This window comes from Streptomyces sp. NPDC022910, from assembly GCF_055561075.1.
The window spans coordinates 57,672-146,503 of record NZ_JBVHHL010000017.1 but is presented as its reverse complement, the minus strand read 5'-3'; the positions used below and the strand labels follow the sequence as shown (position 1 = coordinate 146,503).

Sequence of the window (88,832 nt, the reverse complement as noted above, 5' to 3'; positions counted from 1 at the left end):
TCCACCTTGATCGCCGACACCGCATCGCGGGCCGTACCCGCAGCATCAGCATGGTCGGCCGCCGCATCCGCCGCCTGGCGCCGGAAGGCCCCGGGTGGCATGCCGACCAGCTCGGTGAAGCGGGTGGTGAACGTGCCCAGCGACGCGCAGCCGACCGCAAAGCAGACCTCGGTGACGCTGAGGTCGCCCCGCCGCAGCAGCGCCGTCGCCCGCTCGATGCGACGCGTCATCAGGTACGCGTACGGTGACTCACCGTAGGTCTATGACCTGATCCGCTCCCGCCGCCTGGTCGCGGCCGGCGTGGCTCCTCGCTTGGTGATGGAGATCCTGGGGCACAGCCAGATTGCCGTGACCATGAACGTCTGTACACACGTCGTGCAGGACACCCAGCGCGAGGCGGTGAGCCACATGGACCGGCTGCTCAGGAGGCGCCCGCACTCCGCCGACTGATGTCAGATGTGGATGTCAAAGACCCCCAGCCATGATCGGCCGGGGGTCTTCTTCCTGGTGGGCGCGGACGGTTTCGAACCGCCGACATCCGCCTTGTAAGGGCGGCGCTCTACCGCTGAGCTACGCGCCCGGGACGGGTTGACAGCCTACATTGCCCGAGGGGCTGCCCCGCAAACCCGTATCCGCGCTGACGCGCGGGGAGTCACTGCGGGGGTTATCCCCACCACTGGTCGGGGAGTGCGCCGGATCCTCCCGAGGGCCGTCGATCCGTACGGTCGAAGGGCACTTCGACACTTCGACACTTCGGATCCGTACTTCGGGTTCTCAGGGGGACGACGTCATGGCTCGTACGACAGCGCACAGTGGACTTGCCCGGCGTACTCGAGTGGTCGCCGCCACCGGAGTCGTCGCGGCGCTCGTCGCGACGGCCGCCGCGTGCGGGAACGACGCGGGGGACGATCCGCACCCGGACCACCGTTCCTTCGCGCTGCACGGCCGTACGCTCACCGTCGACTCCGACGACTCGGCGCTGGAGATCGTCCCGGCCGACGGGGACAAGGTCCAGGTCACCCGGTGGTTCAGGGGGACGGTCGTGGTCGGTGGGGACCCCCGGGTGACCTGGGCCATGAAGGACGACCGGCTCGTTCTGCGGCTGAAGTGCTCAGGGCTGGTGGCGGACTGCTCCGCCCGGCACCGCATCGAGGTGCCGCGCGGGGTCGCCCTCAAGGTCGAGGACGGCGACGGGAGCGTGCGGGCCGAGGGCTTCAAGGAGGCGCTGAGCATTCGTACCCGGGACGGTTCGGTGCGGGTGAGCGACTCCACGGGGCCGCTCACGCTGGACAGCGGCGACGGCTCGGTGCGGGCGACGGGGGTGGACTCACGGCGTGTGCACGCCGCGACACAGGACGGCTCGGTCCACCTCGAATTCGCCACCGTGCCCGACCTGGTGGAGTCGAGCAGCGCGGACGGCTCGGTCACGATCGCGTTGCCGCACGGCACGTACCGCGTCACCACCCACTCGCAGGACGGCTCGGTGCATGTGTCGGTCCCCAGGGATCCGGGCAGCTCCCATGTGATCGACGCGCGGACGAAGGACGGGTCGGTCACGGTACGGACGGCGAGGTAGGCCGGAGGGGCCGAGCGGGGGCGAGGTTCGGCCATGGCGCACCGCGAACCGCACGCCCCGTGTGTTCGTCCTCAACCGGTGGGAGAATGACACCGGGCAGGGCGGATGACAGCACGGGAGAGGGATGTGACGGCGACACCACCACAGCCGTGCACGCCGTTTGCGCCATGCGCGCACCACCGACCGCCGAGCTGTCGGCCGGACCTCGCGACCGCCTCGCGTCCCACGGACGCCGGGCGCCATGATCAGCGCACTGCTCGGGGGAGCGCCGGTGCGTCCGGCACCACCGCCCCGTCCACGGTCCACGAATCCACCGGAGACCGTGACACCGCCGACCTCGCCACCGCAGCGTGCACCATCCCCCACCCCGGCACCACCGCCCCGTCCACGGTCCACGACTCCACCGGAGACCGTGACACCGCCGACCTAGCCACCGCAGGGAGCGCCGCCGACATCGCCCCCGCCCGGCACGCCGCCGGACCGCATGCGGCCACCGTGCCCGCCGTGTGGAACGCCACCACGCTGCCGTGGGCCGACGCCGGGCCCGGCTCCGCGGGGCACCGTTCCACACCACGGCCACACCGGCCGGGCGCAGACGTCGCCACCGCCCTCCGCCCCGGCACCACCCCCACCGCCGCATCCCCCCTGCCCACACCCCGGCGCCCCACCCCCGCCCGCGACGCCCTCGCCCTGCTCACCGTCCCCCTGGTCGCCGCCCTCCTCCTCCCCGCGGCCTTCGCCGGAGGCGGGACGCGGCGGTGGTTCGGGGGGCGGGCCGAGGGGCAGCGGGCCGAGGCGCAGGCCGCCAAGGACGCCGCCGCGGCCGCCTTCTACGAGCTCGACACCGCCCAGCGCGATCTGAAGATCTCGATCGAGACCATCGCCGCCGTCGACGACTCCCCCGCCGCCCGTCGCGCGACGGGCGACTTCCAGGCGCTCGGACGACGCATCGACGAGGTCAGTCACCGGTACATCGAGGCCGTCGACGCGCACGACCTCGACCGGGTCGATCTCGAGGCGTCCGCGGCCTCCCGGGCCCGTACCGAACTCACCGCGGCGAAGGACGAACTCACCCGCGTCAAGCAGGAGCTGGATCGTTTCGGCGAGAGCCTCGGGCCGCTGCTCGGAAAGGCCGAGACCCAGCTCGCCCGGCTCGCCCCGGCCGTGGAGCGTGCCCGCCAGGCCCTGCTCGCCGCCAGCAACGCCCTGGACGGCGTCCGGACCTCGGGACTCAAGGCCGACGACCTCGCCGCCCGGCTGGCCGGCCTCGCCCCCGAGCTGACCAAGCTCAACCAGGGAGCGGGACAGCACGGCGTGGCGCAGACCCTGGAACGCGCGGAGCGGGTCGCGCGCAAGGCCGAGGCCGTGCGTACGGAGGCCGAGCGACTGCCGGAGCGGGCCGCCGAGATCGATCATCGGCTCGTCTCGCTGCGCACCCGGGCCCAGGCGCTCACCACCCGTGCCGGTCAGGTCCAGCCCGTACTGAGCGAGCTGCGGCGGCGGTTCGCGGCCGCCTGCTGGCAGGATCTCCAGCACGTGCCCGAGCAGACCGCCGAGACCGTGCGGCAGGCCGAGCTGAAGCTGAAGGAGGCGCAGGCGGCGCGCGACGCCCAGCGCTGGCCGGACGCGACCTCGCTGCTGTCGACCGTACGGGCGCTGCTGAACACGACGGACGAGGCCGTGTCCGCGGCCGGCGACCGGCTGCGGCGGCTCAACGCCGTGCAGAAGGACCCGCAGCAGGAGATCGACCGGACCCGGTTCGCGATCCGGGACGCACAGCGGCTGGCCATGACGGGGCGTACGACTCCCGATCCGCGGCATGCCCGTCCGCTCGACGAATCCGTGGCCCGTCTGGACCGGGCGGTCGCCACGCTGGAGGGCCGACACCCGGACTACTGGCACTTCCTGACCGAGACGGAGGCGGTACGGCAGACGGTCGCCCGGGTGGTGGCCCGGATCCGGGAGGAGCGGGGAGCCGGGAACTGAGCCCGGCCCCCGCGAGGCACCGCTCAGGTGCGGTAGGCGTAGTACGCCGCGTTCGGGTACGACGCGATGATGCTCGCCACCGACCTGTTGTAGGTGTTGGTGGAGTGGTACGTCACGTACGGCACGCCCTGCGGGCTGCGGTAGTTGACAATCATGGTGTGGTCCTTGGACCCGTCCTTGTTGAAGTCCATCTGCAGCACGTCACCCACGTCCATCTGGTAGACGTTGGCGAGGCCGGTGACCCGCTTGGAGGACAGGGCGAACCAGGAGAACTCGTTGACGCCGACGAACGAGTCCGACTGGATCTCGGAGTTGCCGAACCACTTGTGGAAGTCGTACGTGTAGCCGGGTAGGTGCTTCCAGCCGCCCGCCTTCAGGGACTGGCTGACGAAGTTGGTGCAGTCGCCCCCGGCACCCTGCCCGTTGAAGTTCGGGTAGGCCGGGTTGTAGTTGTTCCAGTACTTCTGCGCGTACGCCGCCATGGCCTTGTAGTCGTAGCCGGTGGCCGAGAAGTCCTTCTGCTTGGCCGGCGCGGGCCGCGTGGTGGCCGAGCGGGTCGCCTCGGGCGGCCCGTCGTCGGCGGCGGTGGCCGGTGCGGCCACCGCCGGCTTGGCCACCTGGTTCACCGCGAGGTAGCCGTCGTCGGTGTCGCGGATACCGGCCAGCTGCCAGTCGCCCTGCCGGTCGGCCTTGAACGTCAGCTGGTGGTGGGCCTGGAAGCCGGTCGTCTTCGGCTCGCCACTGCGGGCCTTCTCGTACGTCAGCGTCGTGGTCTCGGTGACCTCGACCGTCGCGCGCCGGCCCTCGACCCGCGTACGGTCGAGCGAGACGCTGGTGTCGGCCGAGCTGTACTTCTCGCCCATCGCCGCGAGTCGGGACTTGCGCCCGCGCAGCGAGGACAGGGCGGAGTCCTCCTGGCGCGACAGCGTGGACGACAGCCGTACGTCGCCGGAGAAGCGGGACGCCAGCGGCTGGCCCCGCTCGGCCTTCCCACCGTCCACCAGGGCGTCCGTGCGGTCGGTGAAGACGGCGTCCGCCAGCCGCTGGAAGGTGGCCTTGGTCGCCGGGTCCACCGCGGGGTCGTCGGCGACGCTCGTCGCACCCGCGCTCCAGTTGGGCAGCAGTGCCGCGCCTGCGACGACCGAGACGGCCGCCGCCGTGAGTATGGTCGCGCGACGCCGCTTACGGCTCAATTTCCTTGATTTCAATGGTGTTCCCCTCTACGCCGGTACACGGATACCGGGAGACGGCATCTTCGCACGGCATGTGTGGCTCCTGTGAAGGGGGTTGCGGCCGAGAGAAGGGGGAACACGGGGCGAACGGCGGTCGTCACTTCACCACGGTCGACCAGTCAGGTGACTGGGCGGGGTCCAGGCTGCGCAAACGCTCCAGCGTCGCGGGCTTCTGCACATCGAGCCAGTCGGCCAGTTCCTTGAAGGACACGCATTTCACGCCCTTCTTGGTGCACACGTCCTTGACGACCTGGTCGATGGCCTTCATGTAGATGCCGCCGTTCCAGTCCTCGAAGTGGTTACCGATGAACAGGGGCGCCCGGCTGCCGTAATAAACGCGGTTGAAACCGGCCATGTACGAGTCCACGGTCGTCTTTTCCCACTGGGGGTACTTGGCCGGGTCGCCCTGGGTCTCGCCATCGGACTGGTTGTAGAGGAAGTTGAAGTCCATCGACAGGCCCTGGTACGAGCCGCCCTCGTACGGAAGCATCTGCAGCGGGAAGTCCCAGATGCCGTTCTTCTTCGCCGGCCATATCTGGAAGTCGCCCGGGGAACTCGCGTCATAGCGCCAGCCGTAGCTCTTCATGGCCTTCAGCAGGTTCGGCTGGCCCTCCAGGCAGGGCGCGCGCCCGCCGCTGACCTCGTTCTTGAAGTCGAAGGGCAGGGGCGGGATGTCCTTGTAGCCGGTGTTGGTCTTCCAGTTCTCCACGAAGGAGTAGAACTGGTCGATCTCGCTCTTCCACTCCTCGACGCTCCAGTCGCCGCCGCCCTTGGCGCCACAGAAGTGGCCGTTGAAGTGGGTGCCGATCTCGTTGCCGTCGTTGTACGCCTCGCGGAGCTGCTCCAGCGTGTCGCGGATGTGCTCGTCGGTGGGGTAGTCGATCGCCGCGTCGCCCGCCGAGTGCTGCGGCCCGTGGTAGAGGTCCTTCTTGCTCTTGGGCAACAGGTAGATGCCTGTGAGGAAGAACGTCATGTGGGCGTCGTACTCCTTGGCCAACTCCCGGTAGTGCGAGAAGAGATGGTCGCTTCCCTCCAGCGCGCCGTCCCAGGAGAAGACGACGAACTGGGGTGGCTTCTCACCGGGTTTGAGCGGCTTCGGCTTCCATTCGCCCTTCTGCGGGCCGGTGTACGAGGTGGACCCGTCACCGATGATCTTCGTCTTGCCGTCCCACTTCGGCGTCTCGGTCGGCCTGGCGGTGGTGCTCTTGCCGTCGCCCTGCCGGGTGCCGGCCGAGGCGGTCGGCGCCGTGTCGTCGTGCCGGGCCACCGCCAGGAAGGTCACCGTCACGGACGCGACAGCGAGGAGGGCCGCCAGCGTGAGGTTCCGGCGGTTGGTGCGGGAAGGACGGGCGCGGCGGCGACGGCCGTTTGTCGTGGTCATGGGCGGCTCGTTCTGCGAGGAGGCGGGGGGGTGGGCTGTGTCTCGGCCGCCGGCGTCAGCCGAGCGGACTCATGGCGTTCGACCAGATGCCGTAGGGGACGCCGTCCGCCGAGGTTCCGGCGAACCCCTTGAGTGGCAGCGGTTCGAGGCTCTTGGACAGGTCCATGCGGTAGACGACGACGGCGGTCGACACGGACGTGGCCGTGCCGACGTACCAGGAGGCGGTGTCGTCCTGGGTGGTTCCGGCCTTCCCGGCCACCTGCGCGGAGGCGGGGGCCGCGTTCGGATGGGCGGTGCGGAAGGACTCCGTGAGCGACTCGGTGACCTGGCGGGCCACGGCGGAGCCGACCGCCCGGCCGGGTTTCGGTGTCTTGAGGGCGACCGTGGAACCGTTGCGGGTGACACGCCGTACCGAGTACGGCTCGGTGTGCGTCCCGTCCGCGGCGAACGTGGCGTACCCGCTCGCCATCCGGATCGCGCTGGGCGTGGAACTGCCCATGGACAGCGCAGGCACCTGCGGCCCGATGCTGGAGGAGAGCAGCCCGGCCGCCTCCGCCGTCTCGCGCACCTTGGCCAGGCCGGTGTCCATGCCGAGCTGCATGAACGGCGTGTTCACGGACCGGGCGAGCGCCTGGCCCAGCGTGATCTGCCCGTAGGACTTGTTGCCGTCGTTGTGGGCCGCGACCTTCTTGCCGCTGCGGTCCCAGTACGGCCCCTCGGGCGTGGTGACCGGAACCCCGTCGTTGCCGTCGTAGAGCGACTCCGGGGTGACCGGAGTCGCGGGGCCGCCCCGGGTCTTGTGGACGCCGTGCTCGAGACCGGCGGCGTAGACGAACGGCAGGAACGCCGAACCGGCCTGGACCGTGGTCGCGTTGGACTCGTTGTAACCCTGCGTACGGTGGTCGGGGCCGCCGTAGACGGCGAGGATACGGCCGTCGTCGGCCACCGAGGCTGCGCCGTAGTGGGCGGTATTCGCCGGGCCGGGATGGTCCTCCTTGCCCTGCTTGCGCGCCTCGGTCACGGCGTCGGTGAGCGCTTCCTCGCGCTTGCGGTCGAAGGTCGTGTAGATCTGGTAGCCGCCCAGGTCGAACTGCTTGTCCGAGATGTGCGCGGACTTCTTGGCGTACTGAGCGGCGAGTTCCACGAGGTAGTCGCTCTGCTTGCCGGTGTCGTAGAGCGGGTTCTGCTTGAGCGGCTCGGGGAACGTCCGGTACGTCGCCCGCTCGGACCGCGACAGCTTGCCGATCTTGACCATGCGGTCGAGGATCCAGGACCAGCGTTCCACGGCCCGTTGGTGGTTCACCTTGCTCAGAGTGGGATCGTAGAGGCCGGCGCCCTTCAGCAGAGAGGCGAGGAAGGCGGCCTCGCTCGCGTTGAGTTGGCTCACGTCCTTGCCGTAGTAGGCCTGGGCGGCGCGCTGGATGCCGTAGGTGCCGCGGCCGAACCAGCTGGTGTTGAGATACCCCTCGAGGATCTTGTCCTTGCTCATCCTGTTGTCGAGCTTGAGGGAGATCATCGCCTCGGTGAACTTGCGGCTCACCGTCTGGTTCTGGCTCAGGTAGACGTTCTTGACGTACTGCTGGGTGATGGTCGAGCCGCCCTGGGTGTCCCCCTCGCCGACCGTGCGCCACAGGGCGCGGGTGATGCCTGAGACGGATATACCGGGGTCCGAGTAGAAGCTCTCGTTCTCCGCCGCCAGCACCGCCCAGCGGACCTGCTCGGGTATGTCCTTCAGCGGCATCGCCTGCCGCTGCACCCAGCCGGTGCGGGCCATGGGCGTGCCGTCCGACCAGAAGTAGACGTTGTCCTGCTGGGTGGCGTACGAGTTCAGGTTCTTCGGTATCTCCGTGGCGGCGTACGCGACCGCCAGGAAGACGCCGCTCAGACCGATGGACGTCAGCACGGCACCCAGCCACTGGCGCCAGGAGGGCATCCAGCGCCGCCAGCCTTCGCGGCCCGGGCGCGGGTAGACCGGCCTGAACTTGCGGGCGTAGGGCGCGAGCCTTCGGGCGTACGGCTCGAGCCTGCGGACATACGGCTCGACGTACGCGGTGAGACGAGTGAGAGGGGACGGCGACGCGGCCTTCTTGCGGAGGCCACGCCGAGCGGAGACCTCCGGTCGGAACACCCGCAGTTGCATCGTGGCGTCCGGCTTCGGTTGTGTGCTGTCGTCCGGATCCGGGGGTGCCACCGCCTTCAACTGCATGGTGGTGTCCGGCGGAAGAGGTGCTCCGGCCTTCAACTGCATGGTGGTGTCCGGAGGAAGAGGCGCACCTGCCTTCAACTGCATGGTGGTGTCCGGAGGAAGAGGCGCACCTGCCTTCAACTGCATGGTGACGTCCGGGTCGAAGGACGCCTCGGCTCCGGCCTCGGTCGCGGTCCGGGCGGCCTCCTGCGTGCGGTCGGGCGAGGGCTGATTCGGCGCCGCCCGCCGACGGTGCGGACGGCCGCCGTTCTCGCTATCCACGGTGGGCTCCGGAGCACGCACGACTCCGGGGATGCCGCCCCTCTGTTCGCTGCCAGGCCTCGGTCACCACTGCGTCTCCCTCCGCACTCGATGTTGCGCGCGCGGGTAGATGCAGCTGCGACGCATGCGGCTGCGAGCCCCCCTCACGACGTTGCGGCTCATCGCGACTCATACAAATTATCAGCGGTCTGTGTGATCTCTCGGGTCAGGAGGGGCACAGAAGCAGTCATGTTGCGGATATTGAGGAGATCTTAAGGAGGCTCCGCGGTCGCCGAGCAGGGGCCCGGAGTCCCACGACGTCCTGGGATCGCCGAGGACCGCCGGTTAGTCTGTGCCCATGCCTCGCTATGAGTACCGCTGCCGTTCCTGCGGCGACACGTTCGAACTGAGCCGTCCGATGGCGGAGTCCTCCGCCCCCGCCGTCTGCCCGTCGGGGCACGACGACACGGTGAAGCTCCTGTCGACCGTCGCGGTGGGGGGCACGGCGTCCGCTCCGGCGCCGGCCCCGCGGGCGGGCGGCGGCGGAGGGGGCGGGTGCTGCGGCGGCGGCTGCTGCGGCTGAGACGCGCTCAGCGCCGCCGCGCCAGGGTCAGTCCGTCCGCCACCGACACCATCACGCTGTCCACCCGCTCGTCCGTCTTCACGTGCTCGTTGAAGTCCTGGATGGCGGCGGCGAGTCCGGTCGCGTCGGGGTCGGTCACACTCCCGTGGTAGAACACGTTGTCCACCACGAGCAGGCCACCGGGACGCATGCGCGGCACCAGTTCGTCCCAGTACGCGACGTAGTTGTCCTTGTCCGCGTCGATGAACGCCATGTCGATGTGCGGCTCGTCCGGCAGGTCCCGCAGTGTCGGGAGCGCGGGGGCGATCCGCAGCTCGATCCGGTCGGCCACCCCCGCCTTCGCCCACGCCGCCCGCGCGTGCTCCGTCCACTCCTCGGAGACGTCGCACGTCAGCAGCGTCCCGTCGGAGGGCAGGGCCTGCGCCATGGACAGCGCCGACAGCCCGGTGAAGGTGCCGACCTCGACGATCCGGCGCGCCCCGGTCAGCCGCACCAGAAAGGCCAGCAACGGCCCCTGCTCCTCGGCCACCTGCTTGCCCGCCACCAACGGCAGCTGCGTGTGCGTGACCTCGACGAGCATCCGCTGCACGGGGTCCAGCGGCGGGTTGTGGCCGAGCATGTACGCGTACAGCTCGTCCGTCAGCGGCGTCCCGTTCCCCTTGGCCACGCGGCCCTCCTCAGACTCGGCCCCCGAGGTCCCGGGCGCTCCCGGCTCCCCTCCACCGTAACCTCGTTCCCCTCGGTCCCGGCCGCCTAGACTTCGCGCGCCGCCTTCAGGAACTCCCGCAGAATCCGCTCCCCGGCCAGCACGCCCCGCTCCGGCAGGGCGTGGATCGCGGGTGCCGTCCAGTCGGCGTCGGCCAGTTCGCCGTGGCCCGGGCGCCAGCCGCGGTCGGCGGCCAGCAGCAGGTCCGCGTCGAGCAGGGAGTCCCCGGCGGCCAGAGTGAGCGCGGCGCCGGTACGGCGGGCGACCTCGCGCACGGCCGCGCTCTTGGTGAGCGGCTTCGGTACAGCGTAGATCTTGCGGCCCTGCAGGGACACCGTCCAGCCGCGGTTCTCGGCCCACACGGCCAGTTCCTTCACCCACTCCTCGGGCAGCAGCTCACGTTCGACGACGAGATAGGCGAAGAGATCCTCGGCGATCCGGTGCTTGCGCACCCAGGCCGGGTCCGCGGTGGCCGCCAGATGCTCCCGCACCTCGGCCAGCGGCGCGCACTCGTCCGCCAGCCGGGCGAGCACCGCCGCGTGCCAGTCGGGGTCGGAGACCCCGTCGACGAGGAGGTGGCCGCCGTTGGCGCAGATCGCGTACGCCGGGGCGGGCCCCGGCAGGTTGATGCGCTGGTACTGCTTGCGGGTGCGGGTCGTCGTGGGCACGAAGACCGCCCGGTCACCGAGGTCGCCGAGCAGTCCGGCCGCGGTCTCGGTCATGTACGACAGCGGCTTGCTCTCGTGCACCTCGACGCACAGCAACCGGGGCGCCCTCGGGTCCGGCATGGTGAGGGCGAGCGCCGCGGACGAGTAGATCAGCGTACGGTCGAGGTCGCTGGCGACCAGCACGGGGCTCATACGGCCACCGCCCTGCCGTCGGCGCCGGTGGCGCCCCGTGTGTACTGGGGGTGGATCAACCCGACGCAGGTGTACGGGAGTCCGTCCACCTCCTCGACGGGCACGCCGCGCTGCTCGGCCAGCAGGCGTACGTGATCGAGGTCGGCGCCCGCGCCGGACCTCGCCAGGATCTTCCAGGGCACCCGGCGCAGCAGCACCCGCGTGGTCTCGCCCACGCCCGGCTTGACGAGGTTCACGTCGTGGATGCCGTGATCCTCGCTGATGCGTTCCACCGCCGCCCAGCCCTCCCAGGTCGGCGTGCGGTCGCCGGAGAGCAGTTCCTTGCTCTGCGCCCGGACCGCCTCCTCGACCTCGGGGAAACGGGCGGAGACGGCGTCGAGGAAGGCGACCGACACATCCGCTCCGGCGAGTTCGCGGTAGAACTTCGCGCCGTGGTAGTCGTGCGGGCCGACCAGGTCGGCGCGCAGCACGGTGCGCGAGATCAGCCCGGACACCGTCGAGTTGAGACAGGCGGAGGGGATGAGGAAGTCCTCCCGGGTGCCGTACGTCCGCACGCAGGACCCCGGGTCGGCGAGCACCGCGATCTCCGGGTCGAATCCGGTGATGCCGTCGGACGCCTCGAACTCACGGATCGCGTCGGCCAGTTCCCGGGTGATGGCGCCCTTGCCGGTCCAGCCGTCGACGAAGACGACGTCGGAGGGGTCGTGCCGGTCGGCGAGATAGCGCAGCGCGTTGGCGTCGATGCCGCGGCCGCGCACGATGGACACCGCGTAGTGCGGCAGGTCGAGGCCGTGCCGGTGGCGGGCCCAGCGACGCATCAGGACGCCCACGGGGGTGCCGGCGCGAGCAAGCGAGACCAGGACGGGGCGCGGCGTTCGTTCCGCGAGGATGCTCTCGGTGACCACGCCGACCGCCTGCGCGAGACGCGCGGCCGAGGCCTCCAGCGCCGCGTGGAACAGCTCCTGGTACTGGTCGCTGGGCTGGTACTCGACCGGCAGCGACTCCGCGTAGTGGGCGCCGCCGCTCTGGATCGCCTCCTCGCGCTCCTCGGTCGGAGCCTCCAGGGTGACGTCCGAGAGGTCCTGGAGCAGCCAGCCCACCTCGTCGGGCGCGTACGAGGAGAAGGCGGGGCCGCGGAGTGGCTCGGGCAGCATGGCGGGCCTTTCGGGGACGTGCGGGGGCGCCGGGACGTAGCTGGGGACGACCGCGAGCAGGACGTGCGGGGTGTGGACGGCGAGCCGGTCCAGCAGGCCGCCGGGGGCGTGCAGTTCGGGGGTGTCGGCCACGGAGTCCACGACCGCGACGACGGCGTCGAAGCCGGCGTCCGCGACGTTGTAGGCGTAGCGCTCGCCGGGGCCGTCCGCCGGGTCGTCGTGGGCGGGGAAGACGATCCGGCTGCGTATCGCGTAGCCGGGGTCGTCGACCGCGAGGACGGGCGAGCGGGTGGTCGTGGAGTAGCGGACCTCGGCGGCGGTGACCTGCTCCAGCTCGCGGGCGAGGCGGAGCGGCGCGTACATCAGCTCCTCGAAGCCGAGCACGAGGACGCGCCGGGCCTCGGCGGGTATCGCCTCGGCGAGCCGCGCGGCCATGGCGGGCAGCGCACGCTCCAGCCGGCCGCGGTGCTCAGGGGTGAACCCGTGCCGCCCACCGTCTGGCAGCCCGCGGGGCCACCCGAGCGCGACACGATCGATCCGTCCGGGACGCCCCCGACCGGGGACGGCGTACACGGACGCGCCTGGCTGACATGGCACGGCTGACTGCGCGAAATCGGCCGACTGACCGGGGGCGCCCGGCTCACCGGAGGCGCCAGGCTGGGCGGGAACACCCGACTGACCGGAAACGCCTGACTGCGCGGAGACGCCCGGCAGACCAGGAGCGCCGGGCTGGGCGGAGACGCCGGGTGACGAGGTGGGCTCGTTGGCCGACGCAGCGGGCCCATGAGGCCCAGTGGCTCGCGCAGCAGGGTCGCCGGTGACCGGCGCAGCAGAACCAGCGGTCGCCGACACACAGGACCCCACGCCAGGCGCGACGGGACCGGCACTGACCGACGCGGCGGGACCGCCGCTGACCGAAGCCGCAGGCCCACCGCTGACCGACGCAACGGGACCGGCACCCGTCGACGCCGCGGGCCCGGCGCCCGGCGCGGCAAGCCCGGTGCCGACCGACGCGGCAAGCCCGGTACCGACCGACCCGACGGGACCGGCGCCGGCCGGTGCCGCAGGCTCGGCGGTGGGCTCGTGCTCTGCGACCAGGGCCTGGCCCTTTTCCAGCACGCCCTCCGGCAGCCTCACCGTGCCGGAGGCCGCGGCCACCAGGTCCACGCGCGCGCCGATCTCGCGGGCGAAGTCCTCGAGCCGCCCCAGGTCGGCGGCGGAACGCATGTCGACCAGCGCTACCACGACGTACCGTTTCCGCGGGTACCGCTCGTGGAGATCGCGGATCGTGTTCATGACCGTGTTGCCGGTCGAGAACTCGTCGTCGACCAGGACCAGTGGACCGTCGCCCCCCAGCAGCCCCGGGTCCTCCGGAAGGAGCAGGTGCGAGGTGGCGTGGGAGTGGGACTCCTCGAAGCCGCCGGCAGGGGCGACGCCCTCGACGGGGCGGCGGGTGGAATGGAGATAGGGCGCGCATCCGAGACCGTCCGCTACGGAGTGTCCGAGCCCGGTGGCCGTCTCCGCGTACCCGAGAACAACCGCCCGGCCCTCCCCCGAGCTCTCGGCTTCGCTCGAGCGGGGGGTACCCCCACCGTCGGCGCCCAGCAGGTCCCGCACCCGGCGCCCGAGCGCGAACCCATGGCCGTACACGACGGACGGGGACTGCGGAACGTGCTTGCCCAGCACGTTGGAGACGAGCAGATGCGCCCGCTTGGGGTTGCGCCGCAGGGCGAGCCCCAGCAGAGCCGTCAGCTGCTCGTCGCCCACGAGCTCGACCCCGAGCCGCTCGGCGACCCACGTCCCGGACCAGACCACGTTTTTCATCGGTTCCTTGTCATACGACATCAGTGCCACGTCGGTGCGACGGGTACGGCGGCTGCGGCGCGCTCAGCCGGGCAGCCCGGCGGCCAGCAGTTCCACGAAGCCGATGTCCTCGTTGGCCACGCCGAAGACCTCGGCGCGCTGGAGGGTGCGCTCGGCCCAGGCGCGGTGCGGCTTCACCTCGTTCATCTTGTTCGTGTACGCGGAGCGCAGCACGCCCCCGCCCAGGCGCTCGGGCCGCAGGATGTCCTGGGCGTCGCTGAACTCCTCGTGGCTGACGACCGACAGCGCGTTCACGGGCATCACATGCGAGGGGTGGATGCAGGTCTTGCCGAGCAGACCGTTGGCGCGGTCGAGGGAGACCTCGCGCAGCAGCCCGTCCAGGTCGTGCTCGATGAGCGTCTCGCGCAGTTCTTCGACCTCGCCCTCCAGGAACGGGCTGCGTCGCAGCTGCGGCTTGAACATGCGCTCCTGCGCCCGGAAGTACTCCCACACCGGCCCGGTCACCGTGAACCCGGTGCCGTCGGCACGCCCGAGGACGTTGACGACGTCGGCGATCACGGAGGCGACGATCTGGACGTCGTACGCGGTCATGTCGGGCGCCCTGCGCAGGCCGTACGAGGAGCAGAAGTCGGTGACGCCGAGACGCAGCGCGAGCACGCGGTCACGCCACTTGTCGACCGTGCGGAAGATCCCGTCCAGGGTCTCCCGGCGCGTCTCCAGGTAGAGCAGGGCGGGCGACTCGAGGACGGGCATGGCGAAAAGCCGGCGCCCGCTCGCCGCCTCGGCCCGGGTCAGCGCCTCGAGGAAGGAGACACCTCGCTCCTCGGTGAACTTCGGCAGCACGAACCCGGACAGCAGCCGGACCGCCGGGCCGAGCCGGGTGACCAGGTCAGGGATCTGCTCCGGGACGCGAACGCGGACGAAGAGCAGCGGAAGCCCGACGTCGGGGAGCGAGGCGAGGTCGGTGAACTGTCTGACCAGGTTCTCCTCGGCGTCCACGACGTCCGCGTCGTCGATGGAGTCCTCCAGGCACAGCACCATGGAGACGACGCCGCGGCCCGCCTGCTTGACCACGTCGTCGGCCAGATGAGGGCGGGTCGCGGGACTGTACAGCGTCGCGCCGAGGGCCGCCGCGAGCACGCGGGCGGGGGAGTCGGCGGTGAACACGGCCGGCTCTCGATGGAAGAGGCGCTGTCGCTCCTCAGGGGCGATGTGCCCGAAATGACGCATAAGACTCCCCCGTGGTGCTGGTCTGCCCGAAATGAAGTGGCCGGTAATAGTACGTAGAACTCCATGCCAGGGGTTCCCATCGGGCATGAAGTTCAGGTAACTCGGCTGTGTCGACGGTACGTCGGGACCACGGCGGGGAGCCACACCCCCGCGTTGTCGTGACCTGGACGGAGAGGGCAGGATGACGCCATGACGCACGCGATGCTGAAGGGGTCGAACGTACCGCTCGAGGCCACGGCGGTACGGGCGGTGCTGGGCTGGGCACCGGGACAGGGAGTCCCGGAGGTGGATGCCTCGGCGCTGCTCCTCGGCCCCGACCAACGGGTGCGCGACGACGAGGACTTCGTCTTCTACAACCAGCCCCGACACCCCTCGGGGAAGGTCCGGCTGCTCGGCAAGAAACGGGAGGCGGACAGGCTGACCGAGACGATCCAGACGGACCTGGCGGGCATCGAGCCCGGCGTCGCACGGATTCTGCTGGTCGCCTCGGCCGACGACGTCACCTTCGACCGGGTACGGGCGCTGTGCATCCGGCTGTACGACGCCGCGGCCGCCGACGGGGAGCCGCTGGCGTACTTCGACATCAAGCCGGAGACGGGTGCGGAGACGGCGCTGATCTGCGGGGAGCTGTACCGGCGGGGCGAGGGCTGGAAGTTCCGGGCGCTCGGCGAGGGCTACTCGAACGGGCTGAAGGGCCTCGCGAACGACTTCGGCATCTCGGTGGACGAGTCGGAGACGCCGTCGGTGGTCCCCGGCGCGGGTACTACGGCGTCGGTCCCCGCCCCGCCCGAGGTGTCGGCGCCGTTGCCGCCGGAGCAGCCGGTGCCGCAGCAGCCGGCGTACGGGTATCCGCCGGAGCCCGCGGCGACGCAGCCTGCGTACGGCTACCCCCAGCCGACCAGTCAGCCGGCGTACGGCTATCCGCAGCCCCAGACCGCGGCGGCGTACGGACATCCCCCCACCGCGGCACCCGTCGTGCCGGACCCGGACTTCAAGCTGCCGCCGCAGGGGCCACAGTTCATCGGGCGGTAGGGCCCGGCCCGGCGGGGCCGGGTCACGCCTTGGTCTTGTAGCCTCGGCCCCACTGCAGGCCCCAGCCGTACAGCCGGTCCAGTTCCGCCTGGAAGCCGTAGACGAACTTCACCTCGCGGCGGACGACGATCTCGCCCTTGATGTTCTCGATCATGACGACCGCGCAGGAGCGGGCCTGCGGGTGGCGTTCGTCGAGGCCGACCTCGATGCGCGGGCCGTTGCTGGGGTACAGCGTGACGTGGGCATGCGTACGGTCGAAGGCCGGCGTCTGGTCGTAGATGTAGACGAAGATCAGCAGCCGCTTGAAGTCGTTCCGGTGGTCGAGGTTGACGAAGATCGTCTCACCGGAACCGGACCCGAACCGGTCGTCGCCGCTGAGCTTGACGTACGGCGGGTCGTTGAGCTCTCCGAAGAAACTGCCCAGCGGCTGCACCACACCCTTCGTGCCGTCGCTCAGCTCGTACATGCAGCCGAGGTCCAGGTCGACGTTGACCATGCTCTGGGTGTGCGCCTGCACGACCTCCGGCGTGAACAGCCGGAACGGATGGCGCAGCAGACTGCCGCGCTCGGGGCCGCCGATGTCCGAGGTCCGCATCCGCCACGAGAGGTTGATGCGCAGATTGCCGGTCGCCGCGCCCTGCTTGGTGAGTGAGACCCGCTGGTGCCGCTTGGTCAGCTCGATCGCGTTGCTCGCCGCGCTGCCCGAGTCGAACTCCGTCGCCCGCCCACGCCACACGCCGTCCCAGAAGCTCATGCCCGCCCCCTGTACATACGGTTCAACAGCCGCGGGGCGGCCGCCGAGGACGAGTCCTCACGGCCGCCCCGCCCAGAAGCGTTCCTCACCGGGGCCCGGCCCACACCCTCGAAACGGCCACCGCAGGGCGAGTGAGCCGAGGGGGCTTTTGCGCCCCGGAGGGGAACCGAGCCCCTGAAAAAAGGGGAGCGCGCGCCCCTACACCCCGGAGGAGACCTCAGCCTTCGCGTCCGAGCCCTCGGCTTTTCCCTCGGCCGCCGCGAGTGCGCGGTTGCGGCGCACGGAGGACCAGAAGGACCAGCCGATCAGGACGACACCGACGAGACCGGTGATGACCTCGTTGATCTGGTACTGGATGGTGACCAGGAGGAGGATGGCGAGCGCGCCGATCGCGTAGTGCGCGCCGTGCTCCAGGTAGACGTAGTCGTCCAGGGTGCCTTGGCGGACCAGGTAGACCGTCAGCGACCGGACGTACATCGCGCCGATGCCGAGACCGAGCGCCATCAGGATGATGTCGTTGGTGATCGCGAAGGCTCCGATCACGCCGTCGAAGGAGAAGGACGCGTCCAGGACCTCCAGGTAGAGGAACATGAAGAAGGCGGCCTGGCCGGCGAGGACGATCGCCGAGCGCGGCTTGCCGGCGCGCACGGCCTCTTCCTCCTCCTCGTGCTCACGCTCCTCCTCTTCCTCGAGCTTGTCCTCGAAGTAACCGGAGAGACCGCCGACGATCATGTACGTGATGAGTCCGGCGATACCGGAGATCAGGACCGTCTGGGCCTTGTCGATGTGCGCGCCGCCGTGCTGGTGCGCGTGCGTCGCGAAGGTCATGGAGGCGATCAGCAGGACGATCAGCGCGATGCAGACCGACAGCATGTCGACCTTGCCGAGCTTGGCGAGCGGGCGCTCGATCCAGCGCAGCCACTGGACATCCCGGTCCTCGAAGATGAAGTCCAGGAAGATCATCAGCAGGAACATGCCACCGAAGGCGGCGATCGCCGGGTGGGCGTCGGTGACGAGCTGCTGGTACTGGTCCTTGTCGGTCAGCGCCAGGTTGACCGCGTCTATCGGGTTCTTCTTGGCGGTGACGGCGACGATCACGACGGGGAAGACCAGCCGCATGCCGAAGACGGCGATCAGCACACCCACCGTGAGGAAGATCTTCTGCCAGAAGGCATTCATCTTCTTCAGGATTCCGGCGTTGACCACCGCGTTGTCGAAGGACAGCGAGATCTCGAGGATGGACAGGATCGCCACGATGCCGAAGGCGGTCCACCCCCCATAGAGGACCGCTAGGGCCAAGCCGACCGCGGTGACCGCGAACGACCAGCCGAAGGTTTTCAGAAGCACTGGCTACCCAATCCGTATGTTGGGGGTCCCCCCAAGCGGAGCTTGGGGGAGGGTCTCCCCCGTCGCCGTACGCGGCTTTACGAAACGTTGACTCCGAAGTCTAGAGCGATGCCCCGGAGACCGGACGCGTACCCCTGCCCCACAGCACGGAACTTCCACTCGCCGCCATAGCGGTAGAGCTCGCCGAAGATCATGGCTGTCTCCGTGGAGGCGTCCTCACTGAGGTCGTAGCGGGCGAGCTCCTGGCCGTCAGCCTGGTTGACGACACGGATGAAGGCGTTGCTGACCTGGCCGAACGTCTGGCCGCGCTCGTCGGCCAGGTGGATGGAGACGGGAAAGACGATCTTGTCGCACTGAGGCGGAACCTTGACGAGGTCGACCAGGATCGACTCGTCGTCGCCCTCACCCTCACCGGTGAGGTTGTCGCCGGTGTGCTCCACCGAGCCGTCCGGGCTCTTGAGCTGGTTGTAGAAGACGAACCATTCGTCACCGAGGACCCGGCCGCCGCTGCACAGCAACGCGCTGGCGTCGAGGTCGAAGGGGGCTCCGGTGGTGGAGCGCGCATCCCAGCCGAGCCCGATCATCACCTGCGTGAGGTTCGGTGCGGCCTTGGAGAGGGAGACGTTGCCTCCCTTGGCGAGCGTGACACCCATGTTGCTGGTCCTCCCCGAGATGGTGCTGCTCTGGTTGTCCTGCGCGTCCGGCGCCGCACGCAAACGGTGCGACGCCGGACGGTGCGGCCTTCAGCCGGCTCAGACATTCACACCGAAGTCCTGCGCGATGCCGCGCAGGCCGGAGGCGTACCCCTGGCCGATGGCGCGGAACTTCCACTCCGCGCCATGGCGGTACAGCTCGCCGAAGACCATGGCGGTCTCGGTCGAGGCGTCCTCGCTCAGGTCGTACCGCGCGATCTCCTGCTGGTTGGCCTGGTTGACGACGCGGATGAAGGCGTTGCGCACCTGGCCGAAGGACTGCTGACGGTTCTCGGCGTCGTAGATCGACACCGGGAAGACGATCTTGTCGACCTCGGTGGGGACCCCGGCGAGGTTCACCTTGATCTGCTCGTCGTCGCCCTCGCCCTCACCGGTGAGGTTGTCGCCCGTGTGCTCGACCGAGCCGTCCGGGCTCTTGAGGTTGTTGAAGAACACGAAGTTCTGGTCGCTGCCGACCTGCCCCGACGCGTTCAGCAGCAGCGCGCTGGCGTCCAGGTCGAAGTCGGTACCGGTCGTGGTGCGGACGTCCCACCCCAGACCGACGATGACCGCGGTCAGGCCCGGGGCCTCCTTGGTCAGCGATACGTTGCCGCCCTTGCTGAGGCTGACTCCCACGAGTCCTCCATTGGTGTCCAGGGGCGGGGAGCCCCGTCGTGCGTTGGCATCGGATCAACGAGTCGATCCTAGTGACGGGTTCCCGCACCCCGCAGGCCTTGGAACCCGAGAATTACAGGGTGTCGAGCGCCTTCACGTACTCGTTCAGGTCACGCGCGTCCGGCAGGTCGTTGACGACGGTCCACCGCACCACGCCCTCCCTGTCGATGATGAAGGTCCCGCGCACCGCGCAACCCTTCTCCTCGTCGAAGACGCCGTAGGCGCGTGAAGTGTTGCCGTGCGGCCAGAAGTCGGACAGCAGGGGGTACTCCAGACCCTCCTGCTCGGCGAAGACGCGCAGGGTGTGGATGGAGTCGTTGGAGACGGCGAGCAGCTGCGTGTCGTCGTTGACGAACTTCGGCAGGTTGTCCCGCAGCGCGCACAGCTCGCCCGTGCACACACCCGTGAAGGCGAACGGGTAGAAGAGCAGCACCACGTTCTTGTGACCGTGGAAGTCCGAGAGCTTCACGGGCCTGCCGTGGTTGTCCTTGAGCTCGAAGTCGGGGGCCTTGTCGCCGACCTGGATCGCCATGGGCCTGCATCCCTTCCGGTGGGGCTGTTCGGGTGGGCACCACCCTACGCAGCGATCACCGCAGGCCGACGGACGGGCTGAGCATGTCAGCCCGTCCGGCGATCGATACGGGGGTCTGGGGGAAGCCCCCAGTACGGCCACCCCGGCCAAGGGCACCGCCGAGTCGGACGGCCACCCCGCGGAGCGTCACCGCTTGGACTTGGCCGCCTTCGGCGTCACCAGCCGGGACCCGCTCCAGTCCTTGCCCACGCTGACGCTCTTGGACGCCGACAGACCCGCCGTCGTCGCGGCTTCAGAGATGTCGCTCGGCTCCACGTAGCCCGTACGGCCGGTCTTCGGCGTGAGGAGCAGGATCGAGCCGCCTTCTTCGATGTACGTGGTGGCGTCCACCAGCACATCCGTCAGGTCGCCGTCCTCGTCGCGGAACCACAGCACCACGGCATCGGCGACGTCGTCGTAGTCCTCGTCCACGAGTTCGCTGCCGATGACTTCCTCAATGGACTCGCGGAGCTCCTGGTCGACGTCGTCGTCGAAGCCGATCTCCTGGACCACCTGCTCGGGCTGGAACCCCAGCCTCGCGGCAGGGTTCGTCCGCTCCTCCGCGTGGTCCGCGGTCGCGCTCACGGCTTGCCTCCTGATCATGTCTTGGTGAGTATCTCAGCAACGCGCGTACGCGAAGCATTGGCCGTAGTCCACACGGGCGGGGCGGATCGCGCAAGTACCCGGCGGTTCAGACCGCCGAAACGGTGACGATCCTGGCCGTGTCGCCGCAACTCCAGGCACGGTATCGCGCTCCGGGGTGATCTACACCACACCGTTCTGCCCGGTTTGCGCATTCCGGAATCCTCCGCGGGTACGAGAGTCGAATGACTTTGCGGGGCGCGTCACGGCCTGGGCGTATCGTTGCGTTTTGATCAGGCCCGCCCCGTGAAGACCGGTCCGGGGCCGTGGTTACCTCGGGGTAGAGATGACGTTTCGCTTCCCCGAGGTACACGATGGGGATCGGTGCAGGCACATGGATAACAGTGGCCCTCTGACAGGTAAGGAACAGCGTGGCTTCCGGATCCGATCGCAATCCGATCATCATTGGCGGCCTTCCGAGTCAGGTTCCTGACTTCGATCCCGAAGAAACCCAGGAGTGGCTCGACTCCCTCGACGCCGCTGTGGACGAGCGCGGCCGCGAGCGGGCCCGCTACCTGATGCTCCGTCTGATCGAGCGGGCCCGCGAGAAGCGCGTGGCCGTGCCCGAGATGCGCAGCACGGACTACGTCAACACCATCCCCACCAAGAGCGAGCCGTTCTTCCCCGGCAACGAGGAGATCGAGCGCAAGATCCTCAACGCCACCCGCTGGAACGCCGCCGTCATGGTCTCCCGAGCCCAGCGTCCCGGCATCGGGGTCGGCGGCCACATCGCCACCTTCGCCTCCTCCGCATCGCTGTACGACGTGGGCTTCAACCACTTCTTCCGCGGCAAGGACGAGGGCGACGGCGGCGACCAGGTCTTCTTCCAGGGCCACGCCTCCCCGGGCATCTACGCACGCGCGTACCTCCTCGACCGGCTCTCCGAGCGTCACCTGGACGGGTTCCGCCAGGAGAAGTCGAAGACCCCGTACGGCCTCTCCAGCTATCCGCACCCGCGCTCGATGCCGGACTTCTGGGAGTTCCCGACCGTCTCCATGGGCCTCGGCCCGATCGGCGCGATCTACCAGGCCCGCATGAACCGCTACATGCACGCGCGCGACATCGCGGACACCTCCAGGTCGCACGTGTGGGCGTTCCTCGGCGACGGTGAGATGGACGAGCCCGAGTCGCTGGGCCAGCTGACGATCGCGGCCCGCGAGGGCCTGGACAACCTGACCTTCGTCGTCAACTGCAACCTGCAGCGCCTGGACGGCCCGGTGCGCGGCAACGGCAAGATCATCCAGGAGCTGGAGTCGGTCTTCCGGGGCGCCGGCTGGAACGTCATCAAGCTGATCTGGGACCGCACCTGGGACCCGCTGCTGGCGCAGGACCGGGACGGGATCCTGGTCAACAAGATGAACACGACGCCGGACGGCCAGTTCCAGACGTATGCGACCGAGTCCGGCGCCTACATCCGCGACCACTTCTTCGGCGACGACCACCGGCTGCGCGCGATGGTCGAGAACATGACCGACGACCAGATCCTGCACCTGGGTCGCGGCGGTCACGACCACCGCAAGATCTACGCGGCGTTCAAGGCGGCCAAGGAGCACAAGGGCCAGCCGACGGTGATCCTGGCCAAGACCATCAAGGGCTGGACCCTGGGTCCGAACTTCGAGGGCCGCAACGCCACGCACCAGATGAAGAAGCTGACGGTCACCGACCTCAAGCACTTCCGGGACCGCCTGCACCTGCCGATCTCCGACAAGGACCTGGAGTCCGGCCTGCCGCCGTACTACCACCCGGGCCGGGACTCGGAGGAGCTGCAGTACATGCACGACCGGCGCAAGTCGCTCGGCGGGTACGTCCCCACGCGCGTCGTGCGTTCCAAGCCGCTGCAGCTGCCGGACGACAAGACGTACGCGGGTGTGAAGAAGGGATCCGGTCAGCAGTCCATCGCCACCACCATGGCGTTCGTAAGGCTGCTGAAGGACCTCATGCGGGACAAGGAGATCGGCAGGCGGTTCGTGCTGATCGCCCCCGACGAGTACCGCACCTTCGGCATGGACTCGTTCTTCCCGAGCGCGAAGATCTACAACCCGCTCGGCCAGCAGTACGAGGCGGTCGACCGGGACCTGCTGCTCGCCTACAAGGAATCGCCGACCGGCCAGATGCTGCACGACGGCATCTCCGAGGCGGGCTGTACGGCGTCGCTGATCGCGGCGGGTTCGGCCTACGCCACCCACGGCGAGCCGCTGATCCCGGTGTACGTCTTCTACTCGATGTTCGGTTTCCAGCGCACCGGTGACCAGTTCTGGCAGATGGCCGACCAGCTCTCGCGTGGCTTCGCCCTTGGCGCGACCGCCGGCCGTACGACCCTGACCGGTGAGGGCCTGCAGCACGCGGACGGCCACTCGCAGCTGCTGGCCTCGACCAACCCGGCGTGCGTGGCGTACGACCCGGCCTACGCGTACGAGATCGCGCACATCGTGCAGGACGGCCTGCGCCGGATGTACGGCTCCTCGGCCGAGCATCCGCACGGGGAGGACGTCTTCTACTACCTCACCGTCTACAACGAGCCGATCCAGCAGCCGGCAGAGCCGCCGAACGTGGACGCCGAGGGCATCCTCAAGGGCATCCACCGCATCGCCGAGGGCACGTCGGGCACCGTTCCGGCGCAGATCATGGCCTCCGGCGTCGCCGTGCCGTGGGCGCTCGAGGCGCAGAGGATCCTCGCCGAGGAGTGGAACGTACGGGCCGACGTCTGGTCGGCGACCTCCTGGAACGAACTGCGGCGCGAGGCCGTGGACTGCGAGCAGCACAACCTGCTGCACCCCGAGGAGGAGCAGCGCGTTCCGTACGTGACGCACAAGCTGAGCAGTGCCGAGGGTCCGTTCGTGGCCGTGTCCGACTGGATGCGGTCGGTTCCGGACCAGATCGCGCGCTGGGTGCCGGGGACGTATCAGTCCCTGGGCGCGGACGGCTTCGGCTTCGCGGACACGCGGGGCGCGGCCCGGCGCTTCTTCCACATCGACGCGCAGTCGATCGTGGTCGCGGTGCTCGCCGAGCTGGCCAAGGAGGGCAAGGTCGACCGCTCCGTACTGAAGCAGGCGATCGACCGCCACCAGCTGCTCGATGTGACGGCGGCGGACCCGGGCGCCGCGGGTGGCGACGCGTAGCGCGGTCGCCGGACGGCCGAGGGCGGTGGAGCTTCGGGCTCCACCGCCCTTTCGTGTTTTCCCTCGGGGCGTTCTTTACGATGCGGGCATGCAGGAACAATCGGCGCAAGCCCGTTGGGAGCAGCGCACCCAACGGCCCCTGATGGCGCTCGCCGTGGCGTTCGCCGTCGCCTACGCCGTGCCCATCGTGGACAGCTCGGCGAGTATGTCCCTGGCGGCCGCGTGCACGGCGACCGAATGGGTGGTGTGGGGCGCGTTCGCCGCCGACTATCTCGTGCGACTGACGATCGCCCCGCGCCGCAAGGAGTTCGTCCGCACCCACTGGCTGGACCTGTGCGCGGTCGTGCTGCCGGTCCTCCAGCCGCTGCGGCTGCTGCGACTGGTGTCGACGCTCATGCTGGTGGGGCGGCGGGCCCGGATGGCCTCGCAGATCCGGCTGACGACGTATGTCGGCGGTGCGGTCGTCGGGCTGCTGATGTTCGGATCGCTGGCCGTGCTCTCGGTGGAGCGGGAGTCGCCGAACGGGAACATCAGGACGCTGGGCGACGCGGTGTGGTGGGCCTTCACGACGATGACGACCGTGGGATACGGGGATCACGCGCCGACCACGGGGCTCGGGCGGATGATCGCCGTGGGGCTGATGCTCTCGGGTATCGCGCTGCTCGGTGTGGTGACCGCGAACATCGCCGCGTGGTTCATCGCACGGTTCGAGAAGGACGACGTGGAGGAACGGCGGCAGACGGCGGCGATCAAGGCGCTGGCGGAGGAGGTACGGGCTCTTCGGGCCGAGGTGGCCGCCTTGTCGGGGAGGTCCGTGCCGCATCCACAGGCCCATGAGGAGGCGGGCCCGAGGCCGTAACCCGGACCCGTCCCTCACTCCCCGCGGGTCAGAACGGTCCGTTCCCGGGGGTTGCCATACCGGCCGGCCAGATGAGCGCCAGGAGCGTGTCGATCGCTCCCAGGGCCAGGGCGACCACGGCCGGGACCGGGCGGGTGCCCGCCCAGCTGCGGCCCATGGCCAGCCAGCCGCAGACCACTGCGACGGGGCCCAGGATGATGCCGAGGACGAAGAAGCCCGCGATCGCGCAGACGACTCCGACGATTCCGAGCGTCGCGCGATCCGGCCCGGTCCGGGACCACATCCGGCCCCGTGAGCGGGGGTACCTGCGCGTGCCGTTTCCGAAGCCCGCCATCATCAACTCCCTGAACTCTGTCGTCAGTTCGGGCTTGATGTGCGGGTACCCCCGTTTTCCGTACCGAGTCCTGCCTGCGCGCTGCCCCCCTCCGGCAGCGCGCAGCAGCCCGGCCGTCCTCCGGGTCGTACCGCCCTGTCGTGCGGAGGACGTGACCCACTGTGACCTGCGACCCTGCCGGACGGGAGGGATCTTGAGCGCCTTCACCCAGATAGGCGAACTCGCCCCGGTCTGCGTCAGATGTGCGCGGCCCCCGCGCCCGCCTCCGCGTTCTCGCCCCGCTTGGTGAGCAGCGCGACCAGCACCGCGACCCCCGCGACTCCCGCTGCGACGAGGCAGGCCAGGCTCATACCGGAGATGAACGTGTCGTGAGCGACAACAGTGATCTTCTGGGCGATCGCGGCCGGGGTGTCCGGAGACACCGGAGCCACGCCCACCTGCACCGCCTCGGAGGCCTGCCCGAGCTGGGCTCCGGTCAGCGGCGGCAGCTTGGCGTCGGCCCAGTTGCCCGCGAGGTCGTTGTCGACCTTGGAGGCCATCACGGCTCCCAGCACCGCGGTGCCGAGGCTGCCGCCGATCTGCATCGCGGCCTGCTGCAGGCCGCCGGCGACACCGGAGAGCTCCATGGGCGCGTTGCCGACGATGACCTCCGTGGCGCCGACCATGACGGGCGCGAGGCCGAGTCCGAGCAGCGCGAACCAGATCGACATGACACCGCTGCCGGTGCCGGCCTTCAGCGTCGACATCCCGAACATGGCGATCGCGGTCGCCGCCATACCGCCCGCCAACGGGATGCGCGGGCCCAGCTTGGTGATCGCCGCGCCCGCGAGCGGGGACCCGACGATCATCATGCCGGTCAGCGGCAGGAGGTGCAGGCCCGCGTCGACCGGGCTCATGCCGTGCACGTTCTGCAGGTAGAAGGTGACGAAGAACAGGCCGCCCATGAAGGCGATCGCCATGAGGACCATCAGGACGACGCCCGCCGCCAGCGGCACCGAGCGGAACAGCCCCAGCGGGACCAGCGGCTCCTTCACCTTCGTCTCCCAGAAGGAGAAGAACGCGAAGCCCAGCACGGACGCGCCGATGAACAGCCAGGTCTTGCCGTCGCCCCAGCCCCAGGCCGGCGCCTTGATGAGCGCCCAGACCAGACAGAACATCGCGCCCGACAGCAGCCCGATGCCGAGCAGGTCGAAGGAGCGCGGCGCGTTCTTCGCACGGTGGTCGGTGAGGATCAGCAGACCGAGGACGAGCGCGAGCGCGCCGACCGGCAGGTTGATGAAGAAGACCGACTGCCAGCTGACGTGCTGGACGAGCAGACCGCCGAGGATCGGGCCGCCCGCGGTGGAGGCGCCGATGACCATGCCCCAGATGCCGATCGCCATGTTCAGCTTCTCGGCGGGGAAGGTGGCCCGGAGCAGGCCGAGCGCGGCCGGCATCAGCAGCGCGCCGAACAGGCCCTGGAAGACGCGGAAGGTCACGACGAGGGCGATGCTGTCGGACAGACCGATGGCGCCGGAAGCGGCAGCGAAGCCCACCACACCGATCAGGAAGGTCTGCCGGTGCCCGAAGCGGTCGCCGAGCTTGCCCGCGGTGATCAGCGTGACCGCGAGGGCGAGGAAGTAGCCGTTGGTGATCCACTGGACGTCGGCGAAGCTCGCGCCGAGATCTTTCTGGATGGCCGGGTTGGCGATGGCCACGATGGTGCCGTCGAGGGCCACCATCATGACGCCGACGGCCACGGTGATGAGGGTGAACCACGGGTGGCCGCGCAGCCCGCGCTCCGGCATCCGATCCACCGGAGCCGTCGGCGCGGCGGCCGTCTTGTCCCCCGGTTCCGTCGCGTCGACGGTGGTCTGACTAGTCATACGGTGGAGGCTAGTGACAGGCACTGACAATTGACAAACCAATTCACAAGTCGGTAACTGTCACGCCACTCATCCATAGGCTGAACCGGTGAGACGAACGGAAAGAGGACATATGGAGACGGCGTCGGCGCCGCGCCCGGGGTTGCGTGAGCGAAAGAAGCAGCGCACCCGGGACGCGCTGCTGCGCGCCGCCCTGGAGCTGTTCCTCACCCAGGGGTACGAGCGGACGACTGTCGATGAAATCGCCGACGCCGTGGACGTGTCGCAGCGCACCTTCTTCCGGTACTTCGCCGGCAAGGAGGAGGCCGTCTTCTTCGCCCATTCCGTCGCCGCCTCGCACTTCGTCGACGCGGTGCGCGCGCGGCCGGGCCGCGAGGCGCCGCTGGAGGCGCTGCGGCAGGCGGTCCTGGAGGGCTGGGACGACATCGGCGAGGCCATCGAGCGGATCATCCCGGTCGAACTCCACCTCCGTAGCTACCGGTTGATCGAGTCGACTCCGGCCCTGCTCGCCGCCCATCTGCGCCGTTCGGCGGAGCTGGAGGAGGAGATCGCCCGCGTGATCGCCGAGCGCGAGGGGCTCGACGTGGACACGGACCCGCGCCCGCGTGTCGCGGTGGCCGTGTTCGGCGGGGTGATGCGCGTGACGGAACGACTGTGGAGCGCGGACGAGGACGTCAGCGTGGCCGCGATGCAGGAGATGACGGCCTCGTATCTCGACGCCGTGCGCCCCGCGTTGGCGGAGAAGTGGCGCGCCGACTGACTCCGTGTTGATCCGGTACGCGTCAAGTGAATTACCGATGCACGGAGGGCCGGACACGGCCGACGGGGTGAAGCTGCGGTGACCCGGAGTGTCAAGTGACGTGCGCCTCATCGACTTACCGTGACGATCGGGTGTAAGAGACATCCCTTTTGCCGTAATTGGCGCCCCGGAAACGTGAGACGCATCACTCGGTTAACGCGAGACACTCTCGTTCTCCTAGTGTGTCCTTCCAGTGACTTCCTTCGACACCTCCCCGCAACTCAACGTCTGGCGCGCACTGCTCGCGCTGGGCGTGGTCTTCGTGATGCTGGCGACGACCGGCTGGACCGCAGTGCGCAGCCACCGTCCCGCCACGCCCCTCCAGGCGTCGCGTTCCGCGTGGGAGCACGGCACGATCGCCGGACGCAAACTGCCGGACCCCGACGCCTCGCCCGCCCGGCTCGCGCATTTCTTCGCCACGCTCAGCGCCCACCAGCGCTCCCGGCTCGTCCACCACTATCCGCTCGCGGTCGGCAACATGAACGGGGCGCCCGTACGGCTGCGCTACGCGGCCAACCGCATCGCGCTCGACCAGCAGCGCAAGGTCGAGCGCGCCCGGATGCACGACGACCGGCTGTCGCCCGTCGGCCAGCAGGAGGCGGGCCGGCTCATGCACCGCTTCGAGGCGCTGATGCGAAAGGGCCGGCAGATCCTCGCCTTCGACCCGGAGGGCTCGGGCCGCATCGCCGAGGTCTTCGGGAATCTGGACAGGGCCCAGCGGATCTCGGTCGTCGTCCCCGGCGTCGACACCGACCTGCTCACCTTCCAGCGCACCTTCCGCCCGTACTCGGCACCGGTCGGCATGGCCAAGTCGCTGTATTCGGCCGAGCGCGCGGCAAGCCCCCTCACGCGTACGGCCGTGATCGCCTGGGCCGACTACACCTCGCCCGGCGGACTGGGTATGGAGGCGGCGACCGCCATGCGCGCCGAGGACGGCGCCGTCCGGCTGAACGCCCTCGTCCGCGCCCTCCCTGGCCGCTCCCCGGTCCAGCTGTACTGCCACAGCTACGGCTCGGTGGTGTGCGGGGTCGCCGCGCGCACACTGCCGTCGCGGGTGTCCGACATAGCGGTGGCGGGCAGCCCCGGCATGCGCACCACGTCGGCCGCCGGGCTGCACACCACCGCACGGGTGTGGGCCATGCGGGATGCCGACGACTGGATCCAGGACGTCCCGTACCTGGAGGTCGGTGGCCTCGGCCACGGCGCCGACCCGGTCTCCCGCGCCTTCGGGGCGAGGGTGCTGTCCGCGCAGGGAGCGAAGGGCCACGCCGGTTACTTCGCGCCGGGCACCGACAGCCTGCGCAACTTCGCCGCGATCGGCGTCGGTGTGTACCGCGCGGTGGACTGCGTCCGTCACGATGACGCCTGCCGGGCGGGTTTGTCCGGCACGGCGTCGGCCGGACGCGCGTAGAAAAACAGGAATTGCGGTCTGCCGGGGGAGGCGACGGAGGAGAGCATGCCGCATACGATGAGCCGCATGGGTGACGTACTGGCCGGATTTCATGCCGCCTGGGAGTTCGAGTCCGACTCCGTGCTCATCCGCTTCGAACGGGGAATTCGTACGCCGAAGCTGTTCCAGACGCTCGGCGAACGACGTATCCCTCTGGAAGCGATCGCGGGGGTGACGCTGACTCCGGGGAAACGCGGGACCGTTGTACTGCACGCGGTGCCGAGGCCCGGCGCCGACCCCCTGATGGAGGCGGCGGCCGGGCAGCTCAAGGAGGCGACCGACCCCTACCGGCTGGTCCTGCCCGCCGAGCGCGAGGCCCTCGCCGAGTACTACGCGCAGGAGCTGAGCTCGCTGCTCACCGCCGACGAGGCCCCCGCCGAGCGATTCCTGGTCGATCCACCCGAGGCGCCGCTGCAGTTCAAGGCGTACGACGGAAAGGCGTCCTTCGACGGTAAGGCGGTGTCCTTCCGCTGGTTCTGGACGGGCGCGTCGTCCGCCAAGTGGAAGGCCGGCGACCAGAGTTTCCCGGTCACCGGCCTCAGTGGGGTCGAGTGGCGCTCCCCCGAGGTCTTCGAAGGCCATCTGCGGCTGCTGCGGCGCGAGCCGACGGCCCCGCGGTCGGCGCAGCCGGATCAGGACCCGGCCGCCGTCGTCTTCGGTCTGGGCTACGGGCCCGTGCACGAGTCGTTGCCGTTCGCCGCCGCGGTGCTGGACGCTGTGCGGGCGGCGGGACCCTCCCCGGCCGTGGTGCCCGAGGCCCGCCGGGACCCCGCCGACATCGCCGAGCGGATCCGGCATCTCGGGGAGCTGCACGAGGCGGGCCTCGTCACGGACGAGGAGTTCTCCAGGAAGAAGGCGGAGTTGCTGGCGGAGCTCTAGGAGTTACTCCCGTCCCGCCGACGCGAACGTCATGTCGGGATAGCGGTCGCCCGCCACCCTGGCGGCGATCGGTTCCAGCAGGGCCAGGTCGTCGGCGGTCAGGACGATGTGTGTGGCCGCCACGTTCTCCTCGACGCGCGAGCGCTTGGTCGTGCCCGGGATCGGGACGACCGGCAGACCGTGCACCGTGGCCTGCTGCTGGACCCAGGCCAGCGCGATCTGCGCAGGCGAGGCCCCGTGCGCCTCGGCGACGGCACGGATCGGCTCCAGGAGCGCCACGTTGGCGGCCGCGTTCTCGCCCGTGAAGCGGGGCATCGTACGGCGGAAGTCCTGGTCCGTGAGATCGGTGTCGGCGTTGGAGAAGGAGCCGGTGAGAAAGCCGCGGCCGAGCGGTGAGTACGGCACCAGGGCCACGCCGAGATCCTTGGCGGCCGGCACCACGTGTGCCTCGATGTCCCGGCTGAAAAGCGACCATTCCGACTGCACCGCGGCGATCGGGTGGACGGCCTGGGCCGCGCGCAGTTCACCGGCCGTCACCTCGCTCAGCCCGAGGTGCTTGACCTTGCCCTCGCCCACCAGCTCCGCCATGGCGCCGACGGTCTCCTCGATCGGCACGTTCACATCGCGGCGGTGCATGTAATAGAGGTCGATCACGTCGACGTCCAGGCGCCTGAGGCTGGCCTCGATGCAGTCGCGGATGTACGGCGGGTCGTTGCGGATGACACGCTTGTACGGTGCGTCCGGCGGCGACGAGATCGCGAACTTCGTGGCGATGACCACCTCGTCACGGTGCGCCTTGAAGAAAGACGACAGGAACGTCTCGTTCTCCCCGGCGCCGTACGCGTCCGCCGTGTCGTAGAGCGTGACACCCAGCTCCAGCGCCCGCTCCAGGGTGGCGCGCGACTCCCCGGCGTCCGAGGGGCCGTACGCCCAGCTCATGCCCATGCAGCCGAGGCCCTGCACCCCGACCTCGGGGCCGCCCTCGCCGAGCTGCACCTGCGCGATCCTGCTGTCCGTCATCGGGGCCTCTCCGACGCCAGGGCGCGCCCGGCGTCCCCATAGAAATCGATCTTGCGGTTGAGTACCGCGAGCGTGTCCTGGAGCTCCGCGATCCGGGCGAGTACGTCCGTGCGGGTCGCCTCCAGGAGTTCATAGCGTTCGGCGTACGTATGGTCCCCGGCGCGCACCAGCTCCGCGTAGCGCACCATGTCGGCGACGGGCATACCGGTGAGCCGGAGCTTGCCGACGAGGTCGAGCCAGTCCAGGTCAGCGTTGCAGTAGCGGCGCTGGCCGGTGTGCGAACGGTCCACGTGGGGCATCAGCCCGATGCGCTCGTACCAGCGGAGGGTGTGCGCCGTCAGGCCGGTGAAGGCGACGACCTCGCTGATGGTGTAACTGTCCTGCCCGTCGGGCCGAGGGTGCCGCTCGGGCGGTACGGAGCAGACGTCGGTCCCGTTTTCGGCCGCCTCGGCCAAGGTCTCCATCACCGTCATGACCCCAACGCTAAAACCTTGGAGTGCACTCCAAGCAAGCGGAATCAGGTGAAAATGGCGAGACCCGAGCGGGCGGCCGTGACTAGCGTGCGTCTCATGAGTCTCGTACGCCGGGCCGTGCCCGAGGACGCCGAAGAACTGCTGCGACTGCGCCAGGTGATGCTGGATTCCGTCTTCTCCACCGATTCCGCCACCCAGTGGCACGCGGATTCCCTGCCGACCGTACGCCGCCGGCTCGCCGACCCGGAGGGCGCTTTCGCGGCGTTCGTCATCGACCATCCCCAGCGGCCGGGGGCGCTCGCGGCGCTGGTGGCCGGGACGATCGAATACCGGATCGGGCGGGCGGGCAACCCGCACGGCCGGGTGGGGTACGTCTTCAGTGTCGCCACCGATCCCGGCGCACGCCGCCGCGGCCACGCCCGCGCCTGCATGGAGACGTTGCTGGACTGGTTCCGAGAGCAGGACGTCCGGCAGGTCGATCTGAACGCGTCCGCCGAGGCCGAGCCGCTCTACGCGTCCCTGGGTTTCGTCCGCAAGCCGGACCCCTCGATGCGGTTGCAGCTGTGAGCCGCTTAGGCTCGGAAGCATGTCCTTGCAAAGTCTGGCGCTGATCGAGAACTGGCCCGTCCCCACCGCCGCCGCGGCGGTCGTCCGCGCCGACGGCACCGTGCTCGGCACACACGGTCCGGTCGACCACCGTTTCCCACTGGCCTCGGTCACCAAGCCGCTCGCCGCCTACGCGGTGCTCGTCGCGTACGAGGAGGGCGCGATCGAGCTGGACGAGCCCGCCGGGCCGCCCGGCTCCACGGTCCGTCACCTGCTCGCGCACACCTCCGGACTGGCCTACGACGAACACCGCGTGACGTCGGCGCCCGGGGAGCGGCGGCTGTACTCGAACGCCGGGTTCGAGGTGCTGGGTGACCATGTGGCGAAGGCGACGGACATCCGGTTCTTCGAGTACGCGCGGCAGGCGGTCCTGGAGCCGCTGGGCATGGCCTCGACGAGCCTCGACGGCTCCCCGGCCAAGGACGGCGTCTCGACGGCCGCCGACCTCGTGCGGTTCGCGGCGGAGGTGCAGGCGCCACGTCTGCTGGACGCGCGGACGGTGGCGGAGGCGATGACGGTGCAGTACCCCGGCACGAAAGGCGTCCTGCCCGGGTACGGGCACCAGAACCCCAACGACTGGGGACTCGGCTTCGAGATCCGTGACTCCAAGTCGCCGCACTGGACGGGCACTTCGTCGTCCCCGCGCACATTCGGGCACTTCGGCCAGTCGGGGACGTTCGTATGGATCGACCCGGACTCCGGGGTGGCCTGCGTGGCGCTGACCGACCGCGCTTTCGGGCCGTGGGCGATCGAGGCGTGGACGCCGTTCACGGATGCGGTGCTGGCGGAGCTCCGCGGGCGTTAGGCCATCTCCCACATCAGCAGCTCCGCCTCCGTCACACCCACCGCTTCCAGGTCCTTCGCGCCCGTGATCCGCGCCGCGTCGCCCGGGCCCAACTCCTCGCCGTCCACGTGCACTTCGCCGCGCACCACATGCACGTACGCGTACGCCGCGTCCGGCACCGCTGTGCGTTCGCCCGCCCCCAGGCGGCGTACGTGGAGCATCGCGCCGGCCTCCGGGACCGCGTACGGTGTGGAGTCCGCGATGCCGTGGACCACCTCGTACGCGGGGTCACCGCCCGGTTCCAGGGGGGCCAGCCACATCTGGACGAAGACCAGCGGGACGTCGGCGTCGTTGCGCTCCACGTGGCGGACGCCGCCCGCCGCGCTCAGGCGCTGGACGTCGCCGGGGCGGATCACCGATGTGCGGCCCGTCGAGTCACGGTGGGTCAGCTCGCCCTCCACCACCCACGTGACGATCTCCGTGTGGCTGTGCGGGTGCTCGTCGAAGCCCGCGCCGGGTGCGAGCCGCTCCTCGTTGCACGCGATGACGGCGCCGAAACGAAGGTGGTCCGGGTCGTAGTGCGGGCCGAAGCTGAAGGCGTGCAGGGACTCGATCCCTGCGGCCGGGTCCCCTCCGCGGTAGCGCTCACCGGCGCGCCGTACGTCCATCACAGCCCCCACGGTAGCCCCGTGGTCCCCTCCCTCCGGGACCCCCACCACACGGTCCCGGCCCGATAAGGCAGTCTTGTCCCCGTGCCCCAACCCGAAGCCAGCCACACCGGACACGCAGTGCACTCCGTCCATCCGCACGCCGCGACGCTGAAGCGGCTGGAGAAGTCCTCCGGAAGCCTCGCCGCGCAGGCCATCGCGCGCATGGACGAGACACTGCCGTGGTACCGGGCCATGCCCCCGGAGAACCGCTCCTGGATCGGTCTGGTGGCCCAGGCGGGCATCGCCGCCTTCACCGAGTGGTTCCGGCACCCCGACGCGCCCCAGGCCATCTCCACCGATGTCTTCGGCACCGCCCCGCGCGAACTGACGCGCGCCATCACCCTGCGCCAGACCGTGGAGATGGTGCGGACGACCATCGAGGTCATGGAGTCCGCCATCGACGAGGTGGCCGCTCCCGGTGACGAGTCCGTGCTGCGCGAGGCACTCCTCGTGTACGCCCGTGAGATCGCCTTCGCCACCGCCCAGGTCTACGCGCAGGCCGCCGAGGCGCGCGGCGCCTGGGACGCCCGGCTCGAGTCACTCGTCGTCAACGCCGTGCTCAGCGGGGAGGCCGACGAGGGAGCCGTCAGCCGGGCCGCGGCGCTCGGCTGGAACTCGCCCGAACATGTGTGTGTGGTGCTGGGTACGGCGCCCGACGGTGACAGCGAGTTGACGGTCGAGGCCATCCGGCGGGCCGCCCGGCACGCCAAGCTCCAGGTCCTCACGGGTGTGCTCGGGGACCGACTCGTGGTGATCGCAGGGGGCAGCGACAACCCGCTCGCCGTCGCCAAGTCGCTGATCGGGCCGTTCGCGGCCGGACCCGTCGTCGCCGGATCCGTCGTGCCCGATCTGCTCGCCGCGACCCGCTCCGCGCAGGCCGCCGCCGCGGGCCTGAAGGCATGTTCTGCCTGGCAGGACGCACCGCGCCCGGTACTGGCGGAGGATCTGCTCCCAGAGCGCGCGATCGCCGGTGACCCGAGCGCGCGCGAGCAACTGGTGGAGGAGATCTACAGACCGCTCGAGGAGGCCGGCTCGGCGCTCCTTGAGACCCTCAGCGTGTATCTGGAGCAGGCGTCCAGTCTCGAGGGTGCGGCCCGGATGCTCTTCGTTCACCCGAACACCGTGCGCTACCGGCTCCGACGTGTGACTGACGTCACCGGCTGGTCGCCCTCTGATGTACGCTCCGCGTTCACGTTGCGGATCGCACTGATCCTGGGGCGGCTGACCGACGGAGATCCTCAGACCTAGTCTTTTGTCGGGGGCCCACAAAACCCCTTGCTGTTCTTCGTCCCTGTCCCCACGGGCGGCGCTGGCCGTCCCCAAGAGAGAGTGTGAGAGTGCTCGTACTCGTCGCTCCCGGCCAGGGCGCCCAGACGCCCGGCTTCCTGACTCCTTGGCTCGACCTTCCCGGCGCCGCCGACCGCATCGCCGCCTGGTCGGAGGCCATCGGGCTCGACCTCGCCCATTACGGCACCCAGGCCGACGCCGACGCCATCAGGGACACCGCTGTGGCCCAGCCGCTGCTGGTCGCCGCCGGCCTGCTGTCCGCGGCGGCACTGGGTGACATCCTCCCCGGGGCCGTCGCCGGTCACAGCGTCGGCGAGATCACCGCGGCCGCCTTCGCGGGCGTACTGGACGACGCGGGCGCACTGACGCTCGTCCGCCGACGGGGCCTGGCGATGGCCGAGGCCGCCGCCATCACGCCCACGGGCATGTCGGCGCTGCTCGGCGGCGACCCCACGACGACGATCCCGCACCTGGAGAGGCTGGGTCTGACCCCGGCGAACGTGAACGGCGCAGGGCAGATCGTCGCGGCCGGCACCCTGGAGCAGCTCGCCGCCCTGGAGGCGGACAAGCCCGAAGGCGTGCGCCGTGTCGTCCCGTTGAAGGTGGCGGGCGCTTTCCACACCCACCACATGGCCCCCGCGGTCGACGCCCTCTCGCAGGCCGCCGAGGCGCTGACGCCCGCGGAGCCGAAGGTCACGTACGTCTCGAACAAGGACGGGCAGGCCGTCGAGACCGGCGCCGAGGTGCTGCAGCGCCTGGTCGGCCAGGTCGCCAACCCGGTCCGCTGGGACCTGTGCATGGAGACCTTCGAGAAGCTGGGCACGACCGCGCTGATCGAGGTGTGCCCCGGCGGCACCCTGACCGGCATCGCCAAGCGAGCGCTGCCCGGCGTCGCGACCCTGGCCCTGAAGACCCCTGACGACCTCGACGCGGCTCGCGATCTCATCGCCGAGCACAGCGCCTGATTAGGAGCCCGAGAGCATGTCGAAGATCAAGGCACGGAAGGGCGCTCCGTACGCGCGCATCCTCGGCGTCGGCGGCTACCGCCCGGTCCGGGTGGTGCCCAACGACGTGATCCTGGAGAAGATCGACTCCTCCGACGAGTGGATCCGCTCCCGCTCCGGCATCGAGACCCGGCACTGGGCCAACGAAGAGGAGACCGTCGCCGCGATGTCCATCGAGGCGTCCGGCAAGGCGATCGCCGACGCCGGGATCACCGCCGAGCAGATCGGCGCGGTCATCGTCTCCACCGTCTCGCACTTCAGCCAGACCCCGGCCGTCGCCACCGAGATCGCCGACAAGCTCGGTACGGACAAGGCCGCCGCGTTCGACATCTCGGCCGGCTGCGCGGGCTTCGGCTACGGCCTCACGCTCGCCAAGGGCATGATCGTCGAGGGGTCCGCGGAGTACGTCCTCGTCATCGGCGTGGAGCGCCTCTCGGACCTGACGGACCTGGAGGACCGGGCCACCGCCTTCCTGTTCGGCGACGGTGCGGGCGCGGTCGTCGTGGGCCCGTCCCAGGAGCCGCACATCGGCCCGACCGTGTGGGGCTCGGAGGGCGACAAGTCCGAGACGATCAAGCAGACCGTGCCGTGGAACGAGTTCAGGCTCGGCGATGTCTCAAAGCTCCCGGTCGACAGCGAGGGCAACGTCAAGTTCCCCGCGATCACCCAGGAGGGCCAAGCGGTGTTCCGCTGGGCCGTGTTCGAGATGGCGAAGGTCGCCCAGCAGGCGCTGGACGCGGCCGGGATCACCGCGAACGACCTGGACGTCTTCATCCCGCACCAGGCGAACGTGCGGATCATCGACTCGATGGTGAAGACTCTCAAGCTGCCGGAGCACGTCACGGTCGCCCGCGACGTGCGCACCACCGGCAACACCTCGGCCGCCTCGATCCCGCTCGCGATGGAGCGGCTCCTGGCGACCGGCGAGGCGAAGAGCGGCGACACCGCGCTCGTCATCGGCTTCGGGGCGGGTCTCGTGTACGCCGCGACGGTCGTTACCCTCCCCTAGGCACTCCGTGCCGGATCATGCGGTCCGGTACGGGAACTGCAGACACCTGCCGCTGACGCGGCGGGCGCCACACCCTCTGGATATCTACGAAGGAGCGCCTCACATGGCCGCCACTCAGGAAGAGATCGTCGCCGGTCTCGCCGAGATCGTGAACGAGATCGCCGGGATCCCCACCGAGGACGTCCAGCTGGACAAGTCCTTCACCGACGACCTGGACGTCGACTCGCTGTCCATGGTCGAGGTCGTCGTCGCCGCCGAGGAGCGCTTCGACGTGAAGATCCCGGACGACGACGTCAAGAACCTCAAGACCGTCGGTGACGCTGCCGAGTACATCCTCAAGCACCAGGCCTGATCAACCGATCACCTGGGCAGACAGCCCAACGCCGGGCCGGTGGCCCGGCTTTCGGGCCGTCGCCACGCCACCCGGCGGTGGCGCCGCTGAATCCTCGTATCCGTTGGAGAAAGAATTCCCGTGAGCTCGACCAATCGCACCGTGGTCGTCACCGGTATCGGCGCAACCACACCGCTGGGTGGCGACGCGGCCTCTACCTGGGAGGGCCTGATCGCCGGCAAGTCCGGTGTCGGCCCCCTCGAGCAGGAGTGGGCAGCCGAGCAGGCGGTCCGCATCGCCGCGCAGATCGCCGTGGAGCCGTCCGAGGTCATCCCGCGGCCCCAGGCCCGCCGTCTGGACCGCTCCGCGCAGTTCGCGCTGATCGCCGCCAAGGAGGCCTGGGCCGACGCCGGTTTCACCGACAAGGCGGGCGAGGACGCGCATGTCGACCCCGACCGTCTCGGCGCGGTCATCGCCTCCGGCATCGGCGGCGTGACGACCCTCCTCGAACAGTACGACGTGCTGCGGGAGAAGGGCGTCCGCCGTGTCTCCCCGCACACCGTGCCCATGCTGATGCCGAACGGCCCGTCCGCCAACGTGGGCCTGGCCGTGGGCGCCCGCGCGGGCGTGCACACCCCGGTCTCCGCCTGTGCGTCGGGCGCCGAGGCCATCGGCTACGCCATCGAGATGATCCGCACCGGCCGGGCCGACGTCGTCGTCGCCGGCGGTACGGAGGCGGCGATCCACCCGCTGCCGATCGCCGCGTTCGGCAACATGATGGCGATGTCCAAGAACAACGACGACCCGCAGGGTGCCTCGCGTCCCTACGACGTCGACCGCGACGGTTTCGTCCTCGGCGAGGGCGCGGGCGTCCTGGTCCTGGAGTCGGCCGAGCACGCCGCGGCGCGCGGCGCCCGTGTCTACGCCGAGGCGGTCGGCCAGGGCATCTCGGCCGACGGCCACGACATCGTCCAGCCGGAGCCCGAGGGCCGCGGCATCTCGCACGCCCTGCAGAACCTGCTCGACAACACCGATCTGGACCCGTCCGAGGTCATGCACGTGAACGCACACGCCACCTCCACGCCGGCGGGTGACGTGGCCGAGCTGAAGGCGCTGCGCAAGGTCTTCGGCGACGACGCGGACCACATCGCGGTCTCCGCGACCAAGTCGATGACCGGTCACCTGCTCGGTGGCGCGGGCGGCGTGGAGTCGGTGGCGACCGTGCTCGCGCTGTACCACCGCCTCGCCCCGCCGACGATCAACGTCGACAACATCGACCCTGAGGCCGAGGCCAACGCGGACGTCGTCCGCGGCGAGGCCCGCAAGCTGCCGGTCGAGGGCCGTATCGCCGCGCTGAACGACTCGTTCGGCTTCGGCGGCCACAACGTCGTCCTGGCGTTCCGCACGGTCTGACGTCGGCCGTCTCCGTCACACGGCTGGAGGGCCCCCACCGTTCGGTGGGGGCCCTCCAGCCGTCGTCGGGTGCTCTTCAGCGGTCGTCGCGTGCTCTTCAGACGACCTGGTGCAGCCACCTCACCGGCGCGCCCTCGCCCGCGTACCGAAACGGTTCCAGCTCGTCGTCCCACGGCTTACCCAGCAGTTTGGCGAGTTCGGCCTCCAGGTCCGTCTCGCCGCGCTGGGAGCGCACCAGGGCGGCGCGCAGCCGGTCCTCGGGGATCAGGATGTCGCCGTGGATGCCGGTGACGGCATGGAAGATGCCGAGGTCGGGGGTGCAGCTGTAGCGCTCGCCCTCGGCGGTCGGGCACGGTTCCGCGGTGACCTCGAAACGCAGCAGCTGCCAGCCGCGCAGGGCGGAGGCGAGCTTGGAGGCGGTGCCGACCTCGCCCTGCCAGGAGAACTCGGACCTCCAGGTGCCCGGGGCGGCGGGCTGCCGGATCCAGTCGAGGTTGACGCGCGTGCCCAGCACGCCCGCGACTGCCCACTCGACGTGCGGGCACAGTGCGCGTGGCGCGGAGTGCACGTACAGGACTCCACGTGTCGTCACCTGAACCTCCGGGCAGACCGCGACATCTTGTAACTTTACGGAACGGGTGTGGCAGGGCGGCCACGGGGCGAGGCTACCGTGCGGCGGCGCAAGGAGTGTGACGTACCGTCGGTCCGGACGGCCGTAAACTCCGAGGTTTCACCCAAGGGGACGCGCGGCTGACCCAGCGTGTTCGACGCGCTGCCGAACGAGGGCGTCCACGGATCGACCGACCGTGGACAACGAAGGAGGGGCCAGGGATGCGGAAGCGAAGCCACCGCACACGGGCCGTCGTCGCGGTCGCGGCGGCGGCCGTCCTGGGACTCGCCGGGTGCGACGCCTCCGGTGGCGGCGAGGCCGCTCCGCAGGCCACCACGGCGAAGTCGAAGCCGACGCCGAAGCCGGCCCTGCTCTGGGACCCTTCCCCCGGCTCGATCGCCGCGGTCGGCGACTCCATCACGCGCGGCTTCGACGCGTGCACCGTGCTGTCCGACTGCCCCGAGGTGTCGTGGGCGACGGGGAGCGACGCCGAGGTCGACAGCCTCGCCGTGCGGCTGCTCGGGGTGACCGGGGCCGCGCTCAACAGCTGGAACTACGCGGTGACCGGGGCCCGGATGTCCGACCTGGCCGGACAGATGGCCCAGGCGGCGCAACAGAGGCCGGATCTGGTGACGGTGATGGCCGGGGCCAACGACGCCTGCCGCTCCTCCGTCTCCGCGATGACCTCGGTGGCCGACTTCCGCGCCGGGTTCCAGGAGGCCATGGACACCCTGCGCGAGTCGCTGCCCAGGACACAGGTGTACGTCTCCAGCGTGCCGAACCTGAAGCGGCTGTGGTCGCAGGGCCGCACCAGCCCGCTCGGCAAGGAGGTGTGGAAGCTCGGTGTCTGCCCGTCGATGCTGGGCGACGCGGACGCGCTGGACGCGGCGGCCACGCAGCGGCGCGACAAGGTGCAGGCCCGCGTGGAGGCGTACAACCGGGTCCTGAAAGAGGTGTGCGCGAAGGACCGGCGGTGCCGCTTCGACGGCAACGCGGTCTTCGACTACCGCTTCGGCACCGACCAGTTGAGCCAGTGGGACTGGTTCCACCCGAGCAGGAACGGTCAGGCACGACTCGCCGAGATCGCCTACCGCACCGTCACGGCGAAGAATCCCGTGACCTAGGGTTTCCCACATGAGCGAACCTTTCGGCACACTTTCCGACGGCACTCCGGTCCACCGCTGGACACTGGAGCGGGACGGGGTACGGGTACGTGTCCTGTCGTACGGCGGGATCGTGCAGTCGGCAGAGGTCCGGGACCGGGACGGGCGCCCCGCGAACGTGGTGCTGGGCTTCCCGGACCTCGACGGTTACACGGACCATCCGGAGCCGTATCTGGGTGCGCTGATCGGGCGGTACGCCAACCGCATCGCGGGCGCCCGCTTCCCCCTCGACGGCCGGACCTACGCGCTCGAACCGAACAACGGACCGAATTCGCTGCACGGCGGTGCCCGGGGCTTCGACAAGCGCGTGTGGGACGTGGAGCCGGTCGAGCACGGCGTACGGCTGTCCCGGGTGAGCCCGCACGGCGAGGAGGGCTTCCCGGGCCGTCTCCGGGTCTCGGCGACCTACACCCTCGACGCGGGCGGCGCGCTGCGGATCGCGTACGAGGCGGTCACCGACGCCCCGACCGTGGTCAACCTGACCAACCACTCCTACTGGAACCTGTCCGGTTCGGGGCACGCGGGCGGGCACGAACTGCGGATCGCCGCCTCGCGGATCACCCCGGTGGACGGGGAGCTGATCCCGACCGGTGAGCTGGAGGACGTCGACGGCACGCGCTTCGACTTCCGGACGGCGCGGAAGACCGGCTCCGGGTACGACCACAACTTCGTGCTCGACAAGGGCCTGACAGCCACCCCGGTCGAGGTCGCCGAGCTGCACGATCCGGCGTCCGGGCGGGTGCTGACCGTGGCGACGACCGAGCCCGGACTCCAGCTCTACACCGCGGACCACCTCGGCGCCCCCTTGGCCCCCGGCGACGGGATCGCCCTGGAGACGCAGCACTTCCCGGACTCCCCGAACCGCCCGGAGTTCCCGAGCACGCGACTCGGCCCCGGTGATGTGTACCGCTCGGAGACCGTGTACGGCTTCGGGGTGCGGGGGTAGCCGGTCGCCGTCGGGCCACGAGCCCCGGTCCAGGGGTCAGGTCCCGGACCGGGGCTGCTCGTGGGGATACCTGCTCCCGGGTCAGACGTTAATCGTCGCCGTGACCTGGCGGTCCGCGATCGAGCGTCCGGCCTGGATCTCGTACGAACCCTTCACAAACGACCATGCGTTCGCGTTCTCGTCCCAGGTCTCGAAGGCGCGCCGGGGCAGTTCGACGACGGCTTCGACGCTCTCGCCGGGGGCCGCCTCGACGCCCGCGAAGCCGGCCAGCCGGCGGGCGGGTCGCCCGGCGCGCGGGCTCGGCAGGAGCCAGGTAGACCTGGACGACCTCACGCCCGGCGCGCGGGCCGGAGTTGCGGACGCGGACCTTCCCCGTCGTGTCCTCCACCTCGACCGGCTCGCGCGACCAGTCGGTGTAGCCGAGGCCGTGGCCGAAGGCGTACGAGGAGGTCCTCCCCGCCTTCTCCCAGGCGCGGTAGCCGATGAACACCCCCTCGCTGTAGGCGAGCCGGCCGTCGTGCGGGGCCACCTGGGTGACCGGGGCGTCGTCGAGCGGGCCCCAGGTGGTGGGCGGGCGGCCCCCCGGTTCATGCGCGCCGGTGAGGACATCGGCGAGCGCGGCGCCGCCTCCTGGCCGGGGAACCAACTCAGCAGCACGGCCGCGACCTCCTCGCGCCACGCCAGCTCCACCGGAGAGCCGGAGTTGACGACCACGAGGGTGCTCGGGTCGACGGCGGCGACGGCGCGGATCAGGTCGTCCTGGCGTCCGGGCAGCCGGAGGTCCTTGCGGTCGGAGCCCTCGGACTCGACGCGCTCGGTGGTGGCGGCCACGACGACGGTGGCCGCGTTCCGGGCGGCCATGTCCACACGCCGGTCCGGCAGTTCGGGAAGGGGAGCACCGATCCGGCGACCGGAACGGTCACCGACCCCGAGTTCGTACAGAACCGGCTCGACACCATCGCTCAGGTGAGGGCCATCGTGACGGTCGCGGCGAACGCGACGTTCGGCGTCAGTGCTGCGGGGCGAGCACGAGGCTGACGCCGGGCCCGGCCAGGACGGGACCGATGACCTTGTCGAGGATCTTCCGGCCGCGCAGCATCAGCGGGTGGCTGTTGCGGACGATCACGGTGAAGTCCGCGCCGGGGCGACGAAGGCCGCGATGGTGATGACGGCCACGGCGAGCACCTGTGTCACGGGGTGGCTTCCTCCTCCTCGACGGTGTTCTCGCTCCCGGCCGTCTCCTCGCCCAACAGTTCGCGAGCCAGCAGCGTGGCGCCCGCGACCGCGCCCGGCATCAGGAAGACGGCGACGAAGGGCACGAGGAAGACGAGGCCGAGGGGTGTGCCGAAGCCCCAGACGAGCAGCTTGCGAGAGCGCAGCAGGGTGAGGCGCTCGCGGAGTTCGACGCCGCGGCGCTGGAGGGCGACGGAGGTGAGTTCCTCGGAGAGGAAGAAACCGGTGACGAAGAAACCGATCACCGGGACGACGGTCTGGCCGACGAACGGGAGGAAGCCGAGGGCGAAGAGGAGGACCCCCCAGAGCGCGGCGCGGACGAGGACGCGGAGGCTGTCACGGGCCGATATCCACAGCTCGCGGGGGAGGGGCAGGTCCGACCGCGGGGCCGTGCCGTCCGGGGAGACGTCGCGGTCGACCCTCTCCGAGAGGCTCTCGTAGAAGGGCTGGCCGACGAGAAGGGTGGCGGCGGTGAAGGTGAGGACGGCCAGGAGGAGGGCGAGGGCGAAGAGGACGGCGGTGAGGAAGCCGCGGAAGAGGCCGAGCCAGGGGCTCGGCCAGCCGTCGGCGAAGGGGGTGGCCCAGGTGACGGCGTCCTCGCCCCACAGGGTCAGGGCGACCAGGGCCGCCGCGTACAGGACGAGGGTTATCAGCCCCGGCAGCAGACCGAACCCGTACTGTCTGCCGTGCCGGGCCACCCACCGCTGGCCCCTCAGGAGATGACCGAATCCCGCCCCAAGATCACGCATGGGGAAACTCTAACGGTGCCGTGGGACGCCGCCAGGTCCTGTCGTCAACTCCCGTCGTCCGCCCACCGGGCAGGCGGGGAGCTCGACGACAGGGCCTAAGCCGGTGTCACGGCCACCACGACCCGCTGCTCCGCCGCCGGGCTCACGGCTGCCGACACCCGTACCGCCGTCGCCCTCGCGACGCGGCCCTGCGGGAGGCCGCGGACAGGAGCAGCGGTTGGATCTGCTCCAGGCCCGCGACCAGCAGCTCCTCACCCGCCAGCAGCAGTGGGCGGGCCGCCTTCGTCGCGGCCGCCGCCGCTTCCGTGAGGTCGGCCAGGGCTGGCAGGGTGGCGCGGGCCACGGTCGCTCCCGCGGCCGCCGCCCGTTCCACAAGGCCCACCTGGAGCGGCATCAGGGGTGCCGACGCCGAGGTCAGCGCGTCGGCGGTGCGGGTCAGTTCGGGCGCCGCGTCCCGCAGCACCTCCGCCGCGGCCCGGATCAGCGGCGTGAGAGCGAGGAGCGTGCCCGCCGCGAGGCCTGCCGCCGCGGGCAGCAGCCGGGCGCTCGCGTCCACCAGCTCCCCCAGAACCGTCGCGGCCTCCTCCACCGCCGGTTCCAGCGCGTCGAGCACCGGCAGCAGGCTGTCGCCCAGCGCGGCCAGGAGTGCCTGCGCCCAGAAGCCCCGCCGGGCGGGCGGGGCTTCCGACGGGCGGGCGGGGCTTCCGACGGGCGGGCGGGGCTTCCGACGGGCAGGCCGGGGCGGGCGTCAGAGCTTGACGATCATCTTCCCGATGTTGTCGCCGCGCAGGACGCCGAAGAACGCCTCCAGGTTGTTCTCGATGCCCTCGACCACGGTCTCGCGGTACTTGAGCTCGCCGGAGCGGACCCAGGAGCCGACCTCCTCGACGAACTGCGGCTGCAGGTCGTAGTGGTCGCCGACCAGGAAGCCCTCGATGCGGCCACGGGTCTGGATGAGCCGGGCGAGGTTCTTCGGGCCGGGCGCGGGCTCGGTGTTGTTGTAGACGGAGATCATGCCGCAGACCGCGATGCGGCCGCCCCGGTTCAGGGAGCCGATGGCGGCCTCCAGATGGTCGCCGCCGACGTTGTCGAAGTACACGTCGACGCCGTCCGGGGCGGCCTCGCGCAGCTGCTGAGCCACCGGCCCGTTCTTGTAGTTGAAGGCCGCGTCGAAGCCGTACTCCTCGACCAGGAGCTTGACCTTCTCGTCGGAGCCGGCGGAACCGATGACCCGGGAGGCGCCCTTGAGCTTGGCGATCTGGCCCACCTGGCTGCCGACGGCACCGGCCGCACCCGACACGAAGACGGAGTCGCCCTCCCCGAAGGCGGCGGTGCGCAGCAGACCGGCGTAGGCGGTGAGCCCGGTCATGCCCAGCACACCCAGGTAGGTGGACAGCGGCGCGGCTTCGGGATCGACCTTGACGGCCTGCCCCGCGTCCACGATCGCGTACTCGCGCCACCCGAAGAAGTGCAGGACGTGGTCGCCGGCCTGGATTCCCTCGGCGTGGGAGACGACGACCTCGCCGACCGCGCCGCCCTGCATCGGCTGGTTCAGCTCATAGGGGGCGACGTACGACTTGGCGGCGCTCATGCGGCCACGCATGTACGGGTCGACCGAGACGTACTTGTTGCGCACGAGCACCTGGCCCTCACCCGGCTGCGGGACCTCCGCCTCGACGAGGGCGAAGTCCTCGGGCTTGGGCCAGCCGACCGGGCGGCTGACCAGGTGCCATTCGCGGCTGACGGCGGGGAGGCTGGGGGTGTCGGTCATGGCGCCTTTCCTCAGGGCTGCGGCTCAAGCACTTCAGTACCTGAAACAACCATGCGCCTGAATATTTCAGGATGTCAAGTAAAGAGGTAGCCTGGACGCCATGGTCACGCAGAAGACACCCCGCATAGACCCCCTGACCCTGGAGGTCGTGGAGCTCATCGGCACGGTCGTGGCCCGCTACCACGAGGAGTACGAGGAGGCTGCGGCCGGGCACGCGCTGACCGGGGCGCAGGCACGGCTGCTGAGCCTGCTGGCGCTGGAGCCGCTGCCGATGCGGCGGCTGGCGCAGAAGCTGAAGTGCGAGCCCTCCAATGTCACCGGGATCGTGGACCGGCTGGAGGCGCGGGGCCTGGTGGAACGCCGCCCGGATCCGGCGGACCGCCGGGTGAAGCTCGCGGCGGCGACGGAGGAGGGCCGCCGGGTGGCGCGCGGCCTGCGCGATTCCCTGAACTTCGCCCGCGAACCCCTCGCGGGGCTGTCCGACGACGAACGTCTGTCCCTGCGGGACCTCTTGCTCCGCATGCTGGAGGCGTAGGACACCGCGCGGCCGGGGCTTCGCCTTCAGACTCCCCACCGAAGACGGCGGGCGGCCGCGACACGGCCGAATGCACGGCCCCCCACCCCGGTGCGCCCCGCAACGGACCGGCAGCCGCCCGCGGACCCCAGCCCCGAACCACCCGGGGCGCACCCGCTCACTCCGCGGAGCGCTACGTGCACCACCACAAAAAGCGATTGCACGTTTTCGTTGGCGACGGTTTGGGCGTGGGGCTCGCCGCCGGCGGGTTCGTCGACGGGGCCGTGCTCGGCGCCGTGGTCGTCGTCGCCGTGGGGGCCGGTGGAGTGCGGCCCGGCAGGCCGGTCGCGGTTGCCGACGGCGTGCCCTCGGCCTTCTTCTTGTCGGACTTCTTGTCCTTGGCGGACTCCGACGCCGACGGAGAAGCGGAGGCCGACGCCGACGCCGAGGTCGCCCCGGCCACGCCGCCATCCGGCGGCGTGGCGGTCTGCGTCGCGGAGGAGGCCGCCCCGTCCGCCGTGGCGTCCCCGGCGGCCGCGGTCTGCGGGGTGGTTCCCGGCGCCTCGATGCCGAGTTCGGCGAGGCTCAGGCCACCGGCCGCCAGCAACAACCCGGCACCCACGAACAGGGCGCGCCGCCGGCGCCGCCGGTGCGCGGCGGCCTTGCGGTCGCGACGCCCGGCCCGTGTCCCGGGACCGCCGTCACGGTCGCCGGACGCCGCGCGTCCCTTCCCCCGTCGCCGGTTCTGCGCCCGCCCGGGCCGCACGGCCTCGTCCTCGTCCGGGTCCTCTGCCTCGTCGGAAGCGTCGGTACCGTCCGTACCGTCGTGCCCCTCGTAACCGTCGGTGACGGCACGCGCGTCGCCCTCGTCCGCGTGCAGTTCTTCGACCGGTGTGCCGCACCCCGGGCAGGCGAGGGCGCCGTTGAGGTGCCTTCGGCACGGGAGGCAGTAGTCCATGACGCGGGAAGACTAAGTTCCTCGCAGGTAACGTTCCTAGTGGCTGCTGTGAAAATTGTGTGGGGAACTACCCGCCGCGGCGTGGCAAGTTGAGCACAAGGCGTCGCAGAGTTGGCGAAACCCTTGCCGAAACCGTTATGCGTTCGACCCATTGACACCCCCGCCGCCGCCTCCTTACTGTCACGCCAACATTTCGAACGTGTGACGAAATTTCGAACACCGCTTGAGCCGACGAAGCACCGACGAAGCAACAAGGGGCAACTGCCGTGCGCATCACCGGAATCAGCACTCACGTGGTCGGGACGCCGTGGCGCAACCTGACATACGTGCAGGTGCACACCGACGAGGGCATCACCGGAGTCGGCGAGACCCGGATGCTGGGCCACACCGACGCGCTGATCGGCTATCTGCGGGAGGCGGAGGCCAATCACATTCTCGGCTCCGACCCCTTCTCAGTGGAAGACCTCGTCCGCCGGATGAAGTACGGCGACTACGGACGCGCCGGCGAGATCGTCATGTCCGGCATCGCGGTCGTCGAGATGGCCTGCTGGGACATCAAGGGCAAGGCCCTCGGCGTCCCCGTCTGGCAGCTCCTCGGGGGCAAGGTCACCGACAAGGTCAAGGCCTACGCCAACGGGTGGTACACCACCGAGCGGACCCCGGAGGCGTACCACAAGGCCGCGCAGGAGGTCATCGCCCGCGGCTACAAGGCGCTCAAGATCGACCCCTTCGGCACCGGCCACTTCGAGCTCGACCACGAGCAGACGCTCTACTCCGTCTCCCTCATCGAGGCCGTCCGCGACGCCATCGGCCCGGAGGCCGAGCTGATGCTGGAGATGCACGGCCGTTTCTCCCCGGCCACCGCGGTCCGGCTCGCCCGCGAGCTCGCTCCGTTCAAGCCGGCCTGGCTGGAGGAGCCGGTCCCGCCGGAGAACCTCAAGGCCCTGGAGAAGGTAGCCGCCAAGGTGGACATCCCGGTCGCCACCGGTGAGCGCATCCACGACCGCATCGAGTTCCGTGAGCTCTTCGAGAGCCAGGCCGTCGACATTCTCCAGCCCGATGTCGGCCACATCGGCGGCATCTGGGAGACCCGGAAGCTGGCCGCCACGGCCGAGACCCACTACATGCTGGTCGCCCCGCACAACGTGGGCGGGTCCGTCCTCACCGCCGCCTCCCTCCAGGTCGGCTTCACCTCCCCGAACTTCAAGGTCCTCGAGCACTTCAACGACTTCGCCGACGCGGAGATCAAGAAGGTGGTCAAGGGCGCGCCGCAGGTCGTCGACGGCTACTTCCACCTCTCCGAGGCACCTGGCCTCGGGGTCGAGCTGGACACCGACGCGGCGGCCGAGTTCCCGCAGCAGCAGGCCCGCTTCGACCTGTGGGCCGACGGCTGGGAGCAGCGCAGGCCCAAGGGGACGAAGTGAGCATCCGGCAGCGCGCTTCCAAGGAGACACGATGAGCACCGCGGTCGTCATCGAGGCACCGGGCGCGCACCGCCTGGTCGCCCACGAGCCCGTGGCGCCGGGTCCCGGAGAGGCGCTCGTGCGCGTGCACGCCGTCGGCATCTGCGGCAGCGACCGCGAGGTGTACCAGGGCAACCGGCCCGAGGGGTACGTCCGTTATCCGCTCATCCCAGGCCACGAGTGGTCCGGCACGGTCCAGGGGGTCGGTGCCGGGGTGCCCGAGGCGATCGTCGGCCGCAAGGTCGTCGGGGAGGGCTTTCGCAACTGCCAGGTCTGCGACCGCTGCCACGCGGGTGAGACGACCCTGTGCACGTCGGGGTACGAGGAGACGGGCTTCACGCAGCCGGGCGCGATGGCCCCCACGCTCACGCTGCCGGCCCGCCTGCTGCACGTCCTCCCGGACGACGCCGACCTGACGGCGGCGGCCCTTCTGGAGCCCGCCGCCTGCACCGCGGCCGCCGCGCTGAAGGCGAGCGCGCAGCCCGGCGAGCGGGTCGCGGTCGTCGGCACCGGCACCCTCGGCATGTTCGCCGTGCAGTTCCTGAAGGCCCTCTCCCCGGCCGAGCTGCTGGTCGTCGGCACGCGCAGCGACCGCGAGCAGCTGTCGCGGCAGTTCGGCGCCACCGACTTCCGCACCAAGGACCGGTTTCTCCCCGACGACTTCGACGTCGTCATCGAGACCGCCGGGTCCGCGTCCGCCGCGCGCACTGCCGCCTCCCTGCTCAGGCGCGGCGGACGCCTGGTCCTCACGGGCATCCCGGCGCCGGGCGCCGAGGGCCTCGACCCCACCGATCTGGTCGTACGGCAGCTGGAGGTGCACACCGTGTTCGGGGCGCCGCCGGACGCCTGGGCGCACACGGTGCGGGTCTTCGGCGCCGGACTGCTCGATCCGTTGCCGCTGGTCACACACGAACTGCCGCTCGACGGGTTCCCGCAGGCCATCGAGCTGGTGGGGTCCGGCGATCCAAAGGTCGGAAAGGTCTTGCTGCGGCCGTGACACCTCCGAAGCCGTACGCCGGTACGGAGTTACCTGACGAGCTCCGTACCGGCGTACCCCAAGCTCTTTCACACCCTGAGCCGCGAACATTGTCCGAAGTACCGAACATGAAGGACCCCCTGTGACCGACTCCGCTACGGCAGCCCGCAGGCCCGGTGAGCAGGCGCTCGCCGCGCTCGGCCTGGGCGCGCCAGCCCTCTCCCCCGCCGACGCCTCGCCGCACACCTTCCCCGGAGGCGGCCGCTGGCGCACCGAGATCCCCTCGTGCGAGGGACCCGAGGCGCTGGCAGTGGTCCTCAAGGAGTCCTCCCGCCTCGACGTGCCGATCCACCGGATCAGCCAGGGCAGTGGCGTGTGGATGCTGACCGACGCCGAGATCACCGAGATGGTCGAGGCCACCAGCGAGTGTGACATCGAACTGTGCCTGTTCACGGGGCCCCGCGGCACCTGGGACATCGGCGGCTCCGTACGCTCCGACTCGCGCGGGGCGGGCCTGAGGGCCCGCGGCCACGACGCCGTGGCCGGCTGCGTCGAGGACGCCGTCCGGGCCACGGAGCTGGGCGTCAAGTGCCTGCTCGTGGCCGACGAGGGCGTGCTCTGGACGCTGCACCGGGCGCGCACCGCGGGGATCATCCCGGCCGACACCACCCTCAAGGTGTCCGCGCTCGTCGGCCCGGTCAACCCGGTGTCGTACTCCGTCTTCGAGCACCTGGGCGCCGACTCCGTCAACGTGCCCAGCGACCTGACGCTCGATCACCTCACCGAGATCCGGCGGGTTTCCGCCGCCCCCATGGACATGTACATCGAGGCCCCCGACGACCTCGGCGGTTATGTGCGGATGTACGAGGTCGCCGAGCTCATCCGGCGAGGCGCACCGCTGTATCTGAAGTTCGGTCTGTCCAAGGCGCCCGGGATCTACCCGTACGGCACCCACATGCGGGACCTGACCCTGGACACCGCCCGGGAGCGGGTGCGGCGCGGCCGGCTCGCTCTCGACCTGCTCGCCCGGCACGGCGCGGACGGCGACATGGCGCCGCTCGGCTCCCGGCTGCCCGGCCCGCTGCACCGTTTCCCCACCGGCTCCTGACCGCCGGCCGCCCCCTCTCAACGACGAGAAGAACAAGGACTGATCACCATGCGTACTCGCAGAGCCGCTCTCGCCGCGATAGCCGGAGCCGCCTCCCTCGCCCTCACCCTGTCCGCCTGCGGCCAGAACAGCGAGGGCGGCAGCAACGAGGACAAGGGCAGCGCCAAGGGCGGAACCATCGGCATCGCGATGCCGACCAAGTCCTCCGAGCGCTGGATCGCCGACGGCAACAACGTCGTCAAGAACCTCCAGGCCAAGGGCTACAAGACCAAGCTGGTCTACGGCGAGGACGACCCGGACACCCAGGTCTCGCAGATCGAGAACCTGATCACCCAGGGAGTCAAGGGCCTCATCGTCGCGGCCATCGACAACAAGTCCCTGAACAACGTCCTCCAGCAGGCCGCCGACGCGAAGATCCCGGTCATCGCCTACGACCGTCTCATCCTCGGCACCAAGAACGTCGACTACTACGCCTCCTTCGACAACACGAAGGTCGGCGAGCTTCAGGCCAACTACATCGTCGACAAGCTCGGCCTGAAGAACGGCAAGGGCCCCTTCAACATCGAGCTGTTCGCCGGCTCCAACGACGACAACAACACCAAGTACTTCTTCAACGGTGCGATGAGCGTCCTGAAGCCGTACATGGACAGCAAGAAGCTGGTGGTCAAGTCCGGCCAGACCGCCCTCAACCAGGTCACCACCCTGCGCTGGGACGGCGCCACCGCCCAGAAGCGCATGGACGACGTCCTCACGTCCGCGTACAAGAGCGCCAAGGTCGACGCGGTCCTGTCGCCGTACGACGGCATCTCCATCGGCATCCTGTCCTCGCTGAAGTCGGACGGCTACGGCTCCAAGAGCAAGCCGCTGCCCGTCGTCACCGGCCAGGACGCCGAGCTCGCCTCAGTGAAGTCGATCATCGCGGGTGAGCAGACGCAGACCGTCTACAAGGACACCCGCAAGCTCGCCGAGGTCGCCTCGACGATGGTCGACGACGTGCTCAACGGCAAGAAGCCCGAGGTCAACGACACCAAGACCTACGACAACGGCACGAAGGTCGTCCCCGCCTACCTGCTGCAGCCGGTGAGCGTCGACAAGACCAACTACGAGGAGGTCCTGGTCAAGGGCGGCTACTACACGGACGCCGAGCTCAAGAAGTGACCGTCGCGTTCCCTGACCCCAACTGACTGGAAGGCACGACCATGGCGGGACCCGTCCTGGAAATGCGCTCGATCGTCAAGACCTTTCCCGGCGTCAAGGCGCTGTCGGACGTCACTCTGACCGTCCGTCAGGGCGAGGTCCACGCCATCTGCGGGGAGAACGGCGCCGGAAAGTCCACCTTGATGAAGGTGCTCTCCGGCGTCCATCCGCACGGCACCTACGAGGGTGAGATCCTCTTCGACGGAGAGGTCTGCCACTTCAAGGACATCCGGGCGAGCGAGCAGCACGGCATCGTCATCATCCACCAGGAGCTGGCACTGGTGCCGTTCCTGTCCATCGCGGAGAACATCTTCCTCGGCAACGAACACGCCACGCGCGGGTTCATCAACTGGAACGACACCCTCAAGCACGCCACCGAACTGCTGCGCCGCGTCGGCCTCGACGAGCACCCGGAGACCCGCGTCGCCGACATCGGCGTGGGCAAGCAGCAGCTCGTGGAGATCGCGAAGGCGTTGTCGAAGTCGGTGAGGCTGCTCATCCTCGACGAACCGACGGCGGCCCTGAACGACGAGGACAGCGGCAAGCTCCTCGATCTCATCCTGGAGTTGAAGAACCAGGGCATCACCTCGATCATCATCTCTCACAAGCTGAACGAGATCCGCCGGGTTGCCGACTCGGTGACCATCCTGCGCGACGGGCGCACCATCGAGACGCTCGACGTGAAGGCTCCGGAGACGACCGAGGAGCGGATCATCGCCGGCATGGTCGGCCGCGACCTCGACCACCGCTTCCCCGAGCGCACCCCGCACGAGGCGGAGGAGGGTGCGGCTCCGGCGCTGGAGATCCGCAACTGGACCGTGTTCCACCCGATCGACCAGCAGCGCAGGGTCGTCGACGACGTGTCGATCCAGGTGCGCCGCGGTGAGATCGTCGGCATCGCGGGGCTGATGGGCGCCGGGCGCACCGAGCTGGCGATGAACGTCTTCGGGCGCACCTACGGCCGGTACGCGGGCGGCACGGTCCTCAAGGACGGCAGCGAGATCCGTACGAAGACCGTCGCCGAGGCGGTCGAGCACGGCATCGCGTACGTCACCGAGGACCGTAAGCACTACGGTCTCAACCTCATCGACACGATCAACCGAAACATCTCGCTGACCGCGCTGAACAAGGTCGCGAGGCGGGGTGTCGTCGACGAGCACGAGGAGCGGCAGGTCGCCGAGGGCTTCCGCAAGTCCATGAACATCAAGGCGCCGACCGTCTTCGAGCCGGTGGGCAAGCTGTCCGGCGGCAACCAGCAGAAGGTCGTCCTCAGCAAGTGGATCTTCTCGGGCCCGGACGTACTGATCCTGGACGAGCCCACGCGCGGCATCGACGTGGGCGCCAAGTACGAGATCTACACGGTCATCGACCAGCTGGCCGCCCAGGGCAAGGCGGTCGTCTTCATCTCCTCCGAGCTGCCCGAGCTGCTCGGCATGTGCGACCGCATCTACACGATGGCCGCAGGAAGGCTGACCGGTGAGGTGCCACGGGCCGAGGCCACGCAGGAAGTGCTGATGCGCCATATGACAAAGGACAAAGAGGTAACGCGATGAGCACGGATGTGACCGCCAAGACCCCGGCCCCCGCGCCGCCGGGCAAGAGCGGATCGGCCACCGGCGAGGGCCTGCTCCAGCTGATGCTTAACGGCCTGCGCCGCAACATGCGGCAGTACGGCATGCTGATCGCGCTCGGTCTGATCGTCGTCCTCTTCGCGATCTGGACCGACGGGGACCTGCTGCTGCCGCGCAACGTCTCCAACCTGGTGCTGCAGAACAGCTACATCCTGATCCTCGCGATCGGCATGATGCTGGTGATCATCGCCGGGCACATCGACCTGTCCGTCGGCTCACTGACGGCCTTCGTGGGCGCCTTCGCGGCCGTGCTGACGGTCAGCCACCATGTGGCGTGGCCCATCGCCCTGGTGCTGTGCCTGCTGGTGGGCGCGGTGGCGGGCTCGGTCCAAGGGTTCCTGATCGCCTATCTGGGCATACCGTCGTTCATCGTCACCCTAGCCGGGATGCTGCTCTTCCGCGGTCTGACGGAGATCCTGCTCAAGGGGCAGACCCTCGGCCCGTTCCCGGACGGGCTGCAGAAGATGGGCAACGGCTTCCTGCCCGAGGTCGGCCCGAACACCAACTACCACAACCTCACACTGCTCCTCGGCATCGTCCTGATCGCCGCCGTGGTGTGGCAGGAGGTGCGGGACCGGCGCAGGCAGCAGGAGTTCGCCCTGGGCGTGCTGCCCGGGCGGCTGTTCGCGCTGAAGCTCGTCGCCCTGGTCGCCGCGATCCTCGTCCTCACGCTGCTGCTCGCCAGCTACAAGGGCGCGCCGATCATCCTGATCATCCTCGGCGTCCTGGTGGTCGGCTACGGCTATGTCATGCGCAACGCCGTCTTCGGCCGCCACATCTACGCGATCGGCGGCAACCTGCCGGCGGCGAAGCTGTCCGGCGTCAAGGACAAGAGGGTCACGTTCCAGGTGTTCCTGAACATGGGCGTGCTCGCGGCCCTGGCGGGTCTGGTGGTCGCCGCCCGCCTGAACGCGGCCTCGCCGAAGGCCGGCGTGAACTTCGAACTCGAAGCGATCGCCTCGTCGTTCATCGGCGGCGCGTCCATGAGCGGCGGTGTGGGCACCGTTCTCGGCGCGATCATCGGTGGTCTCGTCCTCGGCGTGCTGAACAACGGCATGAACCTCCTCAGCGTCGGCACCGACTGGCAGCAGGTCATCAAGGGCCTGGCCCTGTTGGTGGCAGTCGGCTTCGACGTGTGGAACAAGCGCAAGTCCGGTTCGTAAGTCAGCTCGGGCCCCGCCGATCCGCGGGGCCCTTCAACCTCCGTTGGGCAAGTGAGCCGAAGGGGCGCGCCGGTGTCGAGAGTGCGAGTGAGCGGAGGCCCGAAGGGCTGAGCACGGACGGTCTCTCGACACCGGCTCAGGCGCCCCGGAGGCGACCGAGCCACAAAACAAAGGGGAGCCGCACATGGAACTGAACAGACGCACGGTCATCGCGGGGGCCGCGGCCGCCGGCATCGCCGCGACCACCCTCGGCACGGGCACGGCCCAGGCCGCCGCCTCGGGAATCAGGAAGCCGGTGAAGGAGCTCTTCGGCACGCTGGCCGACGGCATCAAGGTCCACCGCTGGTCGCTGGAGAACGGCGGAACCCGCCTGAAGGTCCTCTCCTACGGCGGCATCGTCCAGTCCCTGGAGATCCCCGATCGGCACGGCCGCTACGCCAACGTGTCGCTGGGCTACGACAACCTCGCGTCCTACGTCGCCGGCACCACCTTCTTCGGCGCCACGATCGGCCGCTACGGCAACCGCATCGCCAAGGGCCGGTTCACCCTCGACGGCAAGACCTACCAACTCTCCGTCAACGACGGCGTCAACAGCCTGCACGGCGGCGCCAAGGGCTTCAACACCAAGGTGTGGGACGTCGAGGGCTTCACCTCCGGCTCCGACGTCGGCCTGCACCTGTACTACACGAGCGTCGACGGCGAGATGGGCTACCCCGGCACGCTCAAGACAAAGGTGACGTTCACCCTCGACCGGCACGGCGACTGGCGCATCGACTACGAGGCGACCACCGACAAAGCCACCGTCGTCAACCTCACGAACCACACGTACTACAACCTCGCGGGCGAGGGCACCGGCGGCATCTACGACCACGAACTCACGCTGCACGCCGCCCGGTACACCCCCACCGACTCCGGCCTGATCCCCACCGGGGAACTGGCCAAGGTCGCGGGCACCCCCTTCGACTTCCGCCACGCCAAGCCGATCGGCCGGGACATCCGCATCGGCCACACGCAGCTGGTCACCGCCAAGGGCTTCGACCACAACTTCGTCCTCGACAAGGGCGTGACCGCCAAGCCGCAGCACGTGGCGACCCTGCGTGACCCGAAGTCCGGTCGCACCCTGAAGATCGCCACGGATCAGCCGGGCGTGCAGTTCTACTCGGGCAACTTCCTCGACGGCACGCTGGTCGGCCCCTCCGGACACACCTACCGGCAGGGCGACGGCCTGTGCCTGGAGACGCAGCACTTCCCGGACTCGCCGAACCAGCCGTCGTTCCCCTCGACCGTGCTGCGGCCCGGGCAGACGTACCGGACGACGACGATCCACTCGTTCAGCGCGTAACGCTCCACCAGCGGGACCGGTTCCCGAAGTCACGCAATTTTCACACCGGTTGAACAGCGCCACCTCCGTACCCGTATGAAAGGGCGGCCCGTGCTCCCCCGCGCGGGCCACCCGAAGACGACGGGCCCGGTCGTCCCCGCCGGGCCCGCCCCACACGGAGGTTCCATGGCCGACAACGTCACCTCGCTGTTCCGCAGCACCGCGGCGCACAGCCCCTCGATGGCGGCGCTGACGCGGGAGGGCAGCGACGGTACGGGGCCGGTGGACTTCTGCATTCCGTGCAATCCGTACTTCCCCACGCCCGCCATGTTCGACGAGATGGCGGGCCGGTTGCGCGACATCATCACCTACTACCCGAGCAGCGCCGACACGATCACGGCCGAGCTGTGCAACCTGCTCCAACTGCCGCCGCAGTGCGTGGCGATGGGCAACGGCTCGACCGAGCTGATCACCTGGATCGACCACCTGCTGGTCCGCGAGTCCCTCGCCGTCCCCGTCCCCACCTTCGGCCGCTGGACCGACCAGCCCATGGAGACCGGCAAGCGCGTCGACATGTTCCCGCTCCAGGAGTCCAGCGGCTTCGCCCTGGACCTGGCCCGGTACGTCGAGTTCATCCGCAAGCGCGGCACCCGGGTCGCCGTCATCTGCAACCCGAACAACCCCGACGGCGGGTTCGTCCACCGGCAGGCGCTCGTGCAGTTCATGGACGCGTTGGTGGACCTGGACCTGGTGGTGATCGACGAGTCGTTCCTGGAGTTCGCCGACGCCGAGAACGAACCCAGTGTCGTCCAGGACGCAGTGATGCGCCCCAACGTCATCGTGCTGCGCAGCCTGGGCAAGAACTTCGGTCTGCACGGCATCCGCTTCGGCTATCTGGTCGCCAACCCCTCACTCGCGGGCAAGGTCCGCTCGATGCTGCCGAAGTGGAATCTCAACGCCTTCGCCGAGCACGTGGTGTTCATGCTGAAGGAGCACGGCGCCGAGTACCTGGAGAGCCTGCACCAGGTCCGCCGGGACCGCCTGGACATGGCCCGCCAGCTCTCCCAGCTCCCCGGTCTGACGGTATACCCGTCCCAGGGCAACTTCCTCTTCGTGCGCCTCCCCGTGGGCGCCGAGGGGACCGTTGTCCGCGACCGGCTGCTCACCGAGCACCGGATCCTCGTCCGCGAGTGCGGAAACAAGATCGGTTCATCCAGCCGCTTCCTGCGGCTCGTGGTGCGCCCCGAGGTGGACGTGCGTCGCCTGGTGTCCGCCATGGAACAGGTGCTCTACGGGACCAGGAGGGGAGCCGCCGTGCCCGAGCTGGGCACAGGGACCAGCTACAGCTCGGGTACGGCGGCGGTGGACCGGCTCGTCAGCGAGACCAACGGGGCGGGCGTCATGGGGCTCGCCTCCCAGGCCGCGGCGATGCCGCTGGCCCCGGGCTCGGCCCCCGCGGCGCCCGCTCCGGCGCCGATGCCCGCTCCCGCACCGATGCCCGCGCCGACTCCGCTGCCCCTTCCCACCCCGGCCTCCGTGCCGGCCCCGGTCCCTGCCCCGATGCCCGCTCCGGCGGTCGCCGCCATGCCCATGGCGCCCCCGGCCGCCATGATGCCGCCCGGCGCCGCCCCGGCCGCCGCGGCCGGCCTGCAGCCCGTTCCGCAGACCGGCCTGCCCGGACTGGCGGCGGCCGCGCAGAACCGGCGGGGCATGCCCGCCGCGGGCGGTCTCACGGCCGCCCAGGTCCGCGGCCGCACCCAGCCGGAACCGGTCCCCGAGCCGACGGGCTGGCCGGCGGCGGGCGCGATGTACAACCAGGTGGGCTGAGCCGCGCGCGACCGGGGCCGCGAGGGGACCACGGCCACCCCGGTGACGCCGGCACGACCACCAGGGGGGACGGGCGCGCCCTGTTCCCCCGGGCGGAGCACGCCGCCGCCCATCGGGCCGTCCACGGCGCGGATCACGTCCGCGACGGTGATCGCGTCGGCCGGGCGCGCCAGCCGGTAGCCACCGTTGCCGCCGCGCCGGCTGTCGACCAGGCCACCGCGGCGCAGATCGCCGAGGATCCCCTCCAGGAACTTGTGCGGAATGCCCTGCGCGGAGGCGACCGTCTCCGCCTTCACCGGGGTGCCGCCCTGGCGCACGGCCGGCTCCAGCGCCGCCCGCACCGCGTAATTCGCCCGTGCCGAGATCCTCATGTGCCCATTCTGGTGCCTGCCACCGGCGACAATGACGGCACCCGCGCCCCTTCAGGAGACTGCCTTGGTGTTGAGCAGACGTACCTTCAGCGCGATCGTCGGCACCGCCGCACTCGGCCTCTCGCTCGGCGGAAGCGGCGAGGAGTGCGCGGCCGCCACCGCACCGACCGGGCCCGCCCCCGGGCCGCCGAGCGCGGACGGGCGGGAACACAGGGTGGGCTTCGACACGTACTCGATGCTCATCGACGGCAAGCGGGCCGTGCTGTGGTCCGGCGAGGTGCACCCGTTCCGGCTGCCGAGCCCGTCGCTGTGGCGGGACGTCCTGCAGAAGCTGCGCGCCCACGGCTACAACGCGATCAGCGTCTACGTCTCCTGGAACTACCACTCCCCCGCGCCGGGCGCTTACGACTTCACGGGCGTCCGCGACCTGGACCTGTTCCTGAGCACCGCCGCCGAGGCCGGCCTGTATGTGATCCTGCGCCCGGGCCCGTACATCAACGCCGAGGTCGACGCGGGCGGCTTCCCCGGCTGGCTCACCGCCACCAAGGGCACGGCCCGCACCTCCGACCCGACGTACCTCACGTACGTGGACGAGTGGCTGACCGCCGTGAACCGGATCGCCGTGCGACACCTGTACACCAAGGGCACCGGCACGATCGTCCTCTACCAACTGGAGAACGAGTACGCGAACCACATCACCGAGGCGGCGGGCCTCGACTACATGGCGCACCTGTACCGGAAGGTCCGCGCCGACGGCGTCGACGTCCCGCTCTTCCACAACGACAAGGGGAGGAACGGCCACTGGGCGCCCGGCACCTTCGACACGGGCGGTGAGCGCGGACGCTGGCTGTACGGCTTCGACGGCTATCCCTCGCCGTTCAAACGGCCACCGGACTGGGGGTACTTCGGCACCGGCGGGACGAAGGGCGGATCGACGGCGAGTCCTGGCACCCCTGGTTTCCTGGCCGAGTTCGGGGGCGGCTGGTTCGATCCGTGGGGCGGCATCGAGTTCGGCGGCAAGGGGTACGCGGAGTCGCGCCGCACCCGGGACGCGGCGTACGAACGGCGTTTCTACCTGACCAACCTCGCCAACGGCATCAAGATCCACAACGTCTACATGACCTTCGGCGGTACGTCGTGGGGCTGGCTGCCCGCGCCGGTCGTCTACACCTCGTACGACTACGGGGCGGCCCTGGACGAGGCCCGGCAGCCGACCGCCAAGCTGGTGCCGATGCACCAGATCGGACACCTGCTGCACAGCGTGCCCGAGTTGGCCAAGCTGGACCGTGCGGAGGACATCGACGTCGGCGGCGGTCCGGGGCTCACGGCGTACCACCTCGTCAACCCGGACACGAAGGCGCACATCCACGTGCTGCGCAACGACACCTCCGTCGAGGCCGTCGCCGCCGTCCCGCTCGCCGGGACGAGCGTCCGCGTACCCGTCCCGGGCCTCGACGCCCGGCTGCTGGCCACCGGGATCTCCCTCGGGCAGCGGACGCTGCGCCACTCCACCGCCCAGCCCATGCTGCGCCTCTCCGCGGGCCGCCAGGACGTCGCCGTGTTCACGGGCCGCTCGGGCGAGGCGACGGAGACCGTCCTGGAGTGCGCGAGCAAGCCCGCCGTCACCGTGCTCGATGGCGTGGCCGGGCACGAGTACCGGGACGGCGCGCTGCGGCTGGACGCCCGGCTCGGCGGTCTCACCCGGGTGCTGGTGGAGGGCGGAGGCGTGTCGCGACCGCTCCTGCTGCTCCTCGCCGACGACGACACCTCCGTACGGCTGTGGCGCCACGACACCCCGTCGGGCTCCGTCCTGGTGTACGGGCCGGCCCTGCTGCGCAGCGCGACCCTGCGCGGCACGACCGCCCACCTCACCGGCGACACGGTCGACGAGGCGGACCTGGAGGCGTGGGTGCCGCGCGGGGTGACCGAGGTCGTCTGGAACCGGCAGCCCCTGCGGACGCGCGCCACCCCCTCCGACAGCCTGCGCGCCACCCGGCGGCTGCCGGGTGCGGGACCGGTCCGGCTGCCCGCGCTGACCGGGTGGCGCCGGAAGGCCGAGAACCCCGAGTCCGCCGTCGGCTTCGACGACTCGGCGTGGCGGACCGCCGACCGGACCTCCTCGTACAGCTCGACGCCGGTACCCGCCCAAGGACCCGTCCTCTTCGCCGACGACTACGGCTTCCACTACGGGGACGTCTGGTACCGGGGCCGCTTCCAGGACGCGGCCGACGCCGAGTCGGTCTCGCTTTCCTACATCACCGGCACCCAGGGGCTGTTGATGGCGTGGCTGGACGGGAAACCGCTCGGCACGCACCGGATGCCCGTGCCGGACAAGAAGACGGTACGCAAGGGCACCTGGTCGGCGACGGCCACGTTCCCCGTCGCGCCGGGCGAGGGGCCCCATGTCCTGTCCGTCCTCGTCCGGCGGATGCAGCACGACGAGGACGGCCGGGCCGACGACACCCACAAGGCGGGGCGGGGACTGCTCTCCGTCGCCTTCAGCGGTGCCTCCCCCGCTGTCGGCTGGCGGATCCAGGGCGAGGCGCCGCCCGATCCCGTGCGCGGCCCGCTCAACAACGGCGGGCTGTACGGGGAGAGGCACGGCTGGCATCTGCCCGCCTTGGCGGACGGCGGCTGGCAGCCGGTCGGCCTGCCACGGGCCGAGCGGAGGCAGGGCGTGGTCTGGTACAGGACGGGCTTCCGACTCGCCGTCGATCCCGGGACGGACGCGTCGATCGGACTGACCTTCACGGACGACCCGGCCCGTGCCTACCGGATGCAGATCTTCCTCAACGGCTGGAACATGGGCCAGTGCATCAACGACGTGGGCCCGCAGCACACGTTCGTCCTGCCGAACGGGGTGCTCGACACCCGGGGGGAGAACACTCTCGCGCTGGCGGTCCTCTCCGACGGGACCACACCGTCGGGGCCGGGGAAGGTGGAGCTTACGCTGCTCGGAAAGGCGGCCGGAGGAGTCCCGGTGACGCTGGTGGACTCCCCAGGTGCGACGGGCTAGACCCTCGTTCCGGCCTGCAGCACGGCATGGGCGATGCCGGTGAGGTTGCCCTGCAGCACGAGGATCTCCCGCCGGTTCGACCCGTCGAGGTCGGCCGCGTAGACGTTCCCGGCCAGGTCGGTCACGTACATGCGGCCGTCCTCCGGATCGAGGGCGATGCCGATGCCTTCCATCAGGTGCGTCAGCAGGATCTCGGGCGTCCCCCGCCCGTCCGCCGGGTCCATCGGCGACCGGTTCACGCTGTTGCCCCGCGGCGGGTCCCCGCGATCCGTCCAGTACAGCATGCGCTCCGCGAGGTCGAGCTCCAGGTCGATCGGCTCCGGCAGACCCTCGAACAGCACCTCGATGTCGCCGCGTTCGGCCGCTCTCTCCCCGGCGGGCAGGTCGAGTCCGGCCCGCAGGATCTTGCCGAGTCCCGCGTCGCTCGGGCCTTTCTGTGTCCAGTAGAGGTGTCCGCCGACAGGGTCGACGGCGACCCCCACGCACCACCTGGTCTCGTCGCGGCGGTCGTTCTCTCCCTGTCCCGTCTGCACGAGCGTCTCGACGTTCGAGCCGTCGAGGTCGCAGCGCATCACGCGCATGCCCTCGCGGTCACCCCAGTACAGCTTCCGGCCCGCGGCCTCGAAGTGGAGCTGCTTCGGCGTGTGGGTGACGCCGCTGGGGACGATCGTCGTCCGGTTGCCTCCGTCCAGGTCCACGCGTTCGATCGAGCCGTCGTTCTCCGGCGGAAGGCCCATGTTCGTCCAGTAGATGTGTCCGGCCATGACATGGACGGCGACCCCGTCGGGGATTCTGCACCCGGTGACGACGATCTTCTTGTCGGAGCCGTCGGGGTTCACGGAGAACAGGCGGCCGCCGCCGCTGGCCTCGAGCACGAAAAGTCTCTTCTGGCGCCGCGTCACGGTCCCTCCCCCGCCGGGCGACCGGCCGCGGCGCCCGGCAGGCCGGACGGGTCGTGCTCGGCGCGCACGGCCAGCAGGGCCGAGAGCATCGCGTCGCGCCGGGCGGCCAGTTCATCGACCGAGTGGCCCTCCGCCTCCTCCAGGACGCCGCCCACGATCTTCTCCTTGAGCTCGGGCGTGAACTCGGGTGTGCCCAGGTCCTGCCAGAACGCCACCATCCGCGGCATGAGGGTGTCCATGAAGTGCTGGATGCCGCCCTCTCCTCCGCCGAGATGCCACAGCAGATGGGGGCCCATGACGCCCCATCTGAGCCCCGGCCCCCAGGACACCGCGTCGTCGGAGTCCGCCACATCGAGCACCTCCTCCTGGACCAGATGGACGACCTCGCGGTACAGCGCTGCCTGGATACGGTTGGCGACGTGCCCGGGAAGCTCCTTTTTGAGGTGAATCGGCTTCTTGCCGATCGCGGCGTAGAACGACATGGCGTCCTGGATCGTCTCCGGGGCGGTCCTCGTTCCGCCGACGACCTCGACCAGCGGGACGATGTGCGGGGGGTTGAAGGGATGACCGATGACGGTCCGCTCCGGACGCCGGCACTCGGTCTGGATGACGCTCATCGTGATGCCTGACGAACTCGACGCGATGATCGCGTCCGCCGGCGTGGCGTCGTCGATGTCGGCGAACAGCCGGACCTTGAGCTCCGGGCGCTCCGGCGCGTTCTCCTGCACGAAATCGGCGTCCGCGACGGCCTGACGCAGGTCCGCGGTGAAGTTCAGGCGCTCGGGCGAGGCTTCGGGCGCCAGCCCGATCGAGGCAGCCGCGTCCCAAGCCGCCTCCACGAACGACCGCAGGGCCGCCTCCGCCGTGGGGGCGGGGTCGGTGGCCGTGACGTCGAAGCCTCGGACGAGATAGTGCGTCGCCCAGCTCGCGCCGATGGTGCCGGTGCCGACGATCGCCACGCGGTGGACGGGTTTGTGCGCGTTCATGGCTGGTCACTGCTCCTGGACGTCGGAAGCGGGCTGCGGGGGAAGCGAGCGGCTGACGTGGCCGGCATCAGCGGCCGTGCCTGACGGGGGCGCGCTTCTCGGCGAACGCCCGCGCACCTGCCCGCGCGTCCTCGCCGGCGGCCGACCCGCTCGTGAGCTCGTCCTGGCGACCGAACGCGTCACTCTCGTTCAGGCCCTGCGTTTCGCGCAGGACCTCCTTGCCGGCCGCCACCGCAGGCGGTGCGTTCCGCGCGACGCGCCCCGCGAGCTCCCCGGCCCCGGCCGGCGCGGGACCCGGTGGGGCCGGCGTCATCGCCATGCCTCCGCTTCCGTCGGGCCGGGGATCGCTCCCTGGGCGCGCAGTTCGGCGATCTCGGCGGGGCCGAATCCCAGCTCGGCGAGGATCTCGTCGTTGTGCTCGCCCAGGTCCGGCGCCCGCTTGGCCGGGACCTTCGCGACGCCTCGCAGGTTGACAGGGCTGTTGATGGTTTCCTCCAGCCCGCTGACCCCTTCCAGCGGCACGACGATGTCGTTCGCGCGCAGCTGCGGGTCCTGCGCGGCCTCCTCCGGCGTCTGAATGAGGCTGTAGACGACGCGTTCCCGGTCCAGGGCGTCCTTCCAGTGGGCGAAGGGCCGCGAGCGGAACTCGGCGTCGAGCAGCTCGGTCAGCGCGGCGGAGTTCTCGACGAAGCCTTCGATGTCGGCGAAACGGGGGTCCTCGAGCAGCTCGGGGTGCCCGACGGCCCGCGTCAGTCCCGGCCAGTGCGGGGGTGAAGCGACCAGCATGAACCACTCGCCGTCCGCGGTCCGGTAAGGGTTGATCAGCGGGTTCGCCGGGGCCTTCCGGTCGTGCAGCTCGAACGGCGTGCCGCCGGCCAACGCGCCGGCCACGAGCGTTCCCGTGGCCCAGACGCCCGCGGCGAGCAGCGACGTGCCGACACTGGCCCCTTGTCCCGTACGCTCGCGGCGGTACAGGGCGGTGACGATCGCCGCGTAGATCGCGATCGCCGACATGTAGTCGCCGCTGCCCCAGACCGGCACCGTCGGCGGGGCTCCCGCGTCCCGGGTGGAGGCCAGCAGACCACTGCGCGACCAGGCGGCGGTCAGGTCGAAGCCCGGCTGCCCGGCGTCGGGGCCGGCGTCCCCGAAGCCGGTGATGTCGGCGTAGACGACCCCCGGGTTCCAGCCCGCGACCTCGTCGTAGCCGAGGTGCAGCCTCTCGCGCGTGCCGTGCGGGAAGTTGGTGATCACCACGTCGGCCCACTCGACGAGGCGCTTGAGGACCTCGGTGGCCGCCGGCGACTTCAGATCGATGACCATGCCGCGCTTGTTGCGGTTGGCGAGGTGCCAGCTGTAGTTGGCCTGTGCCTGGGGACTGGGCGGCACGGAGCTCAGCCGCCGCTGGGGGTCCCCCTTTCCCGGCGGCTCGATCTTGATGACGTCCGCTCCGAAGTCGGAGAGCACGGTGGCCGCGGCCGGTCCCGCGATGAAGCTCGACGCGTCGAGGACCTTCAGACCGGTGAAGACGGATTCGGTGGTCATTCGTCGTCACCTCACGAAGGCGCTCAGGCCGTCGGTCACGGCACGTCCGACGATGAGGGTCTGGATCTCCCGCGTGCCCTCGTACGAGTAGATGGCCTCCGCGTCGGCGACGAAGCGGCCGATCTTGTAGTCGAGGACGATGCCGTTGCCGGCCAGCAGTTCCCGCGCCCATCCCACGTTCTCGCGCATCCGCACGGTGCAGTAGGCCTTCGCCAGCGCGGACTGCTCGTCCCGGTAGACCCCGGCGTCCTGCAGTTGGGCCAGGCGCGTCACCATCCCGCACGACGCCGTGGCGTTGCCGATCATCTTCACCAGCAGGTCCTGCACGAGCTGGAAGCCTCCGATCGGTCGCCCGAACTGCTCGCGCTCCTTCGCGTACTGCAGGGCGATCTCGTAGGCGCCGAACATCACTCCCACCGCCTGCCACGCCACCCCGCTGCGCGTCTGGCGCAGGATCTTGGCGGTGTCCTTGAACGAGTTCGCGTTCTGCAGCCGGTTGGCCTCCGGAACGCGGCAGCCGTCGAGCACGATGTCGGCGTTCTGCACGATCCGCAGCGCCATCTTGTGCTCGATCTTCGTCGCGGTGAACCCGGGGGTGTCCTTCTCCACGACGAAGCCGAGCACCTGACGGGTCTCGACGTCGATGGCCCAGACGACGACCAGGTCGGCGAACGTCGCGTTTCCGATCCACCGCTTGGCTCCGTCGAGGATCCATCCGTCGCCGTCGCGGCGCGCGGTCGTCCGCAGACCGCCGGCCACGTCGGACCCGCCGTGCGGCTCGGTCAACGCGAAGGCGCCGATCTTCTCGAAGCGGCTCATCGCCGGCATCCACCGCCGCTTCTGTTCGTCGGAGCCGCAGGTGAGGATGGTGCCCATGGCCAGACCCGTGTGCACGCCGAAGAACGTCGCCAAGGACGCGTCGGCGTGCGCGAGCTCCAGTGCGATGAAGCCCGCGAAGAGGTTGCTGGGCCTGGATTCCGGGGAGTCCGGGTCGGCCCAGTCCATCAGGCCCAGCTTCCCGAAGCCCTCGACCAGCTGGAAGGGGAACTCGGCCCGGGCCCAGTAGTCGTCGACGATCGGGGCGACCTGCGTGCGCAGGAAGTCGCGGACGGACTCGATCTTCTCCCGTTCCCTGTCCGACAGCAGTTCCTCGTGGGCGTAGAAGTCGGCGGGCAGCAGCCCCTTGTCCAGGTAAGGACCGGACGGTGTCGGCAACGTCGTTGTGCCGCTCATCGCAATCTCCCTCAAGCGCTGTGGGACATGGCTCGGAGATCCGCGCCAGCGAGCACTCTCCGTGCTCGGCGATTCGGTTCTCTGGCGCGATTGAACGCGGATACGAGGCCGGTTCCCCGGACCCGCGCCGCCCAGGGGTGCCGTTGTCACCGAGGACCACCCCAGTGGCCCGTCGCCGCCGGGGCTGACCTCGCCGACGGTGAAGGCGGGGTCCAGGGTGAATCGGGCGGGACGGGTGGGAGCAGGGTGCGCGGTGCGGGCCGTGAGGTCCTCTCGGGGAGTGCCTGAACGGCGACGCGCACAGAACAGAGGCCCCGCCCGGCGGTCGGACGGGGCCCTGAAGCGGGTGTCAGCCGGCGAACGCCGGCTGCGGCAGGCCCTTTCCGGCGCCGGGGACGACGAGCACCGAGCCGGAGAGCGGATGAGGTGCCTCGAGCCCCGTACGGGCCGTGGTGATGTACAGGTCGGCCAGGTCCGCGCCGCCGAACGCGCATGCGGTGGGACGGCGCACGGGCAGTTCGAGGACGCGGTCCAGTGCGCCGGAGGGGGTGTAGCGGTGGACCGCGCCGCCCTCCCAGAGGGCGACCCAGACGCAGCCGTCGGCGTCGACGGTGAGTCCGTCCGGGAACCCGCGCTCGACGTGGACCAGCGGGCGCGGATCGACCGCACGGCCGTCGTCCGTCATGTCGAGGACGTCGACGCGACGGGTCGGCGAGTCGATGTAGTACACCAGCCGTCCGTCGGGGCTCCAGCCCGTGCCGTTGCTGACGGTGACGTCGTCCATGAGGGTGCCCACCGTGCCGTCGCCGGTGACGCGGAACAGCGTGCCGCCGCCCGGCGCCTCGTCGTACCGCATGGTGCCCGCCCACAGGGAGCCGTCCGCGGCGACCGCCGCGTCGTTGCCGCGGCGGCCGGGGACTGGCTCGCGGTGCAGCCAGCGGAAGTCGCGGCCGTCGGGGCCGTAGATGCCCACGCCGTCCCGCAGATTGACCACCAGGCCGCCGCCCGCGCGCGGCTTGGCGGCGCCCACGTGCTGCTCGGTCGCCATGACGGTGCGGCGCCCGGTGGCGGGGTCGTAGGTGTGCACCCGGGAACTCAGGATGTCGACCCAGATCAGCCGCTGGGCGTCGGTGTCCCACGTCGGGCCTTCGCCGAGGGCCGCTTCCGCCCGTACGGCGACCTCGTACCCCGTCATGCGAGCCTCCGGTGACCGAGCCGCTCGGAGAGTTCCGCGGCGCCCTTCGCGGCGAGCTGCTCGAGTTCGGCGCGGCGCTCGTCGCTCCAGCGGATCATCGGCACGGAGATGGAGAGCGCGGCGACGACCCGCCCCGCGCGGTCGCACACGGGGGCGGCGACACAGCTGACGTCGGGGTTGGACTCGCGGGTCTCCACGGCGATGCCGCGGGCCCGGATCTCGCCCAGGACCTCGCGCAGAACCGCCGGGTCGGTGATGCTGTTGGGGGTCATCGCCACGAGCTCGGCACCGTCCGGTATGCGAGCGGCCAGCTCGGGCTCGGGAAGGGACGCGAGGAGCATCTTGCCGACCGAGGTGCAGTGAGCGGGCAGCCGACGTCCGGCAGCCGACACCATGCGCACGGCGTGCGTGGAGTCGACCTTGGCGATGTAGATGACGTCGGTGCCCTCGAGAATGGCCACGTGCACGGTCTCGTCGCAGGTCTCGGCGACGGACCGGGCGACCTGCTGGCCCTCGGCGGCGAGGTCCAGCTGCTCGGCGTAGCGGCTGCCGAGCTGGTACGGGCGCACGCCGAGCCGGTAGCGTCCCGGCTGCCCCGGCACCGGGACGATGTACGAGCGTGCGGCGAGCGTGGTGACCAGCTCGTGCACGGTGGTGCGCGGCAGCTGGAGCTTGCGCACGATGTCGGGGGCGGAGAGCGTCCCGTCCCCGTCGAGAAAGAGCTCCAGTATGTCGAGAGCCCGGGTCACGGCAGGTACGAGGCGTCCCACGACCGGCCCCCTCTCCTTCGTTCGAAATTTCAACTGGCGATCGGCATGGCGAACACAGGCTAGTCATAGTGGGCTTGGCCGGGCAATGGTCGTGCGGTGCGTGCGGTGCGGACCGTCACTGGCGTCGCGTCCTGAGATCGCCCGGTTCTCCGCGCAGGCGCTGCGCGCGCAGGACCGGCTACACGGGCTGCGGCCTCCCGGCCCGTGCGGTCGCCGCCGGGGTTCCGCCACCGTGCGCGAGGATGGGTCCCATGCCGTCCGCGAAGCGCCCCACCGGCCCCTTCACCGCCCTGGACTTCCAGCTGGTCCTGCTGCGCCGCATGGCCGACCACAATCCGGACCTGGTCGAGGACGCCCGCCGTGAGCTGGGCGTCTCGATCGCGGAGATGCGCGAGGCGAACCGCCGCTGGCAGGCCATGCTGCACTCCCCGCGCGCCCGCGTCGCCGCCTCGCGGTACCGCTCGGTCCTGGGCGAGCCGGGGTCGACGACGCCCCGCCGGATCGGCGACCTGGACTGCGATGCCCTGCTGTGGCCGGTCCCGCTCTGGCCGGACCTGCGCTTCGAGATCCTGGTGGCGCCGAACGGAGCGGTGTGGAACGAGTGGCTGGTGCGGGCGCCGGGTGCGCCCGCACCGAAGCTGGAGACCCTGGAGGACCTCACCCCCTGGGCCTGCACGGTCGACGAGGTGGCCCGTGCCTTCGCTCCTGCCCGCCCTCTGGAGGGCACGGCCCCCACCCGCTGGGGGCTCGCCTTCGCCGCGCCGGACGCCTCGGGTGTGCGGCGCGAGTGCGCGGCGGAGTTCACCTGGGGCCTGCTGCAGCGGACGGGTGTCAGCGGGCAGCCGTGAGGATCGCCTCCACGACCACGGGCACCGACCCGGCGTGCAGGTCGAGGAACAGGTTCGGCTCGACCAGTTCCAGCTCCATCACGCACGGCCGGCCGTCCGCGTCGTCCACGAGGTCGACGCGGGCGTAGAGGAGTTCCGGGGCGTCCGGTACGGCGGCCAGGGCGCTTTCGGCGACGGCGACTTCTGCCGGGGTCGGGATCCAGGGCTCCAGACGGGGATGGGCCACCTTCTTCTCGTCGTACGGCGTGCCTGGTGCGAGGACGGCGCCCTTACGGCTGGCGTGCAGGAACCGTCCGCCGAAGAACAGCAGCGCCCGCTCGCCGTTGACGTCGATGCCCTTCACATAGGGCTGCACCATCGCGGTGAACCCCTCCGCGTGCATCCGCGCGAGCTGCCGTAGGGCGGTGGCGTGCTCCCCGGGCGTGTACCGGGCAGCGAACCGGGCCCCCGCACCCGAGGTGGGCTTGACCACGTACTCGTGGTCGTCGGGCAGGTCGACAGGGTCGCCGGGAGCGAGGTACCGCGTGGGGACGACCGGGACGCCCGCGGCGGCCAGCTCCCCGAGGTATCGCTTGTCGGTGTTCCAGCGCACGACACCCACCGGATTGGCCAGCCGCGTGGCCTTCGCACACCGCTCGGCCCAGGCGATGAACTCCTCCGCCCGCCAGCTGTAGTCCCAGGTCGAACGGATCACGGCAAGGTCGTACCCCGCCCAGTCGACGTCCGGATCGTCCCAGTACACGGCGTCGGCGTCGGCCCCGGCCGCCCTCAACTCGGCCACCAGGCCCGGCAGATCGCGGTCGGCCGAGACGTCCGGCCCGGGTCGGCAGGTGACGAGCGCGACTCGGGCGGCGGCGGTGCGGGACACGTCGGGACTCCTGTCCGTGGGACGGCTTGTGCGCGCAGGCTAACAACGGGGGCGGGATCCGCGGCAACCCATATCGAGTACGCGCGGTCGGCCGGGACGCGTGAGGTCCGCGTCACCGCGGAGGTGGGTTTTCGCTCGCTCTGATGTAGGAACGGTCCTGGAGTCCCTGTGTCCGCGACGACCCTAGGAGTACCTCGCGTGTCCTCCCTCTTTCCGGCCCTGACCGATTCCTCGGCCGGGCGGCGGCCCGCGCTCTGCTTCGGTGAGCGGGTCCTGACGTACGCGGAGCTGGCCGCGGCGGCGGGTGCGCTCGCCGGGCGCATCGGCAGAGAGGGCAGGGTGGCCGTCTGGGCCACGCCCTCCCTGGAGACCGCCGTCGGTGTGGTGGCCGCGCTGAGCGCGGGCGTGCCCGTCGTCCCGCTCAACCCGAAGTCCGGGGAGGGCGAGCTGGGGCACATCCTGTCGGACAGTGCGCCGAAGCTGGTGCTGGCCGCCCCCGGCGATGAGCTTCCCGATCCGCTGGGCGGGTTGGAGCGTGTCGATGTCGACGTGCGGGGCGCCGGCGCGTTGGCGCCCGCCGAGGTGGGTGACGAGGACCCCGCCCTGGTCGTCTACACCTCGGGGACCACGGGCCCGCCCAAGGGCGCCGTCATCCCCCGCCGTGCCGTGGCGGCCACGCTGGACGCGCTCGCGGACGCCTGGCAGTGGACCGGTGACGACGTGCTCGTGCAGGGGCTGCCGCTGTTCCATGTGCACGGGCTGGTGCTGGGCGTTCTCGGCCCCCTTCGGCGTGGCGGATCCGTACGTCACCTGGGGCGTTTCAGCACCGACGGTGTGGCGCGGGAGCTCGGCGACGGGGCGACCATGCTGTTCGGGGTGCCGACGATGTACCACCGGGTCGCGGAGGCGGTGCCCGGCGACCCGGAGCTGGCCAAGGCGCTGGGGCAGGCCCGCCTGCTGGTCTCCGGGTCCGCCGCGCTGCCCGTGCACGACCATGAGCGGATCGCCGCCGCGACCGGCCGCCGGGTCATCGAGCGGTACGGGATGACCGAGACGTTGATGAACACGAGCGTGCGCGCGGACGGCGAGCCGCGCCCGGGCACGGTCGGCGTGCCGCTGCCCGGGGTCGAACTGCGGCTCGTCGAGGAGGACGGCTCGCCGATCGCCGCGTACGACGGGGAGACGGTCGGCGAGATCCAGGTCCGCGGCCCGAACCTGTTCACCGAGTACCTCAACCGGCCCGACGCCACCGCCGCCGCTTTCACGTCCGACGGCTGGTTCCGCACCGGTGACATGGCGGTGCGGGAGGCCGACGGGTACGTCCGCATCGTGGGCCGCAAGGCCACCGACCTCATCAAGAGCGGCGGCTACAAGATCGGGGCGGGCGAGATCGAGAACGCGCTGCTCGAACACCCGGGGGTGCGGGAGGCTGCCGTCACCGGGGAGCCCGACGAGGATCTGGGCGAGCGGATCGTCGCCTGGGTCGTGCCGGCGGATCCCGCGAACCCGCCCGCCGCTGGCGATTTGGCCGACCACGTGGCGCGGCGTCTCGCCCCGCACAAGCGCCCGCGCGTCGTACGTCACCTCGACGCGCTGCCCCGCAACGACATGGGGAAGATCATGAAGCGGGCGCTGGGCGATGCCTGAGCGCCCGACCGCGCGGGAGGCCCTCGCCCTCCTCACGGACGACTTCGCGGAACTCCCCCGCCCGGCACGCGAGTCCAAGCCGGACGGTCCGCTGGCGTGGACGGGCTACGACGCCTCGCGTGCCCGCGCCGCCGCCCGCACCGGCGAGGAGGAGTCCGTGGTCTGCGGGCGCGCGACCGTCGGCGGCACCCCTGCCGTGCTGATCGCTTTCGAGTTCGGCTTCCTCGGCGGCTCCCTCGGCGAGCGCACCGGCGACCGGCTCGAGTCGGCGCACGTGTACGCCCGTGAACACCGGCTGCCGGTCGTATCGCTGGTGGCGACGGGCGGCAGCCGGATGCAGGAGGGCATGCTCGCGCTGACCCAGCTCCAGCGCGTGGCCCGCCAGTCGGCGCTCACCCGCGCGGCCGGGCTGCCGCAGCTCGCGGTCCTGCGTGACCCTACGACCGGCGGCGGCTGGGCCACGCTGGGCGCGGGCGCCGACGTGGTGCTGGCCCTGCCGGGCGTCCAGGTGGGTTTCGCGGGCTCCCGGGTACGCCCGCCGGACGCGGACCCGGCGGCGTACACCGCGGAGGGCCAGCTGGCCGCGGGCACGGTCGACGCTGTCGTACCGCCGGAGGAGTTGAAGGAGGCGGTGGGCCTGTGGATGCGGCTGCTCACCGCACCGTCGGACGAGCCCGCGCCCGTGCCCGGAGCGCTCGGCCCCGTGGACCTCCCGGCCACCGGCTGGGACGCCGTGCGACGCGCCCGCGATCCGGAGCGCCCGCGCGCCCGTGCCTACCTGGACGCGTACTTCACCCGCCGGGCGGCCCTCGGCGGCGACCGCTGCGGCGGCAGGGACGAGGGCATGCTCTGCGGCTTCGGCAGCCATGACGGCCGTACGATCGCGTACGCCGCCCAGACCGGCACCGCGACGCGCCCCCCGGGATACCGCACGGCCGCCCGTCTGATCCGCCTGGCGGACGCCCTGTCGATCCCCGTGCTGACGCTGGTGGACACTCCGGGCGCCGCCAACGACGCCGAAGCCGAGCGGCAGGGCGCGGGCGCCGCGATCGCGGACCTGTTCACCGCGGTCGCCATCGCCCGTACGCCCCTGACCTCGCTGGTGATCGGCGAGGGCGGCTCCGGTGGAGCGCTCGCACTGGCCGCGCCCGACCGCACATGGGTCACACCGGACAGCTACTTCTCCGTCATCGCACCGGAGCTGGCCGCCGCGATACTCAAGCGCCCGGCCGGGCAGGTGCGGGCGACGGCGGACCAGCTCCGCGTACGTCCCCAGGACCTGGTGGCCCTGGGGGTCGTACGGGGGATCGTGGGCGGCGGTGCTACTTCACCCTCACCGCCCGGATGATCTCCTGGGTGACCGATCCTCCCCGGTCGTCGCCCACCGAGGCGCGCAGGGAGACGTACTGCGCGCCGCGCGGCACGGTGAGCGCGCCGCGCCAGGAGTTCCCCGTGCCGGCGGTGAGCCTCACGGTCCGCCAGGAGATGCCGTCGTCGTAGGACACCTCCGACTGCGCGCCGCCGATCGTGCCGGTGCCGGACGCGCCCCGCACGTACGAGGCGGAGATCCCGACCGGCACCCGGCCGCCGCGGACGTCGCCCGCGAGGTCGGTGTCGACGTCGTAGGCCAGGTTGAGCAGCGGCAGGAAGGTCCAGCGGTCGTCGGGCGTGGCCGCCGAGCGGAAGGTCCACACGGAGTGGCCCCTTGTGGCGAGCTTCCAGCGGTCCGCGTCCAGGGTCGTGTCCGTGGCGACCTTGTAGGTGTGCTCGTCGGCGGGCGCGTCCCACACGTACACGCCGGAACTCGTCCTCCGGTCGACGAGCGCGCCGTCCCGGTACACGGCGGTGGTCTGGGTCATACCCGTGCCGTCGCTCCACACGTCGCCGAAACCGGTGTGGTCCGGGCCGGAGTCGCCCCAGCCGGGCGTGTTGAACTGCATCACGTTCCCCGAGCGCTGCTGGCCCCAGCCGAGACCGGTGCCGAGCCAGGGGTGCCAGACCGGCTTGAACCAGTTCAGAGTCCGGTGGTTTCCACCCCGGTAGCGGACCAGTCCGCCGCGCTGCTCCAGGGTGCCGTCACCGACCGACACGGACTCGTGCCACAGCTGCCCCGGCCCCGTCGACACATGGTCCGTGCGCTCGGCGGGGTAGTCGATCCGCTCCTGGAAACCGATCCCCACGGGGAAGGCGTCGGTGAGCGAGTACCGGAACTCGCCGCCGCTCGCCGGTTCCACGGCGTGGAACCTCGTGTCCAGCACGGCGAGTTCACCCGGTCCGGGCGCGTACGTGAGGTCCGTGTCGGGGACGGCCCCCTGATGTCCCCGGGACAGGTCGTACACGTACGGGGTGTTACGCGTCCCCGTCATGTCGACCCCCTTGGCCGCGCGCAGCCGGTCCGCGTCCGCCGCGTTCACGGTGGCGATCTGCAGCGGCCGGTCCGCGTTGTCGTCGGTGCCCCACCAGGCGTTCAGGCGCCCGGGGACGACGTCGGTCACGAACAGGGCCCTGACGCCCGCGTCCTGGGCCGCCTTGGCGAGCGCGGTGGGATCGGTGCCGTCGGTGAGCCGGGCGAGGACGGCCTTGCCGCGCGCATCAGCCGGAAACGGCCCGTCCCCCACGTCGACGAGCGGCAGCCGGGTGCGCCCCTCCATCAGCGTGCCGCCGGGCTGCGCGACCGCCTCACCGAGACCCTTGACCTCCAACAGGGGCTTGCCGAGCCGCCACACGGTCCGGTACTCGAAGCTGCCCCGGGTCACCTGGGCGGTGGGCGCGGCGAACACACTGTCGTACTTCACGGGCACCTGGACGGCGCCGAACTGGTCGGAGCCGTTCGCGTTCCGGTCGTACTCCATCAGCAGCTGGCGGGTCTCGGTGCGCCGGCCGACCTCGGCCCTGATCTCGTGGAGCTTCCTGCCGTCCAGCGTCACCTCGCGGTCCCGGTCGAGCGTGATCTCGGGCGCCGCGAGGAAGCCGAGCCCGAGGGAGTCGGCGCCGTGGCTGCCGTGCACGTCGAGGAAGGAGGTCACGCTGTACGTGCCCGGCTCGAGCCGCAGCTTCAGGGTGCCGGAGGAGCCGACGGAGGCGGGGAGCGGGTCGGCGCCCTGCGCGAGCTGCTGCACCCAGAGGTCGGCGGAGGCCGGAGCGCCGTCCCGGTCCTTGACGTCGACCGTGAGCGTGTACCGCTCGCCCTCCTTGACCAGTCCGAACGCGGTGTGTGCGGCGGGCGTGCCGTTCTCGGAGGCGACGATCTGCCCGGAGGTGGTGCCGACCGGCGCCTTCGACGCGTCGCCGGTGACGGTCGTGGAGGCGGTGCCGTGCGCGGGCACGGTGAGCGTGGAGTCGGCGAGGACGGCGACGCCCTCGGGCGCGCCCCGCACGGCGAGGTTCAACTCGACCGGCGCGTCGGCCGAGTTGGTGTAGGTGACGGTCCTGGTGACCGGCTTGTTCGCGGCGTACGGCCAGCTGTGGAAGCCGAGGTCGGCGCTGCCGGTGGCGGTGACACGCGCCGCGACGGCGTCCGGCACGCTCACGCGTCCGGCCCCCAACTGGTAGGCCGAAACATCCAGTTGCTTCGAGGTGGACATCAAGGCGTCCTTGAGCCGTGCGCCGGTCCAGTCGGGATGCTCCTCGGCGAGGAGGGCGGCGACCCCGGCGACGTGCGGGGTCGCCATCGACGTACCGCTCATCCGTGTGTAGGGGCCGCTGCCGCCGGCGAGCCCGGAGCGGGCGGCGAGGATGTCGACGCCGGGGGCGGAGAGGTCGGGCTTGAGGACGTTGTCGCCGTATCGCGGTCCCGCGCTGGTGAAGTAGGCGGCCAGGTCGGAGGAGTCGACGGCGCCGACGGCCAGGGCGGCGTCGGCGGCGCCTGGCGAGCCGATGGAGGAGGGCGTGCCGGTGTTGCCGGCCGCGACGACGAAGAGGGCGCCGGTCTCCTCGGAGAGGCTGTCGACTGCTTGGGCCATGGGGTCGGTGCCGTCGCTTGGCTCGGTCGAACCGAGACTCATGGAGACGATCCGGGCCCGCACCTCGCGCGCCGCCCACTCCATCCCGGCGATGATCTGCGACTCGCTGCCCGAGCCCTGGTCGCTCAGCACCTTGCCGACGGCGAGCGTGGCGCCGGGCGCGACACCGCGTTCCGCGCCCTCGGAGGCGGCGCCGCTGCCCGCGGCGGTGGACGTGACGTGCGTACCGTGCCCGTTGCGGTCGGCGACGTCTTCTCCGTCGATGAAGCTCTCGGTGCGCGCGACCCGCCCCGCCAGGTCGGGATGGCCGGTGTCCACTCCGGTGTCGAGGACGGCGACGGTGACGCCCTTGCCGGTCAGCCCGGTGTCCCACGCGGCCCGCGTGCCGATCTGCGCGTTGCTCTCGGCCATGTCGGCCTTGACCTGTCCGTCGAGCCAGACCTTCCCGACGCCGAGCTGCCCGGTGAGGGAACGCCAGAACGTCCTGCCCTTGTCGGCGTCGAGGGCGGCCCCGTCGATGCTCGGCAGCGATCGGGTCCTCTCGGCGCCCTTGGGGGTCACAGCCCGTACGCCCTTGCGGTAGGTCACGATCAACGGCAAGGTGCCCGAGCTCCGGTCGCCGAGCCCCTGCCGTATCAGCGCGCTGACGTCGAACAGCCTCCGGTCGAGCGTGCCGGCCCGCAGATAGGGCAGCGCCTCGTCCGGCACGACCGTGACGTCCCCGTTCGCGACCTGGGTGCGCACCGCACCGGTGGCTCCTCGGACCCGCTCGACGGCGACGGCCCTCCTGCCGCCGCCGAGGTCGGTGACGGTCACCTTGTCACCGGTGACGAGGGTGACGGTCTGCGCGGCACTCGTGGCAGTGGCCGTCGTCGGGCTGCCGGCGTCCCGCGCTGCCACCGGCCCCGCGGTCACCAGGGCGGACACGATCCCGGCGGACAGCGCGGACAGCAGCGCCGTGCCGCGTCTGACTGGTCCTGTCGTCATCTGGCCTCTCCTCGTCGGCTCCCGGGTGGTGTCCGAGTGCTGCGAAGAGTGTCATGTCCCTGGCGATGCGAGGAGGTGACCGCGGGTGGCGGGAAGGTGTCGTGGCGGCTTTCCGCCAGGGCGGACGGGCTCCGGCGCGCCCGGAGACACCCGGGACTCAAAGCGAAGGCAGCCGGCGCGGCCGAGGCACACGCCGGGAACGCATCGATCGACGAGCGGCACAGACCGACGCAGAGGTCACCGGAGGCACAGGTCCGGGGCGGGACACAAGCTTCTCGGCGTGCGGCATGCCCGAGATCGCCTGTCCGGTTTGCCCCCACCCGGCCCACCTCGAGAGGCGCGGCCCCGTTCCGCGGCACACGATGGACGAGGAAAGGCCCGCCGCCCGGCGGCCGCCCGCGGTCTGTTCTCGGAAGGTGCCGCCATGACCGTCAGTCTGGACCAGCTGCGCCGTTGCCACTTCGCCGTCGATCTGGGGGCGGCGCGGACCCGTGTCTACGTCAAGGGCGCCGGGCTGGTGGTGGACCAGCCGAGCGCCGCCGCCGTGAACACCCGGACCGGCGCACTGATAGCGGTCGGTGAGCTCGCCGAGAAGATGACGGGACGCACGCCCTCGTACATCCGCGTCGTACGGCCCGTTTCCGGCGGCACCGTCGTGGACATCGAGATGGCCCAGCGGATGCTGCGCCATCTGCTCGGCGAGAAGCTGCGCCGCAGCCTGCGCCGCAAGCCCCGGCTGAGGGCGGCCGCCTGCACCCCGCACGATGCGGACCCGCTGGCCCAGCGCGCGGCCATCGAGACGCTCGTGGGGCTGGGGGCCAGGAGGGTGGAGCTCGTCGACACGCTCGTCGCCGCCGCCGTGGGGTGCGGACTGCCGGTCGAGCAGCCCGAGGCATCCATGATCATGGTGTGCGGGGCCGCCGCCACCCAGATCGCCGTGCTGTCACTGGGGAACATCGTGACGGCCGAGCGGATCCCGGTGGGGGGCGAGGCGGTCGACCACGCGATCGTGCAGCACCTGCGGCACGAGCACGCGTTGATGCTGCCGAGCCAGTCCGTACGGCCCCTGCAACTCGCCCTGTCCGGCAACGGGCTCACCCCGCACGGGCCCGCGTCCACCGAGATCCTCGGACGGGACGTGGCGACCGGGCTCGCGCGTTCCGTGCTCGTCGACACGGCCGCCGTACGGGAAGCCATCCAGACCCCGCTGACCGCCGTCCTCGACGGCATCGGCAAGGTGCTGCGGGACTGCCCGCCCGACCTGGTGGCCGACCTCGCCGACCGCGGCATCATGATGGTCGGCGGCAGCGCCCTGCTGCCGGGCCTGGACCAGATGCTCCGCCAGGCGACCGGCATGCCCGTGCACATCGCCGAGCGTCCCGACATCTGCGCGGTCCAGGGGCTCGGCGCGATGCTGGAGGGCCGGATCCAGCCGCTGGTGCTGAATCCGTTGGCGGCCTGATCTCCTGCGTCGTACGCCGAGCGCCGCGCCACTAGGGTGAAGGGGTCGACCACGCCCGTGGAGGGGATCGTCGTGTCTCACATCGGCGTCACCGGCCACCGTCACATCCCCGCCGCGGTTCTCCCGGCCGTCCGCCGCGGCATGACCGCGGAGCTGAGCGCCGGTACGACCGCCGGGGCACTCAGCAGCCTGGCCGCCGGCGCCGACCAGCTCTTCGCCGGTATCGCCCTGGATCGCGGCGTCCCGGTGACCGCGGTGATCCCCGGCATGGACTACGAGACCCATCTCGGCGACGAGGAGGTACAGGCGTCGTACCGCCGGCTGCTCATGGCCTGCGCGGCCCGCGTCGAACTGCCGAGGGAGGCGACGCACGAGGAGGCGTACTACGCGGCCGGCCGCTGGATCGTCGACCACGCCGACCGCCTGGTCGCCGTCTGGGACGGGCGCCCGGCCCGCGGCCGGGGCGGCACCGCCGAGGTGGTGGCGTACGCGCGCACCACGGGGGTGCCGGTGACGGTGCTGTGGAGCCCGGGGTCCACGCGGGATTGACGCGCCGTCAACCACCGGCCCGCCTTCGAAACCATCGCCCGAACGACGGGGCAGCCGGTACGCATGATCGATCTCAAGGATCAGAGCCCCGCCCCACACCTCCGCTCACGAACGGGCTCTGCCGTATCCGCGTGGTCAGCCGTCGGCGCGGACCAATACGATCGCCCCAGCTCGGGAGTGGGCCTGAAACTCGCACGCAGCGGATTCATCTTCCAGCGCGCAACCGGGCGCCGAGGCAGAGGCTGGCGAGCAGCTCCGCGACCCGGTGGCGGCAGGTGCGCAGCGACATGCCCAGTTCCCGTGCGGCCGTCTTGTGCGTGGCGCCGGAGACCAGGGCGCGCAGGACCATGGAGGTCTGGTCATCTGTGCGGGGCCGTCTCGAATCGAGGAAGGTGGCCAGGTCAGCCGCGCTCTCCCAAGCGGCTTCGAACAGTGCATAGGTTCCGCCGATCAGGGTCGGCGAGGCACTCATGGTGTAGGTGCGCGAGCCCTGAGCGGCCAGGGCGGAGGGGGTCGGGCCGGTGAGGATCATGGTCCGCCGGTCGATCATGACGGTACCTTGCGGGAGCGGGGCAGTGGCGATCCGTACCTGGAAGCCATAGGCAGCCATCTCCCGCAGGGCCTCCCGGTCGCGCTCCTGCAGCGGGCCTCCCAGCCTCGCGGCCCCCGGCCTACGGTGTCCTCGGATCGCACCGGGGGAAAAGCCCGTTGGCCCCATCTCGAACCGTGTGACCGTCGGCGAGTTCCTGCAACACCACATCGACGGATGAGTCTCCGTGGCATCAGTCGCTGTCGTCCCCATAGCAGCAGGTCAGAGTGGCTTCGCGATGCCGTCCCAGCGCCGCCCTTCCGGGTCCTTCCGTCCCCTGCGTGGCCCCTGGCGGTCCGGAGGGCCCTCCAGCGAGAGGAGCTGGAGGGACGCCTGGCTGCCTCAGCCCAGGTTGAGTAATGGGGGTGGTCCGCTTTCACACCCTCCGGTAACGGAATTGCCTTCCGACGGGGAGGGCCGGCCCCTATCCACCTGGGCCGCCCCCGCTCAGTGGCCGAGGTCGGCCAGCAGGTCGACGAGCACCATCTCCTCCTCGATGCGCACCCCGAGTCCGGTCAGGGCCACGGGCAGATCGGGGTCCCACGCGGCGGTGGTCGGTGTGCCGGTCAAGGGCGAGGCCAGTGGAGTGGCGGCGACGGCGGTGCGGTAGTCGGCGGCCGTGTAGCGCCAGGGGTGCCAGGGGACGCGGCGCAGCAGGGCGGAGGCGATGCGCAGTCCGCCCCAGTCGAAGTCGCCGTGGTAGCGCAGCGTGGTGCCGTGGGTGCGCAGGTGGCGCAACAGGGTGAGGGCTGCGGCGGAGGGCTGGCCCTGGAGGCAGACCAGCGGTGGGCAGTCGATGCCCAGGGTGTCGGCCGCAGTGGCCAGGACGGTCGGATTCTCGCACACGTGGACGACGGCGGGTGCCGTGCGCGGCGGATTCCGGGTGAGCTGCCGCAGCGTCAGGATCGCGGGTTCGGCCGCGTCAGCCGACCAGTCGAGGGCAGGGGTGCCGCGCAGGCCCAGGGTGAGGACGGTGGAGGACAGGGCGTCCTTGAGGAGCCCGGCCGCGGCCCAGGCCTCGCGGCGCCACTCTGCTCCGCTGCCCTCCGGGAAGCCGGTCAGCGCGCGGGCGCCGGACAGGACGAGGGTGGCGAGCGGGGTGCCGTCGTCGAGGGCGTGGGCGTCGCCGAAGGTGCCTGCGGCGAAGGCGGGCAGGGACCCGGCGGGATCGGCCGGCAGTCGACGCAGGGCCTCGGCCGTGTCGCCCAGCAGGCTCTTCGCCGTCTGCGGGGTGCGGGCGAGCCGGCGTACGAGGCCGTCTGCGACGAGCCGCTCGGCCCAACCGGCCAGTTCGGGCCTGTCGGTGCGGATGAGCTCGTCGAGCGGGGCGTACCCGTCCAGCCAGGCGCGCTCCTCCCGCTCACGTACCTCGGCCAGCCGGGCGACAGGTCCGGTGAGGGCGGTGACGGCTGCGGCCAGGCCGTCGGGGCTGACGCCGGAGCGGCGCAGGACGGCGTCCACGGCGTCGAGACGGACGCTCAGCGTGCGTCCGGCGCCGGGGGCACGGCCCAACAGCCGTTCGGCGGCGGCCCGCTGCCCGGTGCTGGGGTCGCGCAGGGTGACCGGGCCGGTGAGAGGTTCCTCACCTGCCATACGGCGGCGTACACGGTCGACCAGCCAGGCCAGGTCGGGGTCGCCGAGCAGCCGGGGCAGGCGGTCGCGGTCGACGGGTGCCGCGGGCTGCCGGTGGGTGTCGGTGTGCTCGCTCATGTTCCCCTCGTTCGACTCCGCGGGCGCAAGTCGCCCCTCACTCATGTCCACAGGGCGTCCTGTGCCTCGGCCGTGTCCGGTGCTGCCTGCAGGCCGGTCCGCGAGTCGGTCGGCGAGTCGTTCCGCGAACCGGTCTGCGTGGGAATGCCTCCTGTCGGGCGGCCCGGTTCGCTGCCCCTGATCCGTGCGGCGCCGTCCCACTCCCAGCGGGTCACCAGGACCGCGGGGATCTCGTCGACGCGGGAGAGCTGGGCGATGGCGATACCGGGGACCTGCGGGTAGCAGGCCCATTCGCGTTCGGAGGTCATCACCACGTCCAGGTCGAAGGCGTGCAGCAGGCCCAGGCACTTGGCGCGGGAGTCGTCGTCGACGCCGGCGAAGGCCTCGTCCAGGGTGACCAGTCGGGGGGCGTGGGGGGCGGCCGTGGCGTAGTGGGAGGAGGCCGCGGCGAACAGCGGCACGCTCACGGCCAGAACGCGCTCGCCGCCGGAGGCGGGCCCGGTGGCGGGAACCCACTTGCCGTGCTGGTGGCGTTCGATGCCGAACTCGTGCCAGGCGCGGTAGTCGAGGGCCGCGGTGAGCACCTCCAGCCAGCTGCCCGCGGTGTCGTCGGCCTGCCGACGGGCGATCTCGGCCTGGAGGAACTCGCCGACCGCGTCCCGGTCCTCGGCCGTCCAGGCGTCGGCGGACTGGCGCAGCCGCTCGCGGGCCTGTGTCAGACCCGCCGGCGCCTTGCGCGAGGGCCGCCAGACGAGCCGCAGTCTCATGCCGGTGGAGGTGGGCCGCTCCTTCAGTTCGGCGTTCATGGCCTGCACCTGGCGCTCGGCGGCGCCGATCAGCTCCTGAAGGGTGCCGGCGACCTCGGTCAGCAGGTGGGTTTCCAGGATCTCTCGCTCGTGCGCGGACAGGATGCGGGTCAGCTCGGCGACCTCCGTGGCGAGGGCCTCGGCGAGATCGGGGACGGCCCGGGTACGGCCCTGGTAGACGATCTCGACGACCACGCCGTCCTCGGTCATCCGGGCCGAGGCGTTGTGGCCGCCTCGGGAAAGCGCGTCCTGGAGCTTCTTGTACTCCTCACTGAGCTTCTTCTGCACGCGTTCCCAGGCGCCGTCGGAGTCGTCGGTGCCGGACAGGTCGCTCTCGATCGCGCGGGCGAGCGCGATGGCCGGGGTGGCGGCCCAAGGTCCGGCGTCCACGGCGGGCACGGCCGCCTGGGGCAGGGCGACGGTGAGCAGCCCGGTGGCCGTGAACCGCTGGAGCGCGTCGATGGCCTCGGCGCGGGCCGCGGTGGCCTCGCGGACGTCGACTTCCAGGCGTTCGATGTGCCCGAGTGCCAGGTGGGCACGCCGGTCGGCGGCCGTTGCGTCCTCGCGTGCCCGGCGCTGCTCGCGCTCGCACGCGGCGAGCGCGTCGGCGGTGTCGGCGAGGCGCCGCTCCAGCTCCGCCACCGCCGCGCCGACAGTGGAGCGCAGGGTGGCGTGGCGTTCGTCGGCGGCTGCCGCCCTGCGGGCCGCTTCCTCGGCGCGCAGGGCCAGCTCCGCCACTCTTTCCCCGGCCCGCTCGGCTTCCGCACGCTCCTCGGCGAGGGCCCGTGCCGCGCCGGTGCGCTCGCGCAGTGCGGGCCACAGACCGGCGAGGACGGCGGTGTGGTCGGCCAGGGCCTGGCGGACGGCGGCGAGGTCCGCCCGGGCCGTGGGCAGGTTCACCGCGGCGGCGGTGTCGGTGAGTTCGGTGGCGGCCTCGGCCTCCTGGCGGGACGCCTCGGCGAGTTCGGTGGCGCGTTCGTCGCGGCGGGCACGGGCCCGGTGCGCGGCGTCGGCGGCCGCGGCGGTGAGGGCGTGCGCCCGGCGCAGGGCATCGTCGTCGGGGACGCCGGCCAGTTCGGCGTCCAGGGCGCTCCGGCGCCGGGCCACCATGGCGCGTTCGGCGTCGAGGCGGCCGATGCCCTCGGCGTACGCCGCGAGTTCGGTGCGCAGGGCGCTGATCCGGGCCCGACGGGCCTCCTCGCGGGCGCCCTCGCCCACGTACTCGGCGACCTGCTTCGACCAGTTGCCGGTCAGCGCTCCGACGCGGAAGCGGCCGTCGACGCTCACCCAGGTGTCACCGCCCGAGCCCAGCCCCACCCCGGCGAGCACGCGAGCGACGGTCCGCTCATCCACCGCCGCGGCCTGCCGGTCGCCGTGGTCCACGGCCGGGCGGAGCACGTCGGCGAGCGTGCTGCCGGTCACCGGGCCGACCGGCGAGAGCAGAACGTCATACCCGTCGGCACGTAGCACAGTGCCGTCCGGGCACACCCAGGCGTCCAGGAGCCCGGACGCCTCCAGCGCGGCCTCCAGCGCTGCCCGTTCCCCCGCCGTGACCTGGTCGTGGAAGTCGACCAGCCGCCACAGGGGTGCCCCCGGGACCTGCTCGCGCAAGCCAGGGGTACGGGTCCCAGGCGCCGTCGGCCCGCGCCGGCCGCCCGCCTCCAGCTCGGCCAGCTCTCGCTCGGCCTCGACGCGCCGGGCGTTCAGGCCGGCCCGTTCCTGCCCGAGGAGAGCGGCCCGGTCGGCCAGCTCCGCCGCACGCGCGCGGTGGGCGTGACGGGCCTCCTCCCGTGCCGGGTGAGATCCCTGACAGTGCGTCACCCAGTCCTGGAGGGTGTCGAGCAGCCCGGCGGAATCGGGGACGGTGAGTTCCTCGCAGGCGTCCAGGTGGGCGCGGACGCGGGCGACGAGGTCCGCGCCCGCCACCTCGGTGTTCTGCTCCGCCTCGGCCTGCCGCTGTGCGGTGTGGCCGGCCTCGGTCTCGGCGTCGTCCAGATGACGGACGGCGGCGCGTCGCTCGGCGGCGGCCCGGTCGGCACGGCCCGCCAGCTCCTCCACATGGTCGACGGTACGGCGCCTGCGTGCCACCGACTCCTCGGCGGCACGCCGCAGTTCGGCCTCCGGTGCGCCGTAGGTGCGCGGTACGTCGTCGAGGCGAGCCGCATCAGCGGTCTCCCGGGCGTGTTCGGCCAGGTCTGCGACCCGCTCCTCGGCCGCCGCAAGGCGCCGCTCGGCCGTGGCGAGGCGCCCCAGGGCCCGGGTGTGCACCTGGGCCGCCTCCTGACGGTCGGCCTCGGCCCGGTTCAGCTCCTCGGCGGTACGGCGCGCCTCGGCCGCCGCCTGCTCCAGCTCGCGGGCACTGCGCATCTCGGGGCCCTCGCGCAGAGCGGCCTGCTGTGCCTTCAGCCGCGTGGCGGTCTCCTCCAGCTCCGCGAGCCGCCCGGCCGCGGCCTCCCGGTCCGTCTCGGCGTGCTCCCGCTCGGCCCGGGCCTGGACCAGGTCGCGGTGCAGCTGCTCGTAGCGGGCGTGCTCGCTGCGGGGCAGCCGGGCACGGCGGCGGGCGGCGACGCGGGCGTAGCGCCGGTAGTGGTCCAGGAAGGCGGAGGCGGCCCGCTGCGCCTCGCTCGCCGCCCGCAGTTCCTCCTTTTCCTCGTCCAAGGACCGGAACGCCTCGGCCACGTCGACGATCACGGCCTGGTCCATCGGCGGCAGCGCCTCGGTCAGCGCCCGGGACAGGGCGGCCTCGCTGGGCCGCTTCGACAGCTGCGGCTGGCGCAGCTGGATGAGCAGGTCGACCAGGGCGGCGTAACGTCGCTCGGCGAGGCCGAACAGCGCCTCGTCGACCGCACGGCGGTACGCCGTGGCCGTGTCGTACACCATGCCGTGCCCGGCGAGAGCCTCCGCGAGCCGGTCTCGCGACAGGGCGGTGCCGGTCGCGTCCAGGAGGCTCAGGTCCTGGCCGATCCGCTGGTCGGTGACCGCGTACCAGTGGCGTGCGATGCCGCGGCCCGCGACGGCCTTCAGCCCGCAGGCGAGGGTGCGGAAGTGGCTCTGTCCGGTGTCGGTGTCGACACGGCCGAACTCGATCCAGGTGTAGCCGAGCCGCTCGGGATGGGGATGTTCCCCGCCGAGCAGCAGGTTCCACTCCATGCGCTTGCCCGGGTCGGCGTCGGGCTCCACGCGGCGCGCCGACAGGTCGCCGTCCAGCAGGAACGGGAGCGTGAGAGCGAGCACCTTGGACTTGCCGGTGCCGTTGTTGCCGCGCAGCAGCAGGCGGCCGTCGCGGAACCAGAACTCCTCGGTGTCGTAGTAGAAGAGGTCGACCAGGCCGAGGCGCAACGGCCGCCACCGGCCGGGCGCGGGCTGGGGCAGGGCCGTCACGGTTGCTGTGCCTTTCCCTGGGGATGGCTTGAGGATTCGACGACGCTCTCGCCGACCGCGTACCGGGCGAGCGCGGGAAGCGGGGCCACGCCTGCGGGCCTACGCCGCACCAGACCGAGCGCGGTCAGCTTGGCCAGCGCCTGCTCGACCAGCTCACCCTCCGTGCCCGGCTGCTTGGCGCTCTTGGACCAGAACGCGCCATGGACGGCGGCCAGTTCCCGTACGTGCCGTTCCAGTTCGGCCCGGGTCACCTCGCCGTCCGCGCCGGCGAGGTGCTCGGCGAGCAGCAGGGTCACGTGCCCGTGGGTGCCCTGTTCTGGCATGCGTACGTCGGTGAGGTCGTCGTGGGGGTCGACCATGGCGATGCCCTCGGCCCGCGCCTCGGCCACCAGGCCGGTCAGTTCGCCGACGCGTGCGGTGAGGAAGGCGCGCTGGCGGGTCAGGTAGACCAGCTCCTCGTCGGTCAGCTCGTCGTAGTAGAGCACCGGGTCGTCCAGGAGCCGGCGGGTCAGCTTCTGGCGGATCGCGCGGAAGCGCAGCTCGTCGCTGTCCAGGGCGCTCTCCGCGGTGAGGGCGTACAGCCGCTCCTCGAATCCGTCCGCGTCGATCAATGACGGGCCGTGGCGGGCGGCCAGCAGCCCCGCCAGGACGCGGCGTTCCACGTCGTAGAGCACGTCGCCCGCCCCGCTGACGTAGGCGTCCTCGTCCCCGGCCACCCGGCGCAGCACTCCGTACCGCAGCAGCAGCCGCACCACGGCGGCGAGATCCAGGCGCTCCTCGCGCCGTTCCAGCGTGAACTCCACGCCGGCCGCGGCCAGCTGCGGGTCGGCGGCGCCCAGCACCACCTGTTCGGCGAGGCGGCCGAGCGTGATCTGCGCCTCCCCGCGTTCCAGTGCGGCCAGCGCCAGGCACAGCAGCACATAGCGGCGGCGAGTGAACGGCACACCGGCACGGGACGCCTCGCGCGCCGGGTGGGTCGCGTCGGCCAGGGTGCCGGGCGTCTTGCGCAACCGGGCGGACTCCGCGTCCACCCGCAGCGACCAGCCGGTGTTGCGGTCGAACCAGTCACGCAGCTCGGCGGCGTACCGGCGCACCAGGCGGTAGGCGTCGGCGCCGGGGCCACGGGCGAGCAGCAGCGGCTCCTTCAGCAGGGCGCGGGCGGCCCTGTGGAACTCGGCGGTGCGCCGGTCGTCCAGGACCTCGCCCAGGGATGTGGTCATCGCGCCTCCCCCGCGGGCATGCTCACCGTGAGGTCGGTGATCGCGACGGTGTGGTCGGGCCCCCGGAACACCCCGCCCGGCGTACGGATCTCGGCCGTCGTACCGTCGTCCAGAGCGGTGAGGCGGATCTCCATCGTGCCGTCGTTGCTGGTCGCCACGGTCGTGGTCGTACCGGGCCGCCAGGTGGCCAGGGCGTCGCCGAGCAGCCGCAGGAACAGGCCGAAGGCCACCGGGTCCAGCTCACCGAGCGCGGACAGCCGAGTGGTGCCGTCCGTCGCCAGCCGGGCGCGGGCGGCCGTGATCTCCTCCGCCTGCTTCGTGGCGAGCTCGGCCAGCAGCCGCCGCTGCTCGGACCGGTCCTGCACCTTGCGGGGCTTGCCGCGCCGCTCGTAGCTCCCGGTACGGCGCAGTTGCGGGCTGATCCGCAGCGGTTCGGATTCGGCCCAGGGGGTGGAGGGTGCTACCGGACGTGCCTCGCGTGCGGCGAGGGTGTCGGTGTCGACGGTGAGATGACGGACGGGGTAGAGGCCGAAGGCGGCGCGCCACAGCCGGTGCCGCGCCCCGTCGTCCGGGGCTTCGGCGAACCAGCGGGCCAGGACGCGGAAATCCGCCGACCGGTCCGAGCGCCCGGCCCGCTGCTCGTTCAACTGCCGTACGGCTGCCAGGAGTTGAGGGATCGCGCCGAGTGCACGTCCGCGCAGCAGGCGGGCCTGGGACTCGCGGCCGTCCGCCGACACGAACCAGGCGGCGAGCCCGGACCAGCGCCCCGCCCACCGCTCGTACGCCTGCATCTGGGCAGTGTCGGCCTCGTCCGGAGCGGCGTCGGCCGCCTCCCGTGCGGCCGCCAGCCGCAGCAGCACGCCCACCCGGTCCTCGTCCTCCAGCTCCCCGATGAGCAGGGCGATCCGCCCGCCGAGAGTGATCAGATCCTGGATGAACCGCTCCAGGTACTGGATCAGCCGGTCCTTGTAGGCGAGGAACACCTCGACCTCGACGCCGTGCAGATCGATGGTGCGCTGCAGCGACCCCATGAACGCACGCGCGTTCTCGGCCAACGCCTCAAACCTGTGCGTCAGCGCGGACAGCGCCAGGTGGGCCTTGGCCGCGTCCGGTTCGCCCTCGGCGGCGATCACGAGCAGGGCCCGCAGGTGCGTGACGATGTCGTGCAGCGCCACCGCCTGGAGAGCCCCGCGCCGCCCCAGCGCCTCGTCGTACACCGACAGCGCCTGCTCGGCGGCCTCGCCGGCCTGGGTGAGCTGGTAGATGAAGCGTCTGCGGTAGAAGTCCTCGACCGCGGTGACCCGGGAGGTGTCCGGGTCCGCCCGCAGATTGCCCCACCCGACGAGGCTGTCCAGCGCCTTGACGACGGCGTCCGGACCGGCGGGGCGGTCCTCCGGCGGCAGTGCGGCGTGCACGTCCTCAGGCCGCAGATGCACCGCGAACCGCTCCTTGGCCGCCAGGAACACGCGCATCACCTGGCGGTAGAGGGCGGCGTTGGGTGCGGTGAGGTGGGCGAAGGGGGCGTACGACGTCTCGGTGGACGACGCCGCGGGTATGGCGGCCCCAGCGGGGCCGATGCGGTCCGGTTCGGCAGGGCGTGACGTCATCGTCCTGGCATTCTTCCCGATGAGGCCCCCGTAGCGGCAATCCCTCACCCTCACGAGGGGGCGCCATAAGCCGCACCGTCTGCCACCGCAGCCGCAGGGCCAGGTAGGAACAGGGTGAGGGCGGCACGCGCAGAATCCGGGCCGCCCAGCACCACCACCACGTCGTGCATGTCGCGTGCGACGCGCCCGGATGACGCCCTCCGAGCCCCGGACGGGTGGTCCGGGGCTCGTCGTGTGCGGTGGCGGTGCAGCGCGAGGCCTCACATCTCGGGCTCGCCCGCGGGGTCCAAGGCGAAGGTGACTCTTTCTCCGACCCGCACCGCAGCCTCGATCATTCTCTGGCGTTCGTCCCCCGCGTAGAGGTCGGCGCAGGCGCTGATCGCCGGGTACAGCTCCGAGAGGAGGAGAGCAGCCGATTTCGGAATGACCTCGGCTGTGCGCCACTGCTGCCCGAGCCGGTCGATCTGCCTGCACAGCTCGTCCAGCGCCGGCTGATCGAAGCCGTCGTTCAGGCGCAGGGGACCGATGAATCCCTCAGCCGCGTCGTTCAATTGCGACACGAGTTCCTCATCCACTGGATCATTCCTCATCTTCGACCATTCCGAGTATGGCGTTCGGGTTTATGTATCTCTCGACCAGGGCCTCTTGCGATGATTGCGCGTTGTTGAGTGAACGAAATCCTCGCAGATACCTTGCCCTGTTTTCCGGGGTGGTGAGGTCGACCAGCCGCGCCTCGACTTTGTCTCCGTCGATGATAGCGACCCGTTGACCGGGCTGGCGCCACTTCTTGATCACATCCCAGCTCTTCGTCACCGAAATCCACTGGGTCCGTACCCGGCTCCCCTGACCGATCTGCACGTTAATGGTGTAGTCGCCGTCGACGTTCTTGGCGAACAGCCCCTCTGCCGGATCCTCGTCGGGGCGCAGATTTCTGTACCAGATTCCGGCAGCTGCCGCCGAGGGGCCACCACGCAGAACGTCTTTGAGAGACTCTCCCGACGAGTCTGCCGAAATCATCGGGAAGTACCCGAAGTCCGTGGAGTTGTTCGCGTCGGGCCGGCTCTTGGGGCAGGCGCCGGGGGCCTCGCGACAGAAGACCTCCCAGAATGTCTCACTCGCCAGGTGGATTCCGTTACGGGCGTCCCACATGTCGCCGGAGTCCGTCATCCGGTTCTGCTTGTCGACCATGTGGAGTGCATCGAGCCATGCGCGTTTTGCCTCTGCGTCGAACTGGCGCGGCGGGATCGGCGCGATCGTGACCGGATCGCTGGCCGGGGCACTGCCGGTGCCACCGCCGCTGCCGCATTTGTGCGTGTCGCAGTAGTGGCTGGAGCCCTTGTACTTCTTCGACCCCGGGTCGTTTTCCTCGTGATAGGTGCCGTACGTGCCGTTACTGCCGGAGCAGTAGTGAACCGGCCCACAGCTCTCCAGGCCCGTGGGGTCGCTCTGGGTCACCGGGCTGTTGTCGGCGTAGGTGTAGCCGTTGAGGGATTGGGTGTCGCTCGTGTCGAGTTCCGGGTCGACGCTGAGGAAACGGCCGATGGTCGGGTCGTATTCGCGGGCGCCGACGTAGGTGAGGCTGGTGGAAGAGTCGGCGGACTTACCGAGGAAGGCCTTGTCGTCGGGCCAGGTGCCGGTGCCGCCGGTGCGGGAGGCGCCGAAGGGGGTGGTGTATCGCTTCGTGACCGCCTGGCTGGTGGCGTCGAGGGCCAGGCTGCTGGTGCCGTGCTGGTCGGCTGCGAGCCAGGAGAGGGTCTCGGTGCCGGTCTTGTTGGTGCGCAGAGCGATGACCTGGCCGCCGGCGTTGTAGTACCGCTGGGCCCAGTACTTGGCGGTCGAGGTGGAGGTGTCGAGGTGGACCTCTGTGCCGTCGTCGAGGTGGAGGACGGTCTCTCCGCCGGTGTTGCGGCGGATCAGG

72 protein-coding genes, 1 tRNA gene and 5 pseudogenes (1 of these 78 only partly in view) are annotated in these 88,832 nt (G+C 70.9%); 35 read left to right on the top strand and 43 right to left on the bottom strand.

Annotated elements, in window-relative coordinates:
• A pseudogene (locus tag ACZ3TS_RS18810) lies at positions 1-257 on the bottom strand (helix-turn-helix transcriptional regulator); the annotation flags it as partial.
• 28 nt (positions 258-285) lie between these two features.
• Here ACZ3TS_RS18810 and ACZ3TS_RS18805 point away from each other — a divergent pair.
• A pseudogene (locus ACZ3TS_RS18805) lies at positions 286-450 on the top strand (site-specific integrase); the annotation flags it as partial.
• Between the two features lie 55 nt (positions 451-505).
• Here the strand turns inward: ACZ3TS_RS18805 and ACZ3TS_RS18800 are convergent.
• Positions 506-580 (bottom strand) — tRNA-Val (locus tag ACZ3TS_RS18800).
• 210 nt (positions 581-790) lie between these two features.
• On the opposite strand from ACZ3TS_RS18800, the gene ACZ3TS_RS18795 reads away from it, so the two are divergent.
• A complete protein-coding gene (locus tag ACZ3TS_RS18795; RefSeq protein ID WP_467619131.1) occupies positions 791-1,576 on the top strand; it encodes a DUF4097 family beta strand repeat-containing protein in 786 nt (261 codons plus the stop codon).
• Positions 1,577-2,221: 645 nt separating this feature from the next.
• Entirely contained in the window at positions 2,222-3,562 is a 1,341-nt protein-coding gene (locus tag ACZ3TS_RS18790) for a hypothetical protein (protein ID WP_467619140.1), read from the top strand.
• A 23-nt stretch (positions 3,563-3,585) separates the two neighbouring features.
• Here the strand turns inward: ACZ3TS_RS18790 and ACZ3TS_RS18785 are convergent, their stop codons facing one another.
• The 3 genes from ACZ3TS_RS18785 to ACZ3TS_RS18775 form a co-directional block, all read right to left on the bottom strand.
• A complete protein-coding gene (locus ACZ3TS_RS18785) occupies positions 3,586-4,728 on the bottom strand; it encodes an amidase domain-containing protein (RefSeq protein ID WP_467619139.1) in 1,143 nt (380 codons plus the stop codon).
• A 163-nt stretch (positions 4,729-4,891) separates the two neighbouring features.
• Positions 4,892-6,175, bottom strand: coding sequence for a polysaccharide deacetylase family protein (locus ACZ3TS_RS18780; protein WP_467619129.1), 1,284 nt, complete (start codon positions 6,173-6,175; stop codon positions 4,892-4,894).
• A gap of 55 nt (positions 6,176-6,230) precedes the next feature.
• A complete protein-coding gene (locus ACZ3TS_RS18775; protein ID WP_467619136.1) occupies positions 6,231-8,315 on the bottom strand; it encodes a transglycosylase domain-containing protein in 2,085 nt (694 codons plus the stop codon).
• 664 nt (positions 8,316-8,979) lie between these two features.
• On the opposite strand from ACZ3TS_RS18775, the gene ACZ3TS_RS18770 reads away from it, so the two are divergent.
• Positions 8,980-9,204 (top strand): FmdB family zinc ribbon protein, encoded by a 225-nt coding sequence (locus ACZ3TS_RS18770; protein ID WP_467619126.1) that lies wholly within the window; start codon positions 8,980-8,982, stop codon positions 9,202-9,204.
• 7 nt (positions 9,205-9,211) lie between these two features.
• Here ACZ3TS_RS18770 and ACZ3TS_RS18765 read toward each other — a convergent pair whose 3' ends face one another.
• From ACZ3TS_RS18765 to ACZ3TS_RS18750, 4 genes are all read right to left on the bottom strand, one after another.
• Positions 9,212-9,871, bottom strand: coding sequence for an O-methyltransferase (locus ACZ3TS_RS18765; protein ID WP_467619124.1), 660 nt, complete (start codon positions 9,869-9,871; stop codon positions 9,212-9,214).
• 86 nt (positions 9,872-9,957) lie between these two features.
• Positions 9,958-10,770, bottom strand: coding sequence for an HAD family hydrolase (locus ACZ3TS_RS18760; RefSeq protein WP_467619123.1), 813 nt, complete (start codon positions 10,768-10,770; stop codon positions 9,958-9,960).
• Complete coding sequence (locus ACZ3TS_RS18755; RefSeq protein WP_467619120.1) at positions 10,767-13,748, bottom strand: phosphoribosyltransferase; 2,982 nt, start codon at positions 13,746-13,748, stop codon at positions 10,767-10,769. Before ACZ3TS_RS18755 ends, ACZ3TS_RS18760 begins: the two co-directional genes overlap by 4 nt.
• 63 nt (positions 13,749-13,811) lie before the next feature.
• Positions 13,812-14,978, bottom strand: a complete 1,167-nt coding sequence (locus tag ACZ3TS_RS18750) for an HpcH/HpaI aldolase/citrate lyase family protein (RefSeq protein ID WP_467619118.1) — start codon at positions 14,976-14,978, stop codon at positions 13,812-13,814.
• Between the two features lie 189 nt (positions 14,979-15,167).
• Here ACZ3TS_RS18750 and ACZ3TS_RS18745 point away from each other — a divergent pair, with 189 nt between their 5' ends.
• A complete protein-coding gene (locus ACZ3TS_RS18745) occupies positions 15,168-16,010 on the top strand; it encodes a TerD family protein (protein ID WP_467619116.1) in 843 nt (280 codons plus the stop codon).
• 22 nt (positions 16,011-16,032) lie between these two features.
• Here the strand turns inward: ACZ3TS_RS18745 and ACZ3TS_RS18740 are convergent, their stop codons facing one another.
• The 6 genes from ACZ3TS_RS18740 to ACZ3TS_RS18715 form a co-directional block, all read right to left on the bottom strand.
• On the bottom strand, positions 16,033-16,764 hold the full coding sequence (locus ACZ3TS_RS18740) for a TerD family protein (RefSeq protein WP_467619114.1): 732 nt from the start codon (positions 16,762-16,764) through the stop codon (positions 16,033-16,035).
• A 198-nt stretch (positions 16,765-16,962) separates the two neighbouring features.
• Positions 16,963-18,111: a DUF475 domain-containing protein gene (locus ACZ3TS_RS18735; protein ID WP_467619111.1), complete on the bottom strand. Its 1,149-nt coding sequence runs from the start codon at positions 18,109-18,111 to the stop codon at positions 16,963-16,965.
• Between the two features lie 77 nt (positions 18,112-18,188).
• The gene (locus tag ACZ3TS_RS18730; RefSeq protein ID WP_467619109.1) at positions 18,189-18,764 is read right to left on the bottom strand and encodes a TerD family protein; all 576 of its coding nucleotides are present in this window, start codon (positions 18,762-18,764) and stop codon (positions 18,189-18,191) included.
• Positions 18,765-18,863: 99 nt separating this feature from the next.
• A complete protein-coding gene (locus ACZ3TS_RS18725; RefSeq protein WP_467619107.1) occupies positions 18,864-19,439 on the bottom strand; it encodes a TerD family protein in 576 nt (191 codons plus the stop codon).
• 112 nt (positions 19,440-19,551) lie between these two features.
• Positions 19,552-20,010 carry a peroxiredoxin gene (locus ACZ3TS_RS18720; protein ID WP_467619105.1) on the bottom strand — a complete coding sequence of 153 codons (459 nt, stop codon included), beginning with the start codon at positions 20,008-20,010 and terminating at the stop codon, positions 19,552-19,554.
• 186 nt (positions 20,011-20,196) lie between these two features.
• Positions 20,197-20,634: a DUF3052 domain-containing protein gene (locus tag ACZ3TS_RS18715; protein WP_467619104.1), complete on the bottom strand. Its 438-nt coding sequence runs from the start codon at positions 20,632-20,634 to the stop codon at positions 20,197-20,199.
• 428 nt (positions 20,635-21,062) lie between these two features.
• Here ACZ3TS_RS18715 and aceE point away from each other — a divergent pair, with 428 nt between their 5' ends.
• Complete coding sequence (gene aceE, locus ACZ3TS_RS18710) at positions 21,063-23,810, top strand: pyruvate dehydrogenase (acetyl-transferring), homodimeric type (protein ID WP_467619101.1); 2,748 nt, start codon at positions 21,063-21,065, stop codon at positions 23,808-23,810.
• An 88-nt stretch (positions 23,811-23,898) separates the two neighbouring features.
• Positions 23,899-24,669, top strand: coding sequence for a potassium channel family protein (locus tag ACZ3TS_RS18705; RefSeq protein WP_467619099.1), 771 nt, complete (start codon positions 23,899-23,901; stop codon positions 24,667-24,669).
• A gap of 28 nt (positions 24,670-24,697) precedes the next feature.
• Here the strand turns inward: ACZ3TS_RS18705 and ACZ3TS_RS18700 are convergent, their stop codons facing one another.
• Both ACZ3TS_RS18700 and ACZ3TS_RS18695 read right to left on the bottom strand, forming a co-directional pair.
• Positions 24,698-25,006, bottom strand: a complete 309-nt coding sequence (locus ACZ3TS_RS18700; protein ID WP_467619096.1) for a small hydrophobic protein — start codon at positions 25,004-25,006, stop codon at positions 24,698-24,700.
• A gap of 233 nt (positions 25,007-25,239) precedes the next feature.
• Complete coding sequence (locus ACZ3TS_RS18695) at positions 25,240-26,790, bottom strand: MFS transporter (protein ID WP_467619135.1); 1,551 nt, start codon at positions 26,788-26,790, stop codon at positions 25,240-25,242.
• A gap of 190 nt (positions 26,791-26,980) precedes the next feature.
• Here ACZ3TS_RS18695 and ACZ3TS_RS18690 point away from each other — a divergent pair, with 190 nt between their 5' ends.
• From ACZ3TS_RS18690 to ACZ3TS_RS18680, 3 genes are all read left to right on the top strand, one after another.
• Positions 26,981-27,628 (top strand): TetR family transcriptional regulator, encoded by a 648-nt coding sequence (locus tag ACZ3TS_RS18690; RefSeq protein ID WP_467619094.1) that lies wholly within the window; start codon positions 26,981-26,983, stop codon positions 27,626-27,628.
• Positions 27,629-27,860: 232 nt separating this feature from the next.
• Positions 27,861-29,078, top strand: coding sequence for an alpha/beta hydrolase (locus tag ACZ3TS_RS18685; RefSeq protein WP_467619092.1), 1,218 nt, complete (start codon positions 27,861-27,863; stop codon positions 29,076-29,078).
• Between the two features lie 66 nt (positions 29,079-29,144).
• On the top strand, positions 29,145-29,996 hold the full coding sequence (locus ACZ3TS_RS18680) for a DUF4429 domain-containing protein (protein ID WP_467619091.1): 852 nt from the start codon (positions 29,145-29,147) through the stop codon (positions 29,994-29,996).
• A gap of 3 nt (positions 29,997-29,999) precedes the next feature.
• Here ACZ3TS_RS18680 and ACZ3TS_RS18675 read toward each other — a convergent pair whose 3' ends face one another.
• Positions 30,000-31,016, bottom strand: coding sequence for an aldo/keto reductase (locus ACZ3TS_RS18675; protein WP_467619089.1), 1,017 nt, complete (start codon positions 31,014-31,016; stop codon positions 30,000-30,002).
• On the bottom strand, positions 31,013-31,489 hold the full coding sequence (locus ACZ3TS_RS18670) for a MerR family transcriptional regulator (protein WP_467619086.1): 477 nt from the start codon (positions 31,487-31,489) through the stop codon (positions 31,013-31,015). Before ACZ3TS_RS18670 ends, ACZ3TS_RS18675 begins: the two co-directional genes overlap by 4 nt.
• Positions 31,490-31,585: 96 nt before the next feature.
• On the opposite strand from ACZ3TS_RS18670, the gene ACZ3TS_RS18665 reads away from it, so the two are divergent.
• On the top strand, positions 31,586-32,056 hold the full coding sequence (locus tag ACZ3TS_RS18665) for a GNAT family N-acetyltransferase (RefSeq protein WP_467619084.1): 471 nt from the start codon (positions 31,586-31,588) through the stop codon (positions 32,054-32,056).
• A gap of 19 nt (positions 32,057-32,075) precedes the next feature.
• Positions 32,076-32,900 carry a serine hydrolase domain-containing protein gene (locus ACZ3TS_RS18660; protein ID WP_467619082.1) on the top strand — a complete coding sequence of 275 codons (825 nt, stop codon included), beginning with the start codon at positions 32,076-32,078 and terminating at the stop codon, positions 32,898-32,900.
• Here ACZ3TS_RS18660 and ACZ3TS_RS18655 read toward each other — a convergent pair.
• Complete coding sequence (locus ACZ3TS_RS18655; protein WP_467619080.1) at positions 32,897-33,550, bottom strand: pirin family protein; 654 nt, start codon at positions 33,548-33,550, stop codon at positions 32,897-32,899. The two genes, ACZ3TS_RS18660 and ACZ3TS_RS18655, sit on opposite strands and share 4 nt — an antisense overlap.
• Before the next feature lie 81 nt (positions 33,551-33,631).
• On the opposite strand from ACZ3TS_RS18655, the gene ACZ3TS_RS18650 reads away from it, so the two are divergent.
• From ACZ3TS_RS18650 to fabF, 5 genes are all read left to right on the top strand, one after another.
• Positions 33,632-34,837, top strand: coding sequence for a PucR family transcriptional regulator (locus ACZ3TS_RS18650; protein ID WP_467619078.1), 1,206 nt, complete (start codon positions 33,632-33,634; stop codon positions 34,835-34,837).
• 89 nt (positions 34,838-34,926) lie between these two features.
• Positions 34,927-35,841 (top strand): ACP S-malonyltransferase, encoded by a 915-nt coding sequence (locus tag ACZ3TS_RS18645; protein WP_467619076.1) that lies wholly within the window; start codon positions 34,927-34,929, stop codon positions 35,839-35,841.
• Between the two features lie 16 nt (positions 35,842-35,857).
• Complete coding sequence (locus tag ACZ3TS_RS18640; protein WP_467619074.1) at positions 35,858-36,889, top strand: beta-ketoacyl-ACP synthase 3; 1,032 nt, start codon at positions 35,858-35,860, stop codon at positions 36,887-36,889.
• 103 nt (positions 36,890-36,992) lie between these two features.
• Entirely contained in the window at positions 36,993-37,241 is a 249-nt protein-coding gene (locus tag ACZ3TS_RS18635; RefSeq protein WP_043440034.1) for an acyl carrier protein, read from the top strand.
• 120 nt (positions 37,242-37,361) lie between these two features.
• Complete coding sequence (gene fabF, locus ACZ3TS_RS18630; protein WP_467619071.1) at positions 37,362-38,633, top strand: beta-ketoacyl-ACP synthase II; 1,272 nt, start codon at positions 37,362-37,364, stop codon at positions 38,631-38,633.
• Between the two features lie 97 nt (positions 38,634-38,730).
• Here the strand turns inward: fabF and ACZ3TS_RS18625 are convergent, their stop codons facing one another.
• Positions 38,731-39,225: a DUF3145 domain-containing protein gene (locus ACZ3TS_RS18625; RefSeq protein WP_467619069.1), complete on the bottom strand. Its 495-nt coding sequence runs from the start codon at positions 39,223-39,225 to the stop codon at positions 38,731-38,733.
• 239 nt (positions 39,226-39,464) lie between these two features.
• On the opposite strand from ACZ3TS_RS18625, the gene ACZ3TS_RS18620 reads away from it, so the two are divergent.
• Both ACZ3TS_RS18620 and ACZ3TS_RS18615 read left to right on the top strand, forming a co-directional pair.
• A complete protein-coding gene (locus tag ACZ3TS_RS18620) occupies positions 39,465-40,367 on the top strand; it encodes an SGNH/GDSL hydrolase family protein (RefSeq protein ID WP_467619068.1) in 903 nt (300 codons plus the stop codon).
• Between the two features lie 10 nt (positions 40,368-40,377).
• Positions 40,378-41,352 carry an aldose epimerase family protein gene (locus ACZ3TS_RS18615; RefSeq protein ID WP_467619067.1) on the top strand — a complete coding sequence of 325 codons (975 nt, stop codon included), beginning with the start codon at positions 40,378-40,380 and terminating at the stop codon, positions 41,350-41,352.
• Between the two features lie 81 nt (positions 41,353-41,433).
• Here ACZ3TS_RS18615 and ACZ3TS_RS18610 read toward each other — a convergent pair.
• Positions 41,434-42,210, bottom strand: a pseudogene (locus ACZ3TS_RS18610) (glycoside hydrolase family 3 C-terminal domain-containing protein); the annotation flags it as partial.
• On the opposite strand from ACZ3TS_RS18610, the pseudogene ACZ3TS_RS18605 reads away from it, so the two are divergent.
• Positions 42,199-42,390, top strand: a pseudogene (locus ACZ3TS_RS18605) (pyroglutamyl peptidase); the annotation flags it as partial. The pseudogenes ACZ3TS_RS18610 and ACZ3TS_RS18605 sit on opposite strands and share 12 nt — an antisense overlap.
• Positions 42,391-42,542: 152 nt before the next feature.
• Here the strand turns inward: ACZ3TS_RS18605 and ACZ3TS_RS18600 are convergent.
• The 3 genes from ACZ3TS_RS18600 to ACZ3TS_RS18590 form a co-directional block, all read right to left on the bottom strand.
• Entirely contained in the window at positions 42,543-43,334 is a 792-nt protein-coding gene (locus ACZ3TS_RS18600; protein ID WP_467619064.1) for an EI24 domain-containing protein, read from the bottom strand.
• 142 nt (positions 43,335-43,476) lie between these two features.
• Positions 43,477-43,947 (bottom strand): hypothetical protein, encoded by a 471-nt coding sequence (locus ACZ3TS_RS18595; RefSeq protein WP_467619062.1) that lies wholly within the window; start codon positions 43,945-43,947, stop codon positions 43,477-43,479.
• 135 nt (positions 43,948-44,082) lie between these two features.
• Entirely contained in the window at positions 44,083-45,105 is a 1,023-nt protein-coding gene (locus tag ACZ3TS_RS18590; protein ID WP_467619060.1) for an NADP-dependent oxidoreductase, read from the bottom strand.
• Positions 45,106-45,205: 100 nt separating this feature from the next.
• Between ACZ3TS_RS18590 and ACZ3TS_RS18585 the strand changes: the two genes are divergently transcribed.
• The gene (locus ACZ3TS_RS18585; RefSeq protein ID WP_467619058.1) at positions 45,206-45,640 is read left to right on the top strand and encodes a MarR family winged helix-turn-helix transcriptional regulator; all 435 of its coding nucleotides are present in this window, start codon (positions 45,206-45,208) and stop codon (positions 45,638-45,640) included.
• 172 nt (positions 45,641-45,812) lie between these two features.
• On the opposite strand, the gene ACZ3TS_RS18580 is transcribed toward ACZ3TS_RS18585, so the two are convergent.
• Entirely contained in the window at positions 45,813-46,577 is a 765-nt protein-coding gene (locus ACZ3TS_RS18580) for an SCO2400 family protein (protein ID WP_467619055.1), read from the bottom strand.
• 266 nt (positions 46,578-46,843) lie between these two features.
• Between ACZ3TS_RS18580 and ACZ3TS_RS18575 the strand changes: the two genes are divergently transcribed.
• The 8 genes from ACZ3TS_RS18575 to ACZ3TS_RS18540 all read left to right on the top strand — a co-directional run bounded on the left by ACZ3TS_RS18575 (position 46,844) and on the right by ACZ3TS_RS18540 (position 57,263).
• Complete coding sequence (locus ACZ3TS_RS18575; RefSeq protein WP_467619053.1) at positions 46,844-48,001, top strand: mandelate racemase/muconate lactonizing enzyme family protein; 1,158 nt, start codon at positions 46,844-46,846, stop codon at positions 47,999-48,001.
• Between the two features lie 31 nt (positions 48,002-48,032).
• Positions 48,033-49,037 (top strand): zinc-dependent alcohol dehydrogenase, encoded by a 1,005-nt coding sequence (locus ACZ3TS_RS18570; RefSeq protein WP_467619051.1) that lies wholly within the window; start codon positions 48,033-48,035, stop codon positions 49,035-49,037.
• A gap of 121 nt (positions 49,038-49,158) precedes the next feature.
• Complete coding sequence (locus ACZ3TS_RS18565; protein WP_467619050.1) at positions 49,159-50,124, top strand: hypothetical protein; 966 nt, start codon at positions 49,159-49,161, stop codon at positions 50,122-50,124.
• 48 nt (positions 50,125-50,172) lie between these two features.
• Positions 50,173-51,282, top strand: a complete 1,110-nt coding sequence (gene chvE / locus ACZ3TS_RS18560; protein WP_467619048.1) for a multiple monosaccharide ABC transporter substrate-binding protein — start codon at positions 50,173-50,175, stop codon at positions 51,280-51,282.
• 41 nt (positions 51,283-51,323) lie between these two features.
• Positions 51,324-52,874, top strand: a complete 1,551-nt coding sequence (gene mmsA / locus ACZ3TS_RS18555; protein ID WP_467619047.1) for a multiple monosaccharide ABC transporter ATP-binding protein — start codon at positions 51,324-51,326, stop codon at positions 52,872-52,874.
• Complete coding sequence (gene mmsB / locus ACZ3TS_RS18550; RefSeq protein WP_467619044.1) at positions 52,871-54,115, top strand: multiple monosaccharide ABC transporter permease; 1,245 nt, start codon at positions 52,871-52,873, stop codon at positions 54,113-54,115. The genes mmsA and mmsB overlap by 4 nt, the downstream gene beginning before the upstream one ends.
• Positions 54,116-54,299: 184 nt before the next feature.
• Positions 54,300-55,457, top strand: a complete 1,158-nt coding sequence (locus tag ACZ3TS_RS18545; RefSeq protein WP_467619042.1) for an aldose epimerase family protein — start codon at positions 54,300-54,302, stop codon at positions 55,455-55,457.
• Between the two features lie 165 nt (positions 55,458-55,622).
• A complete protein-coding gene (locus tag ACZ3TS_RS18540; RefSeq protein ID WP_467619039.1) occupies positions 55,623-57,263 on the top strand; it encodes a pyridoxal phosphate-dependent aminotransferase in 1,641 nt (546 codons plus the stop codon).
• 110 nt (positions 57,264-57,373) lie between these two features.
• Here the strand turns inward: ACZ3TS_RS18540 and ACZ3TS_RS18535 are convergent.
• Positions 57,374-57,634 (bottom strand): annotated as a pseudogene (locus tag ACZ3TS_RS18535) (RrF2 family transcriptional regulator); the annotation flags it as partial.
• Between the two features lie 64 nt (positions 57,635-57,698).
• Between ACZ3TS_RS18535 and ACZ3TS_RS18530 the strand changes: the two are divergent.
• Complete coding sequence (locus ACZ3TS_RS18530; protein ID WP_467619038.1) at positions 57,699-60,650, top strand: beta-galactosidase; 2,952 nt, start codon at positions 57,699-57,701, stop codon at positions 60,648-60,650.
• Here the strand turns inward: ACZ3TS_RS18530 and ACZ3TS_RS18525 are convergent.
• From ACZ3TS_RS18525 to ACZ3TS_RS18495, 7 genes are all read right to left on the bottom strand, one after another.
• Positions 60,647-61,552 carry a 3-hydroxyacyl-CoA dehydrogenase gene (locus tag ACZ3TS_RS18525; protein WP_467619037.1) on the bottom strand — a complete coding sequence of 302 codons (906 nt, stop codon included), beginning with the start codon at positions 61,550-61,552 and terminating at the stop codon, positions 60,647-60,649. The two genes, ACZ3TS_RS18530 and ACZ3TS_RS18525, sit on opposite strands and share 4 nt — an antisense overlap.
• A complete protein-coding gene (locus ACZ3TS_RS18520; protein ID WP_467619034.1) occupies positions 61,549-62,538 on the bottom strand; it encodes a 3-hydroxyacyl-CoA dehydrogenase NAD-binding domain-containing protein in 990 nt (329 codons plus the stop codon). Before ACZ3TS_RS18520 ends, ACZ3TS_RS18525 begins: the two co-directional genes overlap by 4 nt.
• A gap of 67 nt (positions 62,539-62,605) precedes the next feature.
• The gene (locus tag ACZ3TS_RS18515; protein WP_467619032.1) at positions 62,606-62,857 is read right to left on the bottom strand and encodes a hypothetical protein; all 252 of its coding nucleotides are present in this window, start codon (positions 62,855-62,857) and stop codon (positions 62,606-62,608) included.
• Positions 62,848-64,080 carry a CaiB/BaiF CoA transferase family protein gene (locus ACZ3TS_RS18510; RefSeq protein WP_467619029.1) on the bottom strand — a complete coding sequence of 411 codons (1,233 nt, stop codon included), beginning with the start codon at positions 64,078-64,080 and terminating at the stop codon, positions 62,848-62,850. Before ACZ3TS_RS18510 ends, ACZ3TS_RS18515 begins: the two co-directional genes overlap by 10 nt.
• 6 nt (positions 64,081-64,086) lie before the next feature.
• A complete protein-coding gene (locus ACZ3TS_RS18505) occupies positions 64,087-65,313 on the bottom strand; it encodes an acyl-CoA dehydrogenase family protein (protein WP_467619027.1) in 1,227 nt (408 codons plus the stop codon).
• Positions 65,314-65,662: 349 nt separating this feature from the next.
• On the bottom strand, positions 65,663-66,508 hold the full coding sequence (locus tag ACZ3TS_RS18500; RefSeq protein WP_467619025.1) for an SMP-30/gluconolactonase/LRE family protein: 846 nt from the start codon (positions 66,506-66,508) through the stop codon (positions 65,663-65,665).
• Entirely contained in the window at positions 66,505-67,278 is a 774-nt protein-coding gene (locus tag ACZ3TS_RS18495) for an IclR family transcriptional regulator (RefSeq protein ID WP_467619022.1), read from the bottom strand. Before ACZ3TS_RS18495 ends, ACZ3TS_RS18500 begins: the two co-directional genes overlap by 4 nt.
• Before the next feature lie 242 nt (positions 67,279-67,520).
• On the opposite strand from ACZ3TS_RS18495, the gene ACZ3TS_RS18490 reads away from it, so the two are divergent.
• A complete protein-coding gene (locus ACZ3TS_RS18490; protein WP_467619021.1) occupies positions 67,521-68,126 on the top strand; it encodes a hypothetical protein in 606 nt (201 codons plus the stop codon).
• On the opposite strand, the gene ACZ3TS_RS18485 is transcribed toward ACZ3TS_RS18490, so the two are convergent.
• Positions 68,110-68,994: an ATP-grasp domain-containing protein gene (locus ACZ3TS_RS18485; RefSeq protein ID WP_467619019.1), complete on the bottom strand. Its 885-nt coding sequence runs from the start codon at positions 68,992-68,994 to the stop codon at positions 68,110-68,112. The genes ACZ3TS_RS18490 and ACZ3TS_RS18485 overlap by 17 nt on opposite strands.
• 198 nt (positions 68,995-69,192) lie before the next feature.
• Between ACZ3TS_RS18485 and ACZ3TS_RS18480 the strand changes: the two genes are divergently transcribed.
• Positions 69,193-70,641 carry an acyl-CoA synthetase gene (locus ACZ3TS_RS18480; protein ID WP_467619016.1) on the top strand — a complete coding sequence of 483 codons (1,449 nt, stop codon included), beginning with the start codon at positions 69,193-69,195 and terminating at the stop codon, positions 70,639-70,641.
• Positions 70,634-71,989, top strand: a complete 1,356-nt coding sequence (locus ACZ3TS_RS18475; protein ID WP_467619014.1) for a carboxyl transferase domain-containing protein — start codon at positions 70,634-70,636, stop codon at positions 71,987-71,989. The genes ACZ3TS_RS18480 and ACZ3TS_RS18475 overlap by 8 nt, the downstream gene beginning before the upstream one ends.
• Here the strand turns inward: ACZ3TS_RS18475 and ACZ3TS_RS18470 are convergent.
• On the bottom strand, positions 71,964-75,590 hold the full coding sequence (locus ACZ3TS_RS18470) for a S8 family serine peptidase (protein ID WP_467619013.1): 3,627 nt from the start codon (positions 75,588-75,590) through the stop codon (positions 71,964-71,966). The genes ACZ3TS_RS18475 and ACZ3TS_RS18470 overlap by 26 nt on opposite strands.
• 424 nt (positions 75,591-76,014) lie before the next feature.
• On the opposite strand from ACZ3TS_RS18470, the gene ACZ3TS_RS18465 reads away from it, so the two are divergent.
• Together ACZ3TS_RS18465 and ACZ3TS_RS18460 are read left to right on the top strand one after the other, a co-directional pair.
• Positions 76,015-77,052: a rod shape-determining protein gene (locus ACZ3TS_RS18465; RefSeq protein WP_467619012.1), complete on the top strand. Its 1,038-nt coding sequence runs from the start codon at positions 76,015-76,017 to the stop codon at positions 77,050-77,052.
• 72 nt (positions 77,053-77,124) lie between these two features.
• The gene (locus ACZ3TS_RS18460) at positions 77,125-77,601 is read left to right on the top strand and encodes a hypothetical protein (RefSeq protein WP_467619010.1); all 477 of its coding nucleotides are present in this window, start codon (positions 77,125-77,127) and stop codon (positions 77,599-77,601) included.
• Positions 77,602-77,806: 205 nt separating this feature from the next.
• Here the strand turns inward: ACZ3TS_RS18460 and ACZ3TS_RS18455 are convergent, their stop codons facing one another.
• From ACZ3TS_RS18455 to ACZ3TS_RS18425, 7 genes are all read right to left on the bottom strand, one after another.
• The gene (locus ACZ3TS_RS18455; RefSeq protein WP_467619009.1) at positions 77,807-78,211 is read right to left on the bottom strand and encodes a hypothetical protein; all 405 of its coding nucleotides are present in this window, start codon (positions 78,209-78,211) and stop codon (positions 77,807-77,809) included.
• 426 nt (positions 78,212-78,637) lie between these two features.
• The gene (locus tag ACZ3TS_RS18450; protein WP_467619006.1) at positions 78,638-79,900 is read right to left on the bottom strand and encodes a TIGR02679 family protein; all 1,263 of its coding nucleotides are present in this window, start codon (positions 79,898-79,900) and stop codon (positions 78,638-78,640) included.
• Positions 79,901-79,941: 41 nt separating this feature from the next.
• Positions 79,942-84,087, bottom strand: coding sequence for a TIGR02680 family protein (locus ACZ3TS_RS18445; RefSeq protein WP_467619005.1), 4,146 nt, complete (start codon positions 84,085-84,087; stop codon positions 79,942-79,944).
• Positions 84,084-85,307 (bottom strand): TIGR02678 family protein, encoded by a 1,224-nt coding sequence (locus ACZ3TS_RS18440; RefSeq protein WP_467619003.1) that lies wholly within the window; start codon positions 85,305-85,307, stop codon positions 84,084-84,086. The genes ACZ3TS_RS18445 and ACZ3TS_RS18440 overlap by 4 nt, the downstream gene beginning before the upstream one ends.
• Positions 85,304-86,914, bottom strand: a complete 1,611-nt coding sequence (locus ACZ3TS_RS18435; protein ID WP_467619002.1) for a TIGR02677 family protein — start codon at positions 86,912-86,914, stop codon at positions 85,304-85,306. The genes ACZ3TS_RS18440 and ACZ3TS_RS18435 overlap by 4 nt, the downstream gene beginning before the upstream one ends.
• A gap of 260 nt (positions 86,915-87,174) precedes the next feature.
• Positions 87,175-87,489 (bottom strand): hypothetical protein, encoded by a 315-nt coding sequence (locus ACZ3TS_RS18430; RefSeq protein WP_467619000.1) that lies wholly within the window; start codon positions 87,487-87,489, stop codon positions 87,175-87,177.
• Positions 87,490-87,493: 4 nt separating this feature from the next.
• Positions 87,494-88,832, bottom strand: the end of a protein-coding gene (locus ACZ3TS_RS18425; protein ID WP_467618999.1) for an RHS repeat-associated core domain-containing protein. The gene runs 5,156 nt beyond the window's last position; only the last 1,339 of its 6,495 coding nucleotides appear in the window; the start codon falls outside the window, past its right edge; it ends in the stop codon at positions 87,494-87,496.

Excerpts from the sequence above, each read along its gene's own strand:
- ACZ3TS_RS18745 (WP_467619116.1), top strand. The coding sequence starts at position 15,168 with ATGACGCACGCGATGCTGAAGGGGTCGAACGTACCGCTCGAGGCCACG.
- ACZ3TS_RS18545 (WP_467619042.1), top strand. The coding sequence starts at position 54,300 with ATGGAACTGAACAGACGCACGGTCATCGCGGGGGCCGCGGCCGCCGGC.
- ACZ3TS_RS18640 (WP_467619074.1), top strand. The coding sequence starts at position 35,858 with ATGTCGAAGATCAAGGCACGGAAGGGCGCTCCGTACGCGCGCATCCTC.
- ACZ3TS_RS18580 (WP_467619055.1), bottom strand. The coding sequence starts at position 46,577 with ATGGACTACTGCCTCCCGTGCCGAAGGCACCTCAACGGCGCCCTCGCC.
- ACZ3TS_RS18440 (WP_467619003.1), bottom strand. The coding sequence starts at position 85,307 with ATGACCACATCCCTGGGCGAGGTCCTGGACGACCGGCGCACCGCCGAG.
- ACZ3TS_RS18500 (WP_467619025.1), bottom strand. The coding sequence starts at position 66,508 with ATGACGGGGTACGAGGTCGCCGTACGGGCGGAAGCGGCCCTCGGCGAA.
- ACZ3TS_RS18505 (WP_467619027.1), bottom strand. The coding sequence starts at position 65,313 with ATGAGCGGCACAACGACGTTGCCGACACCGTCCGGTCCTTACCTGGAC.
- ACZ3TS_RS18730 (WP_467619109.1), bottom strand. The coding sequence starts at position 18,764 with ATGGGTGTCACGCTCGCCAAGGGAGGCAACGTCTCCCTCTCCAAGGCC.
- ACZ3TS_RS18670 (WP_467619086.1), bottom strand. The coding sequence starts at position 31,489 with ATGACGGTGATGGAGACCTTGGCCGAGGCGGCCGAAAACGGGACCGAC.
- ACZ3TS_RS18520 (WP_467619034.1), bottom strand. The coding sequence starts at position 62,538 with ATGAACGCGCACAAACCCGTCCACCGCGTGGCGATCGTCGGCACCGGC.
- ACZ3TS_RS18705 (WP_467619099.1), top strand. The coding sequence starts at position 23,899 with ATGCAGGAACAATCGGCGCAAGCCCGTTGGGAGCAGCGCACCCAACGG.
- ACZ3TS_RS18585 (WP_467619058.1), top strand. The coding sequence starts at position 45,206 with ATGGTCACGCAGAAGACACCCCGCATAGACCCCCTGACCCTGGAGGTC.
- ACZ3TS_RS18590 (WP_467619060.1), bottom strand. The coding sequence starts at position 45,105 with ATGACCGACACCCCCAGCCTCCCCGCCGTCAGCCGCGAATGGCACCTG.
- ACZ3TS_RS18455 (WP_467619009.1), bottom strand. The coding sequence starts at position 78,211 with ATGGCTGCCTATGGCTTCCAGGTACGGATCGCCACTGCCCCGCTCCCG.
- ACZ3TS_RS18690 (WP_467619094.1), top strand. The coding sequence starts at position 26,981 with ATGGAGACGGCGTCGGCGCCGCGCCCGGGGTTGCGTGAGCGAAAGAAG.
- ACZ3TS_RS18615 (WP_467619067.1), top strand. The coding sequence starts at position 40,378 with ATGAGCGAACCTTTCGGCACACTTTCCGACGGCACTCCGGTCCACCGC.
- ACZ3TS_RS18435 (WP_467619002.1), bottom strand. The coding sequence starts at position 86,914 with ATGACGTCACGCCCTGCCGAACCGGACCGCATCGGCCCCGCTGGGGCC.
- ACZ3TS_RS18465 (WP_467619012.1), top strand. The coding sequence starts at position 76,015 with ATGACCGTCAGTCTGGACCAGCTGCGCCGTTGCCACTTCGCCGTCGAT.
- ACZ3TS_RS18475 (WP_467619014.1), top strand. The coding sequence starts at position 70,634 with ATGCCTGAGCGCCCGACCGCGCGGGAGGCCCTCGCCCTCCTCACGGAC.
- ACZ3TS_RS18665 (WP_467619084.1), top strand. The coding sequence starts at position 31,586 with ATGAGTCTCGTACGCCGGGCCGTGCCCGAGGACGCCGAAGAACTGCTG.
- ACZ3TS_RS18770 (WP_467619126.1), top strand. The coding sequence starts at position 8,980 with ATGCCTCGCTATGAGTACCGCTGCCGTTCCTGCGGCGACACGTTCGAA.
- ACZ3TS_RS18775 (WP_467619136.1), bottom strand. The coding sequence starts at position 8,315 with ATGCAACTGCGGGTGTTCCGACCGGAGGTCTCCGCTCGGCGTGGCCTC.
- ACZ3TS_RS18675 (WP_467619089.1), bottom strand. The coding sequence starts at position 31,016 with ATGACGGACAGCAGGATCGCGCAGGTGCAGCTCGGCGAGGGCGGCCCC.
- ACZ3TS_RS18540 (WP_467619039.1), top strand. The coding sequence starts at position 55,623 with ATGGCCGACAACGTCACCTCGCTGTTCCGCAGCACCGCGGCGCACAGC.
- ACZ3TS_RS18780 (WP_467619129.1), bottom strand. The coding sequence starts at position 6,175 with ATGACCACGACAAACGGCCGTCGCCGCCGCGCCCGTCCTTCCCGCACC.
- mmsA (WP_467619047.1), top strand. The coding sequence starts at position 51,324 with ATGGCGGGACCCGTCCTGGAAATGCGCTCGATCGTCAAGACCTTTCCC.
- ACZ3TS_RS18680 (WP_467619091.1), top strand. The coding sequence starts at position 29,145 with ATGGGTGACGTACTGGCCGGATTTCATGCCGCCTGGGAGTTCGAGTCC.
- ACZ3TS_RS18720 (WP_467619105.1), bottom strand. The coding sequence starts at position 20,010 with ATGGCGATCCAGGTCGGCGACAAGGCCCCCGACTTCGAGCTCAAGGAC.
- ACZ3TS_RS18620 (WP_467619068.1), top strand. The coding sequence starts at position 39,465 with ATGCGGAAGCGAAGCCACCGCACACGGGCCGTCGTCGCGGTCGCGGCG.
- mmsB (WP_467619044.1), top strand. The coding sequence starts at position 52,871 with ATGAGCACGGATGTGACCGCCAAGACCCCGGCCCCCGCGCCGCCGGGC.
- ACZ3TS_RS18490 (WP_467619021.1), top strand. The coding sequence starts at position 67,521 with ATGGGTCCCATGCCGTCCGCGAAGCGCCCCACCGGCCCCTTCACCGCC.
- ACZ3TS_RS18635 (WP_043440034.1), top strand. The coding sequence starts at position 36,993 with ATGGCCGCCACTCAGGAAGAGATCGTCGCCGGTCTCGCCGAGATCGTG.
- ACZ3TS_RS18795 (WP_467619131.1), top strand. The coding sequence starts at position 791 with ATGGCTCGTACGACAGCGCACAGTGGACTTGCCCGGCGTACTCGAGTG.
- ACZ3TS_RS18660 (WP_467619082.1), top strand. The coding sequence starts at position 32,076 with ATGTCCTTGCAAAGTCTGGCGCTGATCGAGAACTGGCCCGTCCCCACC.
- ACZ3TS_RS18700 (WP_467619096.1), bottom strand. The coding sequence starts at position 25,006 with ATGATGGCGGGCTTCGGAAACGGCACGCGCAGGTACCCCCGCTCACGG.
- ACZ3TS_RS18740 (WP_467619114.1), bottom strand. The coding sequence starts at position 16,764 with ATGAGCTTCTGGGACGGCGTGTGGCGTGGGCGGGCGACGGAGTTCGAC.
- ACZ3TS_RS18695 (WP_467619135.1), bottom strand. The coding sequence starts at position 26,790 with ATGCCGGAGCGCGGGCTGCGCGGCCACCCGTGGTTCACCCTCATCACC.
- chvE (WP_467619048.1), top strand. The coding sequence starts at position 50,173 with ATGCGTACTCGCAGAGCCGCTCTCGCCGCGATAGCCGGAGCCGCCTCC.
- ACZ3TS_RS18510 (WP_467619029.1), bottom strand. The coding sequence starts at position 64,080 with ATGACCACCGAATCCGTCTTCACCGGTCTGAAGGTCCTCGACGCGTCG.
- ACZ3TS_RS18750 (WP_467619118.1), bottom strand. The coding sequence starts at position 14,978 with ATGCGTCATTTCGGGCACATCGCCCCTGAGGAGCGACAGCGCCTCTTC.
- ACZ3TS_RS18515 (WP_467619032.1), bottom strand. The coding sequence starts at position 62,857 with ATGGCGATGACGCCGGCCCCACCGGGTCCCGCGCCGGCCGGGGCCGGG.
- ACZ3TS_RS18760 (WP_467619123.1), bottom strand. The coding sequence starts at position 10,770 with ATGAGCCCCGTGCTGGTCGCCAGCGACCTCGACCGTACGCTGATCTAC.
- ACZ3TS_RS18600 (WP_467619064.1), bottom strand. The coding sequence starts at position 43,334 with ATGCGTGATCTTGGGGCGGGATTCGGTCATCTCCTGAGGGGCCAGCGG.
- ACZ3TS_RS18570 (WP_467619051.1), top strand. The coding sequence starts at position 48,033 with ATGAGCACCGCGGTCGTCATCGAGGCACCGGGCGCGCACCGCCTGGTC.
- ACZ3TS_RS18470 (WP_467619013.1), bottom strand. The coding sequence starts at position 75,590 with ATGACGACAGGACCAGTCAGACGCGGCACGGCGCTGCTGTCCGCGCTG.
- ACZ3TS_RS18450 (WP_467619006.1), bottom strand. The coding sequence starts at position 79,900 with ATGAGCGAGCACACCGACACCCACCGGCAGCCCGCGGCACCCGTCGAC.
- ACZ3TS_RS18755 (WP_467619120.1), bottom strand. The coding sequence starts at position 13,748 with ATGAAAAACGTGGTCTGGTCCGGGACGTGGGTCGCCGAGCGGCTCGGG.